Genomic DNA, 113,688 nt, shown 5'->3' on the forward strand with positions numbered 1-113,688 from the left:
AATCTTCAATCTCTTTGCCGAGCGCTGCCATGACGGAGAGCCGCGGGCTTCGATATTCAGACAACAAAAACGCGGCCTGAGAGCCGCGTTTTTGTGAGCCGTTGAGTGAAAACTCACTCGGCATCGTAATCTTCAATCTCTTTGCCGAGCGCTGCCATGACGGAGAGCCGCGGGCTTCGATATTCAGACAACAAAAACGCGGCCTGAGAGCCGCGTTTTTGTTGAGCCATTGAGTGAAAACTCACTCGGCGTCGTAATCTTCAATCTCTTTGCCGAGCGCTTCCATGATGGCTCGGGCTTCAGCCGGAACGCTGTCCGGGTGATCCTTGCGCAAATCGTCGTCGCCGGGCAGTGGCTGGCCGGTGAACGCATGGAGAAAGGCCTCGCAGAGCAGTTCGCTGTTTGTCGCATGGCGCAGGTTGTTCACCTGGCGACGGGTACGCTCATCGGTCAACACTTTCAACACCTTGAGCGGGATCGAGACGGTAATCTTCTTGACCTGTTCACTCTTCTTACCGTGTTCCGCATAAGGGCTGACGTAGTCGCCGTTCCACTCTGTACCCATGATTCACCTGTTCTCATTTGGCCTTGAGCGCGGATTTTAACCCTTAAGGAAATCAATGGCAATCCAACAGCAAAGCCATTTAGACGTCTAGAAGTGTTGACGGCTTTATTGGGGTGGCGTAATGTCTTGTGCAATGGCGAGGATGGACTCGCACAAGGATGAGGAGAGAGAGATGACCCATAAGGCAACCCTGACGGTACGCACCGGCATAGAGACAGATACTCAGCATGGTGCCGTAGTGCCGCCCATCTATCTCTCCAGCAACTACACCTTTGCCGACTTCGGCGTGCCCCGTCAATACGATTATGCCCGCTCCGGTAACCCGACCCGTGGCAATCTGGCGGACGCGCTGGCGGCCCTGGAAGGGGGAGCGGGCGCCGTGGTGACCGGCACCGGCATGGGGGCCATCCATTTGGTGACCCAGGCCCTGTTGCAGGTTGGGGATCTGCTGATTGCCCCCCATGATTGCTACGGCGGTACCTGGCGCCTGTTTGAATTCCTGGCCGCAAAGGGCAACTACAGGGTCAAGTTCGTCGATCAGGGGAATGAGCAGGCCCTGGCCGCCGCCCTGGCCGAGGGGCCCAAGCTGGTCTGGGTCGAGACCCCCTCCAACCCGCTGTTGCGGGTAGTGGACGTGGCCGCCATCTGTGATGCCTCCCATGCCGTGGGCGCTCTGGTCGCGGTCGATAACACCTTCCTCTCTCCGCTGCTGCAACAGCCCCTGGCCCTCGGCGCCGATCTGGTGGTGCACTCCACCACCAAGTACATCAATGGTCACTCGGACGTGGTGGGGGGGGTGGCCATCGCCAAGGAGCAGGCGCTGGCCGATAGCCTGCTGTGGTGGGCCAACTGCCTGGGGCTGACCAGTGGCGCCTTCGATTCCTATTTGACCCTGCGCGGCCTGCGTACCCTGGGGCCCCGTCTGCGCACCCATCAGGAGAATACCCAGAGCATTCTGGCCTTCCTGCAGACCCAGCCCCTGGTGAAAACCATTTATCACCCCAGTCTGCCGACTCACCCCGGCCACGAGATAGCGCTGCGCCAGCAGTCCGGCTTCGGTGCCATGCTGAGCTTCGAGCTCGATTGCGACGAGGCGGGTCTGCGCGCCTTCCTCGGCGCCCTCAACTACTTCTCGGTGGCCGAGTCTTTAGGGGGGGTGGAGAGCCTGGTGGCCCACCCGGCCAGCATGACCCACAGGGCCATGAGCGCCGAGGCGCAGCAGGCGGCGGGGATCAGTCCCCAATTACTGCGGATCTCGATCGGCATAGAACACGGCGAGGATCTGGTCGCGGATCTGGCCCAGGCCCTGGCGGTCGCCGGGCAGGTGGCCGCGCAATGAGTCAGAGCAGTCAAGCCGCCGTCCTCGGTGGCCAAGCCACAACGGGTAGCACCAAGATGAGTGAAATAGTCAAGGAGGCCGAGGTGACGGTCAACGTTAAGCATCGGCAAGTACACAAGTTCGGTGGCAGCAGCCTGGCGGATCCCGTCTGTTATCGCCGGGTCGCGGCCATCGTCGAGCAACAGGGCAACGGCAGCGAGCTGATCGTGGTCTCGGCAGCGGGCAAGACCACCAACCGGCTGATCCAGCTGGTGGAGCTGGCCGAGGCGGGGGACGAGGCGGCCGGTGAGGCGCTCAACGCCCTGCGTGCCTATCAGCAAGGGTTGATCGATGGCCTGCTGGAAGGGGATTTGCACCAGAGCCTGACCGCTCAGCTCAACGGCGATATCAGCAGTCTGGGCCTGATCCTGGAGGGGCAGTTCGATCGCTTCGAGCGCAACGGCCTGCTCGCCTTCGGGGAAGTCTGGTCGGCGCGCCTCCTGGCCGCCTTGCTCAGCAGCCGTGGCGAACCCGCCATCTGGCTCGATGCCCGCAGCTTCCTGCGCGCAGAGGATGGCGCCCTGGTCAAGGTGGACGAGGTGCTCTCCCGTGAGCTGCTCAAGGCGCGGCTCGCCGAGCATGCTGGCCGCATCGTGGTGACAGGTTTTATCGCCGCCGACATGGAGGGGCGCTCTCTGCTGCTTGGCCGCAATGGTTCCGACTACAGTGCCAGCCTGCTGGCCCTGCTGGCCGATGGCGACTCCACCACCATCTGGAGCGACGTGGCCGGGGTCTACAGCGCCGATCCGCGCCGGGTCAAGGAGGCGCGCCTGCTGGAGCGGCTCAGTCTGGCCGAGGCCAACGAACTGGCTCGGCTGGGCTCCTCCGTGCTACATTCGCGTACCCTGCAACCGGTGGCGGATAGCCGCCAGCGGCTCACTCTGCGTTGCAGCTACAACCCCGACGAGGGCTGTACCCATATCTTGCGCCGCGCGCCGCGCAGCAACGGTGCCCGCATCGTCAACTCGGTGGATCAGATTGCGCTGATCGAGCTCAAGGTGCTGCCTCAGGGTGATTTCGAGCAGGCGGTCAAGAGCATAGAGGCCCATCTGGACCGTCATCGTCTCAGCCCGCTGACCCTGCAACGTCAGCCGGACAGGCGGGTGCTGCGCCTCGCCTATACCCTGGAAGTGGCGGTCGGCGCCTACGACCTGCTGCGGGACTTCCAGCTGCAGGGGGGCTTCACCGGCCTTATCCAGAAAGAGGGTTACAGCCTGGTCGCCCTGGTGGGAGCCGGGGTGACGGACAACGCCGAGCAGTGTCATCGCTTCTATCAACTGCTCTCGGATCAGCCCCAGGAGTTCGTGCAGGTCGCCAAAGATGGCCTGAGCCTGGTGGCCGTGCTGCGCCAGGTGGTGCTGGAGCCGCTGATGATAGCCCTGCACAGCGCCCTGTTCAGCCGCCCGACCCGGGTCGGCCTGGTGCTGTTTGGCAAGGGCAACATCGGCAGCCAGTGGCTCAACCTCTATGGCCGCGAGCAGGCTCGTCTCGAGCGCGAACTGAACGTGGCGCTCACCCTCTATGGGGTGTTCAACTCCCAGGGGGGGCTGCTGGATGAGGAGGGGCTGGATCCCGTCAAGGTGCAGCAGCACTTCGAGCCCAGCCCGCTCATCTGGCCAGAGCTGCTAAATCAGCTCGAACAGCACAGTTTCGACAGTCTGATCGCCCTGGATCTGACCGCCAGCGAGACGGTGAGTCGCTACTATCCCGACTTTGCCCAGCTCGGCTGCCACATCATCGCCGCCAACAAGTTCGCCGGTGCCGCCGAGAGCGAGTTCTATCAGCGCATCAAGCAGAGCTGTCGGGATCATCAGGTGCAGTGGCGCTACAACGCCACCGTCGGTGCCGGGCTGCCCATCCAGTCCAGCATCCAGATGCTGCGCCAGAGCGGGGATCGCATCCAGGGCGTGTCCGGCATCTTCTCCGGCACCCTGAGCTGGCTGTTCCAGCAATATGACGGCAGTCGTCCCTTCTCCGAGCTGGTGGACGACGCCTGGCAGCAGGGGTTGACCGAGCCGGATCCGCGCGAGGATCTCTCCGGCCAGGATGTGCGTCGCAAGCTGCTCATTCTGGCGCGGGAAGCGGGCTTCGAGCTGGATTCTGCCGATATCGAGCTGGAAAATCTGGTACCAGCGGCCCTGCGCAAGCTGTCGGTCGAGGAGTTCATGAACAGGCTGGGCGAGCTGGACGGCCCGCTGCAGGCGGCGTTCGAGGGGGCGCACCGGGTCGGCAAGGTGCTGCGTTTCGTGGCCCGTTTCGAACGAGGCGGCAAGGCGCGCGTCGGACTGGAGACCCTGGCACCGCACCACCCCTTCGCCAATCTGCTCCCTTGCGACAATGTGTTCGCCATCGAGAGCGACAGCTACCGCAGCAACCCCCTGGTCATTCAGGGGCCGGGGGCGGGGCGGGAGGTGACCGCCGGTGCCATCCAGTACGATCTCTGGCAGATCTGCGCCGAGCTGTAAGGCTATGACGGTGAACGGTGAACGGTGAACTGGCAGCAGTCATAGCTCAGTGAGATCTCCGACAGCGCTGCGTCAGCCTGTAAGGAGACGGTGGCGAGCTGATCCCTTGCAACCAGCCAACTGACCACCAAAGAGGCGCCTTCGGGCGCCTCTTTGCATGGCGCTAACCGGCTGGCCCGACTCACCACAGCAGCTGGCCGAGCAGGGGAGCGAGCAGCACGGTCACCATGCCCGCAATCATCATCACCATGCTGGCCACCACCCCCTCCTCGTTGCCCAGCTGATAGGCCTTGGCGGTGCCAGCCCCGTGGGCCGATGCGCCAAAACCCGCCCCCTTGCCGAGCTTGCTGCGGATGGCGAGACGGCGTAGCACCCCATCCCCCACCGCCATGCCTATCACCCCGGTCAGTACCACGAACAGCGCGGTCAGGTCGCTCTGACCCCCGACGCTCTTGCTCGCCTCGACGGCGAAGGGGGTGGTGATGGAGCGCATGGCGAGGCTGCGTTGCAGCAGATCCGAGAGCCCGAGCCAGCGAGCCAGCAGCACTGAGCTGCCCACCGCCATCACCACTGAGGCCAGGACCCCGATGGAGAGGGACAGCCAGTGTTTGCGCATCAGGGCCTTGTTCTCATACACGGGGATGGCGAAGGCGATCGTGGCCGGGCCCAGCAGCCAGAGCAGCCAGTGACTGTCGGCCATATAGGTCTCATAGGGGATGTGGCACGACAGCACCAGGGCGATCAGGAGAGCAGGGGCCAGCAGCAGGGGCATCAGCGGCAGTATGCGTTTGCGGCCATAGAGCCATTTGCTGAGGTAATAGAACAGCAGAGTGAGGGCCAGGCAGAGCAGGCTCAGGGTCTGGTTAGTCATGACGGCGCTGCCTGCGAGCCAGTTTGAGCTCGAGCCGGTAGACCCTGTCGACCACCAGGGCCGTGGTGCCGAGCACCAGCACAGTGCTGAGGCTTATCACCAGCAGGATGCGCAGCCCCTGATGCAGCAGCAGATCCTGATAGTTGACCACGGCCACCACGGCGGGCACGAAGAACAGCAGCATCTCGGCCAGTAGCCAGCGCGAGCCTGCGCTAAACCAGCGGGTCTTGACGATGCCGGTCAGGATCAGGGCGAGCAGGACCAGCATGCCGGTGAGATTGGCGGGCAAAGGCAGATGAAAGAGGCGCACTGCCGCATCGGCGAGCCACCAGATGGCGGCCAGCAGGGCGACCTGCAAGGGGGTGATAAACCAGAGGGGCAGAGCCATGAGAGAGGGCCATTCGGTAAGAAGGCTTTCAGTCTACCGCCGGACTAAACCTGCAAAAAATGAATTTAAATTATGAAGTTCATGCCAAATTGGCATGATACGACCTTGCCCCTGGAGGAGGAATCATGGATATCCGTGCCTTGCGTTACTTCGTCGAACTGGTGCGGGAGCAGAGCTTCACCCGCGCCTCCGAGAAGCTGTTCGTCACTCAGCCCACCATCAGCAAGATGATCCGCAGCCTGGAAGAGGAGGTGGGCCAGCCGCTGCTCAACCGGGAGGGGCGCCGCTTCACCCTGACCGACAGCGGCCAGGTGCTGTTCGCCCGTGCCCAGGAGATATTGACGCAGATGCAGCAGCTCGAGACCGAACTGGCGGATCTGCAGAGTCTCAAGGGGGGGCGCCTGGCGCTGGGCATGCCCCCCATGGTGGGGCATGTCTATGCCGATCTGATCCGTACCTATCGCCAGCGTTACCCGGCCATAGAGCTCTCCATCGTGGAATATGGCGGGCGTCGCATCGAACAGGCGGTGCTGGAGGGGGAGCTGGACTTGGCCATCACCATGTTGCCGACCCGGGAAACGGGGGCACTCAACGCCCTGGTACTGGCCAGCTATCCGATCCAGGTGGTGCTACCAGCCGAGCCGCACTGGCGCGAGCGGGCCTGCGTCCGTTTCTCGGATCTGCGCGACGAGCCGCTGCTGCTCTATACCCAGGCTTTCACCCTGAGCGATCGCATCGCGCAGGCTTGTCTGGATGCAGGGTTCAGCCCTCAGGTGGCGGCCCGCAGCAGTCAGTGGGACTTTCTCACCGCCATGGTGCGCAGTGGCATGGGGGTCGCCTTCCTGCCAGAGCCCGTCTGTCGTCGCCTGAACCCGGAGGGTCTGCTGCTCAGACCCCTGTTGCCGGAGCTGAGCTGGCAACTCGGGGTGATCTGGCCCCAGGGCCGCTATCTGTCACGCAGTGCCGAAGCCTGGCTGGTGCTCTGCCGTGAGTTCCAGGCAGGCTAAGGCTGGGTGTTGGATCCGCAGGGTTGAGGCTCTCTTGCTCGGCCACTTCGCTCTCTACGCCGCTATCCATCAGGACTTGTCCCGATCTGCTGTGTCCAGCAATCCATATGACGCAGTGCGCATCAGGGCCCCGAGTCGTCGGCAGAGTTGGCGCAGGGTCTGATTGTCGAGGCAGCCAAAGCCGAGCAGCCAGCCCTCCAGCCTGGGCTCCCCCAGATAGAACTGACGCAAGGGGCGCAGCCCCAGCCCGAGGGCATTGGCAGCCTGAGTCCAGCGGGCCTCGCCGCCCGGGGGCAGCAGCACGGCGCACTGCAGGCCGGCGCCGCTGTGGATGGGGGTCAGTTGGGGGCAGTGTTCGGCCAGTTCGCTCAGCAGCAGATCCCGGCGACTCTGGTAGAGCAGGCGGCTCTGGCGCAGATGGGTGGCGAAGTGGCCGGCCCGGATAAAGTCCGCGGTGACCGCCTGCTGCAACTGGTTGCTGTGGCCATCGAAGGCGGCGCGGGCCCGGCTGAAGGCCTCCATCAGCGGGCGCGGCAGCACCAGATAGGCGAGGCGCAACGAGCCGAACAGCACCTTGCTGAAGGTGCCCACATAGATGACCCGCCCCTGGCTGTCGAGCCCCTGCAAGGCGGGCAGCGGGCGCTGATCATACTGATACTCCCCGTCGTAATCGTCTTCCAAAATCCAGGCGCCGTGCCGCTCGGCCTCGGCCAGCAATGTCATCCGCCGTGGCAGGCTCATGGGCACGCCGAGGGGATACTGATGGGCCGGGGTGCAGTAGATGAGCCGGGGCTGCGGATGCTCCCCCGCCGGGTCGAGGCCCTCTTCGTCCACCGGCACCGGGTGAATGCAGGCGCCGGCACTCTCCAGTGCGGTTCTGGCTCCCGGATAACCGGGGTCTTCGACCCAGACGCTGTCGCCTGCGTCGATGAGCAGCTGGGTCGCCAGCAAGATCCCCTGCTGGGAGCTGGTGAGGATCAGGATCTGCTCCGGCTCGCACTGCACCCCCCGCGACTGCACCAGATAGCTGCTGATGGCGGCGCGCAGCTCCCCTAAGCCTTGCGGATCCCCGTAGTTCATCCAGTCGCTGGCGCGCTGGCGCCACTGCTGTTGCATCAAGCGGCCCCAGAGCGCCTGGGGAAAGATGCGCGGATCCGGCTGGCTGGAGGCAAAGGAGACGCCGACCTCGGGGGCATCGTGACAGGCACCGCCTGCCGCCATCTCCTGACCGCGACGGGATAGTCCGGCCGCCGACTGGGGCGGCCTTGGAGTGGGCCGCACCGCCGCCAGGGCGACGAAGCTGCCGGCCCCCACCTTGCGCACCAGATAGCCCTCGGCCTCCAGTCGGCCATAGGCCAGCTCCACCGTGCTGCGGGAGATGCCGAGATCCCGGGCCAGCATGCGGCTGGCGGGCAGCCGACTGTGCTGGGGCAGGTGACCGGCCAAGATGGCGCTACGTAATGTGCGTACCAGCTGCTCGTGCAGTGGCAGATCGTTTTGTTGCTGGTCGGCAAACAGGGTAGGCAGGGCGGTCATGATGGCCTCCGGGTGAGTGGGGGCTGGTGACCGGCCAAGATGGCGCCGCGCAGAGTGCGCACCAGCTGCTCGTGGAGCGGCAAACTATTTTGTTGCTGGTCGGCAAACAGGGTAGGCAGGGCGGTCATGGCAGTCTCCGGGTGAGCGGGGGCAGGTGACCGGCCAAGATGGCGCTACGCAGAGTGCGCACCAGCTGTTCGTGCAGTGGCAGATCGTTCTGTTGCTGGTCGGCAAACAGGGTAGGCAGGGCGGTCATGGCAGTCTCCGGACAGGGCTGTCAGCCCATCAAAATTGGTCTGCTTATATTGGCAAAATTGGTCGGCGTGGCAAGGCCATTATGACGCTACATTGAGGGTCAGAGAATGGAGTGCAACCACCACAAGGAGTCGGGATGTCAGAGTTCAGTGCCATCATCAGCTGGCAACGGGGGGCCGGCGAGCCCTTCGTCGATCAGCGTTACAGTCGGGCCCATGAGTGGGAGTTTGACGGCGGCGTCAGGGTGCCCGCCTCCTCCTCCCCCCATGTGGTGCCCTTGCCCTTTTCGGTGGCGGAGCATGTCGATCCGGAGGAGGCCTTCGTCGCCTCGCTCTCCAGTTGTCACATGCTGACCTTCCTCTGGCTGGCGGCCAAGGCGCGCTATCTGGTGGAAGACTACCGCGATAAGGCGGTCGGGGTCATGGAGCCGGACGAGCGGGGCCGCCAGTCGATCACCAGGGTCACCCTGCGCCCCCGGGTACTGTTTGCTGGTGAGCGCCAGCCGAGCCTGGTCGAACTGGAGCGGCTGCACCATCAGGCCCACGAGCAGTGCTTTATCGCCAACTCGGTGAGAACCGAGATCACCACAGAAGTCGCGCTATATCAGGAGCCGGTATGAGTCATGTATTGAGCACGGGAGTGGCCAGCCCGCAGGAGGCCAGCGCCTTCTTCGAGGCCCAGCTGAAATTTCGCACCGACCCGGCCGATCTCGCCGCCGATCTGTTAAACGCAGAGGCGGGTGAGGAGGGGCGCATCGTCGTCATCGACACCCGCTCCCCTGAACATTATGCCGAGGGCCATATTCCGGGGGCCGTCTCTTTTCCCCATCGCACCATGAGCCCGGTCACCACGGCCGGGCTGGCGCGAGACAAGGTCTATGTCTGCTACTGCGATGGCATCGGCTGCAACGGCTCGACCCAGGGGGCCCATAAGCTGGCCGCGCTGGGTTTTCAGGTCAAGGAGCTGATCGGCGGCCTGCATTGGTGGCGTCAGGACGGTTTCGCCGTCGCCACCGGCAGCGAGGCCGGTGTCTTGCAAGAAGGAGGGATAGCCTGTGGCTGCTAACAACGTTACCTCTCATATCACTAACGAATTCAATCAACCCCTGGGCGCTGTGGTGCCGGATTGGACGGGGGCCGAGTTTCCCCCTCATCAGCTGATGAGGGGCTGGGGCTGCCGGTTGGAGCCCCTTGACCCCGGGCTGCACGGCGGCCCGCTGTGGCAGGCGTTCAGTGCCGATGATGGGGCCATGTGGACCTACCTCACCAGCGGCCCCTTCGCGGACGAGTCGGCCATGCTGGCCTGGTTGCAGCAGTGCGCTGCCAAGGTCGATCCCCAGTTCTATGTCATTGTCGATGAGCCGAGCGGCAAGGCGCTGGGGCTCGCCAGCTACCTGCGTATCGATCCTGCCGCTGGCAGCATAGAAGTGGGCTGGCTGCACTTCTCCCCCGCCATGCAGCGCACCCGCCTCTCGACCGCCGCCATGGCACTGATGATGGGGCGGGCCTTTGCCCTGGGCTATCGTCGCTACGAGTGGAAGTGCAACGAGCTCAACCTGCCCTCCCGCCAGGCGGCGCTGCGGCTCGGGTTCAGTTACGAGGGCACCTTCCGCCAGGCCAGGGTCGACAAGGGCCGTTCCCGCGATACCGCCTGGTTCTCGGTGATCGACAGCGAGTGGCCCGCACTGGCGGCCAGTTTCGAGGGTTGGCTGGCCGATGACAACTTCGATGGGCAGGGGCGCCAGCGGCTGCGGCTCTCGGATCTGACCGCCGCCTGCCACCCCGAGGGGGAGTGACGCGGGCAGCGGGTTGTCGGGTCGCCATATCCTAGGTCCGATGACGTGACTCGAACCCGCCGATCGACAAAACGAAAGAGGCCCCGGATGCGGGGCCTCTTCTATGCACGCTACTGCTTAGTCATGGTGCTCGTCCCTTAGTGTTCACCGATGGGCGCGGCGATCCACTTCAGAAGGCGAAGCATATCTTGCGGCGCCACCCCGACCGAGAGGCCGCGCTTGCCGCCGCTCACCAGGATCTCGTCAAACTGCAGGGCGGAGTCATCGAGCACGGTGGGCAACAGCTTCTTCTGGGCCAGCGGGCTGATGCCCCCCACCTTGTAACCGGTCAGCTTCTCGGCCTCCGCAGGCTTCATCATCTCCACCTTCTTGAGGCCCGCCGCCTTGGCGAGCTGCTTGAGGCTGCACAGGCCCGATGAGGGCACTATGGCCACCACCGCCTGCTTGTCGTGATGGGCGATCAGGGTCTTGAACACTTGCGCTTCGGGCAGGCCGAGTTGAGTCGCGGCATGTTTGCCAAAGTCATCGTGGGCCTCGCACTCATAGGGATAGAGCTTATGGGGGATCTTTAGCTTTTTCAGCAAGTTGATAGCGGGGGTCATCAGATTTCCTCGAGCCTGAGCAAGGCCAAATAGTCTGCTCCTGCAAGGGGATGGATGCAAGTTGATAGCGTTTGTCTATTTGTTCCCCGTAGGCCGTACATGTATTGTGGTTACCTACGGGGCAACTTAAATAAAGTATATAAATCTATTTAAGATAGAATTATTTGTTCCATGCAACCTGAACCAATCCAGTCTGATGAACTCTCAGTGGCAGAGTAAATCCGGATGCGCTGTTGCTATAGTCCCAGTAACCGTGAATGTTCCCCATCTGCTGATCAAGATATTTGGTGTTGGCTATTATAAGTAGCTTGTATGCACCACTTTTAGGAAATGAGCCAGTCAAAGTTTGAGCTTCTGGGGTACCACCTTTTTTCATCTCCACAGGAGAACCATCTGGACCAAACATAAAGGGATCTGCTAGTACGGCCCACTTTCTGAAGCCAAGGCAGTCACACAGTGATGCGATGGTAAGAGAAAAGTCGGAGTTCTCTTTCCCGGTTAATTCTACGATTTCAAAATATTCAACCCTATCTTCTCTGATGATCTTTGGTGAGGCATCCTTGTCTATGTTGATGTTTTTAAAATCATCTTTACTGATTTCAAGAATGGGGGATGTGTCTCTTACTGCGGTACTAATATCATGAAATGTACCAATGCTCTCTGCTTTATTCCTAGTGTTTCCCATCATGCTGACGCAACCACTCAATAATAATAGCGTGGATAACATTACAATAGATTTGATGTTCATATTTATTACCACTGACTGTATTTTAATTTAAGACCATTATTTGGTCTATCTTTGTATCAATATTTGTTTTTATGCATGGTTAATGTTTCTTAAAACGCCATTTTTCTGATAGAAAATATAGTGTTTATTGTCAGCAAAAAGGTGATAAAGATTCTATAACCAAAGGCAGCTAAGGCTCCCACTGGAAACCATTTTGGTCAAGTAAGTCTCATCAAAAGTGCACTAGGTATCACTATTCATATCTGCATCAGCCCTCTTAGCAATGGATCTGCGTATTTATCCGCCGATTGGAGAAGTAAAAGGGCGCCACAGTGGCGCCCTTTGTCATTGCGGGGAGCTTGATAGCCCCGTCTATCAACCGGTATTGCGCATACCGGCGGCGATACCGGCGATGGTGACCATCAGCGCCTGATCGATCTCCTCGTGCAGGGATCCCGGGTTGCTGCGCGAGCGGTTGAGCAGCTCGGCTTGCAACACGTTGAGGGGATCCGTGTAGGGGTTGCGCAGCTTGATGGACTCCTTGATCCAGGGTTGATCGTCGAGCAAGTCTCCCTGGGGACGAAGAGCCAGCACCAATTCGGCGGCCGCTTCCAGTTCGGCGCGCAGCTGCTTGCCCAGCGGCCAGAGGCTTTCGGGTACCAGACGGGTGTCATAGTACTCCGCCAACCAGGTATCGGCCTTGAGGAACACCATCTCCAGCATCTCGAGGCGAGTGCGGAAGAAGGGCCATTGACGGCTCATCTCTTCCAGCACGGACTGGTGACCGCTGTCGATGGCTTGCTTCAGGCCCTCATGGGCACCGAGCCAGGCCGGCAGCATCAAGCGGTTCTGGGTCCAGGCGAAGATCCAGGGAATGGCGCGCAGGCTCTCGACGCCGCCATTGGGCTTGCGCTTGGCGGGACGGGAGCCGAGCGGCAGCTTGCCGAGCTCCATCTCGGGGGTGGCGGCGCGGAAGTAGGGCACGAAGTCCGGGTGGCCGCGCACTATGCTGCGGTAGTGTTCGCAGGAGGCCTCGGCCACCTGTTCGATCACGGTGCGCCAGCTCTCTTTGGGCTTGGGCGGCGGCAGCAGGTTGCCCTCCAGCACGGCGCTGGTGTAGAGGTTCAGGCTGTTGATGGCGACTTTCGGCAGGCCGAACTTGAAGCGGATCATCTCGCCCTGTTCGGTGACCCGCAGGCCGCCGCGCAGGGATCCTGGCGGTTGAGACAAGATAGCCTGATGGGCGGGGGCGCCACCGCGACCGACGGTACCGCCACGGCCATGGAACAGGGTGAGCCGTACCTTGTTGGTTTCGGCCAGGGCCACCAGGGATTCCATGGCGGCGTACTGGGCCCAACCGGCGGCCATCATGCCCGCATCTTTCGCAGAGTCCGAGTAGCCGATCATCACGTACTGGCGACCCTGGATGTAACCGCGATACCAGTCAACCGACAGCAGGCGATCCATCACCTGGGTGCCTGCCATCAGGTCTTCCTGGGTCTCGAACAGGGGGGCAACCGGCATGCGGAACTTGCAACCCGCTTCCTTGAGCAAGAGTTGCACCGCCAGTACGTCCGAGGGGGCACCGGCCATGGAGATGATGTAGATGCCGAAGGCGTCCGGATCATGGGCGGCGATCACCTTGCAGGTGTCGATGGTCTCCTTGGTCTCTGCGCTCGGCTCCCAGTCGACGGGCAGCAGGGGGCGGCGCGAGTTGAGTTCATTGAGCAGGAAAGCCTGCTTGTCGTCCTCGCTCCACTCGGCGTAGTCGCCCATGCCCAGATAACGGGTCAGCTCGGAGAAGACCTGACCGTGACGCTCGCCATCCTGACGGATATCGAGCTTGACCAGATGGATGCCGAAACAGGCCAGCTTGCGCAGCACGTCCAGCAGCATGCCGTCGGCGATGTTGCCCATGCCGCAGGCGTGCAGGGAGTGGTAGCAGAGCTCCAGGGGCTCGCGCAGCTGGGCCGTGGTCTTGACCAGATCCCGGCTCTCGCTCGCCTGATCCTGCACCTTGGCGGTGAGGAACTCCTGGGTCTCGCGCAACTGCTCACGCAGCTCACGGATCAGGGCACGGTAGGGTTCGGCGCTGTCGCCCACGCGCTCGCGCACGGCCTGGGTGCAGTCAGACATGGAGAGCTCAGAGGTGAGCTCCTTGATGTCTTTGTAGAACAGGCTCACCGCCATCCAGCGGCCCAGTTCCAGTACCTCGGCGGTCACCTTGGCGGTGACGAAGGGGTTGCCGTCACGGTCACCCCCCATCCAGGAGGTGAACTTGACCGGGGCGGCGTCCAGGGGCAGGCGCACCCCCAGGTGCTGCTGCAGCCGTTCGTCCAGGTTGCGCATGAATTCGGGGATGGCGGGCCAGAGGCTGTTTTCCACCACGGCGAAGCCCCATTTGGCTTCATCGACCGGGGTCGGACGCTGCACCCGGATCTCGTTGGTGTGCCAGGCCTGATTGACCAGCTGTTCGATGCGGCTCTGGATCTTGTCCCGCTCGCGGGGCAACAGATCGGACAGCTCAAGGGCTTCCAGGCAGTCGTTGAGCTGCACATGCTTGTGGATCAGGGTACGACGGGTCACCTCGGTCGGGTGAGCGGTCAGCACCAGGTCGATATCCAGCTCGCGCACGGCCTGGATGATGGCTTCCTGGGAGAGGTTGGACGCCTTGAGCTTGGCGAACATCTCCTCCAGGGGATCCGGGGTACAAATATGCTCTTCGCAATGGCGGGAGATGGTGTGGAACTGTTCGGCCACGTTGGCCAGATTGAGGAATTGGCTGAAGGCGCGTGCCACGGGCAGCAGCTCGTCGTCCGAGAGATTGCGCAGGATGTCGAGCAACCGCTCACGGTCTGCTTCATTACCCTTGCGAGAGGACTTGGCCAGTTGGCGAATGGTCTCGATCTTGTCGAGGAAGGCTTGGCCCTGATGGTCCTTGATGGATTTGCCCAGCAACTGGCCCAACATGCCTACGTTGGCGCGTAGTGCTGCGTAAGTATCGTTCATTCCACATCCTTATTTTTGTTGGTGCCCGGCCGCCGCTCCTCGGCATGGGGCTGCCCCACTTATTGTTGTGCGATTACAACATATGCTCCGTCATCTTAGGGGGACAATCTACCCAGATTGTCTGCGCAAGGTCAAATAACAAGCCAATTAAGAACATGTATTTTCGATAGTTCCCTGGCATGGCTGAGTCCTTTCGTCCCCCTCGTTGTCATGTAACTTTCCTACATATCCGGTTGCGCCTCCCTACGCTCGGTTGCACCTGTTGCGAATGAATCGCTAGCCGCATCAGCAAGGATGCCATGCACACTTCGCCATGGGTACCGGTCAGGGCTAGACGCAGAAGCGGCGGACCAGATGTTGCAACACCGCCTTGGTGGGCTCGACGAAGGAGAGATCCAGGTACTCGTCCGGCTGGTGTGCCTGGGCGATGTGACCAGGGCCCATCACTATGGTCTGACAGCCGAGCTGCTGGATGAAGGGCGCCTCGGTGCAGTAGTTGACCGATTCGGCGCGCTTGCCGCTCGCCAACTCGGCTTCGCGCACCAGCAAGGAGGCATCGTCGCAGGCGTAGGCAGGGATGGGTTCGTGCAGGTGTTGCAGGTGCAGGCAGCCCGGCTGATGGATTTCGATGGGGGCGAGCGCCTCTTTGAGCAAGCCCAGCAGCTCGTCGGGACCGACCTGGGGAGTGGGGCGCATGTCGATGTGCAACTCGCAACAACCGCAGATGCGATTCGGGCTATCGCCCCCCTGGATGTACCCCAGATTCAGGGTAGGTTGCGGTACTTTGAAGCGGTGATCTGCATACTTATCCTTGAGGCTGCGTTGCAGCGCCAATACCTGACCCATGGCCTGATGCATGATCTCCAGGGCGTTGATGCCGTTGGCGGGATCCGAGCTGTGACCGCTCTTGCCCGTGATGCGGATGGCTTCCGACATATGGCCCTTGTGGGCGACCACGGGCACCAGGCCGGTGGGTTCGCCTATCACCGCATAGTCGGGTTTGAGCTCGGCGGCCGCAGCGATGGCGCGAGCCCCTGCCATGGTGGTCTCCTCGTCGGCGGTGGCCAGGATGCGCAGGGGCTTGTTGAGGGTCTTGAGATCGATCTCCTTGAGCGCCTCGACGATAAAGGCGAAGAAGCCCTTCATGTCGATGGTGCCCAGACCATAGAGGCGATTGCCCTCTTCGGTCACCTTGAAGGGATCCTTGCGCCAGGCACCCTGGTCAAACGGCACCGTATCGGTATGGCCTGCCAGCAGCAGACCGCCTTCTCCCTGACCATAGGTGGCGACCAGATTGAACTTGCCGGGCAGCTCCGCCAGTGGCGTCACCTCACAGTGAAACCCGAGTTGGCCGAACCAGTCGGCCAGCAACCGGATCACTCCTTCGTTGCTCTGATCCCACTTGGGATCCGTGCTGCTGATAGAGGGTATTGCAATAATATTCTTATAAAGTGAAAAAAAATCCTGATTGGCCACTAGCTCCTCCTTGCACCCTCGGAAGGTTTCTGTTAGAAAATACAAATGCAAACTGAGTGAATGAATATTCTATTCTTGCGCTCACCGATAAGGCTCTAGTTGTAAGGGAAAGTCAATGTTCTGTCACCTGATCTATCACCGACGACGCAACCCCGCCTGAATTGCCTCCGCATGAGCTGACCCGCTCGTTGCACCCTTGCTACGCAAGAATGGAGAGGCGATTCACGGCCTCTTAATCCTTATGCAGCATCATGCTGTGAACCCAGACCTCATATTTTGGAATTGATCAATGCTTAACACCGTTATCGTCGGTGCCAGTGGCTACGCGGGAGCAGAGCTGGCCGCCCTGGTGCAGAACCACCCTGACCTCAAGCTGTTCGGCCTCTATGTCTCCGCCGGCAGCCAGGATGCCCACAAGCGTTTCTCCTCTCTTCATCCCCAGTGGGTCGGCGAGCTGGATCAGCCGCTGCTGCCCCTGGATGAGGATGGCATGACCCGGATCCTGACCCAGGCCGATCTGGTGCTGCTGGCCACCGCCCACGAGGTGAGTGCCGAATTGGCGCCCAAGTTCCTGGCCAAGGGGCTGCCGGTATTCGATCTCTCCGGCGCCTTCCGGGTGCAGGATCAGCAGTTCTATCAGGATTACTACGGCTTCACCCACGCCAATGAACAGTGGCTCGCTCAGGCGGCCTACGGTCTGGCCGAGTGGAACAGCGACGCCATCGCCGCCGCCCAGCTCATCGCCGTACCCGGTTGCTACCCGACCGCCTCCCTCTGTGCCCTCAAGCCATTGCAGCAGGCGGGCCTCATCAAGGCGGAGTGGCAACCCATCATCAATGCGGTGTCCGGTGTCTCCGGCGCGGGCCGCAAGGCATCGGTCAACACCAGCTTCTGCGAAGTGAGCCTGAGCCCCTATGGCACCTTCAGCCACAGACATCAGCCGGAGATCAGCCATCACCTCGGCAAGGGCGTGCTGTTCCAGCCACACCTTGGCAACTATGTGCGCGGCATCCTGGCCACCATCTATGTGCAACTGGCCGAAGGGGTGACCCCGGAGCAGGTGGACAGAGCCTACCTCGCCGCCTACGAAGGCAAGCCGCTGGTGCGTCTCACCGGCCAGATGCCTTCCATCCGTGGCGTGGCGAGCACCCCTTATTGCGATCTGGCCTGGCAGCAGCAGGGCAACATGCTGGTGGTGGTGTCCGCCATCGACAACCTGCTCAAGGGCGCGGCCTCCCAGGCCATCCAGTGCGTGAACATCAAATTTGGTTTTAAACCGGCCACCGGCCTGATTTAAGGAAGGATCGAGAAGATGGACAAACCGACATTAGTCATCAAATTGGGTGGGGCGCTGATCGAGAATGATGAGGCCCTGACCGCCCTGTTCGCGACCCTGAAGAGCTTCCTGGATGAGCAGCACAGGCCGCTGGTGCTGGTGCACGGCGGTGGTTGCCTGGTCGATGACCTGCTCAAAGGGCTGGGGCTCACCTCCAGCAAGAAGAACGGCCTGCGGGTGACCCCCTTTGACCAGATCCCCCTTATCGCGGGCGCCCTGGCCGGTACCGCCAACAAGCAGATGATGGCCAAGGCCATCGCCTGTGGCATCCCGGCTGTGGGTCTGTGTCTGGCCGATGGCGGTCTGTGCCAGGTGGTGCAGCTGGATCCGGATCTCGGCGCGGTCGGCGACTGCTCCCCGGGCAACCCGGCCCTGGTGCAAGGGATCCTCTCCCAGCAGTTCCTGCCGGTCATCAGCTCCATCGGCATCACCAGCGAGGGTCAGCTGATGAACGTCAATGCAGACCAGGCGGCCACCGCCATTGCCGAGGCGCTCGGCGCGGATCTGGTGATGCTGTCGGACGTGAGCGGCATCCTGGATGGCAAGGGCAAGCTGGTTCCCCAGCTGGACAAGGCCACCGCTCAGGATCTGATGGAGAAGGGTGTGATCACCGATGGCATGGCCGTCAAGGTGAAGGCCGCGTTGCACGCCGCCGAGACCCTGGGCCAGCCGGTCTGCGTCGCCAGCTGGCGCTACCCGGATCAGCTGCTCAAGCTGCTCGGCGGCGCCGCCATCGGCACCCAGGTTACCCTCTAAGCGCGACAAAAGGACGATTCGATGCAACACCTGCTCAAAGACAGCGACCTCGACAAGGCCCAGATCCTGGCCCTGATTGCCCTGGGCAAACAGGTCAAGGCAGACCCGAAAAAGTACCGTCAGGCCCTGGCGGGCAAGGCCGTGGTGACCCTGTTCGAGAAGCCATCACTGCGCACCCGGGTCACCTTCGACATCGGCATCGCCAAGCTGGGTGGCCACAGCGTCTATCTGGATCAGCAGAACGGGGCGCTTGGCAAGCGCGAATCCGTGCAGGATTTCGCTGCCAACCTGTCCCGTTGGTGTGATGCCATCGTCGCCCGGGTATTCGATCATCAGACCCTGGTCGATCTGCAGAAGTACGCGACCGTGCCCGTGGTCAACAGCCTGTGCAACCTCTACCACCCCTGTCAGGGGCTGGCGGATTTCATGACCATCGCCGAGCACTATGACGACCTGTCCAAGGTCAAGCTCGCCTACCTCGGCGATGGCAACAACGTCAGTCACTCCCTGATGCTGCTGGGGGCGACCCTGGGCACGGACGTGACCCTGATCTGCCCGAAAGGCCATGGCCCCGATACCCAGATCTTCAAGCAGGCCGAGGCGCTGGCGGCTCAATCTGGCGCGCACATTCACATCAGTGACGATGTGACCGACATCGAGGGCTTCGATGTTGTCTACACCGATACCTGGGTCTCCATGGGTGACAACACCCCAATGGAGCAGGTAAAAGAGATCTTCATGCCTTATCAGATCAACCAGGCCCTGCTCGACCGGACCGGTATCGCGCATGTGCTGCACTGCCAACCGGCCCATCGGGAGCTGGAGATCACCTCGGAAGTGATGGATGGCCCCGCCTCCCTCATTTTGGACGAGGCAGAGAACCGGATGCATATCCAGAACGCCATCTTGCTGACCCTGATGGGCCACAACTGAGCGACCGACCCTGTTTTTAATGTTTTCAAGATTGATCATGGAGAGAAGTAAATGAGCGGAATCAACAAGATAGTACTGGCTTACTCGGGCGGACTGGATACCTCGGCCATCATTCCCTGGCTCAAAGAGCACTACAACGCCGAGATCATCGCCTTCGTGGCCGATGTCGGTCAGGGTGAAGATGATCTGGAAGGGGTGGAAGAGAAGGCCCTGGCTTCCGGTGCCACCAAGTGCATCGTCTATGACCTGAAGGAAGAGTTCGTCAAGGAGTACGTCTATCCGACCCTGAAGACGGGCGCCATCTATGAAGGCACTTACCTGCTGGGCACCTCCATGGCCCGTCCGGTGATCGCCAAGGCCATGGTGGAAGTGGCCAAGGCCGAAGGGGCCGATGCCATCGCCCACGGTTGCACCGGCAAGGGCAACGATCAGGTGCGTTTCGAAGGGGCCGTGGCCTCCCTGGCACCCCAGCTCAAGGTGATCGCCCCCTGGCGCATCTGGGACATGCGTTCCCGGGAAGAGCTGCTTGCCTATCTGGAAGCGCGCAACATCCCCTGCAAGGCGACCCTGAAGAAGCTCTACAGCCGCGATGCCAACGCCTGGCACATCTCCACCGAGGGTGGCGAGCTGGAGAGCACCTGGAACGAGCCGTCCGACGCCGTCTGGCAGTGGACCGTCTCCCCGGAGCAGGCACCGAACGAGCCTGAATACGTCAAGCTGACCGTCAAGCAGGGCGAGATCGTGGCCGTGGACGACCAGGCCCTGAGCCCCTACCAGGTGCTGGTGACCCTGAACGAGCGCGCCGGCAAGCACGGCGTCGGTCGTATCGACATCACCGAGAACCGTCTGGTGGGCATGAAGTCCCGTGGTTGCTACGAGACCCCGGGCGGCACCGTCATGATGGCGGCCCTGCGTGCCATCGAAGAGCTGGTGCTGGACAAGCCGACCCGCTCCTGGCGTGAGAAGCTCGGCGCCGAGTTCTCCCATCTGGTCTATGACGGCCGCTGGTTTACCCCGCTGTGCAAGGCGGTACTGGCCTCTGCCAATGCCATCGCCGAGGATCTGGACGGTGAAGTGGTGCTGAAGATGTACAAGGGCCAGGTGAGCGCGACCCAGAAGCGTTCCGCCAACAGCCTCTACTCCGAAGATTTCGCCACCTTCGGCGCCGACGAGGTGTACGACCAGAGCCATGCCGAAGGCTTTATCCGCCTCTACACCCTGGCCAGCCGCATTCGTGCCCTGAAAGAGCAGAATCTGGCGGTGGGCGGCGACCATACCCACGGTTGATCGTCACCTTCATGACCAGATAAGCGAGGGGGCCTGGCCCCCTCATTTATCAAGACGCCGTGATGGCTAAGGGTCAGCCCTTAGCCATCGGGGTGGGAGAGTCGGCAGACTGACCCTCAAGCGTGACGAAAGGGGCGCCAGCGCGCCCCTTTTTATGAGATAACCCTTCATCGAGATAACGAGCGGCGGGCGCAAGTGGCGCCACCGACAACAGATTCAAGGAGAGCAGTATGGCACTTTGGGGTGGACGCTTCAGTCAGGGGGCAGATAGCAGGTTCAAGCAGTTCAATGACTCCTTGCGCTTCGATTACCGGCTGGCGGAGCAGGACATTCAGGGCTCCATGGCCTGGGCCCGCGCCCTGGTCTCGGTCGGTGTCCTGACCGCCGATGAGCAAGGAAAACTGCAACAAGCGATGGAGGTGCTGCTCGCCTCGGTGCAACAGGATCCCCAGCAGATCCTCAGCTCCGATGCCGAAGACATCCACTCCTGGGTCGAGGGCGCGCTTATCGCCGCCGTCGGCGACCTCGGCAAGAAGCTGCACACCGGCCGCTCGCGCAACGATCAGGTCGCCACCGATCTCAAACTCTGGTGCAAGGCCCAGGGGGAGCTGCTGCTCGCCTCCATCACCGCGCTGCAACAGGGGCTGGTCGCTTCCGCCCGTGCCAATCAGGCCGCGGTGCTGCCCGGTTACACTCACTTGCAGCGTGCCCAGCCGGTCACCTTCGCCCACTGGGCCCTGGCCTATGTGGAGATGCTGGAGCGCGACCACTCCCGCCTGCAGGATGCCCTCAAGCGCCTCGACACCAGCCCGCTCGGCTGCGGCGCCCTGGCCGGCACCGCCTACGCCATCGACCGCGAGGTGCTGGCGCTGGACATGGGCTTTAGCGGTGCCACCCGCAACAGCCTGGATTCGGTCTCGGATCGGGATCACGTGGTGGAGCTGATGCACGTGGCGTCGCTGTCCATGGCACACCTTTCTCGTTTTGCGGAAGATCTCATCTTCTACAACACCGGCGAGGCGGGCTTCGTCGAGCTCTCCGATGCGGTCACCTCCGGCTCCTCCCTGATGCCCCAGAAGAAGAACCCGGACGCCCTTGAGCTCATTCGCGGCAAGACTGGCCGGGTGGTCGGCGCCCAGATGGCCATGCTGATGAGCCTGAAGGCGCTGCCGCTGGCCTACAACAAGGACATGCAGGAAGACAAGGAGGGGCTGTTCGATGCCCTCGACACCTGGCACGACTGCCTCGACATGGCGGCGCTGGTGCTGATCGATCTCAAGGTGAACGTCGAGCGCACCAAGGCGGCGGCCCAGGGCGGCTATGCCAACGCCACCGAGCTGGCGGACTATCTGGTGGCCAAGGGCATTCCGTTCCGCGAGGCGCACCATATCGTCGGTGAAGTGGTGGTGCAGGCCATCAAGCTGAAAAAACCGCTGGAAGAGCTCTCCCTGACGGAGTTCCAGCGCTTCAGCTCAGTGATCGGCGAGGATGTCTATCCGAACCTGGAGCTGGAAGCCACCCTGGCCAAGCGGGTCGCCAAGGGCGGCGTCGCCCGCGAGCTGGTGGATGCAGCCCTCGGCGCCGCCGAAGCCTGGTTGGCCAAGCGCGCGGGTTAACCGAACCGCTACGGTTTGATTCCAATGCGCACAAGACGGCAACCTCGGGGTTGCCGTCTTCTATTGTGTTCCTGCGTGTCAGTCGGGCGCCGAACATGGACACTGATCCAGGATCTTGCCTGGCCCACCGTGCCGATGTGGGAGAGGATAAGGTTTTTCGTCTGAATGGCATTCAGGCCTGTCATCATTCAAGGAGTTGTCATGTATCTACCCCCTCACTTCGAAGCCCCCAACAGCCAAGTGATCCACGAGCTGATGCAGGCCCATCCCTTGGCGGCTCTGGTGGTGCATGGCCCGGCAGGGCTGGATGCCAACCACCTGCCATTCGAGTTCGATGCCGATGAGGGGGAGCATGGCATCTTGCGGGCCCATGTGGCGCGCAACAACCCGCTCTGGCAGGAGGTGAAGGAAGGGCAGGAGGTGCTGGTGATCTTCAGGGCCGCCGAGGGCTATGTCTCCCCCAGCTGGTATCCGAGCAAGCAGGTACATCATAAGCAGGTGCCCACCTGGAACTATGCGGTGGTGCATGCCCACGGTCGCATCCGGGTGCGGGACGACGCCCGCTTCGTGCGCCGCCTGCTGACGAGCCTGACCCGGGTCCATGAGGCCGCCGAGCCCGCTCCCTGGAAGATGGCGGATGCACCGAGAGACTATCTCGAGGCCATGGTGCAGGCCGTGGTGGGCATAGAGATCGAGATCGATCAGCTGGTCGGCAAGTTCAAGCTGAGTCAGAACAAGGAGGAGGGGGACCGGCTGGGGGCCGTCGATGCTTTGCAGGCCAAGGGCCAGACGGCGCTGGCAGCGGCGATGCAACAGTCACCACTCTCGCCGCGATAGCGATAAATTCCGCCATGTGGAGAGATTGCAAAACGGCAACCCATGGGTTGCCGTTATTGATGGTGCGTCCGTTCAGAGCATCATTGGCCAGGCGGCTGGCGTCATAGCGTCCATTTCGCGACCAGCCATGGGGCTGGCTGCCTGGGCTACAATTTCTTGCGCATCAATGCATTGGGGATCATGACGCCGCGGCGGACGGGATACCTTCTCTCATCCACATGAAAGCCATGCAGTGCGAAGAAGGGTTCCGCCGTCTTGCTCACATCGGCCGTCAGTTCGCCAATACCCAATAACCTGGCCTCTTCATGAAGGCACATCATCAAGCGGGTGCCGACCCCTTGTCGTGCATGAGAGCCAACCACGAAAAAGTGGTCGATATAGCCATTGGGCTGAACGTCAGCATACCCGGCGATGTCACCATCAATGTCAGCGACAAAGGGGCGTAATGTCCTGATATGCTCAGCCCACAGCGTCGGGGAAATATCCTCGGGTGCCCATGCCTGAATCTGCTCCGCTGTATAGTCAGCCGATGCAACCTCATGCACTGCCGATAAAAAAACCTTAAATAACGTGGCTTCATCCCCGATGTTGAATCGTCGAATGTTCATTGTTTCCTCTCTGGATAACGGAGACTGGGTGCCCGGCTCAGAGATCCCTGAATGGCCGGCGCTTCTCTTCCTCGATGACGATGGCCTCCAGGTTGGCGACCCGCTCCTGCAACTCCTTGATGATGAGATCCTGCTTGCCGAGGCGGTCGGTGATTCGGGCATCCCCCAGCTGGTAGCGGGCGCGCTTGCCGAGATAGCCGAACAGCATGCTGATCAGGACAATAAGGACGATGGCGGTCCACAGACTCATGTTTGCCTCCCTGGCAGCAGGACCCCGGTCTGGGTCAGTCCGGCCATTTTGACAGCCCCACCCCGTCTTGCCCAGCGGGGGATCCCATCTTGGCTGATTTGTAAGAGTTTGGTTACAAAAAGCCTGCCAATTGCCTCGACCCTGGCGCGCCTGTGCTGGTAACTTAGGGCCGATCTTCGTAGCCAGATTGATAATGCCATGGACAGTAAAGTCATTCTCATCGTCGATGACAGCCAGGCGCTGACCGATACCCTCACCGAGTATCTGGGCCGTGCGGGCTTCGAGGTACGCACCGCCTGCGATGGCGAGGCCATGTGGCAGCAGGTGCGCCAGGGCATGCCGGATCTGGTGATCCTGGACGTGATGCTGCCCGGGGATGACGGCTTCACCCTCTGCTCTCAGCTGCGCCGCCTCTCCAACGTGCCCATCATGATGCTGACCGCCGTGACCGAGGATGCCGATCGTATCGCCGGGCTCGAGATAGGGGCGGATGATTACCTCACCAAGAGTTTCAATCCCCGGGAGCTGCTGGCCCGGATCAAGGCGCTGCTGCGGCGCAGCCGTCTCACCCAGCAGGCGGCGACTGCCCGGCGCATCAACTTCGGCCCCTGGACCCTGGACAGCGTGACCCGTCAGCTCTCCCGTGCGGGGGAGGTGCCGCGTCAGCTATCGGGGGCCGACTACACCCTGCTCGGCCTCTTCATTCGCCACCCCAATGAGCTGCTCAGCCGGGATCTCATCTCCCATGAGATCTGGGGGAGGGAGAGCGACCCGTTCGAGCGGGGCATAGACGTACAGGTCTCCCGGCTGCGCCAGGCCCTGGATGACAAGGATCGCACCCTGATCATGACGGTGCGCAACAAGGGTTACATGCTGGCGACCGAGACCGTCTATGAGGCCTAGCCGTGGCTGGGGGCCCCGCTCCCTGGCCAGCCGCACCAGCCTGTTCCTGCTGTGCGTCATCCTGGCCGCCGAGCTGTGCGCCGGTTATTTCTGGTATCGCCACAGCAACCAGGCTCAGGAGCAGGGCTTGATCAGCACTGTGCGCAGCATGGCCCTGAGCGCCTCCTCCACCATCGCCTTCTTTCGCAAGCTGCCCCAGGATTACCGCCATCTGGTGCTGGAGCAGCTGCGCAACATGGGGGGCACCCGCTTCTTCGTCTCCCTCAACAATCACCCGCTGCCGGTGACCCCCATCTCGGGTTCGTCCCGCCGCGAGCACATGGTGACCGAGGTGCGGCGCGTGCTGCAGCAGGAGCTGGGCAGCGAGGTGACCACCCGGGTCGAGTTTACCAATCGCGCCGATCTGCGGGTGTTCAACACCGAGCTCCCCATCGACGACTTGCCCCTGAACTGGGCCCACTACAGCCTGGCACTGGGGGAGCTCAATCCGCCCATTCTGGTGATACAGATCGCCGTGTCGCCCACCGCCTGGTTCTATCTGGCGGCTGCGCTGCCCGCCCCTTATGACAGCCTTGATCCCCGCTTCTTCACCCTGAATCAGCTCGGCTTCATGCTGGGCTCGGCGCTCATCATACTGATCGCCACCTGGTGGGTGGTGCGCAAGGAGATAAGGCCCATCCGCAACCTGGCGCGGGCCGCCACCCTGCTCGACAGCAAGCGGGAGGTGCCCGAGGTGCAGGAGGAGGGGAGCAGCGAGACCCGCGCCGCCATCCACGCCTTCAACAAGATGCAGCGGCGCATCAGCAGCCACCTGCATGAGCGTGATCTGCTGTTCAGCGCCATGTCCCATGATCTAAAAACCCCGCTGGCCTGCCTCAAGCTGCGTACCGAGATGCTGGATGATGCCGAGGTGCGGGACAAGTTCGCAGCCCATCTGGACGAGATGGAGCTGATGGTGAAGGGTGCCTTGCAGTGCATGAAAGAGACCCATATCCACGAGGAGATAGAGGCGCTGGATCTGATGGGCATGCTGCGCCGCTGTGGCGAGCTCCATAACCACGATGAGCTGAGGATGACGCTGCAAGGGCCCTCCAGCCTGATGCTGGTCGGCAAGCCGCTGGCCATCAAGCGCTGCCTGCAAAACATCATAGACAACGGCATCAAGTATGGAGAGCGCCTTTCGGTGCAGGTGGCGCGCCAGGGGGACAAGGTGAGGATCGCATTCAGTGACCAAGGGCCGGGCATCAGTCCGGCGCTGATGGAGCGGGTGTTTGATCCCTACTTCAGGGTGGCCTCGACCCGGGCCCTGCCCGGCAGCGGGCTCGGCCTCACCATAGCCCGCCACATCGCCCGCATCCACGGCGGCGACATTCATCTTCACAATCATCAACCCCATGGTTTGACCCTGGTACTGGAGCTCAACCTTGACTAATTCCCTGCGGGCCCTGCCCGGCAGCTCACCATCGCCCGCATCCACGGTGGCGACATTCATCTTCACAATCATCAACCCCATGGTCTGACCCTGGTACTGGAGCTCAACCTTGACTGATTCCCTGCGGGCCCTGCCCGGCAGCTCACCATCGCCCGCATCCACGGCGGCGACATTCATCTTCACAATCATCAACCCCATGGTCTGACCCTGGTACTGGAGCTCAATCTTGACTGATTCCCTGCGGGCCCTGCCCGGCAGCTCACCCTCGCCCGCATCCACGGCGGCGACATTCATCTTCACAATCATCAACCCCATGGTCTGACCCTGGTACTGGAGCTCAACCTTGACTAATTCCCTGCGGGCCCTGGCCTGGTTGCTGGCCCTGCCGCTCCATGACGCCCTGGCCGGCGAGGTGGAGATGTTGCACTGGTGGACTTCCCCGGGGGAGCAGGCTGCCTTCGCCGTGGTGACGACCCAGTTGCAAGGGGCCGGAGTGGAGCTCAAGAATGCCGCCATCCTTGGCGGCGGAGGCAACAGCGCCATGGATGTGCTGCAGGCCAGAGCCATCGCGGGCAATCCCCCGGCCCTGGCCCAGCTTGAGGGGCAGGCCATCGCCTCCTGGACCCTGCTCGGTTTCATCCAGCCCCAGGATGAGGTGGCAGTCGAACAGCACTGGGATCAGCAACTGCTGGGGGTCGCTCCCCAAGTAAACAAGATAAAGGGCCACTACATGGGGATACCGGTCAACGTGCATCGCCTCAACTGGATGTGGGTCAACCGCGCCCTGCTGGCCCGCCTCGACATTGCGCCGCCCACCGACTGGCCCGGCTTTCTCGATGCGCTGCGGGCCCTCAAGGCCAAGGGCATCAAACCGCTGGCGCTCGGCAACGACCCCTGGCAGGTGGCCCTGCTGTTCGAGAGCCTGGCGCTGGGGATGGGGGGCAAGGAGTATTACCAGAAGGCCTTCGTCGAGCTGGACCCGGTGGCGCTCGGCAGTGATACCAGTCGCCAGATCCTGGACCGCTTTCGCGAGTTGAGCGAGCTGGTGTTGCCGACCCTGAGCCAGCAGAGCTGGGATCAGGCCACCGCCGATCTTGCCGAGGGCAAGGCCGCCTTCCAGTTGATGGGGGACTGGGTTCTGGGAGATCTGCTGGCCCGAGGTGTGGCCGTGCCCGAGCAGATCCAGTGCCTGCCGGCACCTGGCACCCAGGGGCTCTATGTCTACAACATGGACAGCTTCGTGATGTTCAACGCCAACCTGCCCAAAGACCATCTCGGGATTGCCAGGGCGCTGGCCAGCCCGGATTTCCAGCTCGCCTTCAACCGCGCCAAGGGCTCGATCCCGGTGCGCCGGGATCTCTCCTTGGCCGATTTCAATCCCTGTGCCCAGTTGTCGCGCATCGACTACGACAGGGCCGAGGCCGCCGGCAATCTGATGCCGAGCGTGGCGGATTCCATGGCGTTGCATCCCCTCTATCAGAAGGCGGTCGAGAGCGAGCTCTATCGCTTCTTCAATCAGCCCGATCTCGACAGGGAGGGGGTGATCCGCCGCCTCGGCGCCGTGGCACGCACGGCCTCCGCCAAGGGGTGAACATGTCGGCTTTGTAACCGTTTCATTACAATCCGATAGCCTATTGATACTCGCGGGCCGCGCCGACCCGGTAACATCTTCCGGACAACCATCAAAAAGGAATTGAGCCATGTCCGGATCGTTTTTCTCCCAGGCGCAGCGGGTCGGCCGCAGTCTGATGCTACCCGTGGCGACCCTGCCCGCCGCCGGCCTGATGCTGGGCATAGGCAACTTTGGTGCCCAGGGGCACCTCTTCCTGCCGGAGTCCTTCTGGAGCGTGCTGATGGTGTCGGGGGACTGGATCTTCGGCAACATGCCGCTGCTGTTTCTGATCGGCATCGCCATCGGCCTTGCCCGCAACAATGACGGCACGGCCGCCCTGGCCGCCGTGGTGGGCTTCATCACCATGAACGCGGCCCTCGGCAAGACGGTGGTGTTGCGCGGCCTTGAGACCAACACAGAGGTGATGAGCATTCCCACCCTCAACATGGGGATCCTCGGCAGCATCTTGATGGGATCCCTGGCGGCCTATTTCTTCAACCGCTTCCACACCTTGAAGCTGCCCGAATACCTGGGCTTCTTCGCCGGCAAGCGCTTCGTGCCCATCATTACCGGCTTTAGCGGCATCTTCCTCGGGGTCATGCTTGGCTTCATCTGGCCCGTGGTTGGCTCCGCCATCTTCGAGTTCACCGCCTACCTGGGCACCTTGAACAAATCGATCACCTTCGGCATCTATGGTCTGGTCGAGCGCGCCCTGATCCCGACCGGTTTGCACCACATCTGGAACGCCTTCTTCTTCAACGAGCTGGGCAGCTGGACCAACCCGCAGACCGGGGAAGTGGTAACGGGGGAGCTGGTGCGCTTCTTCAAGGGGGATCCCAATGCCGGTGGTCTGGCCGGTGGCTACATGTACTCCATGTGGGCCCTGCCTGCCGCGGCCCTGGCCATCTATAGCTGCGCCAAGCCCGAGAAACGCAAGCTGGTGGGCGGCCTGATGCTGTCGGCGGCCTTCACCTCCTGGCTGACCGGGATCACCGAGCCGGTGGAGTTCGCCTTCCTGTTCGTGGCGCCGATGCTCTATGTGGTTCACACCCTGCTGACCGGGGTCGCCTTCGCACTGACCAACTACCTGGGCATAGTGCACAGCACCGACTTTGCCCATGGCGCACTGCAGTTCTTCCTCTACCTGAATCTGCCCCAGACCCACAACACCTGGTGGTTCCTGATCATCGGGCCGCTCTGGGCGCTGTTCTACTTCTTCCTGTTCCGCTTCTTCATCCTGAAGTTCAACCTCAAGACCCCGGGGCGGGAGAGCCAGCCGCTGCAGGCGGTGGACATCAAGGAGCAAGACGAGTTGGCGCTGGATCTGGTCGAGGCCATGGGGGGGGCGGCAAACATAGAGCACCTGGATGCCTGCATCACCCGGCTAAGGGTCACTCTGCATGACATCAAGCTGGCCGATATTGCCCGCATCAAGGCCCTTGGCGCCATCGACGTACTGGTGGTGGGCAACAACCTGCAGGCCATCTTCGGCACCCGATCCGACAACATCAAGACCGAGATGTCGGCGGCGCTGGCGGTGTAAGCGCCTCAGGATCAGAGTGATGTACGCCGGGGCCAGTGTGCTCGTCGCTCAGGCCATCTCAAGGCCGGGATGGCGGGGATTGGCGGTGTGATCCGCCCCATGGAAAGGTCTGAAAAAAAGAGAGGGCCCCACCGCTGGTGGGGCCCTCTCTTTTTGGTGCAAGTGATGGGTCAGGCTAGCCAGAAGGGGCGGCTGAGCCAGAGCCCGAGCAAGAACAACTGGCCCCAGACGATGGCCCAGAATCGGAGCCGGTAGCTCCCCTTCTGGGTCTTGTGGCGCAGCCAGTGGCGGGCCACCAGGGCGCCGGGCCAGCCGCCGAGCAGCTCCAGCAGGTGCAGGCGGGATTCCGGGATGCGCCAGCCGCCGCGCACCGCCTGGCGCTTGTCCCAGGCGTAGGCGGCCAGGGTCAGCAGGCTCATCAGCACTATCAGGCCAAGGGGCCACCAGAGGCCGCTCTGCACGCCAAGCCAGCTGGCCCAGCCAAGCGGGATCAGGGCCAGCCCCATCATGACAGCAGCGCCGGATCCCGGGGCTCGTCCGGGCTGAGGGTGCGGATCACCCGGGCCGGGTTGCCCACCGCCAGTGAGTCCGCTGGTATGTCGCGGGTCACCACGGCGCCTGCGCCTATGATGGAGCGCGGCCCTATGGTGACGCCGGGGCAGATGATGGCGCCGCCGCCAATCCAGCAGTCATCGCCGATGCGCACCGGCTTGTTGTAGGCGGTCCAGTTGCGGCGCTCCAGATAGTCCATGCTGTGGGTGGCGGTGTAGATCTGCACGTTGGGGGCCAGCAGCACATGGCTGCCGATGTGCACCTCGCCCACGTCCAGTATGGTGACGTTGAAGTTGAAGAAGGTCTTCTCCCCCAGATGGATGTTGCGGCCAAATTCGCAGATGAAGGGGGAGCTTATCCAGCAGGAGTCGGGGCAGTGGCCGAACAGCTCGGCGCACAGGCGCTGGCGCCCCTGGTGATCCCCCGCCGGTGTGGCGTTGAGTCTCGCCAGCAGGGCCTGGCCGCGAATGCGGTCGTTCGCTATCTCCTCGCTCTGGCTGTTCAGGGCGCCGCCCGCCAGTACCTTGTCCCAGTCGCTTGCCATGCTCACCTCCTCTCATGTGCCAAGAGGCGCCAGTATACGTGACGGGCAGTGCGGCGTCAGGGGATCCCTGATGACCAGGTCAGCCCAGCCAGAGCAGGGGCAGGATCAGCAGCACTGAGAGGAGGTAGGGCAGCATCACCCTCAGCCCCAGACGGCGGCCGCCGATCACCAGGGCCAGCAGCCCCTTCACCAGGGAGTTGACCAGCCCGGCCAGCAGAATGGCCCGGGCCGCCACCTCCAGCGCCAGCTCCTTGTGGGCGAGCTGGGAGAGAGACAAGGTGATGGCGTCCACGTCCGTGATGCCGGAGACCAGCGCCAGCAGATAGACCCCGGAGTTGCCCAACTTGCTCTGCAGCAGTGTGGCCATGAAGCCGATCAGCGCCAGCAGCAGGCCGAACTTGATGGCGGTGGCGAGATCCAGCGGATTGCGGGTTTCGGGCTGCACCGGGTTGTCGGTCATTTCCTCGCGCTGGCGCCAGAACCAGAAGGCGAAGCCATAGACGATGGCCGCCAGCAGCAGCAGGGGGAGGGTCAGGCGCATGGCCAGCTCGTTGTGAATGAGCAGCACCAGCACCAGCAGTCGCAACCACATGGTGGCGCCCGCCAGCAGTATGCCGGTGGCCAGCAGCCGCTCCAGCCCGGGCTGCTCCTTGTTGAGGCGGGCAAATTGCAGGGTGAGGGCGGTGGAGGAGGCGAGCCCCGCCAGCATGCTGGTGAGCACCAGGCCGGCGCGGGTGCCGAGCAGGCGCACCGCGAAGTGGCCCGAGAAAGAGATGCCGGCGATCACCACCACCATCAGCCAGATCTTGAAGGGGTTGAAGGCGTTGAGGGGGCCCATCTCGACGTCGGGGAGCACCGGCAGCAGCACCAGAGAGATGAGCAGGAAGCGCAGGGTGGCGTGAAATTCCGTCTCGCTCAAAAACAGCATGCCCTGCTGGATCTGGCCCTTGAGCCCCATCAAGAGCGCCGCCAGCACGGCGCAGGCCACCGCCTCGCTCGGGCTCTGCAGCACAGACATCAGCCCCAGCAGGTAGGTGAGCACCATGGCCACCGAGCTGGTGAGGCCAAACTCCCCCTGCCAGCGCTGGGCCAGCCAGACCGAGAGGCCGCAGCCAGCCACCACAGCCAGCAGGCCGAGCAGTGCCAACCAGGATCCCAGGGTTGGCAGCAGCAGGGCGCAGACGCCGCCGAGCAGGCCGATGAGACCATAGGTCCGCATCCCGGCGATGCGCTGGTTGTCCCCCAGCTGGCGCACTTGCCAGCCCCGCTCCAGTCCTATGATGAGCCCTATGGCCAGTGACACCAGGGCGCCGTAGACGGGTTCCGCCTCGATCCACATGGGGTTCTCCTCCTGATCGTCTGACCCTCATGGCCGCTTGTGCCATCGCCCTGTGCTGAGGATGGCACAAGCTGATGCCGGGGCCTGGGCGCTGTCTCACAGAGTCCGGAGAGAGGGCGAGGGAGCGGACTTGATATGAGTAAATGAGATAAGCAAAGCGTAATTTCTTGGTTCTGGGCATAACGGATCATGGGCATGCTGAATACATCCCAGATAAAGGAGTATCGCCATGACATTAACCAAGACCGCCTTCACCCTCTTCTCTTTGCTGACCCTGAGTCAGGCCCAGGCCGCCGAGATCCGGCTGCTCAACGTCTCCTACGATCCGACCCGGGAGCTGTTCCATGAGTACAACGCCGCCTTCGCCAAGCAGTGGCTGGCCAAGACCGGGGACCAGGTGGTGGTGAGCCAGTCTCATGGCGGATCCGGCAAGCAGGCCCGCGCCGTGACGGAGGGGCTGGAGGCCGATGTGGTCTCCCTGGCCCTGGCCTACGACGTCAATGCCATTGCCAAGGAGGGGTTGATTGCCGCCGACTGGCAGAGTCGGCTCGCCAATAACGCCGCGCCTTACACCTCCACCATCGTCTTCCTGGTGCGCAAGGGCAATCCCAAGCAGATCAAGGACTGGGACGATCTGGTTCGCCCCGATGTCGGCATAGTGACCCCCAATCCCAAGACCTCGGGAGGGGCGCGCTGGAACTACCTCGCCGCCTGGGGTTATGCCCTGAAGAGCACGGGGAGCGAGGAGGGGGCCAAGCAGTTCGTCGGCGAGCTGTTCAAGAACGTCAAGGTGCTCGATTCCGGTGCCCGGGGCGCCACCACCAGCTTCACGGAGCGGGGGCTGGGGGATGTGCTGCTCGCCTGGGAGAACGAGGCGCTGCTGGTGCTGGATCAGCCCGGTAACGGCGACAAGTTCGAGCTGGTGGTGCCGTCGGTCTCCATCCTGGCCGAACCGCCGGTGGCCGTGGTCGACAAGGTCGCCAGGAAACATGGCACTGAGGCGGTGGCCAAGGCGTATCTCGAGTACCTCTATTCCGACGAAGGGCAGCGCCTCATCGCCAAGTATCACTACCGCCCAAGCCAGCCGAAGGTTCAGCAGGAGACGGCGGCCCAGTTCCCCCAGTTGACCCTGTTCACCGTCAAGGAGCTGGAAGGGGATTGGGAGAAGGCGCAGAAGAGACACTTTGCCCAGGGCGGGCTGTTCGACCAGATCTACCAGCCGGGCCGCTGAGCAGCAGCCGCGGGTGCCTTGATACCCTGGGACGAGCAAGCAGAGGAGCGACATGATGAACAAGATCCTACTGGTTCCCGGCCTGCACGACAGCGGCCCGGATCACTGGCAGAGCCGCTGGCATCACGACTTTCCCCACTGGCAACGCATGGTGGGGCTGCCCTGGGATAAGCCGGATCTGACGGTGTGGAGTGCCAAGCTGGCGGGCAAGCTCAGGAGTCGGCGCGGCAAGGCCCACCTGGTGGCTCACTCCTTCGGCGCCCTGGCGGCTATCCGCGCCAGCCAGTTGCAACCGGACAAGGTCGCCTCGCTCTTCCTGGTCGCGCCCGCCGATCCCGCCCGCTTCGGGATTGCAGATGAGTTGCTGGCCGGGCCCCTCGGGGTCTGCGCCCAGCTGGTAGCGAGCCGCAGCGACCCCTGGATGAGCTTCGAGCGAGCAGAATATTGGCGTCAACAGTGGCAGCTTCCCCTCCATGATGCCGGTGAGGTGGGTCATCTCAATGCCCAATCCGGGCATGGGGAGTGGGCTTGCGGTCTGCAACTGCTCGGCGAGCTCTATCGCCGGGCCGAGCTGGTCGCCGACACGGTTTGAGAGCCGGGAACCCCCCTTTTGAAGGGCGTTGATCGTGGTGGTGGTCGTTGCTATCGGCAGAGGAGAGATAAAGAGGTGGGCATGGATAGCCCCCTGGCAGGAGATTTTTGATAGTGCTTGGCAAGCTCCTTTCTGACCCGTATCTGGACGATGCGGGTCTTTTTTATGGACGGGGGTCGCTTAGCCAAAAAAGTGCTTAGCAAAGCCGTTATTGGCAGTTTGTTGTGGGGTCTGGAGTGCGCAGAATCGTCTCATCGAAAGCGACTTATAACAAACGGACTCGTTATGCGTTTTAGTTCTTACTCCGTTCTGCCCGGTCTGGGCACCACCCTGGGGTTCAGCCTGCTCTATCTGGGCCTGCTGGTCCTCTTGCCCATCGCCGCGCTGCTGCTGTTTGCGGTCAACCATATGAGTGCCGCCGAGTTCTGGCAGGTGATCAGTTCCCCCCGGGTGCTCGCCTCCTTCAGATTGAGCTTCGTTGCCGCCTTGGTCGCGGCCCTGCTCAACACGCTCTTTGGCCTGATCCTGGCCTGGGTACTGGTGCGCTACCGCTTCCCGGGTCGCCGTCTGGTGGATGCCCTGATCGACCTGCCCTTCGCCATGCCGACGGCCGTCTCCGGCATCGCCCTGTGCGCCATCTTCGCGCCCAACGGCTGGATAGGCCAGGCTCTGGCCCCCCTCGATATCACCCTCGCCTACAACCCGGCCGGGGTGGTGATAGCCCTGACCTTCATTGGCCTGCCCTTCGTGGTGCGCACCCTGCAACCCGTGCTGCGCGAGGCCGAAGCAGAGCAGGAGGAGGCCGCGGCCAGTCTGGGGGCCGACCGCTGGCAGACCTTCCTGCGGGTGCTGCTGCCGACCCTGATCCCGGCGCTGATCACCGGTTTTGCCCTGGCCTTTGCCCGTGGGGTCGGCGAATACGGCTCCGTCATCTTCATCGCCGGCAACCTGCCCATGGTCTCCGAGATAGCCCCCTTGATGATCATGAGTCACCTGGAGGAGTACGACTATGCAGGGGCCAGCGCCATCGCCCTGGTCATGCTGCTCATCTCTTTCGTCATGCTGTTGCTGATTAACCAGCTGCAAGCCTGGAGCTGGGCCCGCATAGGAGGAAGCCGAGCATGAACTCATCTGCCATCGCAGTGAATGCGGCCACCCATGCCCCCATGGTCGCCGACCCGTCCCAGTCACCCACCCGGGATCCGCGCTGGGTCAAGTGGCTGCTCATTAGCCTGGGACTGGGCTGGTTCAGCGTCCTGCTGCTGTTGCCCCTGGCCACCATCTTTATCCAGGCGCTGCGCCCGGGGCTGGCCTTCTTCTGGCAGGCGATCAGTGATCCCGACGCCTTGAGCGCCTTGGGACTCACCGCTCTGGTGACCCTGTGCTCGGTGCCGCTCAATGTCTTGTTCGGCCTGGCTGCGGCCTGGGCCATCGCACGCTTTCGCTTCCCGGGGCGCCAGTGGCTCATCACCCTCATCGACTTGCCCTTCTCGGTATCGCCGGTGATAGCGGGCCTGATGCTGGTGCTGCTGTTTGGCAGCCGGGGCTGGTTTGGCGACTGGCTGAGCGAACATGACATCAAGGTCATCTTCGCCACCCCCGGCATCATATTGGCGACCACCTTCATCACTGTGCCCTTCGTGGTGCGCGAGCTGTTGCCGCAGATGGAGGCGCGAGGCCCGGAAGAGGAGGAAGCCGCCATCATGCTGGGGGCAAGCGGCCTGCAGATGTTCTGGCGCGTCACCCTGCCGGGCATTCGCTGGAGCCTGATGTATGGCGTCCTGCTCTGTACCGCCCGGGCCGTGGGGGAGTTTGGCGCCGTCTCAGTGGTCTCGGGCCACATTCGCGGCCAGACCAACACCCTGCCGCTCCATATCGAGATCCTCTACAACGAGTATCAGACCGGTGCCGCCTTCGCGGTGGCCAGCCTGCTCGCCCTGTTTGGCATCTTCACCCTGGTGGGGGAAACCCTGCTGAACCGGTTGCGTAGCCGGACTCCATCATCCCATAGCACGTCGTAAGAGGCCGTCATGAGCATACAGGTGCAACAGTTAACCAAGAGCTTCAACCAATATGCGGCGCTCAGTGACATCAACCTCGACTTCAAGGATGGTGAACTGGTGGCGCTGCTCGGCCCCTCCGGCTGTGGCAAGACCACCTTGCTGCGCATCATCGCCGGCTTGGAGCAGGCGGATTCGGGCCGCATAGTGATCCGGGGCGAGGACGCAGGCGCCCTCCATGTGCGCGAGCGCAATGTCGGTTTTGTGTTCCAGCACTACGCCCTGTTCCGTCACATGACGGTGTTCGAGAACGTCGCCTTCGGCCTGCGGGTAAAACCCAGAAGCGAGCGTCCCGGCGAGCCGGTGATCCGCGCCCGGGTCAGGGAGTTGCTGGATCTGGTGCAGCTCAGCCATGTGGCGGATAGGCACCCGACTCAGCTCTCCGGCGGTCAGCGCCAACGGGTTGCCCTGGCGCGGGCCCTGGCGGTACAACCCAAGGTGTTACTGCTCGACGAGCCCTTCGGCGCCCTCGATGCCCAGGTGCGCAAGGAGTTGCGCCGCTGGCTGCGGGAGTTGCACAACGAGTTGCACGTCACCAGCCTGTTCGTCACCCACGATCAGGAGGAGGCGCTGGAAGTGGCGGATCGGGTGGTGCTGATGAATGCCGGCAAGGTGGAGCAGATAGGCACCCCGTCCGAGGTCTATGACAAGCCGGCCAGCGCCTTCGTACACAGTTTCCTCGGCAGCGTGAATCTGTTTCATGGCCGGGTGGCGGCTCAGGGGTTTGGGGTCGGCGAGCAGTTGCTTGCCGGTGGCCGTGCCGATCTCAGTCAGGGCAGTGCGGCCATCGCCTATGTGCGTCCCCACGAATTGGAACTGCATCCCCTCGAAACCCAGGGCGGGGTGGAGGCCACCATCAGCCGATTGCTGCCGATGGGGCCGCGCATCCGGGTCGAACTGCGTGGCGGCGGGGAGACAAATGGGGCACTATTCGAAGCCGAATTGAGCCGTGCCGAGGCCAGCCACTTCAGTGCCGGTCAGCGAGTTCGGTTAGTGGCCAGACAGGCCCAGCTCTACCCGGATTATCAGATCTGACCTTGGCATCGCAAATGGGGCGCTGTGTCGAAGCCGAGTTGAGCCGTGCCGAGGCCAGCCACTTCAGGGCCGGTCAGACGGTGCGGCTGGTGGCTAGACAGGCTCAGCTCTACCCGGATTATCAGATCTGACCTTGGCATCGCAAATGGGGCGCTGTTTCGAAGCCCGAAGCCGAATTGAGCCGTGCCGAGGCTAGCCAATTCAGCGCCGGGCAGACGGTGCGGCTGGTGGCCAGACAGGCTCAGCTCTACCCGGATTATCAGATCTGAGGGAGCGATGGCTGACTCCTGAATGTGGCGTCCCTCCAGGTTGGGCAAGGCAAACACAAACATGGGAACCGTAACGGTTTCATCACGGATAAGGGGCAACCCTTGGCATGGAGGAGGCGAGGGTGAATTTTCAGCAGTTACGGATCATCAGGGAAGCGGCTCGGCGCGACTACAACCTGACCGAGGTGGCGAACGCCCTGTTCACCTCTCAGTCCGGGGTCAGTCGCCATATCCGCGAGCTGGAGGAGGAACTCGGCATCGCCCTGTTCGTGCGCTACGGCAAGCGGTTGCTTGGCATGACGGAGCCGGGCAAGGAGCTATTGGTGATCGCCGAGCGCATCCTCAATGATGCGGGCAATATCCGCAAGCTGGCCAGCGCCTTCGCCAACCGCGAGTCGGGGCGGCTGCTGGTGGCGACCACCCATACTCAGGCGCGTTACGCCCTGCCCAAGGTGGTAAAGGCGTTCCGTGAGCGCTTCCCCGAGGTGCAGCTGGAGCTGCGTCAGGGGGGGCCGGAGGAGATAGTGCGGCTGCTGCAAACCGGTGAAGTGGATATCGGCATCAGCAGCGAGCAGCTCGATCGCAGCGAAGGGGTGGTGGCTTTTCCTTACTACCGCTGGCATCACAACATAGTGGTACCAAGGGGGCACCCCCTCAGCGAGGAGGCCGAGCTGAGTCTGGGGGCCCTGGCTCAGTGGCCCATCATCACCTATCAGGCGGGTTTGACCGGACGGGCCAGGGTCGATGAGGCCTTTGCCGCTGCGGGGATCTCGCCCCAGATCCTGTTGACCGCCCAGGATTCGGATGTCATCAAGACCTATGTGGAGTTGGAGATGGGGGTGGGCATCCTGGCGGACATGGCGTTCGATCCTCAGCGCGATCTGGGGCTCCACCAGCTCGACGGCAGCCGGTTGTTCGCCCCTCACACCGCCTGGATTGGCCTCAAGCAGGGGCAGTTCCAACACAACTTCGCCTGGCAGTTCATCCAGCTCTGCAACCCCGAGCTGGCGCTGGCCGACATCCAGGCCCGGGCGCTCCATGGTGAGCCGCTCATCGATTATCAGATCTGAGCGCTCAGGCTATCGGTGGCGCCAGTCACCTCATGAAGAAGGGGAGCCATGGCTCCCCTTCTTCATGCTCGTATCAGGCCATCACTGCACCAGTAACCAGGCCTCCTGCCAATGGCTGCCTACCCCAGGCTCATAGTGAGTGGCGTTGCTGCTCCACTGGCTGCACCAACCTTCGGCGGGGAAGGGTTTGCATTGGTAAAGCTTGCCATCTTTGGGCTGCAGCACCTTGACCCCACCCTTGTAAGAGGAGAGAGAGGCCGGGAAAACATACTGGTAGTCGCCACTGACAGGATCCTGAAGCATCAGGTCATGGGTCTGTTGCAACAGGGCGCCGCCTCCTTTGGGGGTGCCTGCGAGCACCAGCTGGTGATGACCGGCGCTGAGACCGGTCAGGGCCAGGCTCAGGCTCTGGCTGGCGTCCTTGATGTCGGTCTTGACCTGACCCTTGGCGGCGCCGCCATGGTCATAGAGGGTGGCTGTTACACTCAAGTCCCCCTGCACTGCCAGGGTGAAGTCGAGCTTGAGGTTGCCGCCATCGAGCGGGTAGCTATCGGCGAGACCAGTCACCACCAGGCTGTCGGCCACGGGGGCAGGTTGCTGCTCAAGCTGGATCTCGACCCGGGCCAGGCCACTGCCTGCCTTCAGGTAGACGGGGTTCTGGCCATAGACGGGGTTGAAGCTGTCACCGCTACCCGGTTGGCCGGCACGGATCTCGCTCTGCTCGGCGTTTATCTTGCTGGCCAGCGCCTGGGCCCAGTTATTTTTGAGCCCCTGCTCGTCACTGGCGACGGTGAGCACCGTCTGCAACTCGGGGCGCTCGCCGTTGGCATCGAACACCCGGGTCATGGCTCTGTCTCCGGCCTTGAGATCCACCGAGGGGTAGATGGTACCGCTCTGGCTCCAGGCCAGCGGCGGCAGCTCGCCATCCTGGAAGCGGGCATCGATCAGGTTGTAGAAGCTGTTGGGGGTATCCCCCACCTCCCAGACCCCCAAGATCAGCTGATAGCCGGTGCGAGCTGGCAGGGTACAGCTGTGGGTCATCTGCTTGGGGGGTTGTACCATGCCGCCGTCGATGACACAGAAGGGGGTCAGATCGAAGCTACTGCGGCTGATGGGCTGATTGGGATCCCAATCTTGCCTGGTGAGGTAGTAGCGCCAGTTGCGGGTGACGTGGTTGGCGGTAAAGGTCCAGCTGATATCGATGGCACCGGCGCTCACTGTGCGCTTGGTCCAGCGATCGCTGGTCTGGGCATTCAACTCGGCGAACTGGGCATGGCCAGCCGAGGCTATGTCGCCATCGGCGGGCCCGCCATTCGGGAAGCCGGACGGCGCTTCCAGGCTCTGGGGTTCCCACTGGATGGCGCCGCAGCCTATGTTGCCTCCGTTCTTGCAAAGGGTGTTGCGGGCTTCCGGGCTGCTGATGTAGCCGTGGGCAAGGGCGCCACCACTGGCCAACAGGGCGGTGATGACGGCAAGACGATGAAGTGGTTGATTCACTGCCATAGATTCCTTGTGTTGAGTCTGTCTGGGCAGTCAGTTTGGCGGGGAGCCCCCGAACACCTGCTGCAACCCCGCTATCCCGTGCTTGATCCCGGGACCGGAGGCTTTGCGTCCTGGCCTTTCGACCGGTTTGCCAAATGACTGTGTCTGGGTGTCGGTTTCACTCGACAACTTATCATGGCTAATTTTGAACAAAAAATTAACATTAATTTCAAAAAAGGGACTGAACTGAGCTGCCAGCCACCTTTTTGCGACAACGGGTGGCTTGCCAGCGGCAGAAGAGTTGCTGGCCAGAGCCGCGCATGGTGTGACATCACAGTCACTGTTCAGAGGTGATGGTGGGCGCTGACAGAGGGGTTGGCTTCTGCTAGCGTGGAGCTGCGCATCCCAGCGCACATAGCAACGGGGTCAACCTGGATTGGCCCTATAACAACAAGAGGGAACTTATGAATTCCATTGCCAGGAATTACTTCAACCGGTTGAATCAGGACTATCTGGCGCTGCACAGGCGCAAGGAGGATCTGTTCTGGTCGACTTATATGGGCACCAGCGATGATCAGGCGGGCTTCACCGCAGCCGAGCAGGCCTACAAGGGGTTCTGTGCCAATCCGGCCCGGTTGCCCGAGCTCAGGGAGATGCTGGGCCAGGCCGAGGAGACGAGTCTCAAGCGCGGCTTGTCGGGGTGGCTCGCCTTCTTCGAGTGCAACGTCATCGAGGATCCGGCCGCCGCTGCGCTGATGGATGAGCTGGTGGCCGCGGAGGCCGCGCTCTTTGCCCGTCGCAAGGAGCTCAAACTCGAGCTGCTGGATGAGCAGGGCCGGACAGTTCCCGGCAGCTTGCCCGCCGCCAGCGCCTCCCTGGTCGCGAGCCCGATCGAGGCGGTGCGAGCCAGCGCCGTGGCACTCTTCCATACCCTGGAGCAGTGGGCGCTGGACTCGGGCTTCCTGGAGATCGTTCAATTGCGCAATCGCTTTGCCCGCACCATGGGTTATCGCGACTATTTCGAATACAAGGTGCGCAAGAACGAGCAGATGAGCCCAGAGCAGCTGTTCGTCATCCTGGATGACTTCATCGCCCGCACCGAGGCGCGTACCCGCCAGAGCCTGGTTGAGCTTGAACAGGCCAAGGGGGAGGCCGCGCTGCTGCCCCATAATCTGCGCTTCTCGGTCAGTGGTGACGTGACCCGTCAGCTCGATCCCTATGTGCCCTTCTCCCGCGCCTTGCAAGACTGGGTGCAGAGCTTCCGCCGTCTCGGCATTCAATACCGAGATGCGGTGCTGACCCTGGATCTGCTGGACAGACCCGGCAAGTACGAGAATGGTTTTTGCCATGGTCCGGTGCCGAGCTTCTGGCAGGAGGGGCAGTGGGTGCCCGCCGTGGTCAACTTCACCAGCCTGGCCAACCCGGGTCAGGTCGGCAGCGGCTGGAGCGGGCTCAACACTCTGTTCCACGAAGGTGGCCATGCGGCTCATTTTGCCAATGTGACCGGCAATGCCCCCTGCTTCTCCCAGGAGTTCCCGCCCACTTCCATGGCGTATGCCGAGACTCAGTCCATGTTCTGCGACAGCCTGCTCGAGGATGCGGACTGGCTGAAACGCTATGCCAAGGATGAGCAAGGCCGTGCCATCCCGGATGCGCTGATTGAGGAGATGATTGCGGCGCGCCAGCCGTTTCGGGCCTTCAACGAGCGCCAGATAGCCCTGGTCGCCTATTTCGAGCGGGATCTCTATGCCATGAAGGATGACGCGCGCAGCCCGGAGGCCGTGTTGACCCTGGCTCGCCAATGGGAGCGGCAGATCCTGGGGGTCGAGAGTCCCCGTCCCTTGCTCGCCATTCCCCATCTGCTCAATCAGGAGTCAGCCTGTGCCTATCATGGTTATCTGCTGGCGCTGATGGCGGTGGAGCAGACCCGCAGTTATTTCCTCAAACGCGACGGTTATCTGACCGACAATCCGCGTATAGGCCCGGATCTCGCCGCTCACTACTGGGGGCCGGGCAATGGCATGAGCCATGATCAGACCTTGCAGAGCCTGACCGGCGAGGGCTTTAGCGCCAGACCCCTGGCCGATGCCTGCAATCTGGATGTGGCCCAGGCCTGGCAGCAGGCTCAGGCTTGCATGGCAGCGGCCCGCGAGCGGCAACCGGCCGGGGAAGGCGCCCCCCTCAATGCCCATATTCGTGTGGTGCATGGGGACAAACTGGTGGCGGATAACAGTCAGTCCGAAACCCGGATGCTGACCGATTTTGCTGCCTGGATCCGTGGCCGGGAAACCGAGAGTCAGAGTGCCGCGGCCGACTCGGCTTGATAGGGGCAACCCGTCTCACTTTAGGTGATCGCGAAACCGCTAAAAGAGCCCCGAAAGGGGCTCTTTTTATGGGGCTATCATGTGAGATTGGGGTCATTTGGGCTATTTTTATCCAGGCTTACCTGGCCTGAGTCAGTCCCGGTTCAGTTTCAACAGGTAAACTGAATTTTCACAATTGCTTATCATTGAACAAAACAGGACGTTTGTGATGGCAGGTATCGGAAGATAGCTAAAAATTAGAATTAAATTCAAAAATAAACTAAATGTACGGTTTATATTCTGTTTGTTGGATTTTTTACATTTTAAATGTAGATTTTTTCTGTTCAGAAACAGAGCATATTAACGCCACCCTCGGTGTGAACCGGGCTCGGAAAGTCACAGATCTCCCTCTCGAGATGGCTGGGCTGCCTGTGACGAGGGTTCGACGATCTGCCGCTATATCTCGTTCCATATCCATTCATGATGATGGCCGACTCCGCAAGGGTCGTGCGAACAGGGTGCTGTTGTAGAGACAAGTACCCGCCTGACTCATGGCATCTGGATATCTATCGGGCGAGCATCCGTCGGATGAGTAAGCCCCATTGACTTGCTGACCCTCCCTAGAGACTTGTAATCTATTGATATTATCCGGCAGTGAGTGCGAACCAATGACATGTTGGTCGTCTAGACTCCTGCTGTGATGTCAGTCTATGAACGGAGTTCGTTGCGATGAAAAAGATCATGATGGTATCGGGTACTCGCCCGGAAATAATCAAGATGGCCCCCCTCTATCATGGGCTCAAGCAGGCACCCTGGGCCGATGTGCGCTGGGTGCACACCGGCCAGCACGACAGCATGGCGACTCAGCTCCTCGATTGCTTTGATATCACGCCGGATTGGAGCTTGACCCGCCAGGGGGCCAGCCTGTTCGAATTCAGCCAAGGCTGCCGTGGTCAGCTTGAGGCCCTGATGGCGCAAGCGCAATGGGACATGGTGATAGTACAAGGGGATACCGAGAGCGCCTTCCTCGGCGCCTTGACCGGCTTCTACCATCAGGTTCCCGTGGCCCACGTGGAGGCGGGACTGCGCACCTACCGCCTCGACAGGCCTTTCCCCGAAGAGGGGCTACGTCAGATGATTGGCCGCATCGCTAGTCTGCACCTGGCTCCGACCGAGGGGGCCAGCGCCTGCCTGTTGGCCGAGCAAGTTCCGGCAGAGCGGGTACATGTGACCGGCAACACCGTCATCGATGCCCAGCTGTGGGCCGCAGAGCGTCATGGCCTGAACCGGCACAAACCTCAGCCCGGCCATCTGCTGGTCACGGTGCACAGGCGAGAAAACTGGGGTGATGAAGTGGCCGGGATTTGCCGTGCCATCGCGCGTCTCGCCCAAGCCAATCCCGAGATGCAAGTGCTCTTCCCCGTGCACCTCAATCCCGTCATCAAGCAGGTGGTCTATCCCCTGCTCGGGCACTTGCCCAATGTCACCCTGACCGAGCCGCTCGATTACCTGGCCATGCAGCAGGCCATTGCCGATGCCTGGCTGGTGATGACGGATTCTGGCGGCTTGCAGGAAGAGGCGCCCACCTTCGGGGTCCCCTTGCTGGTATTGCGCGAAGAGACCGAGCGGCCCGAGGCCGTGGAGTCGGGTTATGCCGAGCTGATGGGCACGGACGAGGAGCGGATCGTCAAGCGGGTGACCGAGTTGTGGCAGGCCGGGGATTTTTCCCCCCGTGCCATGGCGAATCCGTTTGGGGATGGTCAGGCCTGTGCACGTATCGTCGCCATCATGGCTGACGCCTTGCTGGGGTAATGATGATGCCGGAATTTTGGTTGGTTGATGGCTTTGCCACCTATCTCTATGGTCTGAAACTGATTGCCATAGTGGTGGCTGTCGCCATGTTGATAAGCGGGGTGGATGATCTCTTCATCGACATCATCTACTGGCTGCGCACCAGCTGGCGCCGCTTGACTGTCTATCGTCACCACGATCGATTGGAGTATCAGGCACTCTACGAGCGGGAGGAGCAGCCGCTGGCCATCATGGTGCCTGCCTGGCACGAAACCGGCGTCATTGGCCAGATGGCTGAGCTGGCCGCGACGCGCTTTGATTACGAAAATTACCAGATTTTCGTCGGCACCTATCCCAATGATCCCGATACCCAGAAGGACGTGGATGAGGTCTGTGCCCGCTTCCCCAACGTGCACAAGGTGGTCTGTGCTCGTCCCGGCCCGACCAGCAAGGCGGATTGCCTCAACAATGTGCTCGATGCCATCTTCCAGTTTGAGCGCAAGGCCAACCTGTCGTTTGCCGGTTTTATCCTGCACGATGCCGAGGATGTCATCTCCGACATGGAGTTGCGGCTGTTCAATTATCTGGTGGAGCGCAAGGATCTGATCCAGATCCCCGTCTACCCCTTCGAGCGTCCCTGGTACAACTTCACCAGCCTCCACTATCTGGACGAGTTCGCGGAACTGCACAGCAAGGATGTGCCGGTGCGTGAGGCCGTCTCGGGGCAGGTACCGAGCGCCGGGGTCGGCACCTGCTTTAGCCGCCGCGCCATCATAGCCCTGCTGGAAGATGGTGACGGTATCGCCTTCGATGTGCAGAGCCTGACCGAAGATTATGACATCGGCTTTCGCCTCAAGGAGAAGGGAATGGAGGAGGTGTTCGTCCGCTTCCCGGTGATCCGGGAAGCCAGGAGCACCCCGAATCAGCGGTGGCGATTCGGGATGCACGAGCGGGACACCAATGTCATCTGCGTGCGCGAATATTTTCCCGATACCTTCCAGACGGCGGTGCGCCAGAAGTCTCGCTGGATCATCGGCATCGTCTATCAGGGGTTCAAAACCCACAAGTGGAGCAGCAACTGGCGGCTCAACTACTTCCTGTGGCGGGATCGCAAGGGGGCGCTGACCAACTTCCTCAGCTTCTCCGCCAGCCTGATCCTGCTGCAACTGCTGGCGCTGATCCTGTATCAGTGGCTGGCGCCCGATCCCTATTATTTCCTCTCGATCTTCGAGGGCGGCAGCTGGCTGGTGACCCTGCTCTGGATCAATATGTTCCTGATGCTGAATCGCATGTTGCAGCGCCTTATCTTCGTGACCCGCTACTACGGATTGATGCAGGGGCTGATGTCCTTACCCCGGCTGTTTTGGGGCAACATCATCAACTTCATGGCGAACTGGCGTGCCCTCTCCCAGATCATCGCCCAGGGGGACCCACGCCGGGTCGCCTGGGACAAGACCACCCATGATTTCCCAAGCCTGGGAGAAGAGAACCGCGCCCGTCGTCCCCTGGGTCAGATACTGGTGAGCCAGGGGGTCTTGAGCCGGGCCCAGCTGGAACAGGCGTTGTTGAACCGCGAGCCCGGCCTGCGTCTGGGCAGCAGCCTGGTACATCAAGGCTGGATCGACAGCGAGCAGCTGGCGGCCGGGGTGGCCGAGCAGAGCGGGGTGGCCTGGGAGCATGTGGATGCCTATGCCCTGCCCAAAAGCTTGCTGCAGAAGGTCTCCCCCAACGTTGCTGTGCACTACAGTGTCTTGCCGCTGCGCATCGAGCACGGTGTCTTGATCCTCGCCTGCGAGACCTATCTCGACCCGGTTTCCCTCGGCGCCCTGTCCCGCAAGCTCAAGTCTCCGGTTTCCTATGTGATCGCCTGCAAGGGTGAGGTGACGGTGGGGCTGCGGCGCTGGTACGTGCGTGGCCAGCGTCAGGATCCTAAGCGGTTGCTGCAAAAAGTGCTGGCCGATGGCTTGCTTGACGACGCTCAGCTTGGCGAGATTTGGACCCGCTATCTGGCGAGCCAGGTCATGCTGCCCGAGATCCTTATCTCCCTCGGTCACATCGACGAGGCTGCGCTGCGCTCTCTGTTGCTGCGGCATGAGCGCAGTGAGGCTACCCTGGCCCATTTCCTGGTCGAACAAGAGGTGATCAGTGAGTCGGTGTTGAGCCAGGCTCAGGCCTTGCAACAGGTGTATCAGCACGATCTGGCTGAGCTGCTGCGAGAGGCTGGCATCGACGATCAGTTACTGTGCCACTACCAGAAGGAAGTTGTCTGATGCGCCCTGTTGTCTTTGCCTTATGTGGCATCTTGCTGGGTCAGGGGGCCTTGGCGGCCCAGGTCGACTACGAACTGGGGCCCGATGTCAGCAGCTATCAGCGCTTCGTGCTCTATCCCCATCTGCAGAAGGGCTTCTCTGCCCTGGCGCGGGGCCATCGTGACAGTGCTATCGCCGAGTTCGAGCAAGCCCGCAAGCTGCAGCCCAAGAATCCCGTGATTGCCCTCTACCTGGCGCGAGCCTACGAGAAATTTGGTCAGGATAAACAAGCCGCGGCAGTGATAGCGCAGCAGCTGGCCATCACCCCGCAAGATAGCGAGTTGCGCGCCTTCGCCGAGGGGTTGCAGCGCAAGGATCCACTGGATCCGGCCTGTGGCCTGCTCGAATGCAAGGTGGCCCGTGCCGAGCGATCCTTGCTCGGCGATGACTTGAACGGATTGGCGGCTGCGCTGCAAGAGGCGGAACTGGCCAACAGTCCCCAGGGGTTGAGCCTGCGTCATGACTTGTTGCAACGCGCCTTGGGGGAGCAAGAGTGGCCTCTGGCCGCAGAGCAGTTTGCCTGGCTCGATCGGGCAGGCAAGCTGGGTCAGGGTGAGCAGAAGCAGTGGGTCACCATGCTGCTGACCGAGGGGAAGGTAGAGCAGGCCGTCGCCCTGCGTCGCCGGCTGCCCATGCAGGATGGCGAACTCGACCTTGCCATTGCCCTGGCCCTTGGCAAGGGGGGCAATAAAGAGGCGCTGACCCATTATCAGCAGGCCCGCACGCCGAATTTTGCGCGTGCAGCCCAGGAGCGTGAATGGCTGCAGTTGGCCGCCAACAACGGCACCCTCAAGAGCGATCAGACTCTGCAATTTACTGAAAATCAGGATTTTTATATCGGCTTGATGCTGCCGGTCTTGCGACGTGAGGGGCGTTGGCAGGAGATGGAACATCTGCTCGCCAAGTCGCCAGGGCAAGCCAGCGCCGAACTTGGGTTTGAGCTGGCCCTGCATCAGCGGCAGTGGGATAAATTGGCGCGAGATGGGCGCAAACTGGTGCGTGAGGCGCGCCAGCCCATGGCCGCCCTGGAGCGGGTGAGCTACCAGCTGCAACAGCGGGGTCAACTGGCGGCGAGTCGTGCCCTGCTCATCGATTACTGGCCCTATAGGGGCGCCAGCCAGGCCGGGCGAGAGACCCTGATCAGGCGCCTGACCCTGCTGCAGGGGCAGGCTGGGGCGCCTGCACTGCCCGCACGCCTGTCTGACCCACTGCCGACACCGGCCTTGCGCAGCCTGCAAGCGACCCTGCTCGCCCAGTCGGGTCAGTGCGATGGGGTGGTGCGGGTGCTGGGGGATCTCAGCGCTGATTATGATGCCGACAGCTGGCGTGCCCTCGGCAGTTGTTATCGCCAGAGTAAACCAGGGCTGGCCGAATATGCTTTCGCCCGGGCGGCCAGCTTCGGTTTGCCCCAGGACAGGCGTCAGCTTGCCTATCAAGCCTATGAAAACCGCCACTTTGATACGGCGCTGCAGGCTTGGCAGCAAGTGACACTGGCCCGGGATGAGCAGGAGCAGATGGCCGCCATTCGCTCGGCGCTGGAGGCCGGGGATCTGCCTCAGGCACGGCAATGGCTGAACCAGTACCAGCAGGCTGGTTTGCCCCAGGATGCCGATTACTGGCGCGCCCTGACCCGTACCCAGCAAGATGAGCAAGCCATTGCCAGCCTGGGTCGAGCCATCGCCCTGGCGCCCGCGGCGCAAGACTATGCCGAGCTGGCCCAACATCAGCAGCGGCTCGGCCACAGGCCCCAGGCCCGTGATGCGTTGCGGGCGGCCAATCGACTCGAACCAGACAACAGGGAATACCAGCTCGCCTATGGCTATGCCTTGCTCAACAACGATGAGCGGCAGGCAGCCAGTGACTGGCTGGAGCCGCTCTACCGGCCGGGAGACACCGAACTGGCCGAGCAGCTGACCTACATCAACCAGTCGCTGGCTCATAACCAGAAGGCGCGGGACTATGCGGCCAAGGCGATCGACGGCGAGCAATCGGCGCAACTGCGGTATGACCTGAGGCGGTTGCACGAGGATCTGGGCCGGCGCTGGACCATGAGTTTCGATGCCTGGACGGGGAACGGTCAGGGCACGGTGAGCGGCATTGGCGCCAACAGCGTGGCCCAGAGCTATGCCCAGACCGAGGTGGAGTACCGGCTCGGCGAGGAGCCCATTCGCAATGGCAAGACCCTTTCCGTCTATGGCCGTCTCTATGGCAGCAGCCAGAGTCAGCGGCTCTACCACCCCGATGAGGATGGCGGGGAGAATGCTACCTATGTAGAGGAGAGCAATAGTAATCCGCTCGACTTCCGGGATCCCACTCTGGGGGTGGGCCTGCGCTGGAAGCCGCTGGGTGACCAGACCCTCTTCCTGGCGGCCGAAGAGTTGCTGCCGCTCAACCGCAGCCAGGGGGGCGAGCATGACACCCTGCTCCGGGCCAGTGCCTCCTTCCTCAACGAGGGTCAATACAGCGACGAATGGCATCTGGGGGAGAGCGGCTGGTGGGCCCAGAATCTCTATCTGGATGGGGCCCGCTATCTGCGCTCACAACAGACGAGTCTGGTGGCCGACTACCGGCTCAGCTATCACCACAAGATCCGGTGGGGGGATACCATCGAGCCTTACGCTCACCTGCAAGGGCGCCTGTATTGGAATGACAAGAGTCCCGACAAGGATTATGTCAAAGATGACGATGGCAGTATCCAGGAGTTCTCCTCGGGCTCTGATGACTACAAGCTGCTGATGGGCGGGGTCGGCGTGCGCTGGAATCACTGGTTTGGGGAGACGACATATGACGCCTGGCCCCACAAGCTGAGTCTGGGGCTCGAGTACCAACGGCGGTTGAAGAGTGATCAAGACCTGAAAGAGTTGGAGACCGGCGAGGAGTATGACAAGGGCACCCTGATGATGACCATGGGAGTGAGGTGGTAATGAGGCAATTGATAAAGGGTATGACGCTGCTCTTGATGTGGATGGTGTTGCCAGCCCAGGCCAGCCAGGGCATTTTCTATCAGCCCCAGCTGCGGGATGCCGCTCTGAGCGAAGCCCGTTGGGATCAGATAGTGGCCAAGGTGAAACAGCATGGCTTCGATACCCTGGTGGTGCAGTGGACCCGCTATGGTGATGCCTTCGAGCAGCCTGAACAGAGCGACTGGTTGGCGGCCCGGCTACAGCGTGCCCAGGCGGCAGGTTTAACCCTGATCCTGGGGCTCTACTCGGACCCTGAGTTCTTCCAGCGTCAGGATCAGAGTGGCGGTCTGCTCACGGGTTATCTCGAGCAGCAGGAGAGCCGCAATCTGGCCCTGGCCAAGGTGTGGCAAGAGCGCCTTGGCAAGGATCGCATCGCCGGCTGGTATCTGCCGGCCGAGTTGGATGATCTCAATTGGCGCGACCCCCAGCGCCAGCAGTTGCTGGCTCAGCATCTGGCTCGCTCGGTCAAGGGGTTGCGCGAACTAAGCACAGCCCCCGTTTATATCAGCAGCTTCTTTACGGGCAAGATGAGTCCGCAAGCTTATCGGGAACTGCTGACTCGCCTGGCAGACCAGGGGGTGGATCTGATGGTGCAGGATGGCAGCGGTACCGGGGTCTTGAGCCCCGCAGAGCGAGGGCTCTACCTGAGTGCCCTCGAACCCTGTGAGGGGCGAGTGGCGGGTCTGGTTCATGAGCTGTTTGTCCAGCAAGGTGAGAGCGGTACCTTTCAGGCCGAGCCCTTGCCTGAACAACAGCAACGGGCACTCTGGGGGGCCCCCACTCGCTGCGGCAGCCAGCGCTGGTTCTTCTCATTGCGCTACCTGCCCGGCCTTGATGACATGCGCTGATATTGGCATTGCGACTATTCCTGTCGCAATGCTTTTACTGTAAGTTGTTAATTGTTATAACAAACTATTTGTTCAATGGGATGCATTTTGAGAGGGCAACTCCAATATCCCCAGTCATGGCAGTGTATTGTGGCGAGGGGCAATTTCTTCATCCTGAAAATAAACCCCCTCTCTCTATCCGGGGTCATGGCAGGGAGATTGCCCCGTCCCATTGACTAATTCCCAGCCAGACTCAAAATCGGCCACCTCGCCACCCCCGATGTGAATCGGGTTCGGAAAGCTTCAGATCTCTTGTCCCCGAGATGGCTGAGCCGCACATGAAAATGGCGTCAGCTCTCAACTCTTCCAGTGCGTCCGCCTGTTTCATGCTATCTGTCGAGAACGTTGACAATCCTGCCGATGCTGCACCGGGCAGGGTAATACCCATACCAGCGGTATTGCCCTGGCCTTGATGGTGACAGCCAACAGGTCGTTCCGTTTATTGACTTGGTCGCTAATATGCCAGCGAATGGAAAGAGGGTATTTCCCAATGATGATCATGAGTGAACAACCCGGCAAGATTGCGCTGCTGGGAGGCGCGGTGGATCGTGTTACCCAGTCTCTCCTCGATGGAGACGGGCCACAAGGCGATCGTCAAGTTGCCAAGCGGAGAGCGTTTTACAGCCAGGGTTGCCAGACCGGTAGAGCTGGCCGACAAGTTGCCAGCTCAACTGGCCGCCCCGTTCGAGGGGGAGAAGGCGACACTCAAGGTCGCCTTGTCACTGGATGAAAAGCTGCCTCAGGGCTTGCTGGTCGAGGGACTGCCAGTCACGGTGTTGTTTGATTGAGCCAAAGTGCTGTGTCCCTCGGGGGCACAGCGCTTTCATCTGAGGCCAGCCGCCAAGGAGGGAACAAAGAGCATGTTTCTTATCTGACCTGATCGACCAATGCATCCGTCTTCCTCTGCCCATGCCCGCCCTTGGGATCCTCTGCACACCTTCAGGTGCACAGGCCACTGGCACCCTTGCTCTTCCGGTCGGCCTTGCATCCATCTGCGGGTAGGTCGCCGGACCCACTGGCGATATCTCTTGGCTACTCATCTGATTTGATTATGGTTTCCAATCTGACGCGCGAAATGGACTCATAATGGCGCCTGATATGTTTCTCTGGGTATATTGAGTATTGATGGCGATCCAATATGATGACGCACGCCAGCCAGCGCTGGTATTCAGATGATGTACTGTCAAGAGCCCGCAACAGAGGCTCGTCGAGGGATGGAATGAGAGCCGTAATATTATGTGTGCTGGGCCTGTGGCCCGCGTTGAGCTTTGCCAGTCTGGGCATGAGCGCCGACATGGTCGTCGTGAACAAGTCCTCCTATAGCCTGAGCCTGATGAAGGATGGCAAGGAGTTGAAACGCTACTGGATAGCCCTGGGACCCGCCCCCAGGGGACACAAGCAGCGAGAAGGGGATCAGCGGACCCCCGAGGGGCGCTATACCCTGGATTACAAGAAGAGTGACTCAAACTTCTATCGTGCCATCCACATCAACTACCCGAGTCTGGACGATATCAAGACGGCCAACGAGCTGGGCGTCAGGCCGGGTGGCATGATCATGATCCACGGCCAGCGCAACGGCAATGGCTCCAGCTTGCAGCCGTCCAACTGGACCAATGGTTGCATCGCCATGCTCAACAAGGACATGGATGAGGTGTGGAGCGCTATCGAACCGGGCACCCCCATTATCATCAACCCCTGAGGGGCTGGATGAATAAAAACGGCAGGCCATTGGCCTGCCGTTTTTATTGGGATGCTGGTCGTCTCAATCCAGTTTGAGCTTGTCTCTTATCTGGGCCTTTATCAACGCCTGCAGCACGGCCATCAGCGCGGCCCCCGTCATGCCAAACATCAGCACGCCATTGGCGGCTTCGAGCGGGCCCAGCATCTTCCAGTGATGACTCATCACTATGTCGCCATAGCCGAGAGAGGTGAAGTTGACCCCGGAGTGGTAGATGGCGTCATAGAGCTGGGTAAATTCCCCCAGGGTCAGGAACAAGGTGCCCCAGAGCGTGATCTGGATGAAATTACCCAGCATCAGCAACACCATGACAACCAGCAAGGGGCCGACACCACGCCCCAGCCAACCCGGAGTGGTGTTGTTGTGAACCTGGTTGATATAGAAGCGCACGGCCCAGAAGGTCACTGTGGCTTGCAGTGAGAGGCAAATGAGCATGGTGGGCAAGCCCACCAGCAGGTTCATCAAGATCATGGCATTGTCTCGTGGTTGAGTGTCTGCGGGGATAGCCTGCTCGCGCGCCAGCGCTCAAGTACCCAGACCGCTCCCCAGGCGTAGCAGGCGACGAGCAGGAAAAGGCCCAGTCTGAACAGGGATGCCTGCAGTACATCCTTGCCGTTGGCGCTGTCCTGAATGGCCGGGCCCAGCAGTATCATCATGGTCATCAAGGCGTTGCTCCAGAAGGAGGGGGCAACCCGGCTCATTTTTATCCTGAATAGTCGCACGCCGAGCCAGAGGCTGGTGGCCATGATCCATAGCATCAGCATCCACAGATTGGGCCAGAGTGCGAGCCCGGACCAGGCAATGGCGGCGACCAGGGCGCCGACCAGGGTCGAGCCTATCAGCTCCTTGCCTGCATTGCGGGCATTGGTGGTACAGGCCTGCTGGCTCAGCGCCACCGTCTTCATGATGGCTGCCAGATAGTGGGAGGGGTCTTGCAGCGCCAACACCAGGACCGGCAGCACTATGATGACGGCCCGCAGTGCGACCCAGCCTGCGTTCTCCGGGCTGAGGTAGCCAGGCTTGGCAGCCTGACTCGGTTCATCGGGAAACAGATTGTGAGAGACGGTGCCGATGAAGGCCCCCAGCATGACCCCGGTTGCCAGCGCCTGGATCACCATGAAGGCGAGGGCCTGATCCGCCACCCCGGCTACCGGGATCAGGGTGAAGGTGATGACCAGTAGCGTCAGCAAGGGGTTGCCACTCTTGAGGCCGAGGTAGAAGAGGCCAAACAGTATCAGGGCAATCAGCAGCAGGGCGCTGACCCCATAGTGTTCAAGCAGGGGAACCATCAGCACGCCGCTGGCCATCAGCACCATGAGCACCCCTCCCATCAGTAACCCCTTGAGCAGGGGCAGAGGAGGGCCAGGTTTGCACAGCAGCAGTATCACCACCAGACAACTCAAATGAGGCTGAGGTAGGGCCAGGCCGTAGGTCACCATGACACTGAGGCCCATGCCCAACGTGAGTCGCAGTACTGCTTTGTCGGCCCTGTGCATCAGGGTGTCGCTCCGTATCGCATTCGTTCGCCGCTCAATAGAGGTAGGAGAGCAGGCTCATCAACTTGATGAAGCATACCCCCAGGCCATTCATCAGCCAGTTGTCGCCGCTGTATACCAGCACTTCGGCCTGGCCGCCGACCCGGATCCCTTGAATATCCTTGAGCTCATCTTTTTCAAACTCGATGGCGACCGGGAAACGCTGAGCCTGACGTAGCCAGTCACGGCTGTTTTCCACCGTGGGCAGACTGCCAGCCGCACTCTGCGAACCCGAACTGACTCCGTTGCCCAGACTGCGGATCTTGCCCTTGAATACCCGGCCCGGCATGACGTCCAGCACTATGGCTACCTCATTGCCGGGAGCCAGATTACCCAGGTTGTTCTCCGTCATGTCGGCGCTGATCCAGACGTCATGGATGGCGATGAGCGTCATGGCCGGGGTGCCGGCCGAGGTGAACTGACCGGCATCGGTGCGCAGGTCGGTGACCAGGCCGCGGGAGGGGGCCAGTACCCGGGTGTGACTGAGATCCAGCTCTGCTTTTTCGATGGCGGAGCGAGCGCTGATGAGCTGGGAGTTGTTGTCGCCACTGTTGCCGGCGGCTTCCTTGGCCTGGATCAGGCTGGCTTCGGCGGCCTTGACCTGACTCTGGGCCTGCACCCGAGTGGCGCGGGCTACTTCGAGGCGACGTACCGAGATGGCTCCGGGATCCTCGGCATAGAGCCGCTCCTGGCGATTGGCGTCTTGCTCGGCCTTGAGACGATTGGCCTTGGCGGCCTGCAAGGAGGCTTCGGCGGCAATGACACCGGCCCCCGCCGCATTGACCGAGCGCGACACCGAATCGTAGTCGGATTTGGCCCTCTGCAGGGCTATCTGATACTGACTGGGATCTATCTCGAACAGCGGCTGACCCAGCGCGACATCCTGGTTGTTCTGCACCAGTACCTGCTGCACCTGACCCGAGACCTGAGCGGCGATGGGCACCACGAAGGCCTGCACCCTGGCCTGGGAGCTATAAGGGGTCAGGCGATCGGCGGTGAAGTACCACAGCAGGCTGATGGCGATCAGGGCAAGCAGCAGCAAGGTGCCGATACGGCTCCCCTTGCCCGGCTGAGGGCTGGGCGGCGACGCTGGCGGATTGGCGGGGGGCATGGGGGTATCTTGGCTCATGGTCTTCTCGTCATCTTGTTAGGGGGCATCGGCAGTGGGCAGCGGATCGGTCAACAATGGACCCCAATCACTGCGCGATTGCATCTCTTGCTGGCTCTGTGCATCGAGCAGTGGACGATTTCGCCCTGGCTGCCAACCTCCCCCCATTGCCTTGTAGAGGGAGATCAGGCTGAGCATCACATTGCCGCGGCTGCTGACCAGACGCTCTTGCTGGCTGAACAGGGCCCGCTGGGAGTCGAGCACCCGCTGGAAGTCCGCCATGCCTTCCCGGTAACGGATGTTGGCGATGTCGAGGGAGCGGCGGGCAGCCTGCTCGGTCTGCTCAAGCAGCGCTATCTGCTCTTCATTCTTGGCAAACCCTATGGCGGCATCGTCGATCTCGCGCGCGGCGCCGAGCAGGGTATTCTGGTAGCTCTCCTTGAGCTGCTGGAAGCGGGCATCTTGCACCAGCACCGCATTGCTGAGCAGGCCATGGTCAAACACATTCCACTTGAAACTGGGACCTATGCCCCAGTCCAGGGTAGAGCTGCTGCCCGACAAGGAGGTGGCCGACAGGCCGACCGAACCGAGCAGGGTGAGGGAGGGGTAGAGCTCCGCCTCGCTCACGCCTATCAGGGCGGATTGTGCCGCCATCAGCCGCTCGGCACTGCGCACATCCGGTCTGCGGCGGATAAGATCCGCTGGCAAGTCTGCCGCCAAGGTAAGTTTGGCGTGAGGGATGATGCCAATGTCGGCACTCATCTCCGGCAGGGGACCGGGGGCGCGGGCCAGCAGGGTGCTCAGGGCGTTTTGCCCCTGACGCAGGCTGGCCTCAAGGGAGGGAATACCAGAGAGCGTACTCAGGTATTGGGTCTTGGCCTGCTGCACGTCCAGCTCATCGCTGTTGCCGCTCTTGAACAGCTTCTCGGTGATCTCCAGGCTGCGCTTTTGCAACTGGGCGTTGTCCCGGGAGATCTGCAGGCGCGACTCCAGGGTGCGAATGTTGACATAGAGGCTGGCTACCTGGGCTGCCATCAACACCTGCACATCATCATATTGCGCGAGGGTCGAGAAGTAGCTGGCGTCGGCCGCCTCTATGCTGCGCTGGAATTTACCCCAGAAGTCGATCTCCCAGCCGAGATTGGCACCCAGGCCATAGCTCATGAAGTGACTGTCGGGTCCGTCCCGCACCTGCCCTGTCTGCAGGGCGCTGCCGCTCACCTGTTGCAGCTGGGGATAACGACTGGCATCGGCGATGCCAAGTTGTGCCCTGGCTTCCAGAATGCGCAGGCCTGCGATCCGCACATTAGGGTTCTTGGTCAGGGCCTCCTGTACCAGGCTATTGAGCACGGGATCCTGAAGCTGGGTCCACCACTCATCAAGCGCTACGGCTGATTTTTGGGCCTGAGTCTGGCCGAGGGAGCCTCCCTGCCACTGGCTAACGGGACCACCCTCTGGCCTGACATAGTCGGGCCCGAGGGTGGTACAAGCACTCAGCAATAGACTACCGAACAGGGCGACCCCTAAGGGCGCCCTGCGGTAACTGATGCTATCTGTGTTGGCTGATGATGGTTCAGGGGGCATCTTGCTGCTCTGTCTCCTGGGTGTTGCTGCTCAGCGGAGTGAGATGATCCCCTGCTACCCAGGTCATGAAGATCTGGTAGCCGATGGCGAGCAGGGCAGCCCCGACGAACATGCCGAGTATGCCGCTTGACACCATGCCACCCAGGGCGCCCAACAGAATGATCGGCATGGGCGCATCGACGCCGCGACCGAGCAGCAGAGGCTTGAGCACGTTGTCGGCCAGACCTGAGATCACCAGCAGCACTGTGTAGGCGACGGCTGGGGCAGTCGCGTAGTCGCCGCTGCTCCAGATATAAATGACGCAGGGAATGAAGATGACGGCGGCCGGGATCTGGGCAATGCCCAGGATCAGCGCAATCAGCGCAATCACGCCAGGGGCTGGAATACCGGCGATGGCGACCGAGAGACCGAGCAAGATGGCCTGGATGAAGGCGACCCCGATGACCCCTTGCGCCACGGCGCGTATGGTCGCGGTGCAGAGGGTGGCGAATTCGTCACCACGATGCTCACCCATGATGCGGGCCGAGATGGCGCGCGCGCTCCGTTGACCCGGCAAGCCGTAGGCCATGATGATGCCAGCGACCGCGAAGGAGAGGATAAACTGGAGCATGCCGGTGCCCATGCTGGCCACCATGCCGAGGGCTGTCTTGGCCAGGTTACCTATCTTGGGCTGCATGCTCTGAATAAAGGCGGGCAGATCGGTCGCAGCCTGATGCCAGACGGCGTAGACCTTTTTGCCGACGATGGGCCAGGTGCCCACGGATTCAGCGGGCATGGGGATCACCAGGCTGTTGGCCTTCATGTCATGGACGAAACCCGTGATGGTATCGGCCAGGGAGCTGGTCAGTACAGCCGTTGGCCCCACGATCAGGACTATGCCGCACAGCACCAGCAGGGTGGCTGCCCGCCCCTGGCGGTTACCCAGTCGCGCCGCCAGCTTCTGGTGGAACGGGTAGAGGGTGACTGCCAGGATCAGGGCCCATAACATCAGGGTCAGGAAGGGGGAAAAAATACCGTAGCAGGTGATGACCAGCGCCAGGATCAGACCAGCCTTGATAAGCACATCCAGCAGCTTGTTAAACAAGCGGCGTTCCAGTTCGGGGTTAGTATCTTGTTGCATATCAGGCTCTCATGATGGAAGTGAGGTTAGGTCATCAAGTATCGGTAATTTTTAGGAGGGCATTCTTTAATTATTTACCTGTCCCCAGGCTTAACCACTTGTCTTTTTTCGGGTAATGGATGAAAAAGGTCGTTAAATATCAATATATTGTTTTACATAAGATTAATAAAGAAGCTATTTACGAGTTTGTAAAGATGGCCACGGGGCGCGTGCTCGTTTGTTTATGGTGCACAAAGGTGACGGATTGATGAACGCTGGCAGGCGCACCTATTCATAGGAGCAGCATCAAGCGACGTTATACCGCCATCGCTGGCGGCCTAGATATCTGCCATGGCGCCCGGGTGTTTGCGAATATGTCACCGCCGTGAACGCAGTGCGCGAGCAGCCTTAACCAGCTGTGCTGCCAGGGGCTAAGCCGAGTGGCGTATCAATGGCTTGAATGACGCCAGCCGGGTTAGAGTTCATCCCTTGACTGTGGTAGTTTGCTTGCTCCTTTTTATGCAGTGGAATGCAGATATGGCCGTCAATTCCGCGCAGCACGCAGCCAGCGCCTCTTGCTTCTCCCGCCCGCTCCTGGTGCGGGCCAGTCTGGATATATTGCCGCTCTCGGTGTCCGTGGTGCCCTGGGGGATCCTCTGCGGCGCCCTGGCGCTGCAGGTGGGGCTGAGCCCCCTGCAGGCACAGCTGATGTCACTGCTGGTATTCGCCGGGGCGGCCCAGCTCTCTGCCAGCACCCTGATCGGGGCGGGAACCCCTCTGTTGCCTATCCTGGGCTCTACCTTCGTCATCACCTCCCAGCACTTCCTGTATGGCTTTACCTTCAGGCGCGAGGTGATAGGGCTGCCGCTGCGCTGGCGTGCCGGGCTCGCCTTCTTCCTCACCGATGAGATGTTTGCGGTGGCCCTCAAAGACAGGGAGCGTCAGGGGGTATTCAATCCCGCCTATGCCCTGGTGGCCGGAGTGGTCTTCTACCTGTTCTGGAACCTGGCGACCCTGGTCGGCATCGCCGCTGGCCAATACATTCAGGGGTTGGAACAACTCGGCCTCGACTTTGCCATCGCCGCCACCTTTATTGCCATGACGATCCCGGCCATGAAGAGTGTGCCCATGGTGGCCGCCACCCTGGTCAGCGGCGGTCTGGCCGTCATCACCAAGCACTGGTTTGCCGAGGTGTACATCATCATCTCCTCCCTGGCGGGCATGCTGGTGGGCTATCTGTTGCAACGGGCGAGGGATTGACGATGAACAACGTGATAAAGGGGGCAGCGATCCGCGTTTCTGTACCTTCAACCCCATGGGATTCCGCGCGGCAATGGGGAGGGCGCCGGAGATGAGCTGGCTCATGATAGGCCTGCTGGCCATGATCACCTTCTTCAACCGTTTTGCCTTTTTCTCCCGCCTGACTCGCTATCAGCCGGGGGAAGAGATGGGCACCTTCCTCAGCTTCTCCGCCCAGTCGGTGCTGACGGCCATCTGGTTGCCCATAGTGTTCAGCTACGAGCCTGCGGCGGGGCTGAGCTGGGATCTGGATTACCTGCTGGCCGCCGTGCTGGTGACGTTGCTGACCCTGCTGCGGCTGCCGACGCTGGCAGTGGTGGTGATCGGCATGGGCGGCTTCTTCCTGCTGCGCTGGCTGGGTGGCGCCCATACCTTGTGGGCAATGCTGCCCTGAGCGGTGAGCGCGGAGGCCGTCATCCATAGAAAGAGCCCCGCCATGGCGGGGCTCTTTCGTGAGGATTGTCAGCGGCAATGAATACGCGGGGTCTTAATCCTTGAGCACGGCGGCGAAGGCGTCGGCTACGTATTCCACATTGCGGCTGTTGAGCCCCGCCACGCACATGCGGCCCGAGCGCACCAGATAGACGGCGAACTCCTCGCGCAGGCGATCGACCTGGCTTGGGGTCAGGCCGGTATAGCTGAACATGCCGCGCTGGTTGATGAAGTAGCTGAGATCCCGGCCTGGCAGTTTGGCGCTGAGCACCTCGAACAGCTTCTGGCGCATGGCCTTGATGCGGGTGCGCATCTCGGTCACCTCATCGAGCCAGAGGGCGCGCAGCTCAGGCTGAGTCATCACCGCTGCGGTGATTTGACCGCCGTGAGTGGGCGGGCTGGAGTAGTTGCGACGCACGGTCGCCTTCATCTGACCCAGTACCCGACTCGCCTCTTCCGCATCTTTGCAGATGACGGACAGGCCGCCACAGCGCTCTCCGTAGAAGGAGAGGTTCTTGGAAAATGAGTTGCTGACGAAGAAGCTGACGCCTGCGTTCAGCATGGCGCGGATGGCGTAGGCATCTTCCTCCAGACCGTCACCGAAACCCTGATAGGCGATGTCCATAAAGGGAATCAGCCCTTTATCCACGATGAGGGCGATCACCTGATCCCATTGGGCGCGGGAGAGGTCCACGCCGGTCGGGTTATGACAGCAAGGGTGCAGCAGCACTATGCTCCTGGCGGGCAGCGCGCTCAGACAGTCGATCATGGCGCCGAAGTTCAGACCGCCACTGGTTTCGTCATAGTAGGGGTAGTCGTGCACCTTGATGCCGGCTCCCTCGAACATCGCCTTGTGGTTGTCCCAGGTCGGATTGCTGACCCACACCTCTGAGGCAGGGAAGTAGCGCTTGAGCAGATCGGCGCCGATCTTCAGCGCGCCCGAACCACCTATGGTCTGGATGGTGGCGATACGACCCGCCTTGACGGCGGCGTGTTCGGCGCCAAACAGCAGATGCTGTACGGCGCTGCGGTAGTTGGCGGCACCCTCCATTGGCTGATAGGGGCGCGGCGCCGGCGCGGCGGCCCGCTGGGCTTCGGCCTGCTGCACGGAAGCCAGCAGCGGAATGCGGCCCTGCTCGTCGTAATAGAGGCCGATCCCCAGGTTCACCTTCTGCTCGCGGGTGTCTTTGTGAAAGGTCTCGACCAGGGTCAGTATGGGGTCGCCAGCGTAGGCATCGACGTGTTCAAACATGGGGGATCCTTGCGAAGTTGCATCCAGAATTCGGAGATCAATGATCGGCAGCCATCATGGCGTAAAGCGGACGAGGGCTCAAGCCTGAAACCGGCGGTAAATCATGCTGCTGCCAAGTTGACCGTATCCCAGGGAGAGGCTCGTTATTTCAGATAGGAACGCAGTACCCGCACCACCTGATCCAGATCCTCCAGCCGCTCGGCCGGGGTAGCCTCTTCGGCGCCGAGGTGTTCGCGCATGTGGCCCTCCAGTACCTCCAGCATCAGGCCGTTGACGGCGCCGCGGATGGCGGCAATCTGCTGCAAGATGGCAGTGCAGTCGGTCCCCTGCTCCAGGGCGCTCTCCAGCGCACCTGTCTGCCCCTTGATGCGTCTGACCCGGGCCAGCAGCTTCTTCTTGTCGTGAATGGTGTGTGACATGGGAAATCCTGATGATCGAAAAACTATACTGGGGTATAGTATATTGCATCAAAGCCCGCAGGAGAAATCCATGTCATCCGTCGCTACCCATCACTGTCATCAACCCGTCTTGCATCAGGGTAATCCCCTGGCCGAACAGAAGACCCGCTGGGCCGTGCTGCTGACTCTCATCATGATGGTGGCGGAGATCAGCGGTGGCTGGGTATTCAACTCCATGGCGCTGCTGGCCGACGGCTGGCACATGAGCTCCCATGCGCTGGCACTCGGTCTCTCGGTGCTGGCCTATCGTGCCGCCCGCCATTATGCCCGGGATTATCGTTTCAGCTTCGGCACCTGGAAGATCGAAGTGTTGGGGGGCTTTACCAGTGCCCTGCTGCTGGTGGGAGTGGCGGGCTTGATGCTATTCGAGTCGGTGGCTCGGCTGCTGGATCCCAGCCCCATTCACTACCAACAGGCGATCGCCATCGCCTTGCTCGGTCTGCTGGTGAACCTGGCCTGTGCCTGGTTGCTCAAGGAGGATCATCACCACGGCCATCATGACCGTCACCATGGCCACGATCATCACGATCATCATCACGATCATCATCAGGATCATCATCAGGATCATCATCATCACGGCCATCAGGATCTGAACCTGCGTGCCGCTTACCTGCACGTGCTGGCGGATGCGGCGACTTCGGTGCTGGCCATCTTCGCGCTGGTCGGGGGCATGCTGTGGGGCGCCGACTGGCTGGATCCTCTGATGGGCATTGTGGGCGCCGTGCTGGTGGCCGTCTGGGCAAAGGGCCTGCTGCGCGACACCGGGCTGGTACTGCTGGATGCCGAGATGGATGCCCCCGTGGTGGCGGAGATCCGCGAGCTTATTGCCACCCTGCCCGGCGCCGAGATCCGCGATCTGCACGTCTGGCGAGTCGGTCAGTGGCAATATGCCGGGGTGCTGTCACTGGCCATGGCGGATCCGGTGCCGGCCCGGCAGATCCGCGAGCAACTCGCCATCCACGAGGAGCTGGTGCATCTCACCATCGAGATAGCACAGGCCTGATGCTCCAGGCTGGGGCGGTGCTCTCCTCTTGCTCTTGGGCGATCTCATAGGGGAGGGGCTCATCAGCCCCTTGTACAGGGCGAGCAGGGGGTGTCCATCGTTATCTGACGATCCCTCTTAGGGGTGAGGATGGTGTTCCTCACCGGCGCTGTGTTGCCAGACGGCGCCCAGCAGCAGCTTGAGGAACAGCTTGGGTGGATCGTCCAGCAAGTGGCCCGATTCCAGTTGCAGCTGACCATCGGCGCGAAAACTCAGGCTGGCATGGACTGTGCCGGTCTCATCCAGGATCTGGAGCAGGCCGTCGAGGGCAGGGTGCTTGGTGGGCTGGCAGCGCAGCCGCAACTCGCGGGGCTCTCCCAGCAGGGTGAAGGCTCGGCACAGGGGCGGTGTCTCTTCATAATCGGGCCAGCTGAAGAAGTGATACTGCTCCGCCAGGGCCCCCGCCAGCTGGCAGAATTGGTTAAACAGCTGGTTGAGGGCCTGATATTCCCTATCCAGCTGCCTGGCGTGCTCCTCGATCCTTGTCATATGGCATACCCTCTCTATCTATTTGATCCTAATTTGGTTTTTCTGAATCTTGTCGCCTTGTCCCAGTTGTGAGGCTAAATAGTCCCCCGGTCTGTGAGCCCGATCCAACTTCTGTTATGAAAACGTTATCTTGTTGAAAGTGTATGACTTTTATGCAAAACCGCTCACGTTTGCATCCCAGGCCGCTGATTAATATGGTTCTGCTCGGCACTGACCGGGCCTGAACGTCTCGACCGTCGGGACTCACACAGCGGGAATAATAAAAAACATGGATATGAAAAAGACCAAGGTGGCGCTGGTAACAGCCTCACTGCTGACCCTATTGTCCGGCTGCAATGGCAGCGGCTCCGATAACGACAGTGGTAGTGGCACCGATCCGGTTGCCCGGCTGCCCAAGATGGATCCTCCCAAGGAGTTGCTGGTAGCGGGACCGAATGAGGCGGTGATCGCCCTGGTAGACACCCAGTCTGCCGCGGCGCGCGGGGTGGATGGCCCCTTCGCCAGTTACAGCCTGCACCTGTGGAACAACGATGCCTGCAGCGCCACCGCCGCCAGCGGCCTGAATGCGAGCTGGGATGATGGGAGCAAGACGCCAGCCAGTGCCGACAGCGTCGGCCCGGCCTGGGTGGTGCCCCTCGACAAGCTGGAAGGCTGCATCAACTTTATCGCCCGGGATGGTTCCCTCGGCAACCTGACTGGCAGCGACATGAAGGTGATCTTCCAGGATCACCCGGATCGCACCGTCGCCATCCTGGCAGGCAAGGGGGATGTCTATGGCAGCCGGGCCGAGGCGTTCAACGCCGCCTTCGGGGTGGCGGGGGCCAGTGCCCATCTCATCGACGGCAACACCCTGATCTGGCAAGGGGGCAAGGACAAACCCCATGTGCGTCTCTACTACACAGAGTCAGGCACCATCACCGCCAATGGCGAGGGGGTGTTTGACTTCCCCTACCTCAAGCTGACCCCGACCAGCCTCTCGGCCTCGCAGCAGGCCAAGTATCCGCACCTCAAGGACGCCGCCGCATTCGCTTTGCCTGCCGGTAAGGACCTCAAGCCCTTGCTCAAGGGGGAGTTGGTGGCAATTGGTACCGACCAGGAGGGGATCTTGCAAGCGGCGACCCTGGTACAGAGCGCTGGCGCCCTGGATGCTGTCTATGCCGAGGCCGCCACCAAGCTGGCCTACGGCGCCATAGCGGAAGGGGGCAACGTCAGCTTCCGGCTCTGGGCACCGACGGCGAAGTCGGTCAAGCTGGCGCTGTTCGATGAGCAGCACAAATCCCTAGGCGAGCGCGCCATGACGCTGGATGAGGCGAGCGGCAGCTGGAGCCTGCAGGGTGGCAGCGAGCTGGTGGGCAAGTTCTACCGCTATGCCGTCGAGGTCTATCACCCCCTCAGCCGCAAGCTGGAGTCCTATCAGGTGACCGACCCCTACTCCCTGAGCCTGGCCATGAACTCCGAGTTCAGTCAGGTGGTGGATCTCGACGATCCGGCCCTCAAACCCGTGGGTTGGGATAGCCTGAAGGCCCCCCACAGCCAGGCCAATCCGGCCGATATCGTCATCTATGAGGCCCATGTCCGGGACTTGACCGGCAACGACGACTCCACTCCGGCCGAGCATCGCGGCAAGTTCCTCGGCCTGACCGACAGCGACAGCGTCCCCGTCACCCACCTGAAATCCCTGGCCAAGAGCGGCGTCAGTCACCTGCACCTGCTGCCGGTGTTCGACATCGCCACCATTGACGAAGATCCGGCCAAGGTCGCCAACCTCCAGGATGACTTCAGCAAGCTGTGCGAGGTCAATCCCGAGGTCAAGAACTCCAGGTTCGCCAGCCACTGCGGCGGCGGCCAGACCATTGCGGCCGTGCTTGGCGATCTGCAGATGAGCGACAGCAAGGAGAATCCTGTAGTGCAGGAGCTTTACGGCTATCTGCGCGGGGTGGACTCCTTCAACTGGGGTTATGACCCCTACCACTACAGCACCCCGGAAGGCTCCTACGCCACCAACGCCGAGGGCACGACCCGGATCAAGGAGTTCCGCGAGATGGTGCAGGCCATCAAGCAGAACATCGGCATGAACGTGGTGATGGACGTGGTCTACAACCACACCAACGAGGCGGGGCTCGGCTCGAAATCCGTGCTCGACAAGATAGTGCCCTGGTACTACCAGCGCCTCAATCCCGAGACCGGCTCGGTGGAGAACTCCACCTGCTGCTCCAACACGGCGCCGGAACACGCCATGTTCGCCAAACTGATCGACGATTCCCTGGTGACCTGGGCGCGGGACTACAAGATCGATGCCTTCCGCTTCGACTTGATGGGTCACCATCCCAAGGATCAGATGGTGCAGGCCCTGGCGGAGGTGAAGAAGGTCAACCCCGAGATGTACTTCTACGGCGAGGGCTGGAACTTCGGCGAGGTGGAGAACGACAAGCGCTTCGTGCAGGCGACCCAGCAACACCTGGCCGGGACCGGTATCGGCTCCTTCTCCGACCGGTTGCGGGACGCGGTGCGCGGCGGCAGCCCGTTCGACGGCGGTGAAGGCATTCGCAAAGCCCAGGGCTTCGGCAATGGCGCCTTCGTGGCTGCCAACGAGCTGGACGGGGTCGAGCTTGCCACCGCCCTGCATCAGTCCGATCTGGTGCGTCTGGGCATGGCCGGCAATCTCAAGGCGTTCGTACTGACCGACAAGGATGGCGTGGCGAAGAAGGGGGCGGAGATCGACTACAACGGTCAGGCCGCGGGTTATGCCCAGGATCCGACCGAAGTTCAGAACTACGTCTCCAAGCATGACAACCAATCCCTGTTCGACAACCTGGTCTACAAGGCGCCACAAGGTGCCGATCTGGTACGGATGCAGGGGGTGTCGCTGGCGACCGCCATGCTGGGGCAGGGCATTCCCTTCACCCACGCTGGCAGCGAACTGTTGCGTTCCAAGTCCATGGAGCGCGACAGCTACGACTCCGGTGACTGGTACAACAGAGTCGATTACACCCTCGGCGACAACAACTTCGACAAGGGCTTGCCACGCAAGGATAAAGACGGCGACAACTACCCGTTGATCGAGCAGGTGCTCGGCCAGCACGCCACGCCGGGCTCGGCCGAGATGCAGCAGATGGTGAGCTTCTACCAGGAACTGGCCGAGCTGCGTCAATCCTCCCGTCTGCTGCGTCTTGGCAGCGGGGCCGAGGTGATCAAGCGGGTCGATTTTCGCAACACAGGGCCGGATCAGATCCCCGGTCTCATTGTGATGTCGGTGGATGATGGTGCGGGTGCCGGGGCGGATCTCGATCCTGCCATCGACGGCCTGGTGGTGATGATCAACGCCACCAACACCAGCCAGAGCATCGGCGATTTGCGTGACGGCAAGGGTCAAGTCATCGATCTGTCCGGCATGGTGTTGAGCGGCAAGCATCGCGGTAGCAACAGCATCGCCAATGGCGCGGCTGCTGGCAGCGGTCAGCTGACCCTGGGGGCCTGGTCCGCCGCCGTCTTCGTCAAACCGCAAGCCGGTGCCCAGGGCGCGGGTCTGCCGCTGGGCAAGAAGGGGTAGGCCAAGGAGCCATGAGCTGGGGGCAGGGCGGTAGCGCCCAACCACCTCAGAAAATAAAAGCCAGCCCGAGGGCTGGCTTTTTCATGTCCGGCATCTGCGGGGCAGTGCCGTGGCCGGTGATATTGCTGCTTAGCGCTTGCGCAGCAGGCGCAGGGCGTTGGCGGTGACCAGGGCGGTGGCGCCGGTATCGGCCAGCACCGCTATCCAGAGCCCGGTGATGCCGAGCAGGCTGGTGACCAGGAAGATGGCCTTGAGCCCCAGCGCCAGGGCGATGTTCTGGTGGATGTTGGCGAGCGCCGAGCGCGACAGCCGGATCATGGCGGCGAGGCCGCCGAGCTGGTTGTGGGTCAGGGCCGCATCGGCGGTTTCCAGCGCCACGTCGGTGCCGCCCCCCATGGCGATGCCGATGCTGGCACGCTTCATGGCGGGGGCGTCGTTGATGCCATCCCCTATCATGGCTACCTTGCGGGTCTTTGCGAGTCTGGCTATCTCCTCCACCTTGCCCTCGGGCAACAGGCTGGCCCGCCACTCCATGGCGAGCTCACCGGCGATGGCCTCGGCGGCGCGCGGGTTGTCCCCGGTCAGCATGATGCTTTGCAGCCCAAGCTCCCTCAGCTCACGCAGAGCCGCCGCGGCGTCTGGCCGGATCTGGTCGCGCAGCGCCAGCATGGCAACCGGCGCCTCTCCCATCCGGCAGAGTAAAATCACCGTCTTGCCCTGGCGTTCCAGGGCGGCGACCTGTGCCTCGAGCGCCTCGCCCAGAGCGGGAACCCGGCTCGGGGCCAGCAGTTGCCAGAGGGCGCTGTCGATGCGTCCTTCCACCCCCATGCCCGGCAGGGCGCGCAGTTCGCTTGCCGCGGCCAGGGTCAGCCCCTGCTCGCTCGCGGCGGCCACCACGGCACGGGCCAGGGGGTGATGGGAGCCCTGCTCGATGGCGGCGGCCAGGGCCAGCAACTCTGTCTCGGCTTGGCCAGTGAGGCTGACAAGCTCGGTCAGCCGGGGCTTGCCCAGGGTCAGGGTGCCGGTCTTGTCGAAGGCGATGGTATCGACATGGGCCAGTCGCTCCAGTGCCGCGCCCCCCTTGATCAGCGCCCCTTGCCGGGTTGCCGCCGCCAGGGCCGAGGTCACCGCCGCCGGGGTGGAGATCACCAGGGCGCAGGGGCAGCCGATGAGCAGCAGCGCCAACCCGCGGTAGATCCACTCGTCCCAGCTCTGGCCGAAGGCCAGCGGCGGCACTATCACCACCAGCAGGGCGACCAGCATCATGGCCGGGGTGTACCAGCGGCTGAAGCGGTCGATGAAACGCTCGATAGGGGCGCGCTGGCTCTCGGCCTCCTCGATGAGGTGCAAGATGCGGTCGATGGCGTTGTTGCCGGGCTCTGAGACCACCTCGAGGCGCAGCACCCGATCCGCCGCCAGACTGCCAGCGGGCACCTTGTCCCCCTGGCGGCGCTCTACCGGAATGGATTCACCGGTCAGGGCGCTCTCGTCAAAGGCGCCGAGGGGGTCGAGTAGGCGGGCATCGGCCGGCAGGCGGGCGCCGGGGGCGATTTCGATGATGTCGCCGGGACGCAGTTCATCGGCGGCTACCTCTTCCCGTATTTCACCATCTGCGGTGGTACGAATGCGCAGCGCCTGATCGGGCACCAGCGCCATCAGGGCGGTGACCCCGGCGCGGGCACGACCGGCGGCATAGGCCTCCAGATGTTCCCCCAGCATGAACAGCAGCAGTACCATGGCCGCCTCGGCGGTCTCGCCGAGGAAGAGGGCGCCGAGCGCTGCCACCGTCATCAGGGTCTCGATGGCGAAGGGGGAGCCGCTCCTGGTCAGGGCCCAGGCCTTGCGGGCGACGGGCCAGAGTCCCCACAGGGTCGCCAGGATGAAGAGTGGCTGGCCGAGGGTGTCGGGCAGCAGGGCCGCCACCAACATCAAGGCGGCCAGGGAGAGGGGTTGCCCATATTTGCTGAACAAGTTGCCCAATGCTGTCAGCAGAGGGCCACGCGGCTGGCCGGCGGCGGCCTTGGCACTGGCCTCCCCCTTGAGTCGGAAGCCAGCTTGCCGCACGGCGGCGGTGACGGGGTCGGGGGAGAGGCCGGGGGCGAGATCCACCACCAGCTTCTCGGTGGCAAACAGCACCCGGGCTTGCTGCACGCCCTCGACCCGGCTGACGGCGGTCTCTATCTTGCGGGCGCAGCTGGGGCAGTCCATGCCCAGCACCTGCCAGCTGTGGCGACGGCTGTTCTGAGTCGGCGAAGCCAGGGGCTCGGGGCTGTCGGCGACCGACTGATGATCATGACCAGCATGGTCGCTATGGTCATGAGCTGGCTGCGAGTCACAGCAACCCTGACTCTGGCAACTTCCTCTGGGGGGCTCTTCATCCCCCGGTGATTCGTTTACCTCCTGCTCCTGATGGGCATGGGAGGCCGTACTGGCGCTGCAGCTGACCGGGGCCGCAGTGTCGCAGCAGTGGCTGTCGTGCCCGTGTTCGTGTTGATGGGGTGCGGCCTTGCCAACGGCCTTGATGGGGGCGGCATGGGAATGGCTGCAGCAGGATTTGCTCATGATGAGTCCCTCTTGAGTGGATCCCGCCCCTGCGGGATCCCTTATGTCTGAGCCCAGTGTAAACCTTGGTGTTAAGTCCAAGGTCAAGCCCCTTTTCCCCTTCTATCGGCGGAGGGGTGGTTGGCCTACCCAGATTTATATCCCTGTGGTTGGCGGGTGTTTGTCCCCCGCCGCTGGGCCTATACTGGGACCCTGGATCCCCCCTCAATCATCAAGGACTCAAAAAATGAGCAATACCGTCACCCTGCAAGGCAACCCAGTCTCCGTTTCCGGCCAATTCCCCGTTGCCGGTGAGCAGGCCAAGCCCTTCTCCCTGGTTGCTGGCGATCTGTCCGATGCGACCCTGGCGACCTTCGCCGGTCAGCGCAAGATCCTGAACATCTTCCCGAGCGTCGATACCCCGACCTGCGCCACCTCCGTGCGCAAGTTCAACGAGCAGGCCAGCTCCCTGAACAACGCAGTGGTGCTGTGCATCTCCGCCGATCTGCCGTTCGCCCAGGCTCGCTTCTGCGGCGCCGAAGGCCTGGACAAGGTCGTCAACCTCTCCACCCTGCGTGGTGTCTCCTTCCTGCAAGACTACGGCGTGGCCTTCTCCTCCGGTCCGCTGGTGGGCCTGGCTGCCCGTGCCATCGTTGTGCTGGATGAGCAGAACAAGGTGCTGCACAGCGAGCTGGTAGCCGAAGTGGCCGACGAGCCGAACTACGCCGCCGCCCTGGCCGTGCTGTAATCTCGTAAGCACTCTGCTTGCCCGACGGCCTGCCCTGTTTCAACACAGGCGCAGGCCGTTTTTATTTCTGGCGCGGGGAGTTAGCCCCCGTGTCGTTATCCAGCCCCCAGGATCCCTGGCGGCGCCGGAGTCGGCACCATCCTTTTACTTATGGGGTCACTCTGGCTAGACTTCGCCTCCCACTTCTTCCTGCCGCGTAGCCCCATGACTTTTAACGAACTCCACCTCGATCCCGCCCTGCTGGCCGCCTTGCCTGCCGAACTGCACACCCCGACCCGCATCCAGCAACTAGCCATTCCGCTGGCATTGGCGGGACAAGATCTGCTGGCCCTGGCCCAGACCGGCAGCGGCAAGACCCTGGCATTCGGCCTGCCGCTGCTGCAACGGCTGGACTCGACCTCCGATCGGGTGCAGGGGCTGGTGCTGGTGCCGACCCGGGAGCTGGCGAGCCAGGTGAGCGCCGCGCTGCTGGGCGGTGCCGAGGCGCTGGGGCTGCGTGTGGTGACCCTGTGCGGCGGGGTGGCCCAGGAGCTGCAACAGGCCGAGCTGGCCCTGGGGCCCCAACTGCTGGTGGCGACCCCGGGGCGGCTGCGGGACTTGCTGGCCCAGCGGCTGCTGGGATTGAGCAGCCTGCAATGTCTGGTGCTGGATGAGGCGGATCGCCTGCTGGAGATGGGTTTCTGGCCCGATATCCAGTGGTTGCTGAATGCCATGCCCGCCGAGCGTCAGAATCTGCTCTTCTCCGCTACCCTGCCAACCGAGCTGGAGAGCCTGGCGAGCGGTCTGCTGCGCGAGCCGGTACGCATCGAGGCGAACCCGCGCAACGGCCTGGTGGAGGATATCGAGGAGCGGCTCTATCTGGTCAACAAGAGCGGCAAGGTGCCGGCGCTGATCGGCTTGCTGAAAGAGCAGGATTGGCCTCAGGTGCTGGTGTTTATCAGCGCGCGGGATGATGCCGACGCCGTGGCCAGGAAGCTCGCCAAGGCGGGTATAGCGGTGGCGGCCCTGCATGGGGAGAAGGAGCAAGGGGCGCGCGAGCAGGCGCTTGCCGATTTCAAGGTGGGCAAGGTGCGGGTGCTGGTGGCCACGGATCTGATGGCGCGCGGCATCCATGTGGAGGCGCTGCCGGTGGTGATCAACCTGGACCTGCCCGCCAGCGCCCCCGTCTATGTGCATCGCATCGGCCGCACCGCCCGCGCCGGGCGCAAGGGGCTCGCCATGTCCCTGGTCTGCCACGGCGAGACCGAGACCCTCGCCGCCATCCGCACCCTGACCGGTCGTGAGCTGGCGCTGGCCGAGCTTGAAGGCTTCCCGGTGACCGACCAGCCCGCCAGCGGGGAGGGCAAGCGCGCCCCCAGAGACAAGCAGGCGAATCGCCGCACCGCCAACAAGCGCAGCGTCAAGCAGTTCAAGGGCAAGGCGTGATGCCGCTCGCTGCCGCCTGAGATAGCGCCTCCCAGCTGGTCAGTATCAAAGGACGCCTGTTTCGCTATGCTGCATGGGTGAAATCATGGAGGGATAAGCGATGACGACTTTGGTAATGGGCCCCCTGCTGGGGCTCGAATCCGACACTCAATACAGTATCTGTTTTCTGGCGGGGGCGGACTGCAAGGGGGCTGACGTCAGAGTCAATGGCAAGCTGCTGGCCGCCAGCAAGCAGGCGGATACCCCCAAAGGCGGCTTCTGGCGAGCGCTCTGGTCGGCCCCCGCCAAGGCCAAGACCAGCACCATAGGCTACGAGATCCTGCTGGATGGGGTGCCCGCCCAGGATCTGGCCGGGGCCAGCCAATGGCAGTTTCATCTGCCGGGTCTGAAAGATCAGGTGCTGATTGGCTATGCCTCCTGCAACGGTTTCTCCGACTTGAAGCTGCTCACCTCCACCCCCCAGCCCTACGCCATGTGGGACAAACTTGCCGCCGAACACCAGGCGCATCCCTTCTCCCTGCTGCTGATGGGCGGGGATCAGGTCTATGCCGATTCTCTCTGGACCCAGGTGCCGACCCTGAAGGCCTGGAACGAGCTGGACAGGACCGAGAAGGTCAAACGCAAGGCGACCCGCACCATGGAGGAGCAGCTCGACCGTTTCTATTGCGAGCTCTACTGCAAGCAGTGGGGCCGCCCCGAGGTGGCGCGCATGCTGGCCCGGGTGCCCAATGCCATGATGTGGGACGATCACGACATCTTCGATGGCTGGGGCAGCTACCCCGCCGACTTGCAGGGCTGCGAGGTCTATCGCGCCATCTACGCCGCCGCCGCCAAGTATTTCCGGCTGTTCCAGCTGCGCTCCGGCGCCAATGGCTCCTTGCTGGATCCGGCGGCCCTGAGTCACCACTCCTGGCGGCTGACCTTTAGGGGCTATCAGATCCTGGCGCTGGACAACAGGGCAACCCGCACTCAAACCCAGGTGATGAGCCGGGGGCAGTGGGATCAGGTGAATAGCGCTCTGGCCGCCTGCAGCGAGGGGCACCTGCTGGTGATGGCGGGGGTGCCGGTGGTCTATCGGGACTTCTCCTTCACCGAGGCGGCGCTGGATGCCACCCCCTGGGAGGAGGAGCTGACCGACGATCTCAAGGATCACTGGCGCGCCAAGGCCCACGAGGGGGAGCGGGCCCGCCTCATCATGCGACTGCTGGACAACGCCCAGCAGCGGCGCAAGGCCGACAAGGGGGCGTCCAGAACCCTGATCCTGTCCGGGGATGTGCACGTGGGTTGCCTCGGGGTCATCCAGGACCGGCGGGTGGGCAAGGGGGTGATGAATGTGCACCAGCTGGTCTCCTCCGGCATAGTGCATCCCTGCCCGACCCAGTTCCAGTGGATGGGGATCCTCGCCATGACCAATGACGATCCCGAGTACCTCGACGAGAGCCGGCTGATCCGCACCGAGCTGATCAAGCCGTTCGGCGCCCCCGTCTATCTGCGCACTCGCAACTTCGCCACCTTGCAGATGGGCAGCGATGGCAAACTGTGGGCCAACTGGCATTGTGAAAATGGTCTGACGGCCAGCTACCCGCTGGCCTGAGGGAGTGGAGGGTGTAAATAGGGCCGTTCGGGGCCCTTTTTTCATGGCTTAGCGACTGGCCAGGGGGTAGGTAAAGAGGGCCAGGTGGGCGAAGTTGAACAGGAAGTGGACTGCGATGGCGATGCTCAGGCGACCACTCCAGTGAAACGCCAAGCCGTAGCAGAGCCCGGCCAGGGCGGCGAAGCCGACCAGCAGCGGGCCGCCAGCCAGATGGGCCATGCCAAAGAGCCCGCTTGCGATCAGCAAGCCCGTCAAGGGGGTGAAGCGCTCACTCAGCCGCTGTTGCAGGCAGCCGCGAAACAGCGCCTCTTCCGAAACGCAAGTGAGCAGCAGATTATTGAGGGCAAACAGCCACCACCAGCTGGGCAGGCCCACCTCGGGTTTGAGGGCGCCCACTCCCCAGGCCGTCAATAGCAAGCCCGCAAGGGGAAGGGTGAGCAGGAGCAGCGGCCGCCAGCGTATCAGGCCTCCCGGCCCCAGCAGATCTCGCCAGGCGAGCAGCAGGCCGAACAGGGCCAGGGGCTTGTCCAGATTCAGATAGAGGCTAAAGGGGACGCTGGCCGGTCCCGCCTGCACCTTGTCCAACATCTTCAAATTTTCGAAGCCGGGGAGCTGGTGGAGCATGAGTGCCAATGCCCAGAGCAGCACAAGCCCCCGGGCGGCGGGGCGACAGGAGGCGGGCAGGCGATGCAGGTTGCCCGCCAGGGCGAGCCCCATCACGACCAGACTGAGGGCGAGGGGGCTGAGTCGCCCCATCAGCAGGGCGGCCAACAGACAAAGTACGAGCAGCAGAGCGCCCGCGCGCCACTGCCGGGCCAGGGTGAGCCCTGTGCTGGCAGCCAGCAGGGCCCAGACAAGCATATCGATAGGGAGAGACAAATCCGGGCTCCGGCGCACTAAAAGGGCGCAGAGCATAGCAAGGGATGAAGAGAGAAGACAACAATGACTCCTTCTGCATCCGGGTGGCAAACGGATGGTAAAGATGGGGTGAATGGCGTGGCGCTCGTCCGAGCTGGCCTGCCTATCTGGCCGAGAAGCGGATGTCTCCGTACCAGGCTCGGGCCAGGCCGCCCCCGTTGTCGCTGTCTGTCATGATGGCGATGGAGTCTATCTGGTCGATCGGCTCCCCCAGCAGACGGGCGAGGTCGGCGCGGACATCACGGCGGTAGCTGACCCATTGCCCCGCATGAGCCGGGCCGCTCTCCACGCTCAGCATGATGGCTTGCTCGGTGAAGGCATTGGGCCAATGACTGCCCAGGGGCTGATGGGCAGACCACACATAGTTGATGGCCTTGCTGGAGAGGCCGAACAGGCCGCGTTTGACCACCAGATAGAGGCGAGCCGGGTAGTCATCCCCCGCCTTGCTGCGCTCGTCAGCATGCCCGTCGGCGACAGTGGCCACCTTCCAGCGCCAGCTCAGAATAGGGGTCTTGTTCAGATCGATGGTGTGATCCAGAAACTTGCCGGAGGCACTGCCATCGGCCTCGGCCCGCAGCACTATGCTCCCTGCTTCCTCGACGTCGCTGTAGCGGGTGTGCCCCTGAAACGATTTTTCGGGCCAGCCAATAAGGGGAGAGGGCAGGCCGTTCTCAACGATCAGGCTGGCGGCACCGGCGGTGGCCGAGAGGGTGCACAATATCAGGGCAAAACAGGGGGAAATACCGGGCATGGGGAACTCCTCTGGTGGTCCTGGCAATCAATAACACAGACCGGGGCAGAGGGGTTTTGGTTACAGGGGGAGAGACAGGGGGCACGGCTACCCATAAAAAAACCGGCCTGAGCCGGTCTTTTTATGGGTGAAGGCAGGGCGCGGCTTAGCGGCCGGACTCGGCAATCACACGGGCTATGATATCGGCCCGCTTGGTCGGCGCCAGCTCGCCCAGGGCGATGAGGCCCGCCTTGAAGATGACGTTCTTCGGCAGGCTGACATCGTCCAGGGTGGAGATGGCTTCGATATGCATGCCATTGAGGCGGCTGGCATCACGGGGGCTCAGGTTCACCTGGGTGTTCATGACCTGCTTGCCCTTCTTCTTGGCAGGAGCGGCAGGCTTCTTGCCACTCTCTTCCTGATCTTCTTCTTCCGGCAATTCGTCATCAAAATCGTAAATAGACATAGTCAATCCTGTTGGGTTGCGAAGGGCATGCTCGCCCTTGATCGGTTTGTTCAGCCCATATCCTCGTTACGGATAAAGGCGCGCCAGGAGCTGAGCACCTGGGCAAAATCTTCCAGCCCGCACATGGCCAGCTGTTCATCATCGTAGTAGGCCAGGTCGTCGAGATCCTCATCCAGCGCTATGTTGAGGACATTGGCCTTGACCTCGGCTTCCTCTATCGTCAGCAGCAGCGAGTAGTCGCCGCCCAGCATCTTGTACTCCATCAGGGTGCGATTGGAGAGCTGGTCGATGACGCCGAAGAGCTCGTCGAGCTTCTCTTCATCCTTGCCCACTTCGTCGATCAGCCACTGGCCTATGGCCTCATGGCCCATGGAGAAGCGGGCGCGATAGCCACCGAAGGGATCGCGTCGAAATTCATAGTCCATAAAAGAGGTTCTCGTCAGCTTGGCGCTCGGATGGAGACCAGACAGGAGCCCGAATTGGGACACCACCTCGAGGCTCACATCGAGTAAAGTGGCCTATTCTAGCGATCCCCCCCTCGCTTGTCTTGATGATGTGACAATGGATGCAGCCAGACCATCCTTCCGGGGGAGCCATCCACAGGAGCCTACTGTGCAATTGAATGAGCAGCTCGCCCGCCAGATCGTGACCCGGGCCATGAAAATTCTCTCTTTTTCCGTCAACGTCATGGACGAACAGGGCTTGATCATTGCCTCCGGTAACCCGGAGCGTCTGCATCAGCGCCATGAAGGGGCCGTGCTGGCCCTGACCGACAACAGGGTGGTGGAGATCAGCGAGGCGACCGCCCAGCAGCTCAAGGGGGTGAGGCCTGGCATCAACCTGCCCATCGCCTATCAGGGGGCGCTCATCGGTGTCATCGGTATCTCCGGTGACCCGGACATCGTTCGTGCTTATGCCGAGCTGGTGCGGATGACGGCTGAGCTGATCCTCGAACAGGCCGCGCTCACCGAGCAGCTGCAGTGGGACAAGCGCCACAAGGAGGAGCTGGTGCTGCAACTCATTCGGGGGGAGGGGCGGGTGGATCAGTTGCAACAGGCGGCCCATTTTCTCGCGCTGGACCTGGGCAAGCCCAGAGTGGTGGCCGTGTTGAGCCTGGAAGAGGCTGATCCTGCCCGGCTACGGGAGCTGGTACAGCTGCTCGAATACCCGGAGCGGGACAACCTGGTGGCCATCAATGGTCTGGACGAGATAGTGGTGCTCAAGCCCGCTCAACTGAACGATGGGGTCTGGCAATCGAGTCAGGAGCGGACCCGCATCAAGCAGCTACTGGCGCGGATCCCGGACTTCAAGGTGCGCATCGGGGTGGGGGATTACTTCCCTGGCATCGAGGGTCTGGTGCTCTCCTACCAGACTGCCCGGGATACCCTGCGCCGGGGTCGCCGGCAGGCGCCGCGCAAGCAGGTCTACTTCTTCGAGGATTACCGCCTGCCGGTGCTGCTCGGTAGTCTGGCGGACTCCTGGCAGGCGACTCAGCTGCTGGCACCCCTGCGCACCCTGGCGAAACAGGACAGCAAGGGAGTCCTGCACAAGACGCTGCGCCAATATTTCTTGCAGGATTGTGATCTGCATCGTACTGCGGAATTGTTGTTCATTCATCCTAATACCCTGCGCTATCGGCTGACTCGGATTGAGCAGATAACAGGTTTAAATATCAACAAGTTAGATGATAAGTTTTTACTCTATCTCGGTTTCAGTCTCGGAGAGTGAATTTGTCGTAATGTACAAATAAAGCCAATGCAGAACCGTTGTCTTTGTCTTTTTTTACAAGGCATTTCCGGTTGATTTCCCGATAATGACGACACCTGAACCCCACACATAAAAAAGGTGCCTGTCATGATCCCAGTTACCGCCATCGGCGCCCTAGCGGCGCTCACCATCGCCATCTTTCTCATCCTGAGGAAGGTCCCGCCCGCCTACGGCATGATAGTGGGAGCCCTGGCGGGGGGGCTGATCGGCGGTGCCGACCTGACCCAGACCGTCGCCCTGATGATAGGCGGCGCCCAAGGGATCACCACAGCGGTGATGCGCATCCTGGCCGCCGGTGTGCTGGCTGGCGTCCTGATTGAATCGGGGGCGGCCACCACCATCGCCGAGACCATCATCAAGAAACTGGGAGAGACCCGGGCCCTGCTGGCCCTGGCCCTGGCGACGCTGATCCTGACCGCGGTCGGCGTCTTCGTGGACGTCGCCGTCATCACAGTGGCGCCTATCGCGCTGGCCATTGCCCAGCGCGCCGACCTCTCCAAGCCAGCGATACTGCTCGCCATGATAGGCGGTGGCAAGGCGGGTAACGTCATGTCCCCCAATCCCAACGCCATCGCGGCGGCGGATGCCTTCCATCTGCCCCTGACCTCCGTCATGGCGGCTGGCATCATCCCCGGTATCTTCGGTCTGGTCATGGCCTACTGGCTGGCCAAGCGTCTGAACAACAAGGGTACCAAGGTCACCGCCGAGGAAGTGGTCAGCGTCGATCAGGCTGCTCTGCCCGGCTTTGCCGCCGCCATCAGTGCGCCCCTGGTGGCCATACTGCTGCTGGCCCTGCGTCCCGTGGCTGGCATAGTGGTGGATCCCCTCATCGCCCTGCCCCTGGGTGGCCTGGTCGGCGCCCTCATGATGGGTAAATTCAGCAAGGTGAACCAGTTTGCCGTCTCGGGTCTGGCCCGCATGGCACCTGTGGCCATCATGCTGCTCGGTACGGGTACCCTGGCAGGCATCATCGCCAACTCGGGGCTGAAGGATGTACTGATCAGCGGCCTGACTGCTTCGGGCCTGCCCTCCTACCTGCTGGCCCCCATCTCCGGTGCCCTGATGTCCCTGGCGACCGCCTCGACCACCGCCGGGACTGTGGTCGCCTCCAACGTCTTCAGTTCGACCCTGCTCGAACTCGGCATCAGTGGCTTGGCGGGTGCCGCCATGATCCACGCCGGTGCCACAGTGTTCGACCACATGCCCCATGGCTCCTTCTTCCATGCAACGGGCGGCAGCGTCCACATGGGCATCAGCGAGCGCTTGAAGCTTATCCCTTACGAAACGGCAGTCGGTTTGACCATTGCAGTTGTCTCTACCCTGATGTTTGGCGTACTTGGTGTTGCCTAAGGAATTGATATGAAAATTGTAATTGCCCCTGACTCCTTCAAGGAAAGCCTGAGTGCCATGGAAGTGGCCGACGCCATCGAGGCGGGTTTCAAACAGGTGTTGCCCGATGCGACCTACGTCAAGCTGCCCATGGCCGATGGTGGCGAGGGCACGGTGCGTTCCCTGGTCGATGCCACCGACGGTCGCATAGTAACCGCCGAAGTGACGGCCCCGCTCGGTAACAAGGTCGAGGGATTCCTCGGCCTGCTGGGGGATGGCAAGCGCGCCGTCATCGAGATGGCAGCCGCTTCCGGCCTGCATCTGGTGGCGCCCGAGCAGCGCAACCCCCTGCTGACCTCCAGCGTCGGTACCGGTGAGTTGATCCTGGCCGCCCTGGATCTGGGGGTGACTCACCTCATCCTCGGCATAGGGGGCAGCGCCACCAATGATGGCGGCGCTGGCATGATCCAGGCGCTGGGCGGCAAACTGCTCAAGGCAGACGGCAGCGCCATTGGCTTCGGGGGCGCCGCCCTCGCCGAGCTGGCGACGATCGACTTGAGTGGGCTGGATGCGCGTTTGGCGGATCTCACCATAGAGGTGGCCTGCGATGTGAACAACCCGCTCTGCGGTCCCAAGGGGGCCTCGGCCGTGTTTGGTCCCCAGAAGGGCGCCAACTACGAGATGGTGGTGCAACTGGACAACAACCTGAGCCACTACGCGGATTGCATCGAGGCTGCCCTGGGTTGCCAGGTGAAGGATATCCCGGGGGCAGGTGCCGCCGGTGGCATGGGCGCCGCGCTGGTGGGTCTGCTGGGCGCCGAGCTCAAGCCGGGCATCCAGATCGTCATAGAGGCCCTGGATCTGGCCAGCGTGCTGCAAGATGCGGATCTCGTCATCACCGGCGAGGGTCGCATCGACAGCCAGACCATACATGGCAAGACCCCCATGGGGGTGGCGCGCTGCGCCAAGCAGTTTGGCAAGCCGGTGATCGGCATCGCCGGTTGCCTGACCGATGACTGTGGCGTGGTCCACGAACATGGCATAGATGCCGTCTTCGCCGTGGTCAACCGGGCCATGTCGCTGCCGGAGGCGCTGGAAACCGCCAGTACCAATCTGATGCTGACCTCCCGTAACGTGGCGGCTCTTTACCAACTGAAGCTCTGATCCCGTTGCAGCATCCTCGGATGCGGCACATTTTCAATGCCGGCCCCTGGCCGGCATCTTTTTATCCGCCCTTTTCCTTCTCAATCCCCCACGGAGCCGACGGCTGTTTCTATAGGTCATCAGGCCCGTTTGCGTCATAGTGTTCCCAGACATTCAAGGAGGTCGCCATGCTATTGCTGATGCTGGGAGTGCTGCTGTTCGCCCTGGTGCATCTCTACCCCTGCTTTGCCCAGGCCCACAGGGTGCGGCTCAGGGCGCGTCTGGGGGAGAGTCGTTATAAGGGGATGTTTTCCCTGCTGCTGCTGGTCGCCATCGGCTGCATCGTGGCCGGTTGGCGCAGCCTCTACCCGATGCCGCTCTACTTCCCGCCCTCCTGGGGGCCGGCGGCCGTACAGGGGCTGATGCCCCTGGCGATGATCCTGCTCTGCTCGGGCCAGGGGGCGAACCATTTCCGGCGCTGGTTGCGTCATCCCCAGCTGCTCGCTGTCTTGATCTGGAGTGGCGCTCACCTGCTGGTCAATGCCGAGGCCCGCTCTCTGATCCTGTTTGGTGGCCTGGGGCTCTGGGCGCTGGTCAGCATCGTCTGGATATCGATCCGTGACTGGGGCAGGGTGGCGCGTCCCGAGGCAAGCTGGCAGGGGACGCTGACTAGCCTGGGTCTGGGCCTGGTGGCCACAGTCGTACTGATCTTCGGGGGGCACGGCTGGCTGACCGGCATGGCACTACGCTGAGTCATGGGTGGATTGAGCCAAAGCCCCGCCTGCAGCGTAGAGAGTTCAGAGGCTGACCATAACCACTGGCCCGCTCTTGGTGAGCAGCCCGGGGTCAGATGAAAAAAGGAGAAGAGCATGAAGGGAATCGCACTCATATTGCTGCTCTGGGGTCACTCTGCTCTGGCTGGCTGCCCCGACTATTTTTCCGGGGAGCAGCGCGAGCTCAACAGCACCCAGCGCCACAACCTGTGCCAGCTCACCCAAGGCAAGGTGGTGCTGGTGGTCAATACCGCCTCCTATTGCGGTTACACCAAACAGTTCAAGGGGTTGGAGGCACTCAACCAAGAGTATCGTGACCAGGGGTTGCTGATCCTCGGCTTCCCTTCCAATGATTTCCAGCAAGAAGCGGGGGAGGAGGGGGAGACGGCCGCAGTTTGCCAGCGGGACTATGGGGTCACTTTCCCCATGTTCAACCGGGTCTCGGTGCGTGGCGATCAGGCTATCCCTCTGTTCAAGGGACTGGCGCTGGCGGCCAGGGAGGCGCCAGCCTGGAATTTTCACAAGTATCTGATCGGGCGGGATGGCCAGCTGTTGGCGAGTTATGGATCGCGCCAGCGCCCGGATGAGGATCCTCTGCTCGCGCAGCTACGGCAGGCACTCGCCGCTACCCCCTGAGCGGCGGCTCTGGAATAATGGTGCCCCGCTCCCTTGTTCAGGTCATATCGTGCTGCACCGACTCCCGCAAATGTTGATCTTCGATGCCCTGGTCCGCGAACAGGGCATCTCGGCCGCCGCCCGGCGGCTCGGCGTCTCCAAATCCCACATCAGCAAGCAGCTGGCCCAGCTTGAGGCCGATCTCGGTGCCCAGCTGGTGCAGCGCACCACCCGCCGCTTCGCCCTGACCGAATTGGGGCAGGAGTATGCCCGCCACTGCCGCGCCCTGGTGGCCCAGGCGCAGGAAGCGGAGTCCATGGTGGCGGACAGGCGCGGCAAGGTGAGTGGCGTACTGCATCTAGGGGTGGGTCAGTCGTTTGGCCGATTGCATGTGATCCCCCGCCTCAAGGCCTTCCAGCAGCGCTATCCCGAGTTGGAGCTGGAGGTTTCCCTGTTCGATCACCGAACCAATCTGGTGGATGAGGGACTGGATCTCTGGATCACCACCTATGAAGACAAGCCCCTGGGGCTGATAGGTCAGCGCCTGGCCGATATCGGCTTCGTGTTGGCGGCCTCCCCCGATTACCTGCTCGGCCACGGCACGCCGCTCACGCCGCGAGATCTGCTAGACCACAACTGCATCACCTATCAGAGCCGGGAGCGACGCTATCAGGAGTGGCACTTTCGCAAGGAGAAGGAGCGCCAGAGCGTGCAGGTGGCGGGCAACTACAGGGTCGATCTGGCGGAGGCGGTACGCGACGCCGCGCTGGCCGGGCTGGGGGTGGCCTATATCGCCAACTATCTGCTCGACAAGGAGCTGCAATCGGGCGCCCTGATCCCGCTGCTGCCCGAGTGGCGTCCGAGCCAGAAGATGGCGGTCCATGCCGTGTATGCCCGCCGAGAACATCTGGATCCCAAGATCCGCCTCTTCATCGATTTCCTCAAAGAGGGATTCGGTACGCCACCCTATTGGCAACGGCGTCTGGCGCCCTGGTTGGGACAAGCATTGTCCGGCCTGGAGGAATGATTGTTTCCATGCGTAAACAGTTGTGAGTGGGAGCGAAATAAGACGAGGGGAATCAAGTGCTTGGATCCGGGTGGTTGGCGCAGAGGTGGTTGGTAACAGACTGATAACCTTGTCAGCTTGCAGTCATCAGGGGAGGGGGGCAGAATCCGCGCCCATCTGAAATCCCCCCGATGGAGTCCCCATGATAGCCCTGCTCGGCATGCTCTGCATACTGGCGCTCGCCACCCTCTGCTCTGACAATCGCCGTCGTATCCCACTGAGAACAGTGGGCGGCGCCCTCACCCTGCAGATCGTATTCGCCGCCTTGGTGCTCTGGCTTCCCGCCGGTCAGCGGGTATTGAATGCCGTCAGTGACAGCGTGAGCAGCGTCATCGGTTACGGCCAGGAGGGGATCGCCTTCCTGTTTGGGGACCTGGCCAAGTTCAAACTCGGCTTCATCTTTGCCTTCAATGTGCTGCCGGTCATCATCTTCTTCTCGGCGCTGATCGCCATCCTCTATCACATCGGCTTGATGACCAGGATCATCGCCCTGCTCGGCGGCGGTCTGCAAAAGCTGCTCGGCACTGGCCGGGCCGAGAGCCTCTCAGCCACCGCCAATATCTTCGTCGGCATGGTCGAGGCTCCGCTGGTGGTCAAACCTTACCTTGCCAAGATGTCCGACTCGCAATTCTTCGCGGTGATGAGCTGTGGCCTCGCTTCCGTGGCGGGCGGCACCCTGGTGGGGTATGCCAGCCTGGGAGTGGAGCTCAAGTACCTGATCGCGGCGGCCTTCATGTCTGCCCCGGCCGGTCTGGCCATGGCCAAGATATTGGTGCCGCCGGCAGCGGATGAACAGGATCATCATCAGGATGTGGAGATCCCTCGTGCGACCAACGTGATTGAAGCCGCCGCCGATGGCGCCATGTCAGGTCTGAATATTGCGGTCGCCGTGGGGGCCACGCTGCTGGCCTTCGTCGGTGTGATAGCCCTGCTCAACGGCTTGCTTGGCTGGGCCGGTGGCTTGCTGGGTTGGGAGCTGAGCTTCCAGCTGATCCTGGGCTGGCTGTTTGCCCCTGTCTCCTGGCTCATCGGTGTGCCCTGGGATCAGGCTCAGGCTGCTGGCGCTCTGATTGGCACCAAGGTCGTCATCAACGAATTCGTGGCGTTCATCGCGCTGGTGCAGGATCAGACCCTGGACCCGTCGAGCAAGGCCATCGTCACCTTCGCCCTGTGCGGTTTCGCCAACATCTCTTCCATGGCGATCCTGATCGGCGGCCTGGGATCCATGGTGCCGGAGCGCAAGGCGTTCATCTCTCGCTACGGCATGCGGGCCATACTGGCCGGGGTGCTCGCCAACCTGATGAGCGCCGCCCTGGCAGGTCTGTTCCTCGCTATCTGATTGACCCCCGAAGTTAGCACCTTCCGGTCATGGCCCGCCTCGGCGGGCCTTTTTGTTCCCGGATGTTGCCCATGTCATGAGGCGGGTTAGCCAGGGAAGAGGGCACAAAAAAAGCGCCCCAGGGAAGAGGCGCGAGAAAACAGATTGGAAGTGTCACATGGGTGCACGTGCATGGGTGATGTCCATCCAGGTACGCACTCATTATGCCCCCGCTCTTCTGAAGCACTTCTGAGAGTGGCCTTCATCTGATGTTCATCTTTTCGCCGCAAAGCCCTCTCTTTTGGAAGGGAGATCACTCCTCACTCAGCCAGCCTGTGTCAATCCAGGGCTATCTTGCCTCGTCCGGATTTGATGTCGCCCTTGCGCTTCTTGGCTTCGACTCGGCGGCGCTGGGAGCCCTTGGTCGGCTTGGTGGCTCGGCGGGCCTTGGGTCGCCAGGCGGCCTTGGTCAGCAGTTCCACCAGTCGGCTCATGGCCTCCTTGCGGTTCATGTCCTGGCTGCGATGGGTCTCGACCCGGATCAGGATGAAGCCGTCATGTACCCGGCTGTCACTGAGCCTGTCCAGCCCCTCTTTATAGAGTTCTGGCAGGCTGGGGGAGCCTCGGTAATCGAAGCGCAACCAGACCGCCGAGTCTGTCTTGTTGACGTGTTGCCCCCCGGCGCCCTGGGCGCGCATCGCCTGAAACTGCAACTCATGCCAGGGCAGGGTGACGTGTTCCGAGATGACTAGCATGGAGTGACTGAACCAATTTGGTGCATTTTTTAACCTTGTTTAAGGATGGTGCCTCATCGTGGGGCGCTCTGCTCCCCCTTGGAGAGTCTGCGGAGAGGGGTTAGGCCATGTTTATTTTATCTTATTGAAATATAACAATAAAAATTCTTGGCACAAGAATTGATTGCACTATATCGACACACCATGGATTGGGAGCAACCAGATGAAATTGATTACTGCGATTATCAAGCCCTTCAAGTTGGACGATGTGCGTGAAGCCATTGCCAATCTCGGCGTCGAGGGATTGACCGTCTCCGAGGTCAAAGGGTTCGGCCGTCAGAAGGGACATACCGAATTATACCGTGGCGCCGAGTATCAGGTCGACTTCCTGCCCAAGGTCAAGCTGGAGATTGCCACCATCAGCGACAACGTGGAGAGCGTGATCGAGGCGATCTGCAAGGCGGCCTACACCGGCAAGATTGGGGATGGCAAGATTTTCGTCTATGAGCTGCAGCAGGCGGTGCGGATCCGCACCGGCGAGACAGACGACGAAGCGCTGTGAGTCATTGGAATTAGGGAAGCTGTTAGGAGATTGTCATGGAAGAGTTAGCCAAGAGTGTCAGTGAGCTGCGTTTTGCGCTGGATACCTTTTATCTGTTGATGTCCGGGGTCCTGGTTATGTGGATGACCGCCGGTTTCGCCATGTTGGAAGCAGGCCTGGTGCGCGCCAAGAACACCACGGAGATACTGACCAAGAACGTCCTGCTCTATACCATCGCCTGCGTGATGTACCTGCTGATCGGTTACAACATCATGTACGTCGACAACGGTGCCGGTGGCTGGCTGCCGAGTGTTGGCACCTTGCTCGGTACTCAGGCCGAGGGGGCAAGTCACTCGCTCGAGTCTGATTTCTTCTTCCAGGTGGTGTTCGTGGCAACGGCGACCTCCATCGTCTCCGGCGCCGTGGCCGAGCGGATGAAACTCTGGTCTTTCTTGCTGTTCTGCGTGGTGATGACTGGGGTCATCTACCCGGTTGAGGGTTACTGGACCTGGGGTGGCGGCTTCTTGAAAGAGGCTGGCTTCTCCGACTTCGCCGGCTCTGGCATCGTGCACCTCGCGGGTGCCGCCGCCGCCCTGGCCGCCGTACTGGTACTGGGGGCGCGTCGTGGCAAATATGGCAAGAATGGCGAGATCTACCCCATCCCCGGCTCCAACCTGCCGTTGGCGACCCTGGGCACCCTGATCCTCTGGATGGGTTGGTTCGGCTTCAACGGTGGTTCGCAATTGATGTTGTCCGATGCGGCCAATGCCAGTGCCATCGGTAAGGTGTTCGTCAACACCAACGCCGCTGCCGCCACCGGCGCCCTGGGCGCCCTGCTGGTGACCAAGCTGACTTGGGGCAAGGCTGACCTGACCATGGTATTGAACGGTGCGCTGGCCGGTCTGGTCGCCATCACGGCCGACCCTGCCTCACCCAGCCCGCTCTTTGCCAGCCTGATCGGTGTCCTGGCCGGTGGCCTGGTGGTTTATGCCATCGTCAGCTTCGACAAGCTGAAGATTGATGATCCGGTCGGCGCCTTGTCGGTGCACGGCGTCTGCGGTTTCTTCGGCCTGATGGTCGTGCCCTTCAGCAATGAAGCAACCACCTTTGGCGCTCAGTTGCTCGGTGCGGCTGTCATCTTCGGTTGGGTGTTCCTCGCATCTCTGGTGGTGTGGCTCCTGCTCAAGGCGACCCTGGGGATCCGGGTCAGCGAAGAGGAAGAGATGATGGGTGTCGATCTGCACGAGTGTGGTGTGGATGCTTATCCGGAGTTTGTGACGGTGAAAAGCAGCCATTAATTGACGGTTAACTCAGCTGAAAGGGCCGGATGGGATTCCATCCGGCCCTTTTATTTATCATTGAATAAATTTGTGATGCGGATGCGGTAATCGGCTTGCGATATGGCAATTTCCTCAGGCAGAATGCAAACAACAATAATTCTCACTATTCGCGTTCATCCCAAGGAATTGACTCCATGATCAAGAAGACACTATTGGCGCTGGCATTGACGGCCATTTCTGCTCCCGCCGCCATGGCTGCACAGGAAGTAAATGTCTATTCGAACCGTCAGGATGAGCTGATCAAGCCCATCATCCAGCAGTTCGAAAAGGAGTCAGGGATCAAGGTCAATGTGGTCTTTGCCAAAGAGGGGCTCAACGAGCGCCTGGAGCGTGAAGGCAAGCTCTCCCCGGCGGATCTGATGCTGACCGTGGACATCAGCCGTTTGACCGATCTGGTCGACAAGGATCTGGTGCAACCGGTAGACAGCAAGCTGCTGCAGGAGAATATCCCGGCCGCCTACCGCGACCCGGATAATCGCTGGTTTGCCCTGACCACTCGCGTGCGGGCCATCTACTCCAGCAAAGAGCGTCTGGGCAAACTTGCCGAGATCAGCTACGAAGATCTGGTCAAGCCGGAATTCAAAGGCAAAATTTGTACCCGCAGCGGCAAGCATGAGTACAATGTTGCCCTGATCTCCTCCATGATCGTTCATCACGGCATGGCGGATACCAAGACCTGGCTGGAAGGGGTCAAGGCCAACCTGGCGCGCACGCCTCAGGGTAACGATCGGGATCAGGTCAAGGCGATCAAGGATGGCATCTGTGATGTCTCCCTGGGCAACAGCTACTACCTGGGCGCCATGCTCAAGGATCCGGAGCAGAAGGCCTGGGCTGAGGCGGTCGAGATCAACTTCCCGAATCAGACCAATCGTGGCGCCCACGTCAACGTGAGCGGTGTGGCCATGACCAAGTACGCCAAAAACAAGGTGCAAGCGCAGAAGTTGATGGAGTTCCTCTCCGGTGATCAGGCTCAGCACATGTATGCCGAGGTGAACGCCGAGTATCCGGTCAAGCCTGGTGTTGAGCCGTCCGCCATGGTCAAATCCTGGGGCAGCTTCAAGGTCGATGCCCTGCCGGTCAGCGACTATGCCAAGCACCGTAAGGATGCGCTGCAGCTGCTCGACGAAGTCAAGTTCGATCTGTAATCAGATGGGGCCAGGGGCCCCATCCATTTTTGTGGACTCATGAAAAAATTTGGTTGGATAGCCAGCGGCTGGGCCTGTGCCCTGCTGCTGGTTTTGCCCGTTCTGGCACTGCTGTTTTCTGCGCTCTCGGCGGATGGGGATCTGTTCGTCCATCTGGCCGATACCGTTCTCTCCACCTACCTCGTCAATACCCTGCTGCTGGTGCTGGGCGTCGTCTCGCTCAGCCTGCTGTTCGGGGTACCGACCGCCTGGCTGGTCGCCATGTGCCAGGTGCCGGGTCGCCGGGCCTTGCAGTGGGCGCTGATGCTGCCCATGGCCATGCCTTCCTACATCGTTGCCTACGTCTATACGGACTTGTTTGATTACTCCGGTCCGGTGCAGGCGGGGCTACGCACCCTGTTCGACTGGCAGGGGCCTGGCGACTACTGGTTCCCGGCTATCCGCTCCCTCGGCGGGGCTGCCTGGGTGTTGGCCCTGGTGTTGTTCCCCTATGTCTATCTGCTGGCGCGAGCCTCCTTCCTGGAGCAGTCGGTCAGCCTGATCCACTCCAGTCGGCTGCTCGGCAGTTCGCCCTGGCAGAGTTTTCGCCGCATCAGTCTGCCCCTGGCCAGACCCGCCATCATGGTGGCCGTCTCCCTGGTGGCCATGGAGACCCTGGCTGACTTTGCGACCGTGCATTTCTTTGCCATCAATACCCTGACCACCGCCGTTTATGATACCTGGCTCGGCTATGGCAGCCTGGCCACGGCGGCCAAGCTCTCCTGCCTGATGCTGCTGGCGGTCGTCTTGCTGATCGCCTTTGAGCGCCGTTCCCGGAGTCGTCAGCAGGTCTTCCAGAAATCCATGGGCCATGAGCCGCCGCTGCGCTACCCGCTCAAGGGAGGGCTGCGCTGGTTGGCCGGGCTCTGGTGCTGGGGCCTGGTACTGGCCGGTTTTGCCTTGCCATTCGCCATACTGCTCGACTATGGGGTGCGCTATTTTGCACTGTCATGGACTCCGGAGTTTGCGCGCTTCGCCGGCAACAGCCTGCTCATCTCGGCCCTGACGGCGCTGCTTGCCATGGGGGTGGCCCTGCTGCTCGGTTTCTTCCGCCGTCTCGATGGCGGGATCAAGAGTCTGATCCCGCTGCGTCTTGCCGCCCTGGGCTATGCCATGCCGGGGACAGTGCTGGCCATCGGTGTGCTGGTGCCACTCACGGCCCTGGATTTTGGCATCAACGATCTGGCCGAGTGGCTTGGGCTTCAGGGGCCAGGCCTGCTGCTGACCGGCACGCTCACCGCCATCGTGTTCGGCTATCTGGTGCGTTTCGTCGCCATTGCCATCGGTTCGGTGGAGAGCAGCCTCGGCAAGGTCTCCCCCAGTCTCGACATGGCGGCCCGCTCCCTGGGGCAGGGGGCGGGCGGTATGCTCAGACGGGTGCATTTGCCCCTGGTGCGACGGGGCCTGTTCGCCGGCGCCATGCTGGTATTTATCGAATCCATGAAGGAGCTGCCCGCCGCCCTGCTGCTGCGGCCGTTCAACTTCGAGACCCTGGCGACCCATGTCTATCAGTTCGTCTCGGACGAGATGCTGGAGCGCGGGGCGCTTGGCGCCATCGTCATCGTACTGGTGGGCTTGCTGCCGCTCATCTGGGTCAACCGCAGCCTGGATAGCCAGGGCCATTGAGCCAATTTGAATGAGGTGCCCTGGCCACTCTCACACAAGAGGATTTGAGTCGTGTCTTGCTTGCAAATAGAGAAAGTGAGCTGCCGTTATAACGGTCATAACGTGTTGGAGCAGCTCTCCTTGTCAGTGGCTGACAACGAGATAGTTTGCTTGCTGGGGGCCAGTGGCTGCGGCAAGACCACGCTGCTCAAGGCCATCGCCGGCCTGCTGCCCCTGACAGAGGGCGAGATCCGGCTCGGGGAGCATCTGCTGGAGGGCCCTGGGGTGAGCGTTCCTCCCGAGGCGCGCAACATCGGCATGATCTTTCAGGATTACGCCCTCTTTCCCCATCTGACCGTGGCCGAGAACATCGGCTTCGGCCTGGGAAGGCAAGCGCGCAGCGAGCGCCGCCAGACCGTGGAGGAGTCGCTCCAGCTGGTGAACCTGCAAGGGCTGGGAGAACGCTACCCTCATCAACTCTCCGGCGGCCAGCAACAGCGTGTCGCCATCGCCCGGGCGCTGGTGTGCAAGCCGCGTCTCATGCTGCTCGACGAGCCCTTCTCCAACATTGATACCCAGGTGAGGATGAAGCTTATTCTCGAGATCCGTGCCTTGCTCAAGGGGCAGGGGATAGGGGCCGTTTTTGTCAGTCACAGCAAGGAGGAGGCGTTTGCCTTCGCCGATCGGCTGGCGCTGTTTCGTGCCGGTCACATCGAGCAGGTGGGCGAGCCGGAGCAGCTCTATCGTCGCCCGCAGAATCCCTTCGTGGCCGAGTTCCTCGGTGGCGTCAACTACCTGGCCGCCGAGGTGGTGGATGCCGATAGCGTACAGACCGCCATTGGCCTGATCCGCGGTAGCGAGCCCCATGGGCTGGCCCAGGGGGAGCGGCGTCAACTCATGCTCAGACCCCAGCAGCTGCAGCTTATTGGGGATGAAGAGGGGCCGCTCAGGGTGGTGGAACAGCAGTTTCTCGGCCATCACTGCCGGGTGCAGCTGGCCTGTGGCGAGTTGACACTGGAGGCCAGTATCAGCGAACCCCTGATCCCCGCGCAGGCCAGGGTGCAGGTGGCGCCACACCCTCTGGTACTGTTCGCGCTCTGATGAGCCAGGGTGCCGGGTCACATCAAGGATCCCATCGGCCATTGCTTTATAATCAGGCGACTTTATGATCGACCAATGCTCACACATGGGAGAGATGAATGAATGCCCAAACCGGGATCTGCGCAGAGCCTAACCTGCATGCCCTCTATCTGATGTTCAACCGGGTCGGTGACAGTGCCGAATTGGTTCGCCGCCTCGCCAAGGTGCCAACGCTGTGGCAATCCGTCACCGCCGATTTTCCGGACGCCGGCTTCTCTGGTCTGCTGGCGGTAGGATCCGAAGCCTGGGATGGTCTCTATCCCATGGCGCGCCCTCCCCAGTTTCGCAGTTTCCTGGCCCAGGAGGCCAATGGCCAGCAGGCGCCCCATACCCCCTTCGATCTCTTCGTGCAACTGCGCGCCGACCGGGTCGATGTGCTGCATCATGCCGGTCAACGGCTGATGGCGCTGCTGGGTGGTCAGGTTGAGCTGGTGGAAGAGGTGCGGGGTTTCCGCAATCAGGATTGCCGTGACTTGACCGGTTTCGTCGATGGCACCGAGAATCCTCAGGATGAACACAAGGGAGAAGTGGCGCTGCTGGCCGGTGGCGAGTTTGCGGGCGGCTCTTATGTCCATGTGCAGCGTTGGCTGCATGCCATGAGCGACTGGGAGCGGCTGTCACTCAAAGAGCAAGAGGACATCATAGGCCGCACCAAGGTCGACAACCTGGAGTATGAGTCTGCCGCCAAACCGCTCACGGCTCATATAAAGAGGGTCAATCTCAAGACGCCCAAGGGGGAGTCCATGGAGATCCTGCGCCAGAGCATGCCCTGGGGCACCATGCGTGAGCAGGGGCTCTACTTCATCTCCTGTTGCCGCACCCCGCTGCACTTCAATGCTATGCTGGCCAGCATGTACAAGGGCGAGGGTGGCCACTTCGATCACCTGCTGCGCTTCACCCGTGCCGTGACTGGGGCTGCCTTCTTCGCCCCCTCGGTCGAGTTCCTGCAGGGCCAGGGACAATAAGCCCATCGAGGAGCATGCCGGCAAGGCATGAACAAAAATCCCGGCCGAGGCCGGGATTTTTCGTTCCATTGTTCGTTCAGGGAGCCCAGCCGTAGCGGAGCCTGCCGGATTACGGGGTCTGTTCGAACAGCTCGAGGGCGGAGAGGTATAGCTCTTCGATATCGGTATCGCTGGTCGGGGTGATGAAGATGGTGTCATCCCCGGCGATGGTGCCGAGGATCCCTTCGGCCTTGCCGAGGGAGTCGAGCAGGCGGGCGATCAGCTGGGCGGCACCGGGGCTGGTGTGGATGACCACCAGAGCGCCGTTGTGGTCGACATCCAGTACCAGGTTCTTGAGGGGGCTGGAGGTGGTGGGCACGCCGAGTTCGACCGGCAGGCAGTAGACCATCTCCATCTTGGCATTGCGGGTGCGAACGGCGCCGAAACGGCTCAGCATGCGCGATACCTTGGACTGGTTGATGTTTTCAAAACCCATCTCTTGCAGGGCCGTGACTATCTCTGCCTGGGAGCCAAATCTTTCTTCTTTCAGCAAGGCTTTAAAGGCCTTCGCCAGTTTTTCTTGCTTGTCGTTATGCTTCATCTTGGACTCACGAATGAGGGAGGGTGGCGGCCTGTGGTACGCAGGCGGCAGCTGTTCAGCATGGCCATTTTGCATTCATATGCCTTTTTTGGCAAGGAACTGCGGTTTGTACTGCATATCGATGCAAGTTTAGCTTGCATATACCCATGTTGAGATTAAAATCAGGACGAAATTTTGAAAACTTATTCAATCGGGTTGTATGGGTATTGAATTAAACGCTATCGACAAGTCCTGGCACAAACAGCAGGTTCTGCAACAGGTCTCCTTTTGCACCAATCCCGGCGAGACCTTGGTATTGCTGGGCCCAAGCGGTGCGGGCAAGAGCTCGTTGCTGCGCATGCTCAACCTGCTCGACACCCCGGATGCTGGTACTTTGCGCATCGGCAAGAGTGAATTTTCTTTCCCGTCGACCCTCTCCAAGGGGGACTTTGCCCGCGAAGCCCAGGCGCTGCGTCGCAAAGTCGGCATGGTGTTCCAGCAATACAACCTCTGGCCCCATCTCACCGTGCTGGAAAACCTCATCGAGGCGCCCATCAAGGTGCTCGGCATGGGCAAGCAGGCGGCCATCGACAAGGCCGGCTACCTGCTGACCCAGTTGCAGCTCGCCGACAAGCGCGATGCCTGGCCGGCCCGGCTCTCCGGTGGCCAGCAGCAGCGTGTGGCCATCGCCCGTACCCTGATGATGGACCCCGAGGTCCTGCTGTTTGATGAGCCGACGGCGGCGCTGGATCCCGAGATAACCAAGGAGGTCGCCCAGATCATTCGTGGTCTCGCAAAGACCGGGATCACCCAGGTGGTGGTGACCCACGAGGTCGATTTCGCCCGCAAGGTGGCCAGCCAGGTGATCTACCTGGAGCGGGGTCAGATTGTGGAATCCGGCTCCGCCGAGATCTTCACCTCACCCCGAACCCGTCGTTTTGCCGAGTTTCTGAATCACTGAATCCCTTCATTTTGACAAGGACAATCACATGAAAAAGAGCATATTGCTGGCCGTGGCCATGGGACTGCTGAGCACGACCGTTGTGGCCAAAGAGATCAAATTTGTCACCGAGGCAACGTATGCCCCGTTCGAGTATCTGGATGACAAGAACGAGTTTCAGGGCTTCGACATCGACTTGGCCCGCGCCATCTGCGCGCAGGCCAAGCTGGAGTGCAGCTTCCATAACCAGGCGTTTGACAGCCTGATCCCCAGCCTCAAGTTCCATCGCTTCGATGCCGCCATCGCCGCCATGGACGTGACCCCGGAGCGTGCCGCCCAGGTCGATTTCTCCGACATTTATTACGAGAACTCCGCCGTATTCGTGGCCAAGAAGGATGCCTTCAAGGGCCCGGAAGAGCTGGTCGACAAGACGGTCGGCGTCCAGAACGGCAGTTCCCATCAGTCCTATTTGGTGGATAACTGGGTCAGCAAGGGCCTGCTCACCGTGCCTTACGCCAGCTATCAGAGCGCCTTCCTCGACATGATGAACGGTCGTACCGATGCCGTCTTTGCCGATACCGCCGTGGCCGCCGATTGGCTCAAACAGCACAAAGAGTATGTGGTGATGGGCAAGCCTGTGACCGATGCCAAGTACTTCGGCACGGGTTTTGGCATCGCCGTAGCCAAAGGCAATAAAGAGCTGCTGGCTCAGCTGAACAAGGGGCTGGCCGAGATCAAGGCCAATGGCACCTATCAGCAGATCTTTGACAAGTACTTCGCGCAGTAAGCCATGCTGAGTCTGCTGCTCGACGCAACCTGGATGACCCTGGGGCTGGCCCTGGCCTCTCTGGTTGGGGGTATGGTGCTGGCGCTGGCATTCAGCGCGGCTGAACTCAGCGGCAAGCCCTGGCTCGGCTGGCCCGTTGCCACCCTCACCACCCTGATCCGCGGCCTGCCCGAGCTGCTGGTGGTGCTGTTCATCTACTTTGGCTCGACCCAGGTGCTGTTCCTCATCACCGGGGAGTATGTGGAGTTCAGCCCCTTCGCTTGTGGTGTGCTGGCACTCTCTCTGTTGTTTGCCAGCTATGCCTGCCAGACCCTGCGCGGCGCCCTCAATGCGGTGCCGACTGGTCAGCGGCAGGCCGCCGAGGCGCTGGGATTGGGACGGGGGCGGACCTTCTTTCGCATCGTGCTGCCTCAGGCCTGGCGTCACGCCCTGCCCGGGTTGGGCAATCAGTGGCTGGTGCTGCTCAAGGATACCGCCCTGGTCTCCCTCATCGGGGTGAACGAGATGATGCGTCAGGCACAGATGGCGTCGGCCAGTACCTACCAGCCCTTCACCTGGTATGCCACGGCGGCCCTCATCTATTTGGCGATCAGCCTGGTCAGTGAATTCGGGCTCAAGCAGGCGTCCCGTTATAGCCGGCGCTACGGAGGTTAGGGATGCAAGACTATCTGATGACTCTGCTCGGTGGACTTGGTACCACCTTGCAGCTGACCGCCCTGAGCCTGCTGCTCGGGGTTGCCATGGCGGCCCTGATGACCTGGGTGTTGGAGCGCCGTATCCCGCTGGCGACTCAGCTGGTGCAACTGTGGGTGCTGGTGTTCACCGGTACCCCTCTGCTGATCCAGATTTTCCTTATCTATTACGGGCCCGGCCAGTTCGAGTGGCTCAAGAGCGGGCCACTCTGGCCCCTGCTCAAGCAACCCTGGTTCTGCGCCGTGTTGGCCCTTGGCTTCAATACGGCCGCCTATTCGACCCGCCTGTTCAAGGGGGCGTTGGAGGCGATTCCGGCGGGGGAGGTGGAAGCCTGTCGCGCCCTGGGTTTCACGCCGGGTCAAACTCTGTGGATGAAGGTGCGTCACGCCGCCCGTCGCCTGGTTCCTGCCTACTCCAACGAGGTGATCCTGGTCCTCAAGGGGAGCTCCCTTGCCAGCACCATCACCATCATGGATATCATGGGGCTGGCCCAGCGTCTCAATGCCCAGACCTATGACACCCTGGTGGTGTTTACCGTGGCGGGGGCCCTCTACCTCTGCATGAATGGTTTGTTAACAATTGGCTTTCGCTGGTGCGAGCGCCGAGCCCTGGCTTTCCAAGGCTAAACACCAGATATTGACCCTCTGATGGAAGGAGAAACACAGAAAATCTGTGCTTCTCCTTCCACTTTTCACATTTCCCCCCCGCTTTCGGCGCGGGCTGTTCCGTAGCTCACAGAACCTGTTATCGCAACTGTTATCAGATTGTTTTTTAGGGGGGGATCCTTTAAGGTTGGGCGCACAACAAGAAACAACCTTAAACCTGCTTAAACATGGAGTTGATCATGAAAGTTGCCGTTCTGGGTGCCGCCGGTGGGATAGGCCAAGCCCTTGCCCTGTTGCTGAAGAATCGCCTGCCTGCTGGTTCCGAATTGAGCCTGTATGACATTGCCCCCGTGACCCCGGGTGTTGCCGTCGATCTGAGCCACATCCCGACTGACGTGAAAGTAAAAGGATTTTGTGGCGAAGACCCGAGCCCGGCTCTGGTTGGCGCCGATGTCGTGCTGATCTCCGCCGGTGTGGCGCGCAAGCCCGGCATGGATCGCTCCGATCTGTTCAACATCAACGCCGGTATCGTCAAGAACCTGGTCGAGAAGTGTGCCGCATCCTGCCCGCAGGCGCTGATCGGCATCATCACCAACCCGGTCAATACCACGGTCGCCATCGCCGCCGAAGTGTTGAAGAAAGCCGGTGTCTATGACAAGCGTCGCCTGTTCGGGATCACCACCCTGGATGTGATCCGTGCCGAGACCTTCGTGGCCGAGGCCAAGGGGCTGAACGTTGATAAAGTACGCGTCAACGTCATTGGCGGCCACAGCGGCGTGACCATCTTGCCGCTGCTGTCCCAGATTGAGGGTGCCAACTTCTCTGCCGAGGAAGTGGCTGCCATGACCAAGCGCATCCAGAATGCCGGTACCGAAGTGGTTGAAGCCAAAGCCGGTGGCGGTTCAGCGACCCTCTCCATGGGTCAGGCGGCTTGCCGCTTCGGCCTCTCCCTCATCAAGGGTCTGCAGGGCGAAGCCAACGTCATCGAGTGCGCCTACGTGGAAGGCAATGGCGAGCACGCCAGCTTCTTCGCACAACCCATACTGCTGGGCAAGCACGGCGTCGAGACCATACTGGACTACGGCAAGCTGAGTTCCTTCGAGCAGGACGCGATGGATGGCATGCTGGCCACCCTGAAAGCCGACATCCAGCTGGGTGTCGACTTCGTCAAGTAAGACGCATGACGGTTGAAAAGGGGAGCTCAGGCTCCCCTTTTGTCATCCTGGCGGCGGCCATTTTCCATCCGGATTTCATCCTGACTTAAGGGATTGCCCCTGTGGCCGATACAGGAGAGCAGCAGGAGAACCCATGATGAACCTCTTCCCCCTCATTATCTTTACGTGTTTGCTGGCCGCTCAGGCTGATGCAGAACCCATTGACACCGGTGCGGCCGATCCCATGTTGGCGGCCGCATCTGTATCTGCGCCGGTGCCTGAACCAGTCAAGGGGGCGGTGCAGCCTGCCGAGATCGCCGCGGCATCCAACCCAGGGTTGCCGGCCACCCAGGCCAAGGCCGCCACGCCATCCGCTCTGCCCGGTGCGGGCCTGCCCCAGTGGCCGACACCCGCAGGCCAGGTATCGGCTGCGCCCGCTACTCTGGTCGAAGTGGTGGATCCTGCGGTCCAGCTGCCCCCGGTCTCGGTGGCACCCCTGCAGGTTGTCCCCCTCTATCGTCAGGACGAGCTGCTCGACTGGATTGAACAGGGCCGTCACCTCAAACAGGTCAAGCAGGACAGGTGCCAGTTGACTCAGGACATAGAGGCGCGGGCCAATGTGATGAAGATCCCTTCCTACCAGTTTCTGTGGGGGGACATGCTGGCCTGGGGCGTGTGCGTGAAGCCCGATGCCGAGCAGGGGGTCAAGTACCTGTGGGCTGCGGCGGATCAAGGCCTGGCGCCCGCGCTGGAACAACTGGGCCGCTACTACTGGAAGGGGATATTGGTGCAGAAGGATCTGCTGCGTGCCGAGACCCTGATGCGGGAGGCGGCGAGCCAGGGTCTGCTCAAGGCGCAGTTGGAGTGGGTCGAAATGTTGCTGGCGGGACTCGGCAGCCCTCTCGATTATGAAGAAGCCTACCATTTGCTGCACGGGGCCGTGATTGGCGACAAGGCGCTCCATGGTCGGGCGGCCAGCCTGCTGTCGCGTCTTGCCGGTCGCATGCCCGCCAATGCCGTGGCGCGGGCCAAGGCCATGGGTTGACGCCTTTTTCCCAGTGATGAGAAGAGGGCCCCTGTTTGCAGCAGGGGCCCTCTTGTTATGGGGAGGTCAGCCGCCGTGCCGTGCAGGCTGTTTCCCCTTCATTGGTATGGATAGCCGGTTGTTATAGATCTTGATGAGGGCCAAATACTTCGTAATGAAGGCGCTCGCCACTCACCCCGAGGGCCAGCAACTGCTGCTTGATACTGGCCATGAAGGGCAGGGGGCCACAGCAGTAGTAGTGCGCGTCAACGGGCAACAGGTCCTGCACCTGCGCCAATACCATGGTGCCGGTGAAGTCATAGTCTTCCCCCTGTTGATCCTGCTCGGTCGGGACGCGATACCAGACCCGGCTGAGCAGTCGCTCATGTTGGCGAGACTTGGTGTGAATATCCTGTTTGAAGCCATGCAGCGCGCCCTGCTCGCAGGCGTGGAGCCAGCGGATGTCGGCGCCATGACCCATCGCCAGCAGCTGATTGAGCATGCTGAGCATGGGAGTCTGGCCCACACCGGCCGAGATGAGCACCACGGCCTGATCGGGCCTGGCCGTCAGTACGAAGTCCCCCGCCGGCGGCATCACCTCCAATCGATCCCCTTGCTGCAGTTTGTCATGGAGCAGATTGGAGACTTGTCCCCGGGACTCACGTTTGACGCTGATGCGGTAACTGCGCCCGTTGGGCGCATCGGAGAGGGAATATTGGCGGATCTCCTGATAGCTCAGGTCAGGGTGCGCCAGCTTGAGGCTGAGGTATTGACCTGGCTGGAAGTCGAGGACGGGCAGCCCATCGACAGGCGTCAGGACAAAGGAGGTGATGGTGTCGCTCTCGGCTTGCTTGTGTGTGATGACGAAGGGGCGGCCCCCTTGCCAGCCACCGGGCTGCTCGGCCTTCTCCTGGTAGATCTCGCTCTCCCGGCCGATGAAGATATTGGCCAGCACCCCGTAAGCCTTGCCCCAGGCGGTCAGTATCTCCTCGGTGACCGCTTCACCGCCCAATTCTTTGAGGGTGGCCAGCAGATGACTACCCACAATGTGATATTGTGCTGGCTGGATCAGGAAACCCGTGTGTTTGTGAGCAATGCGTTCCACGGCGCCAGCGAGGGCACCCAGGTTGTCGATGTTTCGGGCATAGGCCGCCACGGCATTGAACAGTGCCAGCGGTTGGCCGCCACTGCGCTGATGAGCCAGGTTGAATACATCCTTGAGTTCGGGGTTATCGCGAAACATGCGCTGGTAAAAGTGCTCGGTCAGGGCAGGCCCGGCCGATTCGAGCAGGGGAATGGTGCTTTTGATGACGGCGATGGTGGCTTGATCTAACATAGGACCTCTCTAATTGAGCATTCAGAATGTCATTTTATAAGTGGCATCCTAGATGTTTATTTGATGAGGATCAATCCTCCCTCTTTCGCTTTGCGCTAAACAGGCATTATGAGACTGACAAGTTATACGGATTTTGGATTAAGAGCCTTGCTCTATCTGGCAACGCTGCCGGAGGGTGAGTTGTCGAGTGTCGCCAAGGTATCTGCCTTGTATGGCGTCTCCCGCAACCACATGGTGAAGGTGGTCAATCAGCTGGTGAAACTGGGCTATCTGCAATCCCAGCGGGGCAAACATGGCGGCATACGGCTGGCCTGTGCCCCCGATACCATCAACATCGGTCAGGTGATCCGCGAGCTGGAAGGGAACCTGGATGGCATCGACTGTCATTCGCCCGTCTGCCACATCATCTCGGTTTGCCTGCTCAAGGGGGCGTTGAAGGATGCCATGAATGCTTTCTTGGCCGTGATGGATGGCTATAGCCTGCAGGACTTACTGGCCAACCGCGACGAGTTGGAGCAGGTGTTCGGCCAGTTGATCCCGACCCTCAACATCCCCGCCGACGATAACGACTTCTGAGTCGCTCTCCAGTATGAAGAAGGGCTGCCCGCAGGCAGCCCTTCTTCATACTGGCAGTCAGGGCGCGGCTGGCATCAGTCGTCGTCATCCTCGTCCGATGCGGTGCTGCGGTAAAACTGCGGCATGATGCGCGCCATGGTGACCATGTTCTGCTCTACCTCGAGGATCTCGATGGGATAACCCGCCAGCCTTATGCTGATGTTGGGCTGGGGGATCTCTTCGAGATACTCCAGGATGACGCCGTTGAGGGTGCGGGGGCCGTCGGTCGGCAGGTGCCAGTTCATCTCCTTGTTGAGCTCGCGGATGCTGACCGAGCCCTCGACCAGGAAGGAGCCGTCTGGCTGAGGGTGGACTTCGTCACTCGGCGTGGGCGTCATGGAGGTGGTGAAGTCACCGACAATCTCCTCGAGTATGTCGTCCAGGGTGATCAATCCCTGGATGTCGCCATATTCGTCGACGATGAGGCCGATCCGCTCCTTGTTGCGCTGGAACTTGGCAAGCTGGACATTGAGAGGAGTCCCCTCAGGGATGAAATAGATCTCCTTGACCGCCCGCAGCAGGCTCGATTTGTTGAACTGATCCTTGGCAATGAGGCGCAGGGCGTCGCGGGCATGCAGGAAACCGACCGCATCATCTATGCTGCCCCGGTAGAGCAGGATCTTGGTGTGGGCGCAGTGCACCAGCTGACGGAGTATGGTTTTCCAGTCGTCATTGATATCGATGGCATAGATCTCGTTGCGCGGCACCATGATGTTCTCCACCGTCATCTTGTCGAGATCCAGGATGCTGAGCAGCATGTCCTGGTGACGTTGGGGGATCATGCTGCCCGCCTCGTTGACTATGGTACGCAGCTCCTCCGTGTTGAGGGAGTCGCGCTGCTTGGGAGCAATCTTGAGCAGCTTGAGCAGGCTGCTGGTGATGCCATTGATCAGCCAGACGAAGGGGTAGAGGGGCACCATCAGCCCCTTAAGGATCCAGGACGCCGGATAAGCAATCTTCTCCGGGTACATGGCCGCCAGGGTCTTGGGCGTCACTTCGCCGAAGATCAGCACCACTATGGTCAGGCCGAACGTGGCAATGGCTACCCCGAAGTCACCAAATAGCCGGATACAGACGATGGTGGCGATGGCCGATGCCAGGATGTTGACCAGGTTGTTGCCGATGAGAATGAGGCCGATGAGGCGATCCGGACGCGCCAGCAAGCGCTCTACCCGACGGGCAGCCTTGTGCTTGGTCTGTGCCAGATGGCGCAACTTGTAACGGTTGATCGACATCAGGCCGGTTTCGGAACTCGAGAAAAATGCGGATAGTAAGATCAGAATAACGAGAACAATCAATAACGTGCTCGTTGATATGCTGTCCAAAAAGGGCTCCTAACAGGTGCTGGTTTATGAGTGATTCAGTTGAGCAGAACTTCTTTGACGAAGCGGCTGCCAAAATAGGCGAGGGTCAGTATTGCTGAGCCGACGAGGCTCAGACTGATGACCCGGCGGCCGCGCCAGCCACGGGTATGATGACCCCAGAGCAGAAACGCATAGACGCACCAGGCCAGAATGGAGAGCACTGCCTTGTGGGACTTGCCCTGGGCGAACATGTCTTCCAGGAAGAAGAGGCCGGAGGCGATGGAGAGGGTGAGCAGGAACAGACCGGCGGAGATGAGCTGGAACAGCCGTTTCTCCACCGTCATCAGTGGCGGCATGGCCGGCAGCTGGCTGAGCTTGCGGGACTTGAGCTGGCGGTCGAGGCAGGCCAGCTGCAAGGCAAACAGGCAGGCTATCATCAGCACCGAATAGGCCATCAGCGCCAGGCCGATGTGCAGCAGCAACTGGGGATGGGCTTCCAGATGGGTGATGTAGCGACTCGGGATCAGGGCGCTTGCCGTGAGCAGCAGCGCGGAAAAACCATAGACTACGGGCAGCAGGATCCAGCCGTTGAAGCGGCGAGCGGCGCAGGTCATGAAGGTACTGATGATGAGGCTCACCAGCGAGGCCACGTTCAACATGCTGAGATTCTGGCCCGAGTTGGTCTGAGTCACCTCGGCACCCAGGGTGATGCCGTGGGCGAGCAGGGCGAACGCCACGCAGGCGAACAGCTTGTGCTGCCCCGCAGGCTTGTCGCTCAGCAACAGATGCAGAGAGGCGATGATGGCCAGCAGGTAAAACGCCAGGGCCAGAACAGAGATCACGATCATAACCAGGTCGTTGTTGAACAAGCAGTTAGGTGAACAAGAGAGGCAGTATACCCTGCGGGTGAGGTGCTCGCCAGTTGTGCAATCGGCAATCTGCCCATATATAGGGAGCAGGTCGTCGCAGTCGCTGCGGCGAATAATCGTCCTCAGGCAATGGCTGAGGTATAATGCCGCCATTTACCATGCCAAGAACCGGAAAGCGTCATGTTTGAGAATTTGACAGAACGACTCTCGCGCACCCTGCGCAACGTCAGTGGCCGTGGGCGACTGACCGAAGAGAACATCAAAGAGACTCTGCGCGAGGTGCGCATGGCGCTGCTCGAAGCGGACGTGGCGCTGCCCGTGGTGCGCGATTTCGTGGCGCGGGTCAAAGAGAGAGCCGTTGGCCAGGAAGTGGCCAAGTCCCTGAGCCCGGGCCAGGCCTTCATCAAGATAGTGCATGGGGAGCTGGTCTCCGTCATGGGCGAGGCCAACGAGCAGCTCAACCTGGCTGCCCAGCCGCCAGCCATCATATTGATGGCCGGTCTGCAGGGCGCCGGTAAAACCACGACAGTGGCCAAGCTCGCCAAGCTCCTGAAAGAGCGCAGCAAGAAAAAGGTACTGGTGGTCAGTGCGGACGTCTATCGCCCCGCCGCCATCAAGCAGTTGGAGACCCTGGCCGGGGACGTCGGCGTCGACTTCTTCCCGAGCGACGCGACCCAGAAGCCGCTGGCCATTGCCACTGCCGCCATCGATCAGGCCCGCAAAAAATTCTATGACGTGGTGATCGTGGATACCGCCGGTCGCCTGCACGTCGACGGCGCCATGATGGACGAGATCCGGGATCTCCATGCCAGCATCAAGCCGGTTGAGACCCTGTTCGTGGTCGATGCCATGACCGGTCAGGATGCCGCCAATACGGCCAAGGCGTTCAATGAGGCGCTGCCGCTGACCGGCGTCATCCTCACCAAGGCCGATGGCGATGCCCGTGGTGGTGCCGCGCTGTCCGTGCGTCACATCACCGGCAAGCCGGTCAAGTTCATCGGCATGGGGGAGAAGATCGACGCGCTCGAGCCCTTCCACCCCGATCGTCTGGCGTCGCGCATTCTTGGCATGGGCGATGTGCTCTCCCTCATCGAGGAGGTGGAACGCACCGTCGACAAAGAGAAAGCGGCCAAGCTGGCCAGCAAGGTCAAGAGTGGCAAGGGCTTCGATCTGGAGGACTTTCGCGAGCAGCTGGCCCAGATGCGCAACATGGGCGGCATGATGGGCATGCTCGACAAGCTGCCGGGCATGTCTGGTCTGCCGGACAACGTGAAAGATCAGATGGATGACAAGCTCACCATTCGCATGGAGGCCATCATCAGCTCCATGACCCCGAAGGAGCGAGCTCATCCCGATCTCATCAAGGGATCCCGCAAGCGCCGCATCGCCGCAGGCTCTGGCATGCAGGTGCAGGACGTGAACAAGCTGCTCAAGCAGTTCACCGAGATGCAGCGCATGATGAAGAAGATGTCCGGCAAGGGCGGCATGCGCAAGATGATGGGCCAGATGAAGAACATGCTGCCGCCGGGCTTCGGTGGCGGTGGCCGCGGCCCCTTCTAATCGGTATCATCCCCTCTGTTGCAAGAGGCTCCTCTCGAGGGAGCCTCTTTTGTCTGCAAGCTGCGCAAAAATTGGCTGGTTCAGTTGCAATTAGCATGAATTCAAGTAGTATTACGCGGCTTATTTTAAGCTAGGGTTCGCGTGTTTGCGGGCCCTGTTCATTAGATGTTAATGAGGACGATATGGTAACCATTCGTTTACAACGTGGTGGCGCGAAAAAGCGTCCGTTTTACCAGGTAGTAGTTGCTGACAGCCGTAACGCCCGTGACGGTCGTTTCATCGAGCGTGTTGGTTTCTTCAACCCGGTTGCTTCTGGTTCCGCTGACAAGCTGAATCTGGACCTGGCTCGTATCGAGCATTGGGTTGGTACTGGTGCCACTGTTTCTGACCGTGTTGCCAAGCTGATCAAAGACGCTGCTAAAGCTGCTTAATCAGTCAAACGGTAGGGAGTTAAGGTGGATAAACCTATAGTTCTGGGCACCCTGGGTACCGTCTACGGCATCAAGGGCTGGCTGAAAGTGAACTCCTTCACCGATGTTGCCGAAGCGATTTTCGATTACAAACCCTGGCTGATCAATCAGAACGGGGTGTGGCGTGAACTCAAGGTTTCGGCCTGGAAGCGTCACAACAAGGGTCTGATCTGCAAACTCGATGGTATCGATGTGCGCGAGGATGCCCTGGCATTGACCAATGTCGAGATTGGCGTACCCGCCGATCAGTTGCCGAGTCTGCCCGATGGTGAGTTCTACTGGCGCGACCTCATAGGTTGTGCAGTAAAGACCACCACAGGATATGACCTTGGCAAGGTGACCGAATTGATGGAAACCGGCTCCAACGATGTGTTGGTGGTTGAGGCTAATGTAAAAGATGCCTTTGGCGCAAAGGAGCGGTTGATTCCGTTCCTGGAAGAGCAGGTGGTCAAGCATATTGACCTGACTGCTCGTACAATCGAAGTTGATTGGGATCCTGGTTTCTAGTTTCCCGCGGTAACAGAGTATCGGAGGTTTCTTATGTGGATTGGGGTGATTAGCCTCTTCCCGGAAATGTTCCGAGCCATTACCGAACACGGGGTAACGGGTCGGGCCGTCAAGAGTGGCCTGCTGCAGATTGAGTGCTGGAACCCCCGGGACTTTACCCACGACAAACACCGTACGGTCGATGATCGTCCTTATGGTGGTGGGCCCGGCATGTTAATGATGGTTCAGCCGCTGCGTGATGCGATTCATGCAGCCAAGCAAGCGGCGGGAGACGGGGCGAAAGTCATCTATCTCTCCCCTCAGGGACGCAAGCTGACTCAAGCGGGCGTAACCGAGCTGGCAAGGGATCAGAAGCTTATTCTGATCGCAGGTCGATACGAAGGTGTCGATGAGCGCGTGATACAAACCGAAGTCGACGAAGAGTGGTCTATCGGCGATTACGTGCTAAGTGGTGGCGAGTTGCCTGCCATGACCCTGATCGATGCGGTTTCGCGTCTGGTTCCAGGGGTATTGGGGGATCAGGCCAGTGCCGAGCAGGACTCCTTTACGGATGGCTTGCTGGATCATCCCCACTACACTCGGCCAGAGGTGTTGGATGGATTGGCGGTGCCGGAGGCGCTGACAAGCGGCAATCACGAAGTGATTCGACGCTGGCGGCTCAAGCAATCGCTCGGACGAACCTGGCAACGTAGGCCGGAACTTATTAACAACCTAGCTCTGACTGACGAGCAAGAGTCACTTCTTGCCGAGTATGTCCGCGAAGTGCGTGACAACGTTTAGTAGAGTTTTCAGTTTATCCTAGGTAAGGAAAGACAATGAGCAAGATTATTCAGCAGCTTGAACAAGAGCAACTGCGTAGCGACATCCCGGCTTTTGCCCAGGGCGATACCGTACGTGTTCAAGTGCGTGTTAAAGAAGGTGGCAAAGAGCGTCTGCAGGCTTTCGAAGGCATCGTTATTGCCAAGCGTAACCGCGGTCTGCACTCTGCTTTCACCGTTCGCAAGATCTCCAACGGCGAAGGTGTTGAGCGTGTATTCCAGACTCACTCTCCGCTGATCCACAGTGTAGAACTGAAGCGTCGTGGTGATGTTCGCCGCGCCAAACTGTACTACCTGCGCAACCTGTCCGGCAAAGCTGCTCGTATCAAAGAGAAGCTCAACTAATTCGATTCGAATTGGTGTCGATTTATCGACGGATAGTGAAAAGGCTCGCCAATGGCGAGCCTTTTTTGTTGCTGGGGTGCGGCCTAGGCGCTGACTCGCACCACCGAGTTGTCACGCCCGAACGGGCCTGGCACATAGGCATCCGCCGCCCAGTCGTTGTCGTAGCGGCTCTCTCCATCGGAGTGAACCAGCTGATAACAGTACTCGAAGTGGCTGGGGCCATCGGTGGGCAGGTTGAGGGTCGCCTTGAACTCGCCGCTTTTCATGCGCTTGAGCTCGATCGGTTGCCACTGGTTGAACTCCCCCAGCAGTAACACCTGCTCAGCCCCCTCTGCGGCGGCTTTCTCCACTTCGAAGGTGACCTTGACTTCCGGACGGGACTTGAGGAACTGCTTGTTGATAGGCATGACGCCTCCTTGTCATTGGCTATGAAGAAACCAGGCTGGTTATTTTTATACCAATTCATGACAAGACGATAGATAAAGTCTCATTCGGGCAAGGCGAAATGGCGCATCAGCAGGGCGTGGGTGAAGGGGATCTTGAGATAGAAGCCCCTGGGCAGGGTCATGATCGGCTGGCCAGCTCTACCAATGGCGCGGGTCAGTGCCTTGTTGTTGGCGGCCTTGGGGCGCAGTTGCATCACTTGGCCGTGACGGGCGCTGATCTGTTCGACCTCTCCCAGCACTATCATGTCCATCAGCTCCTCCCAGTCCTGGCGCAGCAAGGCATCCTCCTCGGCACTGGGGATCCACAACAACGGCATGCCAACTCGGCGCTCTCCTATCGGGATATCGCGACTGCCTTCGACCGGGATCCAGAGCACCCGGGAGAGCTTGTTGCGCACATTCGATGCCTCCCAGTGCTGGCCACTGATGCCAACCAGCGGCGCCACGCAGACGAAGGTCGTTTCCAGCGGCTTGCCTCTGGGATCCACCGGTATTGTCTTGAGCTCTATGCCCAGTTCGGGGAAATCCTGCTCCGGTCTGCTGCCAGCACTGGCGCCCAACTGCCACTCGATGAGTTGACCTACCCAGCCCTTGTCCCGACGCAGATCCCGGGGCACCTTGATGCCGGCCTCAGCTGCCAGTTGGGCCAGGGTGAACCCGGCGATGGCATGAGCACGGGTCAGCAGCTCCTGCTCTGACTGGGGTGGCATGGGCATAGGCATAGCTTCTCCTGTGGTTGAAAGGGTTGGGATCCGCGCCCCAGATCTGGATCTGCTGATTTTATCAGCAGTGGGCTGAACGGGAAAAGTGGGGGACTCTTAATGGGACGCTGCTACTTATCACCATGATTTTAAATGATTTTGATGAGGAAATCTGGCTTTGTTGTTATCAGGATCCTCAGGCCTTGAACTTGTCCAAGGGTTTGCCCTGCTTGTTACACATAGTTATCCACAGAAAACTTGGATAACTGATCCCCATGGGGATCAGTTCCCACTTTGGGAGAAAAAAAATGTGATCTGACCGCTTTTTCAGCCGGGATCCTGATGAGAAAGAGCTCAGGCCTTGTGGATAATTTCCTCTTGATGGATCTTTGAGCACCCAGACTTGTTCACAATCTGGATCCGGGATCCTGAGGCGATAAAGTCATGGATCTTGATCCAGTTGTTTATGGTTATTTATATGTATTTAAAGAAGTTATTCTTAACTGTTCCAAGGTGGATATGACTGTTCGTTCGGGATCTCGTTTGCTAGTATGTGGGGGTATACCCGTTTGCTCACAGTGTTATACACAGTTAGCGTGAGCAACTCCTGGATGAGGATCCCTGAGTTTGTTTATAACTTGGGTTGAAATTGAAAGTTATTCATGATTCGCGGGATGTAACCGCCGTTTGCTGCCAAGGGGTGAATGTGGAACAATCTCCTTATAGATTCAGCCTTTATAAGGTGATCACGTGATAGATGGTGACGGGTTTCGTCCCAATGTCGGCATCGTGATCTGTAACCGCGAAGGACAAGTTCTGTGGGCTAAGCGCTATGGACAGCACTCCTGGCAGTTTCCCCAGGGGGGAGTGGATGAGGGTGAGACACCAGAGCAGGCCATGTTTCGGGAATTGTATGAGGAGATTGGCCTCAAGCCCGAGGATGTGACCATACTGGCTATCAGCCGTAACTGGCTCAAATATCGCTTACCCAAACGTCTTGTCCGTTGGGACAGTTCACCGGTCTGTGTTGGCCAAAAACAGAAATGGTTTCTGCTGCAGTTGAATGCTGGTTGCGAGTCGCACATTCAATTTGGCTGTTATGGTCATCCTGAGTTTGATGACTGGCGCTGGGTCAGTTTCTGGTATCCGGTGCGGCAGGTCGTCTCCTTTAAACGGGAGGTGTATCGCAGGGTGATGAAGGAGTTTGCTCCGCTGGCTATGCCAGTGGTGCAGCAGGTGAGTAACAAGAAGGAAGGACGGCGCCACCGTTCTCGCTAAGGAGCAGAGTATTTGCTGACGGAATTGAGGCGTATCGTCGAGAGCATGGCCCAGGCCAACACCCTCGAACAGGCACTGGAAGCATTGGTGGGCCAGACCCGGCTCGCCATGCAGGTATCCTGCTGTTCTGTTTACGTCTCCGAGCCCGAGGCTCGCTGCTACCGGCTGGCGGCCACTGACGGCCTGGCACAGGCTGCGGTAGGCAAGACCACGCTGCCGTTCGAACAGGGCATCGTCGGTTTGGTGGGTCAGCGCGAAGAGCTGATCAACCTGGCCGATGCCCCCTCCCACCCCAGTTTCAAGTTTCTGCCCGATGTGGCCGAGGAGGCATTTCGCTCCTTCCTCGGCGCTCCCATCATGCATCAGCGCCAAGTGGTGGGCATCCTGGTGGTGCAGCAAAAAGAGAGCCGGCTGTTTGATGAGAGCGAGGAGTCCTTCCTCGTGACGCTGGCCGCCCAACTGGCGGCCCGGATCGCCCATGCCCAGACCAAGGGCTGGTTGCAGAAAACCGACTGGAGCAAGCCACTGCGCGGCATCGCTGGCGCCAGTGGCATTGCCATCGCCAAGGCCTGGGTCTGGCGCCCGCGCAAGGCGCTCAATACCATCAATCCACGCAAGGATGAGGATCACCAGGCTCAGTTGGTCCGTCTCGATGAGGCGGTCGAAGAGGTGCGTCACGATCTGGAGAGTCTGGCGCTGCGCTTTCGCGAGAGCTACAGCCAGGATTCGGTCGCCATTTTCGACATCTATCTGCATCTGCTCGATGATCCCAGCTACATCAAGCCGATCCGTCATAAGGTCAGCAAGGAGCACTGGACTGCGGTCTCGGCGGTCAAGCTGGTCAGCGATCGGCTGATCGATCAGTTCCGGAGCATGAAAGATCCCTATCTGCGGGAGCGCTCCACCGATGTGAAGGACATAGCCCAGCGGCTCATCAGCCGTCTGGTGCAGAATGAACCCGAACATTTCACCATAGGTGAACCCGTTATCTTGGTGGCGGATGAGGTGACCGCCACCATATTGGCCGAGATCCCGCGAGAGTTTCTGAGCGGGGTGGTGTCGCTCAAGGGGGGAACCAACTCCCACGCCGCCATATTGGCACGGGCCATGGGCATTACCGCCATCATGGGGGTCGAGCTGCCCCTCGGTGACATTGGCGGCCGTCCGCTCATCCTGGACGGCTACAGCGGCGATCTCTTCATCGAACCCAGCGCCCTGCTGCTGACCGAATATCGCCAGTTGCTCGATGAGGAGCGGGCCCTCGATACCCTAGTGCGCAGCGTCGATAGCCTGCCGTCCGAGACGGCGGATGGCGTCAAGGTCTCCTTGCTGCTCAACGCCGGCCTCAGCGCCGACACCGAGATATCCCTCAATCAGCTGGCCGATGGGGTGGGACTCTATCGCACCGAGATCCCCTTCATGCTGCAAGACAGTTTCCCCTCGGAGATGGAGCAGACGGCGCGATATCGCGGCATTCTCGAAACCTATCGCGATCGCCCCGTCTGCATGCGTACCCTGGATGTCGGCGGCGATAAACCCCTGCCTTACTTCCCCATCGTCGAGGAGAACCCCTTCCTCGGCTGGCGGGGGATCCGGCTCACCCTGGATCACCCTGAGCTCTTCCTGGTGCAGCTCAAGGCGATGCTGCGCGCCAGCGAAGGCTTGGACAACCTCACCATCATGCTGCCGATGATCAGTAGCGTGGGGGAGATAAAAGCCTCCCGTCGTCTGCTTGATCAGGCCTGGCGGGAAGTCTCGGAAGAGGCGGCCACCCGCGGCGCCACCATCAATTATCCCAGCCTTGGCGCCATGATAGAGGTGCCTTCCGCCCTTTACATCCTGCCGGAGATGGCCCCCCTCATCGACTTCTGGTCCGTGGGCAGCAACGATCTGACTCAGTATCTGCTGGCGGTAGATCGCAACAATGCCCGGGTGGCCAACATCTATGACGCTTTCCACCCGGCGGTGATCCGGGCCCTGCAACTGCTGGTCGATGCGTCCCATCAATACAAGAAGCCGGTGTCGGTCTGCGGCGAGCTGGCTGGGGATCCGGTCGGCGTGCTGCTGCTGCTGGCCATGGGCTATCGCCGCTTCAGCATGAACACCCACAACATAGCCCGCATCAAGTATGTGTTGCGCCAATCAAGGCTGAGCGAGCTGAGCAGCCTGTTGGCCGAGGGGCTCAAACATGACAACCCCCATGTGCTGCGCGGTCTGTTCGCCCGCTATCTGGAAGAACAGGGCCTGGGTGGTCTGCTGCGAGCCGGTCATAAGCCTTAACTGATTAACATCAAACCTTGTCCCCCTGCGAGATTCATCGCAAAATGCGGCTTTTCGTTTGACAGAGACGCTTATGCAGCACGATGGATATTGGGTTTTCTCACAGATTGATCCCGTCGCATTCAGCCTGGGGCCGTTGTCGGTACGCTGGTATGGCCTCATGTACCTGTTCGGTTTTGCCTTCGCCATGTGGCTGGCTGGCCGCCGCGCCGACAGTCCCAACAGTGGCTGGACTCGTGATGAGGTCTCGGATCTGCTGTTCTACGGTTTCCTCGGGGTGATCCTGGGGGGACGAGTCGGTTACGTACTCTTCTATAATTTCGACCTCTTCCTGGCCGATCCCCTCTATCTGTTCAAGATCTGGACCGGCGGTATGTCGTTCCACGGTGGCCTGATTGGTGTCATCACCGCCATGGTCTGGTTTGCCCACAAGACCAAGCGTCATTTCTTCACGGTGGCAGATTTTGTGGCGCCGCTGATCCCGTTCGGACTGGGCGTTGGCCGCATCGGCAACTTCTTGAACGGCGAGCTGTGGGGCCGGGTCACCGATGTGCCCTGGGCCATCATCTTCCCGGAGGCTGGCCCCGAGCCGCGCCACCCATCCCAGCTCTACCAGTTTGCCCTGGAAGGGGTGGTGCTGTTCATCATCCTCAATCTGTTCTGGCGCAAGCAGCCGCCCCGTGGTGCCATCTCGGGCCTCTTCCTGTTCTGCTACGGTCTGTTCCGCTTCCTGGTGGAGTTTGTCCGCCAGCCGGATGCCCAGCTTGGTCTCTATTTCCAGGAGATCAGCATGGGACAGATCCTCTCTACCCCCATGATACTGGCCGGTGCCCTCATGGTCTGGGCCGCTTACAAGCAGCCTCGCCTGTTTGGTAATGCCCCCAAGGAGGCCAAATGAGGGCCTATCTTGACCTGATGCAGAAAATCCTGGATGAGGGCACGGTCAAATCTGATCGTACCGGTACGGGGACTGTGTCTCTGTTCGGTCATCAGATGCGCTTCAATCTGGCCGAGGGTTTCCCTTTGGTCACGACTAAGAAGTGCCACCTGCGCTCCATCATTCACGAGCTGCTCTGGTTCCTCAATGGCGATACCAATACCGCCTACCTCAAGGAACATGGCGTCAGCATCTGGGATGAGTGGGCCGATGAGCATGGCGATCTGGGCCCTGTCTATGGTGCTCAGTGGCGATCCTGGCCGGCGGCCGATGGCACCGTGGTCGATCAGATCCAGAAGGCCATCGATGACATCAAGCACAACCCGGACTCTCGCCGTATCATCGTTTCGGCCTGGAACGTGGGTGAGTTGGACAAGATGGCGCTGGCCCCCTGTCACGCCTTCTTCCAGTTCTACGTGGCGGACGGCAAGCTCTCCTGCCAGCTCTACCAGCGCAGCTGCGATGTGTTCCTGGGTCTGCCGTTCAATATTGCCAGCTATGCCCTGTTGACCCACATGGTGGCCCAGCAGTGCGATCTTGCGGTAGGCGACTTCGTCTGGACTGGCGGTGATGTACATCTCTACTCCAATCACATGGAGCAGACGGCGCTGCAACTCTCCCGGGAACCGCGCGCACTGCCGCAACTGGCAATCAAACGCAAGCCGGGCTCCATCTTCGACTACCAGTTCGAGGATTTCGAGATCCTGGGATACGATCCCCATCCTGGCATCAAGGCGCCCGTCGCCATCTAATACACAGGCGCCTGCGGGCGCCTTTTTCATCTCTTCTTTATATGCAAAATATGCAAATATGAAGGTAACTATTCATTGATAGAGTGCCGGTTCGACCTAATGCCCAGTGGCTTGATATATGCTTATAGCCGCTCATTAAGATTTTGCCTTCGGTTTTTCCGTTGGTTTAGGCTGTAAGAAACGATTTTTCATTGTTCCCATCCCTGTCTAGACTGAATCCAATAGGATTTTTGGGGGATAGCTTGACCATGAGTGATGTATTAAAACGCTTTCTGAAACTGGAGTCCGCTTCGGGGATTATTCTTATCCTGGCGGCACTGGTTGCTATCTTGCTCGCCAACTCCAGTTTGGCTGATGCCTATCAAGCCTTTCTCAACACCCCGGTTCAGGTGCGTATTTCTGCACTGGATATCCACAAGCCCCTGCTGCTCTGGATCAACGATGGCTTCATGGCCATCTTCTTCCTGCTGGTCGGTCTGGAGGTGAAGCGGGAGATGATGGAAGGGGCACTCTCTTCCAGGGAGCAGGCAACCTTCCCGGCCATTGCTGCCGTGGGGGGCATGTTGGTGCCTGCCCTGCTTTACTCTTTCTTCAACTATTCGGACGACGTGACCCGGGCAGGCTGGGCCATACCGGCGGCTACCGACATCGCCTTTGCACTCGGTGTCATGGCGCTGCTCGGCAAGCGGGTACCGACCAGCCTCAAGGTGTTCCTGCTGGCGCTGGCCATCATGGATGACTTGGGGGTCATCATCATCATTGCCCTTTTCTACACCCAGCAGTTGTCACTGACGGCGCTGGCGGTGGGTCTGGTGGCCACGCTGATCCTGGTGTGGATGAATCGCCGGGGAGTGGATCGCATCTCCCTCTACATGCTGGTCGGTTTGGTGCTCTGGGTCGCCGTGCTCAAGTCAGGTGTCCATGCGACCCTTGCCGGGGTAGTGGTTGGTTTCCTGATCCCCCTCAAGGGGGAGCGGCATGTCTCGCCGCTCAAGCACCTGGAACATCAGCTCCATCCCTGGAGTGCTTATCTGATCTTGCCGCTGTTTGCCTTTGCCAATGCTGGTGTCTCCCTCGATGGCATAGGGTTGGATACCTTGCTGAGCCCTGTGCCAATGGGCATCATGCTGGGTCTGTTCGTGGGCAAGCCACTGGGCGTATTCACCATCAGCTGGTTGTCGGTGCGTCTGGGCATAGCTCAGCTGCCACCTGGGGTTAACTTCCGCCAGATCTTTGCGGTCAGCATTCTGTGCGGCATAGGCTTTACCATGTCGATGTTCATTGCCTCCCTGGCATTCGAGCACGGCGGCATGGATTACGGCAGCTACTCGCGTCTGGGCATACTGGTCGGCTCTACCCTGGCCGCCGTGGTGGGCTATGTCGCCCTGCGCTTGTCCCTGCCCAAGGGGATCGCCAATCAGAGTACGGAGGGGTTATGAGGAAGATTGTGGTGATGTTGATGCTGCTTGGGCCGACCATGGCATGGGCCAGCGGGTTGGAACAATGCAAGCAGGATGCCGTTTCGCCTGACTGCTCCGCCTATCTCGATGGCGTAGTGGATGGCGCCCTGGGCATGGGCGATCAACAGGCCCGCGCCCGCTTTGGGGAAACCTTCCAGGAGCGAGCGCTGCGCAGCCGGGTCGGTGAGCGACTCAAGCATGACAACAAACGCTACTGTGACCAGCGTCGACCCGATGCCGTCAAGTTGAAACAGACCCTGATTAGCCAGTTCGCGGCAAACAAGGTTGACTCGGTCAGCGACATGTATGACATTCTGGCGGTTGAACTCAGCTGCTACCGGAGTCCGCGCAGCGCGGAAACCCCATCGGATGTCACACCTTAATTACAACCACCTCTACTATTTTTGGATGACTCAGAAGAAGGGCTCCGTCACGCAGGCGGCGGAGGCACTCTTCCTCACTCCCCAGACGGTCACAGGCCAGATCAAGCTGCTGGAGCATCGACTGGGGGGCAAGCTGCTCAAACGCAAGGGGCGCTCTCTGGAGGCCACCGAGCTGGGCCAGCTGGTGTTTCGTTATGCCGACAAGATGTTCAGCCTCTCCTACGAGATGCTGGATATCGTCAACTACCGCAAGGAGAGCCAGATACTGTTCGACGTCGGTATCGCCGATGCGCTCTCCAAGCGCCTGGCTAGCCGGGTACTGCTCTCCGTCATTCCCAATGATGGTTCCATCCATCTGCGTTGCTTCGAATCGACCCACGAGTTGCTGCTCGAGCAATTGAGCGAGCACAAGCTCGACATGATCCTCTCCGACTGTCCGGTGGACTCCAGCCAGCATGCCGGCCTGCTCTCCAAGCGGCTCGGCGGCTGTGGGGTCAGCTTTTTTTGCAAGGCACCACTGCCTGAGAAACCCTTTCCCGCCTGTCTGGAGGAGCGCAAGTTGCTCATTCCGGGTCGCCGTACCGCCATGGGGCGTCAATTGACCCAGTGGTTCGAGCAGCAAGGCATCTCCCCCAGCATTTTGGGCGAGTTCGATGACGCGGCGTTGATGAAGGCGTTCGGTTTCTTCAACCAGGGTATCTTTATGGCGCCCACCATCTACCGGGAAGAGATACTGGAAGGGGAGGGGGTCATGCTGATCGGCGAGACCCAGGACTTGATGGAGGAGTATTACGTCATCTTTGCCGAGCGGATGATCCAGCACCCGGCGGTCAAGCGGGTATGCGAGAGTGACTTCTCTTTCCTGTTTGCCGGGCAGGAGAACTTTTCCACCATACAGCCAGCGACCCTGTCGTTTTAAATTGAGGTCAATCAAGCTATTATCGCCATTGACGTCAGAGGAGAGCGCCATGGTACTGGAGGAGATGGAGGCGAATGCAGGCAGGGCGGTAGCCTTGCTCAAGGCGCTGGCCAACGAGAGAAGGCTGTTCATTCTTTGTCAGCTGCTAGACAAGGAGTTGTCGGTGGGCGAATTGAATGAAGTACTTGGCTTGAGCCAGTCTGCGTTGTCACAACACCTGGCTGTACTGCGGCGGGATGAGTTGGTGGAGACGCGAAAAGAGGCCCAGACGGTCTATTATTCGCTGCGCAGCCATGAGGTGCGCGAGATGATAGGTTTGTTGCACACACTTTATTGCACGACAGATAAATAAAAAACCGGCACAGAGGCCGGTTTTTTTGCTTTATTCAGCCGAAGCTGATTAAGCCATAGCTTTGATCTGGGCAGACAGGCGGCTCTTGTGACGAGCAGCTTTGTTCTTGTGGATCAGGCCTTTGGTAGCCATGCGATCCATGATCGGCTGAGCGGTAGCGAAAGCAGCAACGGCAGCAGCTTTGTCGCCAGAAGCGATGGCAGCAATTACTTTCTTCAGATAGGTACGGGTCATTGAACGACGGCTGGCGTTGTGTTGACGACGTTTCTCTGACTGAATCGCGCGCTTCTTAGCAGATTTGATATTAGCCAAGGTAAAACTCCTAAAACTGTCTTAGCGAGTGTATTGAAAAGGCCCGGAAATATGCCTTCTCAACCACATATTGTCAAATGATTTGTGCAAATAAACACCGCCCCCCGGTGGTGTGTCAGTTGGGAGGCGGTTAAACTGTCGGCCGATTCTAGCAGCATTCTTTCCATTCTGACAGTTCCAGAGGCCTCGTCTTGAGTAAGAAATTGATCAAATCCGGTATGATAGTGTCCTCAATGACACTGGTATCCCGTGTGATGGGCTTGGTTCGCGATGTGGTTATCGCCAATCTGCTCGGTGCAGGCGCGGCTGCCGACGTCTTCTTCTTTGCCAATCGTATTCCCAACTTCCTGCGGCGGCTCTTTGCCGAAGGTGCTTTCAACCAGGCGTTCGTCCCCGTCATGACCGAGTACAAAAAAAATGGCGATGAGCGGGAGGTGCGCGAGCTGCTGGCGGCGGTGGCGGGGACCCTTGGCGGCATAGTGACCATAGTGACTCTGCTCGGTGTGCTGGGCTCCGGTGTGCTGACGGCGCTGTTTGGCTGGGGCTGGTTCTGGGACTGGTTACATGGTGGTCCGGCCGCCGAGAAGTTCGAGCTGGCCAGTTTGATGCTCAAGATAACCTTCCCTTACCTCTGGTTTATCACCTTTACCGCCATGGCGGGGGCCATACTCAACACCTTCGGCCGCTTCGCCGTCTCCTCTTTTACCCCCGTCTTTCTCAACATCACCATGATAGCGTCGGCCTGGTGGATAGCGCCGCTGATGGAGAGGCCCGAGCTCTCCCTGGCCATCGGGGTCTTCTTGGGCGGCTTGGTACAGTTTCTATTCCAGTATCCTTTCCTTCGCCAAATCAACATGTTGGTATGGCCAAAGTGGGGCTGGCATCACCCCGGGGTGGTCAAGATCCGTACCCTGATGATCCCGGCGCTGTTTGGCGTCTCGGTCAGCCAGATCAACTTGCTGATCAACACCATGCTCGCTTCCTTCCTGGCCACCGGTGCCATCAGTTATCTCTACTACTCGGATCGGCTGCTGGAATTTCCGCTCGGGCTGTTTGCGGTGGCCATCAGCACCGTCATCTTGCCTGCCTTGGCCAAAAAACATGTGGATTCAGATCCTGCCGATTTTTCCCGCACCATGG

107 protein-coding genes, 1 pseudogene and 1 riboswitch (1 of these 109 only partly in view) are annotated in these 113,688 nt (G+C 61.0%); of the genes and pseudogenes, 71 read left to right on the forward strand and 37 right to left on the reverse strand.

Translation table 11 applies throughout. From position 1 onward, the window contains the following. Positions 1-241: 241 nt before the first annotated feature. Positions 242-565, reverse strand: coding sequence for a met regulon transcriptional regulator MetJ (gene metJ, locus M2367_RS13275; RefSeq protein WP_005891844.1), 324 nt, complete (start codon positions 563-565; stop codon positions 242-244). 172 nt (positions 566-737) lie between these two features. Between metJ and metB the strand changes: the two genes are divergently transcribed. Both metB and M2367_RS13285 read left to right on the forward strand, forming a co-directional pair. Further along, positions 738-1,904, forward strand: a complete 1,167-nt coding sequence (gene metB, locus M2367_RS13280; protein WP_259236947.1) for a cystathionine gamma-synthase — start codon at positions 738-740, stop codon at positions 1,902-1,904. 56 nt (positions 1,905-1,960) lie between these two features. Then, the gene (locus M2367_RS13285; RefSeq protein WP_259237057.1) at positions 1,961-4,408 is read left to right on the forward strand and encodes a bifunctional aspartate kinase/homoserine dehydrogenase II; all 2,448 of its coding nucleotides are present in this window, start codon (positions 1,961-1,963) and stop codon (positions 4,406-4,408) included. Between the two features lie 181 nt (positions 4,409-4,589). Here M2367_RS13285 and M2367_RS13290 read toward each other — a convergent pair whose 3' ends face one another. Both M2367_RS13290 and M2367_RS13295 read right to left on the reverse strand, forming a co-directional pair. Then, positions 4,590-5,279 (reverse strand): LrgB family protein, encoded by a 690-nt coding sequence (locus M2367_RS13290; protein ID WP_224431370.1) that lies wholly within the window; start codon positions 5,277-5,279, stop codon positions 4,590-4,592. After that, the gene (locus M2367_RS13295; protein ID WP_224431369.1) at positions 5,272-5,667 is read right to left on the reverse strand and encodes a CidA/LrgA family protein; all 396 of its coding nucleotides are present in this window, start codon (positions 5,665-5,667) and stop codon (positions 5,272-5,274) included. The genes M2367_RS13290 and M2367_RS13295 overlap by 8 nt, the downstream gene beginning before the upstream one ends. Positions 5,668-5,792: 125 nt before the next feature. Between M2367_RS13295 and M2367_RS13300 the strand changes: the two genes are divergently transcribed. Next, positions 5,793-6,674: a LysR family transcriptional regulator gene (locus M2367_RS13300; RefSeq protein ID WP_259236948.1), complete on the forward strand. Its 882-nt coding sequence runs from the start codon at positions 5,793-5,795 to the stop codon at positions 6,672-6,674. 69 nt (positions 6,675-6,743) lie between these two features. Here M2367_RS13300 and M2367_RS13305 read toward each other — a convergent pair whose 3' ends face one another. From M2367_RS13305 to M2367_RS13315, 3 genes are read right to left on the reverse strand one after another with little or no spacing between them, the layout of a single operon-like run. After that, positions 6,744-8,210, reverse strand: coding sequence for a PLP-dependent aminotransferase family protein (locus M2367_RS13305; RefSeq protein ID WP_259236949.1), 1,467 nt, complete (start codon positions 8,208-8,210; stop codon positions 6,744-6,746). Then, positions 8,207-8,338, reverse strand: coding sequence for a hypothetical protein (locus tag M2367_RS13310; protein ID WP_259236950.1), 132 nt, complete (start codon positions 8,336-8,338; stop codon positions 8,207-8,209). Before M2367_RS13310 ends, M2367_RS13305 begins: the two co-directional genes overlap by 4 nt. Next, positions 8,335-8,466 carry a hypothetical protein gene (locus M2367_RS13315; RefSeq protein WP_259236951.1) on the reverse strand — a complete coding sequence of 44 codons (132 nt, stop codon included), beginning with the start codon at positions 8,464-8,466 and terminating at the stop codon, positions 8,335-8,337. The genes M2367_RS13310 and M2367_RS13315 overlap by 4 nt, the downstream gene beginning before the upstream one ends. A 135-nt stretch (positions 8,467-8,601) precedes the next feature. Between M2367_RS13315 and M2367_RS13320 the strand changes: the two genes are divergently transcribed. The 3 genes from M2367_RS13320 to M2367_RS13330 are packed head-to-tail and all read left to right on the forward strand — an operon-like array spanning position 8,602 to position 10,260. Beyond that, on the forward strand, positions 8,602-9,084 hold the full coding sequence (locus tag M2367_RS13320; protein ID WP_259236952.1) for an OsmC family protein: 483 nt from the start codon (positions 8,602-8,604) through the stop codon (positions 9,082-9,084). Next, positions 9,081-9,530: a rhodanese-like domain-containing protein gene (locus M2367_RS13325; protein ID WP_042044283.1), complete on the forward strand. Its 450-nt coding sequence runs from the start codon at positions 9,081-9,083 to the stop codon at positions 9,528-9,530. The genes M2367_RS13320 and M2367_RS13325 overlap by 4 nt, the downstream gene beginning before the upstream one ends. After that, positions 9,520-10,260, forward strand: a complete 741-nt coding sequence (locus tag M2367_RS13330; RefSeq protein WP_259236953.1) for a GNAT family N-acetyltransferase — start codon at positions 9,520-9,522, stop codon at positions 10,258-10,260. Before M2367_RS13325 ends, M2367_RS13330 begins: the two co-directional genes overlap by 11 nt. A gap of 137 nt (positions 10,261-10,397) precedes the next feature. Here M2367_RS13330 and ybaK read toward each other — a convergent pair whose 3' ends face one another. The 4 genes from ybaK to argE form a co-directional block, all read right to left on the reverse strand. Then, entirely contained in the window at positions 10,398-10,862 is a 465-nt protein-coding gene (gene ybaK / locus M2367_RS13335) for a Cys-tRNA(Pro) deacylase (RefSeq protein ID WP_259236954.1), read from the reverse strand. A 160-nt stretch (positions 10,863-11,022) separates the two neighbouring features. Beyond that, the gene (locus tag M2367_RS13340) at positions 11,023-11,610 is read right to left on the reverse strand and encodes a hypothetical protein (RefSeq protein ID WP_259236956.1); all 588 of its coding nucleotides are present in this window, start codon (positions 11,608-11,610) and stop codon (positions 11,023-11,025) included. A 354-nt stretch (positions 11,611-11,964) separates the two neighbouring features. After that, positions 11,965-14,598 (reverse strand): phosphoenolpyruvate carboxylase, encoded by a 2,634-nt coding sequence (ppc, locus tag M2367_RS13345; protein WP_042044280.1) that lies wholly within the window; start codon positions 14,596-14,598, stop codon positions 11,965-11,967. Positions 14,599-14,928: 330 nt separating this feature from the next. After that, positions 14,929-16,074: an acetylornithine deacetylase gene (gene argE, locus M2367_RS13350; protein ID WP_259236957.1), complete on the reverse strand. Its 1,146-nt coding sequence runs from the start codon at positions 16,072-16,074 to the stop codon at positions 14,929-14,931. A 289-nt stretch (positions 16,075-16,363) separates the two neighbouring features. Between argE and argC the strand changes: the two genes are divergently transcribed. The 6 genes from argC (at position 16,364) to M2367_RS13380 (ending at position 22,839) form a co-directional block, all read left to right on the forward strand. Further along, positions 16,364-17,371 (forward strand): N-acetyl-gamma-glutamyl-phosphate reductase, encoded by a 1,008-nt coding sequence (gene argC, locus M2367_RS13355; protein ID WP_042044278.1) that lies wholly within the window; start codon positions 16,364-16,366, stop codon positions 17,369-17,371. 15 nt (positions 17,372-17,386) lie between these two features. After that, positions 17,387-18,166: an acetylglutamate kinase gene (argB, locus tag M2367_RS13360; RefSeq protein WP_259236958.1), complete on the forward strand. Its 780-nt coding sequence runs from the start codon at positions 17,387-17,389 to the stop codon at positions 18,164-18,166. A 21-nt stretch (positions 18,167-18,187) separates the two neighbouring features. Next, positions 18,188-19,099 (forward strand): ornithine carbamoyltransferase, encoded by a 912-nt coding sequence (locus M2367_RS13365; protein WP_259236959.1) that lies wholly within the window; start codon positions 18,188-18,190, stop codon positions 19,097-19,099. Between the two features lie 51 nt (positions 19,100-19,150). Further along, positions 19,151-20,386 (forward strand): argininosuccinate synthase, encoded by a 1,236-nt coding sequence (locus tag M2367_RS13370; protein ID WP_042044275.1) that lies wholly within the window; start codon positions 19,151-19,153, stop codon positions 20,384-20,386. A gap of 230 nt (positions 20,387-20,616) precedes the next feature. After that, positions 20,617-22,002, forward strand: a complete 1,386-nt coding sequence (gene argH / locus M2367_RS13375) for an argininosuccinate lyase (protein WP_259236960.1) — start codon at positions 20,617-20,619, stop codon at positions 22,000-22,002. A 201-nt stretch (positions 22,003-22,203) separates the two neighbouring features. Further along, entirely contained in the window at positions 22,204-22,839 is a 636-nt protein-coding gene (locus M2367_RS13380; RefSeq protein WP_259236961.1) for an FMN-binding negative transcriptional regulator, read from the forward strand. A gap of 146 nt (positions 22,840-22,985) precedes the next feature. Here the strand turns inward: M2367_RS13380 and M2367_RS13385 are convergent, their stop codons facing one another. Further along, positions 22,986-23,447: a GNAT family N-acetyltransferase gene (locus tag M2367_RS13385; RefSeq protein ID WP_259236962.1), complete on the reverse strand. Its 462-nt coding sequence runs from the start codon at positions 23,445-23,447 to the stop codon at positions 22,986-22,988. A gap of 37 nt (positions 23,448-23,484) precedes the next feature. Further along, entirely contained in the window at positions 23,485-23,697 is a 213-nt protein-coding gene (locus M2367_RS13390) for a hypothetical protein (RefSeq protein ID WP_259236963.1), read from the reverse strand. A 198-nt stretch (positions 23,698-23,895) separates the two neighbouring features. On the opposite strand from M2367_RS13390, the gene M2367_RS13395 reads away from it, so the two are divergent. From M2367_RS13395 to ptsG, 4 genes are all read left to right on the forward strand, one after another. Then, entirely contained in the window at positions 23,896-24,600 is a 705-nt protein-coding gene (locus M2367_RS13395; RefSeq protein ID WP_259236964.1) for a response regulator, read from the forward strand. Beyond that, positions 24,590-26,032, forward strand: coding sequence for a HAMP domain-containing sensor histidine kinase (locus M2367_RS13400; protein ID WP_042044268.1), 1,443 nt, complete (start codon positions 24,590-24,592; stop codon positions 26,030-26,032). The genes M2367_RS13395 and M2367_RS13400 overlap by 11 nt, the downstream gene beginning before the upstream one ends. A gap of 343 nt (positions 26,033-26,375) precedes the next feature. After that, positions 26,376-27,623, forward strand: coding sequence for an ABC transporter substrate-binding protein (locus M2367_RS13405; RefSeq protein ID WP_052448277.1), 1,248 nt, complete (start codon positions 26,376-26,378; stop codon positions 27,621-27,623). A gap of 109 nt (positions 27,624-27,732) precedes the next feature. Then, entirely contained in the window at positions 27,733-29,187 is a 1,455-nt protein-coding gene (ptsG, locus tag M2367_RS13410) for a glucose-specific PTS transporter subunit IIBC (protein WP_259236965.1), read from the forward strand. A 170-nt stretch (positions 29,188-29,357) separates the two neighbouring features. Here the strand turns inward: ptsG and M2367_RS13415 are convergent, their stop codons facing one another. From M2367_RS13415 to M2367_RS13425, 3 genes are all read right to left on the reverse strand, one after another. Then, positions 29,358-29,696 carry a DUF1294 domain-containing protein gene (locus tag M2367_RS13415; protein ID WP_042044266.1) on the reverse strand — a complete coding sequence of 113 codons (339 nt, stop codon included), beginning with the start codon at positions 29,694-29,696 and terminating at the stop codon, positions 29,358-29,360. Beyond that, positions 29,693-30,283 (reverse strand): sugar O-acetyltransferase, encoded by a 591-nt coding sequence (locus tag M2367_RS13420; protein ID WP_259236966.1) that lies wholly within the window; start codon positions 30,281-30,283, stop codon positions 29,693-29,695. The genes M2367_RS13415 and M2367_RS13420 overlap by 4 nt, the downstream gene beginning before the upstream one ends. A 79-nt stretch (positions 30,284-30,362) precedes the next feature. Then, positions 30,363-31,622, reverse strand: a complete 1,260-nt coding sequence (locus M2367_RS13425; protein ID WP_259236967.1) for an MgtC/SapB family protein — start codon at positions 31,620-31,622, stop codon at positions 30,363-30,365. Between the two features lie 229 nt (positions 31,623-31,851). On the opposite strand from M2367_RS13425, the gene M2367_RS13430 reads away from it, so the two are divergent. From M2367_RS13430 to cbl, 7 genes are all read left to right on the forward strand, one after another. Continuing rightward, the gene (locus M2367_RS13430; RefSeq protein ID WP_259236968.1) at positions 31,852-32,853 is read left to right on the forward strand and encodes a sulfate ABC transporter substrate-binding protein; all 1,002 of its coding nucleotides are present in this window, start codon (positions 31,852-31,854) and stop codon (positions 32,851-32,853) included. 55 nt (positions 32,854-32,908) lie between these two features. Continuing rightward, complete coding sequence (locus M2367_RS13435) at positions 32,909-33,445, forward strand: alpha/beta hydrolase (protein ID WP_259236969.1); 537 nt, start codon at positions 32,909-32,911, stop codon at positions 33,443-33,445. A 285-nt stretch (positions 33,446-33,730) separates the two neighbouring features. Further along, entirely contained in the window at positions 33,731-34,570 is an 840-nt protein-coding gene (cysT, locus tag M2367_RS13440) for a sulfate ABC transporter permease subunit CysT (protein ID WP_224431351.1), read from the forward strand. Positions 34,571-34,611: 41 nt separating this feature from the next. Next, entirely contained in the window at positions 34,612-35,466 is an 855-nt protein-coding gene (gene cysW, locus M2367_RS13445; RefSeq protein WP_370736624.1) for a sulfate ABC transporter permease subunit CysW, read from the forward strand. Between the two features lie 9 nt (positions 35,467-35,475). Beyond that, positions 35,476-36,540, forward strand: a complete 1,065-nt coding sequence (locus M2367_RS13450) for a sulfate/molybdate ABC transporter ATP-binding protein (RefSeq protein WP_042044260.1) — start codon at positions 35,476-35,478, stop codon at positions 36,538-36,540. Between the two features lie 2 nt (positions 36,541-36,542). Then, positions 36,543-36,671, forward strand: a complete 129-nt coding sequence (locus M2367_RS13455; RefSeq protein ID WP_259236970.1) for a hypothetical protein — start codon at positions 36,543-36,545, stop codon at positions 36,669-36,671. A 260-nt stretch (positions 36,672-36,931) separates the two neighbouring features. Beyond that, positions 36,932-37,879: an HTH-type transcriptional regulator Cbl gene (gene cbl, locus M2367_RS13460; protein ID WP_042044418.1), complete on the forward strand. Its 948-nt coding sequence runs from the start codon at positions 36,932-36,934 to the stop codon at positions 37,877-37,879. Positions 37,880-37,960: 81 nt separating this feature from the next. Here the strand turns inward: cbl and gbpA are convergent, their stop codons facing one another. Next, the gene (gene gbpA / locus M2367_RS13465; RefSeq protein ID WP_404972877.1) at positions 37,961-39,382 is read right to left on the reverse strand and encodes an N-acetylglucosamine-binding protein GbpA; all 1,422 of its coding nucleotides are present in this window, start codon (positions 39,380-39,382) and stop codon (positions 37,961-37,963) included. A 58-nt stretch (positions 39,383-39,440) separates the two neighbouring features. Continuing rightward, positions 39,441-39,524: riboswitch (cyclic di-GMP riboswitch) on the reverse strand. Positions 39,525-39,825: 301 nt separating this feature from the next. Between gbpA and M2367_RS13470 the strand changes: the two genes are divergently transcribed. The 7 genes from M2367_RS13470 to M2367_RS13500 all read left to right on the forward strand — a co-directional run bounded on the left by M2367_RS13470 (position 39,826) and on the right by M2367_RS13500 (position 51,313). After that, a complete protein-coding gene (locus M2367_RS13470) occupies positions 39,826-41,685 on the forward strand; it encodes a M3 family metallopeptidase (RefSeq protein ID WP_259236972.1) in 1,860 nt (619 codons plus the stop codon). 708 nt (positions 41,686-42,393) lie between these two features. Next, positions 42,394-43,476, forward strand: coding sequence for a non-hydrolyzing UDP-N-acetylglucosamine 2-epimerase (gene wecB, locus M2367_RS13475; RefSeq protein ID WP_259236974.1), 1,083 nt, complete (start codon positions 42,394-42,396; stop codon positions 43,474-43,476). A gap of 2 nt (positions 43,477-43,478) precedes the next feature. Next, positions 43,479-45,725 carry a cyclic di-3',5'-guanylate-activated glycosyltransferase NrfB gene (nrfB, locus tag M2367_RS13480; protein ID WP_310504071.1) on the forward strand — a complete coding sequence of 749 codons (2,247 nt, stop codon included), beginning with the start codon at positions 43,479-43,481 and terminating at the stop codon, positions 45,723-45,725. Continuing rightward, positions 45,725-48,688: an NfrA family protein gene (locus M2367_RS13485; RefSeq protein ID WP_259236975.1), complete on the forward strand. Its 2,964-nt coding sequence runs from the start codon at positions 45,725-45,727 to the stop codon at positions 48,686-48,688. The genes nrfB and M2367_RS13485 overlap by 1 nt, the downstream gene beginning before the upstream one ends. Further along, positions 48,688-49,575, forward strand: coding sequence for a DUF4434 domain-containing protein (locus M2367_RS13490; protein WP_259236976.1), 888 nt, complete (start codon positions 48,688-48,690; stop codon positions 49,573-49,575). The genes M2367_RS13485 and M2367_RS13490 overlap by 1 nt, the downstream gene beginning before the upstream one ends. Before the next feature lie 587 nt (positions 49,576-50,162). Continuing rightward, positions 50,163-50,402 (forward strand): hypothetical protein, encoded by a 240-nt coding sequence (locus M2367_RS13495; protein WP_259236977.1) that lies wholly within the window; start codon positions 50,163-50,165, stop codon positions 50,400-50,402. 431 nt (positions 50,403-50,833) lie between these two features. Beyond that, positions 50,834-51,313: a murein L,D-transpeptidase family protein gene (locus tag M2367_RS13500; protein ID WP_042044251.1), complete on the forward strand. Its 480-nt coding sequence runs from the start codon at positions 50,834-50,836 to the stop codon at positions 51,311-51,313. Between the two features lie 63 nt (positions 51,314-51,376). Here the strand turns inward: M2367_RS13500 and M2367_RS13505 are convergent, their stop codons facing one another. From M2367_RS13505 to M2367_RS13525, 5 genes are read right to left on the reverse strand one after another with little or no spacing between them, the layout of a single operon-like run. Then, a complete protein-coding gene (locus tag M2367_RS13505; protein WP_259236978.1) occupies positions 51,377-51,823 on the reverse strand; it encodes a potassium channel family protein in 447 nt (148 codons plus the stop codon). After that, positions 51,820-52,848 carry a DUF2955 domain-containing protein gene (locus tag M2367_RS13510; protein ID WP_259236979.1) on the reverse strand — a complete coding sequence of 343 codons (1,029 nt, stop codon included), beginning with the start codon at positions 52,846-52,848 and terminating at the stop codon, positions 51,820-51,822. The genes M2367_RS13505 and M2367_RS13510 overlap by 4 nt, the downstream gene beginning before the upstream one ends. Positions 52,849-52,882: 34 nt before the next feature. Next, on the reverse strand, positions 52,883-54,016 hold the full coding sequence (locus M2367_RS13515; protein ID WP_259236980.1) for an HlyD family secretion protein: 1,134 nt from the start codon (positions 54,014-54,016) through the stop codon (positions 52,883-52,885). Between the two features lie 18 nt (positions 54,017-54,034). Continuing rightward, positions 54,035-55,579, reverse strand: a complete 1,545-nt coding sequence (locus M2367_RS13520) for an efflux transporter outer membrane subunit (protein ID WP_259236981.1) — start codon at positions 55,577-55,579, stop codon at positions 54,035-54,037. After that, a complete protein-coding gene (locus M2367_RS13525) occupies positions 55,569-56,699 on the reverse strand; it encodes an AI-2E family transporter (RefSeq protein ID WP_259236982.1) in 1,131 nt (376 codons plus the stop codon). Before M2367_RS13525 ends, M2367_RS13520 begins: the two co-directional genes overlap by 11 nt. Positions 56,700-57,215: 516 nt before the next feature. On the opposite strand from M2367_RS13525, the gene M2367_RS13530 reads away from it, so the two are divergent. Together M2367_RS13530 and M2367_RS13535 are read left to right on the forward strand one after the other, a co-directional pair. Then, positions 57,216-57,938, forward strand: coding sequence for an AzlC family ABC transporter permease (locus M2367_RS13530; protein ID WP_259236983.1), 723 nt, complete (start codon positions 57,216-57,218; stop codon positions 57,936-57,938). 91 nt (positions 57,939-58,029) lie between these two features. Then, entirely contained in the window at positions 58,030-58,371 is a 342-nt protein-coding gene (locus M2367_RS13535; RefSeq protein ID WP_259236984.1) for an AzlD domain-containing protein, read from the forward strand. A gap of 93 nt (positions 58,372-58,464) precedes the next feature. On the opposite strand, the gene M2367_RS13540 is transcribed toward M2367_RS13535, so the two are convergent. Beyond that, on the reverse strand, positions 58,465-59,661 hold the full coding sequence (locus tag M2367_RS13540; protein ID WP_259236985.1) for an amino acid aminotransferase: 1,197 nt from the start codon (positions 59,659-59,661) through the stop codon (positions 58,465-58,467). 143 nt (positions 59,662-59,804) lie between these two features. Beyond that, the gene (locus M2367_RS13545) at positions 59,805-60,080 is read right to left on the reverse strand and encodes a metal/formaldehyde-sensitive transcriptional repressor (RefSeq protein WP_224431334.1); all 276 of its coding nucleotides are present in this window, start codon (positions 60,078-60,080) and stop codon (positions 59,805-59,807) included. A 70-nt stretch (positions 60,081-60,150) separates the two neighbouring features. On the opposite strand from M2367_RS13545, the gene dmeF reads away from it, so the two are divergent. Further along, positions 60,151-61,122 (forward strand): CDF family Co(II)/Ni(II) efflux transporter DmeF, encoded by a 972-nt coding sequence (dmeF, locus tag M2367_RS13550; protein WP_259236986.1) that lies wholly within the window; start codon positions 60,151-60,153, stop codon positions 61,120-61,122. A gap of 117 nt (positions 61,123-61,239) precedes the next feature. Here the strand turns inward: dmeF and M2367_RS13555 are convergent, their stop codons facing one another. Next, on the reverse strand, positions 61,240-61,650 hold the full coding sequence (locus M2367_RS13555) for a hypothetical protein (protein ID WP_259236987.1): 411 nt from the start codon (positions 61,648-61,650) through the stop codon (positions 61,240-61,242). 268 nt (positions 61,651-61,918) lie between these two features. Here M2367_RS13555 and pulA point away from each other — a divergent pair. Then, positions 61,919-65,194, forward strand: a pseudogene (gene pulA, locus M2367_RS13560) (pullulanase-type alpha-1,6-glucosidase); the annotation flags it as partial. A 135-nt stretch (positions 65,195-65,329) separates the two neighbouring features. Here pulA and M2367_RS13565 read toward each other — a convergent pair. After that, positions 65,330-67,762 (reverse strand): zinc/cadmium/mercury/lead-transporting ATPase, encoded by a 2,433-nt coding sequence (locus tag M2367_RS13565; RefSeq protein WP_259236989.1) that lies wholly within the window; start codon positions 67,760-67,762, stop codon positions 65,330-65,332. A gap of 226 nt (positions 67,763-67,988) precedes the next feature. Here M2367_RS13565 and tpx point away from each other — a divergent pair, with 226 nt between their 5' ends. The 3 genes from tpx to M2367_RS13580 all read left to right on the forward strand — a co-directional run bounded on the left by tpx (position 67,989) and on the right by M2367_RS13580 (position 71,508). Continuing rightward, the gene (gene tpx, locus M2367_RS13570) at positions 67,989-68,489 is read left to right on the forward strand and encodes a thiol peroxidase (protein WP_259236990.1); all 501 of its coding nucleotides are present in this window, start codon (positions 67,989-67,991) and stop codon (positions 68,487-68,489) included. Between the two features lie 204 nt (positions 68,490-68,693). Continuing rightward, a complete protein-coding gene (locus tag M2367_RS13575) occupies positions 68,694-69,914 on the forward strand; it encodes a DEAD/DEAH box helicase (RefSeq protein ID WP_259236991.1) in 1,221 nt (406 codons plus the stop codon). 100 nt (positions 69,915-70,014) lie between these two features. Beyond that, positions 70,015-71,508: an alkaline phosphatase D family protein gene (locus M2367_RS13580; protein ID WP_259236992.1), complete on the forward strand. Its 1,494-nt coding sequence runs from the start codon at positions 70,015-70,017 to the stop codon at positions 71,506-71,508. Positions 71,509-71,556: 48 nt separating this feature from the next. On the opposite strand, the gene M2367_RS13585 is transcribed toward M2367_RS13580, so the two are convergent. The 4 genes from M2367_RS13585 to M2367_RS13600 form a co-directional block, all read right to left on the reverse strand. Continuing rightward, a complete protein-coding gene (locus M2367_RS13585) occupies positions 71,557-72,369 on the reverse strand; it encodes a CPBP family intramembrane glutamic endopeptidase (protein WP_259237059.1) in 813 nt (270 codons plus the stop codon). Between the two features lie 160 nt (positions 72,370-72,529). Next, positions 72,530-73,177, reverse strand: coding sequence for a DUF3047 domain-containing protein (locus tag M2367_RS13590; RefSeq protein ID WP_259236993.1), 648 nt, complete (start codon positions 73,175-73,177; stop codon positions 72,530-72,532). Between the two features lie 145 nt (positions 73,178-73,322). Continuing rightward, positions 73,323-73,622 carry a hypothetical protein gene (locus tag M2367_RS13595; RefSeq protein WP_005905686.1) on the reverse strand — a complete coding sequence of 100 codons (300 nt, stop codon included), beginning with the start codon at positions 73,620-73,622 and terminating at the stop codon, positions 73,323-73,325. Positions 73,623-73,672: 50 nt separating this feature from the next. Next, positions 73,673-74,047, reverse strand: a complete 375-nt coding sequence (locus tag M2367_RS13600) for a YacL family protein (RefSeq protein ID WP_042044234.1) — start codon at positions 74,045-74,047, stop codon at positions 73,673-73,675. A gap of 187 nt (positions 74,048-74,234) precedes the next feature. Between M2367_RS13600 and M2367_RS13605 the strand changes: the two genes are divergently transcribed. The 7 genes from M2367_RS13605 to M2367_RS13635 all read left to right on the forward strand — a co-directional run bounded on the left by M2367_RS13605 (position 74,235) and on the right by M2367_RS13635 (position 81,654). Continuing rightward, the gene (locus tag M2367_RS13605; protein ID WP_259236994.1) at positions 74,235-75,350 is read left to right on the forward strand and encodes a sugar diacid recognition domain-containing protein; all 1,116 of its coding nucleotides are present in this window, start codon (positions 74,235-74,237) and stop codon (positions 75,348-75,350) included. A gap of 126 nt (positions 75,351-75,476) precedes the next feature. Then, positions 75,477-76,739, forward strand: coding sequence for a GntP family permease (locus M2367_RS13610; protein ID WP_224431325.1), 1,263 nt, complete (start codon positions 75,477-75,479; stop codon positions 76,737-76,739). 9 nt (positions 76,740-76,748) lie between these two features. Then, positions 76,749-77,882 carry a glycerate kinase gene (locus tag M2367_RS13615; RefSeq protein ID WP_259236995.1) on the forward strand — a complete coding sequence of 378 codons (1,134 nt, stop codon included), beginning with the start codon at positions 76,749-76,751 and terminating at the stop codon, positions 77,880-77,882. Between the two features lie 167 nt (positions 77,883-78,049). Further along, a complete protein-coding gene (locus M2367_RS13620) occupies positions 78,050-78,613 on the forward strand; it encodes an NnrU family protein (protein ID WP_259236996.1) in 564 nt (187 codons plus the stop codon). A gap of 117 nt (positions 78,614-78,730) precedes the next feature. After that, complete coding sequence (locus M2367_RS13625; RefSeq protein WP_259236999.1) at positions 78,731-79,270, forward strand: glutathione peroxidase; 540 nt, start codon at positions 78,731-78,733, stop codon at positions 79,268-79,270. 70 nt (positions 79,271-79,340) lie between these two features. Continuing rightward, the gene (locus M2367_RS13630) at positions 79,341-80,276 is read left to right on the forward strand and encodes a LysR family transcriptional regulator (protein ID WP_224431322.1); all 936 of its coding nucleotides are present in this window, start codon (positions 79,341-79,343) and stop codon (positions 80,274-80,276) included. A gap of 181 nt (positions 80,277-80,457) precedes the next feature. Continuing rightward, positions 80,458-81,654, forward strand: coding sequence for a NupC/NupG family nucleoside CNT transporter (locus tag M2367_RS13635; RefSeq protein ID WP_042044227.1), 1,197 nt, complete (start codon positions 80,458-80,460; stop codon positions 81,652-81,654). A gap of 317 nt (positions 81,655-81,971) precedes the next feature. On the opposite strand, the gene arfB is transcribed toward M2367_RS13635, so the two are convergent. Next, positions 81,972-82,388: an alternative ribosome rescue aminoacyl-tRNA hydrolase ArfB gene (gene arfB, locus M2367_RS13640; protein ID WP_042044226.1), complete on the reverse strand. Its 417-nt coding sequence runs from the start codon at positions 82,386-82,388 to the stop codon at positions 81,972-81,974. A gap of 202 nt (positions 82,389-82,590) precedes the next feature. On the opposite strand from arfB, the gene glnK reads away from it, so the two are divergent. From glnK to M2367_RS13670, 6 genes are all read left to right on the forward strand, one after another. Next, entirely contained in the window at positions 82,591-82,929 is a 339-nt protein-coding gene (glnK, locus tag M2367_RS13645) for a P-II family nitrogen regulator (RefSeq protein WP_005904813.1), read from the forward strand. A gap of 35 nt (positions 82,930-82,964) precedes the next feature. After that, positions 82,965-84,206 carry an ammonium transporter gene (locus tag M2367_RS13650; protein WP_224431321.1) on the forward strand — a complete coding sequence of 414 codons (1,242 nt, stop codon included), beginning with the start codon at positions 82,965-82,967 and terminating at the stop codon, positions 84,204-84,206. 179 nt (positions 84,207-84,385) lie between these two features. Beyond that, positions 84,386-85,393 (forward strand): Fe(3+) ABC transporter substrate-binding protein, encoded by a 1,008-nt coding sequence (locus M2367_RS13655; protein ID WP_042044411.1) that lies wholly within the window; start codon positions 84,386-84,388, stop codon positions 85,391-85,393. A gap of 39 nt (positions 85,394-85,432) precedes the next feature. After that, complete coding sequence (locus tag M2367_RS13660) at positions 85,433-87,058, forward strand: iron ABC transporter permease (RefSeq protein ID WP_259237000.1); 1,626 nt, start codon at positions 85,433-85,435, stop codon at positions 87,056-87,058. A gap of 51 nt (positions 87,059-87,109) precedes the next feature. Continuing rightward, positions 87,110-88,138: an ABC transporter ATP-binding protein gene (locus M2367_RS13665; protein ID WP_259237001.1), complete on the forward strand. Its 1,029-nt coding sequence runs from the start codon at positions 87,110-87,112 to the stop codon at positions 88,136-88,138. Positions 88,139-88,236: 98 nt separating this feature from the next. Continuing rightward, on the forward strand, positions 88,237-89,142 hold the full coding sequence (locus M2367_RS13670) for a Dyp-type peroxidase (protein ID WP_259237003.1): 906 nt from the start codon (positions 88,237-88,239) through the stop codon (positions 89,140-89,142). 109 nt (positions 89,143-89,251) lie between these two features. On the opposite strand, the gene argR is transcribed toward M2367_RS13670, so the two are convergent. Next, a complete protein-coding gene (gene argR, locus M2367_RS13675; protein ID WP_005308670.1) occupies positions 89,252-89,722 on the reverse strand; it encodes a transcriptional regulator ArgR in 471 nt (156 codons plus the stop codon). 199 nt (positions 89,723-89,921) lie between these two features. Between argR and M2367_RS13680 the strand changes: the two genes are divergently transcribed. The 6 genes from M2367_RS13680 (at position 89,922) to M2367_RS20410 (ending at position 94,925) form a co-directional block, all read left to right on the forward strand. Next, entirely contained in the window at positions 89,922-90,662 is a 741-nt protein-coding gene (locus M2367_RS13680; protein ID WP_042044220.1) for an ATP-binding cassette domain-containing protein, read from the forward strand. A gap of 28 nt (positions 90,663-90,690) precedes the next feature. After that, entirely contained in the window at positions 90,691-91,428 is a 738-nt protein-coding gene (locus M2367_RS13685; RefSeq protein ID WP_042044219.1) for a transporter substrate-binding domain-containing protein, read from the forward strand. 3 nt (positions 91,429-91,431) lie between these two features. Beyond that, positions 91,432-92,082, forward strand: a complete 651-nt coding sequence (gene artQ / locus M2367_RS13690) for an arginine ABC transporter permease ArtQ (protein ID WP_224431317.1) — start codon at positions 91,432-91,434, stop codon at positions 92,080-92,082. Positions 92,083-92,084: 2 nt separating this feature from the next. After that, the gene (gene artM, locus M2367_RS13695) at positions 92,085-92,747 is read left to right on the forward strand and encodes an arginine ABC transporter permease ArtM (protein WP_259237004.1); all 663 of its coding nucleotides are present in this window, start codon (positions 92,085-92,087) and stop codon (positions 92,745-92,747) included. 218 nt (positions 92,748-92,965) lie between these two features. Further along, positions 92,966-93,901, forward strand: a complete 936-nt coding sequence (gene mdh / locus M2367_RS13700) for a malate dehydrogenase (protein WP_259237005.1) — start codon at positions 92,966-92,968, stop codon at positions 93,899-93,901. A 475-nt stretch (positions 93,902-94,376) separates the two neighbouring features. After that, positions 94,377-94,925 (forward strand): tetratricopeptide repeat protein, encoded by a 549-nt coding sequence (locus M2367_RS20410; protein ID WP_198135322.1) that lies wholly within the window; start codon positions 94,377-94,379, stop codon positions 94,923-94,925. Positions 94,926-95,046: 121 nt separating this feature from the next. On the opposite strand, the gene hmpA is transcribed toward M2367_RS20410, so the two are convergent. Beyond that, on the reverse strand, positions 95,047-96,240 hold the full coding sequence (gene hmpA, locus M2367_RS13710; RefSeq protein ID WP_259237007.1) for an NO-inducible flavohemoprotein: 1,194 nt from the start codon (positions 96,238-96,240) through the stop codon (positions 95,047-95,049). Between the two features lie 108 nt (positions 96,241-96,348). On the opposite strand from hmpA, the gene M2367_RS13715 reads away from it, so the two are divergent. Further along, positions 96,349-96,816, forward strand: a complete 468-nt coding sequence (locus M2367_RS13715; protein ID WP_042044214.1) for an Rrf2 family transcriptional regulator — start codon at positions 96,349-96,351, stop codon at positions 96,814-96,816. A gap of 74 nt (positions 96,817-96,890) precedes the next feature. On the opposite strand, the gene M2367_RS13720 is transcribed toward M2367_RS13715, so the two are convergent. Together M2367_RS13720 and M2367_RS13725 are read right to left on the reverse strand one after the other, a co-directional pair. Next, positions 96,891-98,180, reverse strand: a complete 1,290-nt coding sequence (locus M2367_RS13720; protein ID WP_042044212.1) for an HlyC/CorC family transporter — start codon at positions 98,178-98,180, stop codon at positions 96,891-96,893. 35 nt (positions 98,181-98,215) lie between these two features. Continuing rightward, a complete protein-coding gene (locus M2367_RS13725; RefSeq protein ID WP_259237008.1) occupies positions 98,216-99,007 on the reverse strand; it encodes an inner membrane protein YpjD in 792 nt (263 codons plus the stop codon). 201 nt (positions 99,008-99,208) lie between these two features. Here M2367_RS13725 and ffh point away from each other — a divergent pair, with 201 nt between their 5' ends. The 5 genes from ffh (at position 99,209) to rplS (ending at position 102,728) form a co-directional block, all read left to right on the forward strand. Continuing rightward, positions 99,209-100,588: a signal recognition particle protein gene (gene ffh / locus M2367_RS13730; RefSeq protein ID WP_042044211.1), complete on the forward strand. Its 1,380-nt coding sequence runs from the start codon at positions 99,209-99,211 to the stop codon at positions 100,586-100,588. Positions 100,589-100,770: 182 nt separating this feature from the next. Next, the gene (rpsP, locus tag M2367_RS13735) at positions 100,771-101,019 is read left to right on the forward strand and encodes a 30S ribosomal protein S16 (RefSeq protein ID WP_005892422.1); all 249 of its coding nucleotides are present in this window, start codon (positions 100,771-100,773) and stop codon (positions 101,017-101,019) included. 24 nt (positions 101,020-101,043) lie between these two features. Beyond that, the gene (rimM, locus tag M2367_RS13740; protein ID WP_224431314.1) at positions 101,044-101,565 is read left to right on the forward strand and encodes a ribosome maturation factor RimM; all 522 of its coding nucleotides are present in this window, start codon (positions 101,044-101,046) and stop codon (positions 101,563-101,565) included. A 33-nt stretch (positions 101,566-101,598) separates the two neighbouring features. Next, positions 101,599-102,345, forward strand: coding sequence for a tRNA (guanosine(37)-N1)-methyltransferase TrmD (trmD, locus tag M2367_RS13745; RefSeq protein WP_042044209.1), 747 nt, complete (start codon positions 101,599-101,601; stop codon positions 102,343-102,345). 35 nt (positions 102,346-102,380) lie between these two features. Next, positions 102,381-102,728: a 50S ribosomal protein L19 gene (rplS, locus tag M2367_RS13750; RefSeq protein WP_005892418.1), complete on the forward strand. Its 348-nt coding sequence runs from the start codon at positions 102,381-102,383 to the stop codon at positions 102,726-102,728. An 83-nt stretch (positions 102,729-102,811) separates the two neighbouring features. Here rplS and M2367_RS13755 read toward each other — a convergent pair whose 3' ends face one another. Further along, the gene (locus tag M2367_RS13755; protein WP_042044208.1) at positions 102,812-103,135 is read right to left on the reverse strand and encodes an isoamylase early set domain-containing protein; all 324 of its coding nucleotides are present in this window, start codon (positions 103,133-103,135) and stop codon (positions 102,812-102,814) included. Positions 103,136-103,215: 80 nt separating this feature from the next. Beyond that, entirely contained in the window at positions 103,216-103,890 is a 675-nt protein-coding gene (mutH, locus tag M2367_RS13760; RefSeq protein WP_259237060.1) for a DNA mismatch repair endonuclease MutH, read from the reverse strand. A 735-nt stretch (positions 103,891-104,625) separates the two neighbouring features. Between mutH and rppH the strand changes: the two genes are divergently transcribed. The 8 genes from rppH to M2367_RS13800 all read left to right on the forward strand — a co-directional run bounded on the left by rppH (position 104,626) and on the right by M2367_RS13800 (position 112,236). Continuing rightward, positions 104,626-105,153 (forward strand): RNA pyrophosphohydrolase, encoded by a 528-nt coding sequence (rppH, locus tag M2367_RS13765; protein ID WP_084218272.1) that lies wholly within the window; start codon positions 104,626-104,628, stop codon positions 105,151-105,153. Between the two features lie 12 nt (positions 105,154-105,165). Beyond that, entirely contained in the window at positions 105,166-107,433 is a 2,268-nt protein-coding gene (ptsP, locus tag M2367_RS13770; RefSeq protein ID WP_042044206.1) for a phosphoenolpyruvate--protein phosphotransferase, read from the forward strand. 73 nt (positions 107,434-107,506) lie between these two features. Then, positions 107,507-108,331 carry a prolipoprotein diacylglyceryl transferase gene (lgt, locus tag M2367_RS13775; protein ID WP_042044205.1) on the forward strand — a complete coding sequence of 275 codons (825 nt, stop codon included), beginning with the start codon at positions 107,507-107,509 and terminating at the stop codon, positions 108,329-108,331. After that, entirely contained in the window at positions 108,328-109,122 is a 795-nt protein-coding gene (gene thyA, locus M2367_RS13780) for a thymidylate synthase (protein WP_042044204.1), read from the forward strand. The genes lgt and thyA overlap by 4 nt, the downstream gene beginning before the upstream one ends. Positions 109,123-109,370: 248 nt before the next feature. Then, positions 109,371-110,561: a Na+/H+ antiporter NhaA gene (gene nhaA, locus M2367_RS13785; RefSeq protein WP_042044203.1), complete on the forward strand. Its 1,191-nt coding sequence runs from the start codon at positions 109,371-109,373 to the stop codon at positions 110,559-110,561. Between the two features lie 14 nt (positions 110,562-110,575). Next, positions 110,576-110,965 (forward strand): hypothetical protein, encoded by a 390-nt coding sequence (locus tag M2367_RS13790; RefSeq protein WP_404972878.1) that lies wholly within the window; start codon positions 110,576-110,578, stop codon positions 110,963-110,965. Then, positions 110,952-111,884 carry a transcriptional activator NhaR gene (gene nhaR, locus M2367_RS13795; protein ID WP_042044201.1) on the forward strand — a complete coding sequence of 311 codons (933 nt, stop codon included), beginning with the start codon at positions 110,952-110,954 and terminating at the stop codon, positions 111,882-111,884. The genes M2367_RS13790 and nhaR overlap by 14 nt, the downstream gene beginning before the upstream one ends. A gap of 49 nt (positions 111,885-111,933) precedes the next feature. Continuing rightward, a complete protein-coding gene (locus tag M2367_RS13800) occupies positions 111,934-112,236 on the forward strand; it encodes a metalloregulator ArsR/SmtB family transcription factor (RefSeq protein ID WP_259237010.1) in 303 nt (100 codons plus the stop codon). A gap of 48 nt (positions 112,237-112,284) precedes the next feature. Here M2367_RS13800 and rpsT read toward each other — a convergent pair whose 3' ends face one another. Then, on the reverse strand, positions 112,285-112,548 hold the full coding sequence (gene rpsT, locus M2367_RS13805; RefSeq protein WP_005892298.1) for a 30S ribosomal protein S20: 264 nt from the start codon (positions 112,546-112,548) through the stop codon (positions 112,285-112,287). Positions 112,549-112,739: 191 nt separating this feature from the next. On the opposite strand from rpsT, the gene murJ reads away from it, so the two are divergent. Beyond that, on the forward strand, positions 112,740-113,688 hold the 5' portion of the coding sequence (gene murJ, locus M2367_RS13810; protein ID WP_224431308.1) for a murein biosynthesis integral membrane protein MurJ. Its footprint extends 617 nt past the window's final position; only the first 949 of its 1,566 coding nucleotides appear in the window; it begins with the start codon at positions 112,740-112,742; the stop codon falls past the right edge of the window.

The sequence above is a fragment of the Aeromonas sp. BIGb0445 genome, assembly GCF_024809075.1.
GTDB classification, from domain to species: domain Bacteria; phylum Pseudomonadota; class Gammaproteobacteria; order Enterobacterales; family Aeromonadaceae; genus Aeromonas; species Aeromonas rivuli.

Coding starts and splice junctions, on each gene's coding strand:
- metJ (WP_005891844.1), bottom strand. CDS start 565: ATGGGTACAGAGTGGAACGGCGACTACGTCAGCCCTTATGCGGAACAC.
- metB (WP_259236947.1), top strand. CDS start 738: ATGACCCATAAGGCAACCCTGACGGTACGCACCGGCATAGAGACAGAT.
- M2367_RS13285 (WP_259237057.1), top strand. CDS start 1,961: ATGAGTGAAATAGTCAAGGAGGCCGAGGTGACGGTCAACGTTAAGCAT.
- M2367_RS13290 (WP_224431370.1), bottom strand. CDS start 5,279: ATGACTAACCAGACCCTGAGCCTGCTCTGCCTGGCCCTCACTCTGCTG.
- M2367_RS13295 (WP_224431369.1), bottom strand. CDS start 5,667: ATGGCTCTGCCCCTCTGGTTTATCACCCCCTTGCAGGTCGCCCTGCTG.
- M2367_RS13300 (WP_259236948.1), top strand. CDS start 5,793: ATGGATATCCGTGCCTTGCGTTACTTCGTCGAACTGGTGCGGGAGCAG.
- M2367_RS13305 (WP_259236949.1), bottom strand. CDS start 8,210: ATGACCGCCCTGCCTACCCTGTTTGCCGACCAGCAACAAAACGATCTG.
- M2367_RS13310 (WP_259236950.1), bottom strand. CDS start 8,338: ATGACCGCCCTGCCTACCCTGTTTGCCGACCAGCAACAAAATAGTTTG.
- M2367_RS13315 (WP_259236951.1), bottom strand. CDS start 8,466: ATGACCGCCCTGCCTACCCTGTTTGCCGACCAGCAACAGAACGATCTG.
- M2367_RS13320 (WP_259236952.1), top strand. CDS start 8,602: ATGTCAGAGTTCAGTGCCATCATCAGCTGGCAACGGGGGGCCGGCGAG.
- M2367_RS13325 (WP_042044283.1), top strand. CDS start 9,081: ATGAGTCATGTATTGAGCACGGGAGTGGCCAGCCCGCAGGAGGCCAGC.
- ybaK (WP_259236954.1), bottom strand. CDS start 10,862: ATGACCCCCGCTATCAACTTGCTGAAAAAGCTAAAGATCCCCCATAAG.
- M2367_RS13340 (WP_259236956.1), bottom strand. CDS start 11,610: ATGAACATCAAATCTATTGTAATGTTATCCACGCTATTATTATTGAGT.
- ppc (WP_042044280.1), bottom strand. CDS start 14,598: ATGAACGATACTTACGCAGCACTACGCGCCAACGTAGGCATGTTGGGC.
- argC (WP_042044278.1), top strand. CDS start 16,364: ATGCTTAACACCGTTATCGTCGGTGCCAGTGGCTACGCGGGAGCAGAG.
- argB (WP_259236958.1), top strand. CDS start 17,387: ATGGACAAACCGACATTAGTCATCAAATTGGGTGGGGCGCTGATCGAG.
- M2367_RS13365 (WP_259236959.1), top strand. CDS start 18,188: ATGCAACACCTGCTCAAAGACAGCGACCTCGACAAGGCCCAGATCCTG.
- M2367_RS13370 (WP_042044275.1), top strand. CDS start 19,151: ATGAGCGGAATCAACAAGATAGTACTGGCTTACTCGGGCGGACTGGAT.
- argH (WP_259236960.1), top strand. CDS start 20,617: ATGGCACTTTGGGGTGGACGCTTCAGTCAGGGGGCAGATAGCAGGTTC.
- M2367_RS13380 (WP_259236961.1), top strand. CDS start 22,204: ATGTATCTACCCCCTCACTTCGAAGCCCCCAACAGCCAAGTGATCCAC.
- M2367_RS13385 (WP_259236962.1), bottom strand. CDS start 23,447: ATGAACATTCGACGATTCAACATCGGGGATGAAGCCACGTTATTTAAG.
- M2367_RS13390 (WP_259236963.1), bottom strand. CDS start 23,697: ATGAGTCTGTGGACCGCCATCGTCCTTATTGTCCTGATCAGCATGCTG.
- M2367_RS13395 (WP_259236964.1), top strand. CDS start 23,896: ATGGACAGTAAAGTCATTCTCATCGTCGATGACAGCCAGGCGCTGACC.
- M2367_RS13400 (WP_042044268.1), top strand. CDS start 24,590: ATGAGGCCTAGCCGTGGCTGGGGGCCCCGCTCCCTGGCCAGCCGCACC.
- ptsG (WP_259236965.1), top strand. CDS start 27,733: ATGTCCGGATCGTTTTTCTCCCAGGCGCAGCGGGTCGGCCGCAGTCTG.
- M2367_RS13415 (WP_042044266.1), bottom strand. CDS start 29,696: ATGATGGGGCTGGCCCTGATCCCGCTTGGCTGGGCCAGCTGGCTTGGC.
- M2367_RS13420 (WP_259236966.1), bottom strand. CDS start 30,283: ATGGCAAGCGACTGGGACAAGGTACTGGCGGGCGGCGCCCTGAACAGC.
- M2367_RS13425 (WP_259236967.1), bottom strand. CDS start 31,622: ATGTGGATCGAGGCGGAACCCGTCTACGGCGCCCTGGTGTCACTGGCC.
- M2367_RS13430 (WP_259236968.1), top strand. CDS start 31,852: ATGACATTAACCAAGACCGCCTTCACCCTCTTCTCTTTGCTGACCCTG.
- M2367_RS13435 (WP_259236969.1), top strand. CDS start 32,909: ATGAACAAGATCCTACTGGTTCCCGGCCTGCACGACAGCGGCCCGGAT.
- cysT (WP_224431351.1), top strand. CDS start 33,731: ATGCGTTTTAGTTCTTACTCCGTTCTGCCCGGTCTGGGCACCACCCTG.
- cysW (WP_370736624.1), top strand. CDS start 34,612: ATGGTCGCCGACCCGTCCCAGTCACCCACCCGGGATCCGCGCTGGGTC.
- M2367_RS13450 (WP_042044260.1), top strand. CDS start 35,476: ATGAGCATACAGGTGCAACAGTTAACCAAGAGCTTCAACCAATATGCG.
- gbpA (WP_404972877.1), bottom strand. CDS start 39,382: ATGGCAGTGAATCAACCACTTCATCGTCTTGCCGTCATCACCGCCCTG.
- M2367_RS13470 (WP_259236972.1), top strand. CDS start 39,826: ATGAATTCCATTGCCAGGAATTACTTCAACCGGTTGAATCAGGACTAT.
- wecB (WP_259236974.1), top strand. CDS start 42,394: ATGAAAAAGATCATGATGGTATCGGGTACTCGCCCGGAAATAATCAAG.
- nrfB (WP_310504071.1), top strand. CDS start 43,479: ATGATGCCGGAATTTTGGTTGGTTGATGGCTTTGCCACCTATCTCTAT.
- M2367_RS13485 (WP_259236975.1), top strand. CDS start 45,725: ATGCGCCCTGTTGTCTTTGCCTTATGTGGCATCTTGCTGGGTCAGGGG.
- M2367_RS13490 (WP_259236976.1), top strand. CDS start 48,688: ATGAGGCAATTGATAAAGGGTATGACGCTGCTCTTGATGTGGATGGTG.
- M2367_RS13500 (WP_042044251.1), top strand. CDS start 50,834: ATGAGAGCCGTAATATTATGTGTGCTGGGCCTGTGGCCCGCGTTGAGC.
- M2367_RS13505 (WP_259236978.1), bottom strand. CDS start 51,823: ATGATCTTGATGAACCTGCTGGTGGGCTTGCCCACCATGCTCATTTGC.
- M2367_RS13510 (WP_259236979.1), bottom strand. CDS start 52,848: ATGCACAGGGCCGACAAAGCAGTACTGCGACTCACGTTGGGCATGGGC.
- M2367_RS13515 (WP_259236980.1), bottom strand. CDS start 54,016: ATGAGCCAAGATACCCCCATGCCCCCCGCCAATCCGCCAGCGTCGCCG.
- M2367_RS13520 (WP_259236981.1), bottom strand. CDS start 55,579: ATGCCCCCTGAACCATCATCAGCCAACACAGATAGCATCAGTTACCGC.
- M2367_RS13525 (WP_259236982.1), bottom strand. CDS start 56,699: ATGCAACAAGATACTAACCCCGAACTGGAACGCCGCTTGTTTAACAAG.
- M2367_RS13530 (WP_259236983.1), top strand. CDS start 57,216: ATGGCCGTCAATTCCGCGCAGCACGCAGCCAGCGCCTCTTGCTTCTCC.
- M2367_RS13535 (WP_259236984.1), top strand. CDS start 58,030: ATGAGCTGGCTCATGATAGGCCTGCTGGCCATGATCACCTTCTTCAAC.
- M2367_RS13540 (WP_259236985.1), bottom strand. CDS start 59,661: ATGTTTGAACACGTCGATGCCTACGCTGGCGACCCCATACTGACCCTG.
- M2367_RS13545 (WP_224431334.1), bottom strand. CDS start 60,080: ATGTCACACACCATTCACGACAAGAAGAAGCTGCTGGCCCGGGTCAGA.
- dmeF (WP_259236986.1), top strand. CDS start 60,151: ATGTCATCCGTCGCTACCCATCACTGTCATCAACCCGTCTTGCATCAG.
- M2367_RS13555 (WP_259236987.1), bottom strand. CDS start 61,650: ATGACAAGGATCGAGGAGCACGCCAGGCAGCTGGATAGGGAATATCAG.
- M2367_RS13565 (WP_259236989.1), bottom strand. CDS start 67,762: ATGAGCAAATCCTGCTGCAGCCATTCCCATGCCGCCCCCATCAAGGCC.
- tpx (WP_259236990.1), top strand. CDS start 67,989: ATGAGCAATACCGTCACCCTGCAAGGCAACCCAGTCTCCGTTTCCGGC.
- M2367_RS13575 (WP_259236991.1), top strand. CDS start 68,694: ATGACTTTTAACGAACTCCACCTCGATCCCGCCCTGCTGGCCGCCTTG.
- M2367_RS13580 (WP_259236992.1), top strand. CDS start 70,015: ATGACGACTTTGGTAATGGGCCCCCTGCTGGGGCTCGAATCCGACACT.
- M2367_RS13585 (WP_259237059.1), bottom strand. CDS start 72,369: ATGCTTGTCTGGGCCCTGCTGGCTGCCAGCACAGGGCTCACCCTGGCC.
- M2367_RS13590 (WP_259236993.1), bottom strand. CDS start 73,177: ATGCCCGGTATTTCCCCCTGTTTTGCCCTGATATTGTGCACCCTCTCG.
- M2367_RS13595 (WP_005905686.1), bottom strand. CDS start 73,622: ATGTCTATTTACGATTTTGATGACGAATTGCCGGAAGAAGAAGATCAG.
- M2367_RS13600 (WP_042044234.1), bottom strand. CDS start 74,047: ATGGACTATGAATTTCGACGCGATCCCTTCGGTGGCTATCGCGCCCGC.
- M2367_RS13610 (WP_224431325.1), top strand. CDS start 75,477: ATGATCCCAGTTACCGCCATCGGCGCCCTAGCGGCGCTCACCATCGCC.
- M2367_RS13615 (WP_259236995.1), top strand. CDS start 76,749: ATGAAAATTGTAATTGCCCCTGACTCCTTCAAGGAAAGCCTGAGTGCC.
- M2367_RS13620 (WP_259236996.1), top strand. CDS start 78,050: ATGCTATTGCTGATGCTGGGAGTGCTGCTGTTCGCCCTGGTGCATCTC.
- M2367_RS13625 (WP_259236999.1), top strand. CDS start 78,731: ATGAAGGGAATCGCACTCATATTGCTGCTCTGGGGTCACTCTGCTCTG.
- M2367_RS13630 (WP_224431322.1), top strand. CDS start 79,341: ATGTTGATCTTCGATGCCCTGGTCCGCGAACAGGGCATCTCGGCCGCC.
- M2367_RS13635 (WP_042044227.1), top strand. CDS start 80,458: ATGATAGCCCTGCTCGGCATGCTCTGCATACTGGCGCTCGCCACCCTC.
- arfB (WP_042044226.1), bottom strand. CDS start 82,388: ATGCTAGTCATCTCGGAACACGTCACCCTGCCCTGGCATGAGTTGCAG.
- glnK (WP_005904813.1), top strand. CDS start 82,591: ATGAAATTGATTACTGCGATTATCAAGCCCTTCAAGTTGGACGATGTG.
- M2367_RS13650 (WP_224431321.1), top strand. CDS start 82,965: ATGGAAGAGTTAGCCAAGAGTGTCAGTGAGCTGCGTTTTGCGCTGGAT.
- M2367_RS13660 (WP_259237000.1), top strand. CDS start 85,433: ATGAAAAAATTTGGTTGGATAGCCAGCGGCTGGGCCTGTGCCCTGCTG.
- M2367_RS13670 (WP_259237003.1), top strand. CDS start 88,237: ATGAATGCCCAAACCGGGATCTGCGCAGAGCCTAACCTGCATGCCCTC.
- argR (WP_005308670.1), bottom strand. CDS start 89,722: ATGAAGCATAACGACAAGCAAGAAAAACTGGCGAAGGCCTTTAAAGCC.
- M2367_RS13680 (WP_042044220.1), top strand. CDS start 89,922: ATGGGTATTGAATTAAACGCTATCGACAAGTCCTGGCACAAACAGCAG.
- M2367_RS13685 (WP_042044219.1), top strand. CDS start 90,691: ATGAAAAAGAGCATATTGCTGGCCGTGGCCATGGGACTGCTGAGCACG.
- artQ (WP_224431317.1), top strand. CDS start 91,432: ATGCTGAGTCTGCTGCTCGACGCAACCTGGATGACCCTGGGGCTGGCC.
- artM (WP_259237004.1), top strand. CDS start 92,085: ATGCAAGACTATCTGATGACTCTGCTCGGTGGACTTGGTACCACCTTG.
- mdh (WP_259237005.1), top strand. CDS start 92,966: ATGAAAGTTGCCGTTCTGGGTGCCGCCGGTGGGATAGGCCAAGCCCTT.
- hmpA (WP_259237007.1), bottom strand. CDS start 96,240: ATGTTAGATCAAGCCACCATCGCCGTCATCAAAAGCACCATTCCCCTG.
- M2367_RS13715 (WP_042044214.1), top strand. CDS start 96,349: ATGAGACTGACAAGTTATACGGATTTTGGATTAAGAGCCTTGCTCTAT.
- M2367_RS13725 (WP_259237008.1), bottom strand. CDS start 99,007: ATGATCGTGATCTCTGTTCTGGCCCTGGCGTTTTACCTGCTGGCCATC.
- ffh (WP_042044211.1), top strand. CDS start 99,209: ATGTTTGAGAATTTGACAGAACGACTCTCGCGCACCCTGCGCAACGTC.
- rpsP (WP_005892422.1), top strand. CDS start 100,771: ATGGTAACCATTCGTTTACAACGTGGTGGCGCGAAAAAGCGTCCGTTT.
- trmD (WP_042044209.1), top strand. CDS start 101,599: ATGTGGATTGGGGTGATTAGCCTCTTCCCGGAAATGTTCCGAGCCATT.
- rplS (WP_005892418.1), top strand. CDS start 102,381: ATGAGCAAGATTATTCAGCAGCTTGAACAAGAGCAACTGCGTAGCGAC.
- M2367_RS13755 (WP_042044208.1), bottom strand. CDS start 103,135: ATGCCTATCAACAAGCAGTTCCTCAAGTCCCGTCCGGAAGTCAAGGTC.
- mutH (WP_259237060.1), bottom strand. CDS start 103,890: ATGCCCATGCCACCCCAGTCAGAGCAGGAGCTGCTGACCCGTGCTCAT.
- lgt (WP_042044205.1), top strand. CDS start 107,507: ATGCAGCACGATGGATATTGGGTTTTCTCACAGATTGATCCCGTCGCA.
- thyA (WP_042044204.1), top strand. CDS start 108,328: ATGAGGGCCTATCTTGACCTGATGCAGAAAATCCTGGATGAGGGCACG.
- nhaA (WP_042044203.1), top strand. CDS start 109,371: ATGAGTGATGTATTAAAACGCTTTCTGAAACTGGAGTCCGCTTCGGGG.
- M2367_RS13790 (WP_404972878.1), top strand. CDS start 110,576: ATGTTGATGCTGCTTGGGCCGACCATGGCATGGGCCAGCGGGTTGGAA.
- nhaR (WP_042044201.1), top strand. CDS start 110,952: ATGTCACACCTTAATTACAACCACCTCTACTATTTTTGGATGACTCAG.
- M2367_RS13800 (WP_259237010.1), top strand. CDS start 111,934: ATGGTACTGGAGGAGATGGAGGCGAATGCAGGCAGGGCGGTAGCCTTG.